Below are 115343 nucleotides of genomic sequence, written 5' to 3' on the forward strand. Positions count from 1 at the left end.
GCTCCTGCTCGTGCGGGGTCAGCAACACGTGTGCCCCTCCTCGGAAGTCGTACCGGCTCGTTGCCTTCGAAGAATCGCCGGTACGTGTTTCCCGTCGAAACGGGGCATGTTAACGGGAGGTATCCAAACCCTCACTCTCCCGAATCATCGCCACTCACCGGTAACATGACTGTGCGTCAGCCACCGGGGAACACAGCGTCCCGCCCCGCCGTCCGAGGACGGCGAAGCGGGACGCGAAGCGGGACGACGAAACGCGGTGTCGACCTACGGTCGGAAGCCGCCGCCCGGCGGGGCCTCGATCTCGTCGGCCGGGGTGAAATCGAACACCTTTCCGTAGAACCACAGTTCCGCCTCGAGCGAGCGGATGATGTTCTCCGCCTTGCGGAAGCCGTGCTGTTCGCCCTCGAACGCGAGGTAGACGTACGGCAGTTGCTTCTCCTTCAGGGCCGCCACGAGCATCTCGGCCTGGGCCGGCGGGACCACCTCGTCCTCCAGGCCCTGGAAGACCGCGAGCGGCTTCGACAGGTCGGCCGTGTGGTGGATCGGGGACCGCGCCCGGTACACCGCCTCGGCCTCCGGGTACGGGCCGACCAGCCGGTCCATGTACCGGGATTCGAACTTGTGGGTGTCCCGGGCGAGCGCCGCGATGTCGGCGACCCCGAAGTGGCTCGCGCCGGCCGTGAAGACGTCCTTGAACACCAGCGCGGCCAGCGTCGTGTAGCCGCCCGCCGAACCGCCGCGGATGGCGAGCTTGGTGCCGTCCACGATGCCCGCGTCGGCCAGGTGCCGGGCGACCGCCGTGCAGTCCTCGACGTCGACGATGCCCCACGAGTCGTACAGCAGGTTGCGGTACTCGCGTCCGTAGCCGGTGCTGCCGCCGTAGTTCACGTCCGCCACCGCGAAACCGCGGCTGGTCCAATACTGGGTCCGCAGGCCGAGCACCGCCCGCGCCTGCGCGGTGGGACCGCCGTGGATAGACACGATCAGCGGCGGCAGGCTGCCCGCGGGCGCGCCCGCGCGCGGGTTCTTGGGCAGGTACAGCAGCGCGTGCGCGGTTCGGCCGGCCGCCGAGGCGAACTCGATCGCCTCCGGCGGGCTGAACCACTCCGCGCCGAACCCGAAGTCGCGGGCCGGGCGCAGCCGTTCGATCTGCAGCACGGAGGCGCCGGTCGGCGCGATCCGGACCCGCCGCGGCGCGTCCTCGTCGTCCGGACCGCCGCCGATCAGGAGCACCCCGCCGGGCACCGCCGCGAGCTCGGAGAGCCAGGTCAGACCGGTCTCCACCCGGGTGGGCGGCTCCTCCGGCCGGGTCGGGTCGACGATGCCCAGGTGCATGAAGCCGCCGGAGTTGACCGAGCACGCGATCCGGCCGTCCGCCAGGAACGTGTAGAACCGCTCGCCGAACACCCACTGCGGGCCGCCGATCTCGGCCTCGATCGGCGCCACCGCCTCGACCTGCCCGCCGGCCCCGACCCGGTACAGGTTCCACCACCCGGTGCGGTCGGAGCCGAACCACAGCGCGCCGTCCGGACCCCACTCGGGCTGGATCACCGATTCGCGCCCACCGCCCGCGACCGCCTGCGCGCCGGTCAGCCGCGGCCCCGGCTCGACCGCCGCGACCATCAGCTCGGCGGCATCCCACGGCATGTCCGGGTGCGACCACTGCGTCCACGCAAGCGCGGAGCCGTCGACCGCGGGCCGCGGCGAGGAGACGAAGTCGGGCCCGGTGACCAGGACCCGCTCGCCGCCGGAGCCGTCCAGCGGCAACGCGACGATCTCGTTGACCGCCTCGCCGTGATCCTTGACCGCGCCCGGCTCGTGGCTCTCGCGCACCGCGACGACCCACTCCCCCGGCCCCCACTGCCCCGCCGGCACGATGCCGAAGTCGGCGTAGCGCAGGCCGGCCTCGACCTCGGGCTCGGCGGTGATCGGGACCGGCGCGGCGTCGCCGGGCGCGAACCGATACAGCCGCTGATCGGCCCAGTTCGCGAAGACCACGACGCCGTCGCGCACCGTCCAGTCGGCGCCGCCGTACTCGTGCACGCGCGTCCGCGACGAGAAGCCGTCGGGCAGCACGTCCTCCGGCCGGCCGCCCGGCCGCAGCCGCACCAACTGGATCCGGCCGCCCTCGGTCGGCCGCGCCTCCGACCACCACACGTCGTCGCCGTCGGCCCGGATCTCGCCGGGGCTCGCGGCCCCTTCCACCAGCCGCTCGGCCGTGATCGGCGAGGGCCAGGACCCGTATGCCTTCGTCTCTTCCACGTTCATGTCGCCACTCATCCCCCGATCCTCTCGGTCCGGCGCCGCGCCCGGCAACGTTCGCCCAAGCGCACACGAAAACCGAGTCGACCTAATCCGGTCGGACACGGGATCATGTCCGTATGACGACAGATCTCGACATTCGCGGCGTGGTGATACCCGCCGCCGAGCTGTCGTGGCGGTTCTCGCGCTCCTCCGGACCCGGCGGGCAGTCGGTGAACACCACGGACAGCCGGGCGGAGGTGTCCTTCGACCTCGGCGGCAGCACCGTCCTGCCCGACGTGCTCAAGCAGCGCGCCCTGCGCAACCTCGACGGGCGCCTCGTCGACGGCGTGCTGACCGTGGCCTCGTCCGAGCAGCGCTCCCAGCTGATGAACCGGCAGACGGCGGCCCGCCGACTCGCCGACATCCTGGTCGAGGCGACCGCACCGCCCCCACCGCCCCGGCGGCCGACCAAACCCACCCGCGGCATGCGCGAGCGGCGACTGCGGAACAAGCACCACCGCGGTGAGATCAAACGACTGCGGCGTTCGACCGGCGACTGAACCGGGTCCGAACCGAACCCAAAGTCGAGATGAAGTGCCGCCTACCGAAGCAATACGGATCACACCCGGAAAAGCGCGCCCCGAGCGCGACGCGCCATCGCACACTGCCAACTCGGCAAGACGATCCGCGAACGACGCGGACGAAGCGAAGGACACCGGGATGCCCTCCCCCGCACCTGCTCCACATCCCCCACCACCAGCCATGATCGTCGTGCTCGTGCACAGCCCGTCGAGCCTTCGGTGAGTGCCCCGGGGCGTTCCCGCGCCCGCGCTCGACACGAGCAACGCGCCGCGCCCGAAGCGCGCCGCGACCCGGACCCCGAGCCCGGGCACCGCCCCGGGCCGGTGTTCGTGCGCTGGACCATCCCCCCGACGATCGCGGGCGTGCCCGAGGTCCGACACCGCCTGCGCGACCTGTTGCGCGGCTGGGGGGTGACCGAGGAGATCGAGGACACGCTGCTCCTGGTCGCGACCGAACTGACCTCCAACGCGGTCCGCCACGCGGCGATCCGCACCGAGAACATCCGGATCACCGTCGCGCACAGCGGCGCGGAGATCCGCCTGGAGGTGGCCGACGACCACCCGTTCCGCCCGCACGCCCTTCTGGAGACCGGCCCCGATTCCGAGGACGGCCGGGGCCTGATGATCGTGAAGCTGATGGTGGCCGAACTCGGCGGCCGAATCGACGTCCTGACCACCGGCACCGGCAAGACGATCCGCATCACCCTGAGCGAGGCCGCCCGGGCGTAGCCGCCGCAGGACCCGCGCCCCCGGGCCTCCTGCCGCCGAGCCCCCGGCTACCGCACCTTGCGCCACCGCGCCTCGCAGAAGGAATACCCGCCGAACACCACCAGCCCCAGCGCGATCACCACGAGCAGGGCGGGCCCCACCGGGGTGCCCGCGAACGACCGCAGCGTCTCGTCGACCCCCTTGGCCTCGTCCGGGTCGAACCGCACGGCCGCGACGACGACGAACACGCCGGCGACGGCGAACACCACACCGCGGCTGATCCCGCCGATCACCCCGAGCAGTTCGACCAGCCTGCGCAGGCCCGGGCTCATCTCGCCGGTCATCAGCTTCTCCCGGAACTTGCGCATCGCGTACCGCACGGCCATGCCGACACCGATGCCGAGCAGCACCAGTCCGGCGATGCCGACGAGGTAGCGGCCGCCGGTCCGGTCCAGTGCCTTCGCGGTCCAGTCCTTCGATTCCTGGTTGCCGCTGCCGCTCTGTCCCTGCCCCTTCTCGCCGCCGCTCGACGTGAGCGTGCGGATCAGCGAGAAGACGACGATGCCGTAGAAGAACGCCCGGCCGAGCGACGCGAGCCGCTTGGTCGCCTTCCGCCCGTCCGGCGTGGCCTGGCCGAACACCGCCTCGACCAGGCGCCACAGGCACATCCCGATCAGGGCGACGACGAGCACCCACAACATGGCCTCACCGAACGGCTTCTCGCCGATCTCCTCGACGGCGCCGCCGCGGTCGGCCTCCTGGTTCCGGTCACCGAACGCGATCCGGACGGCGATCACGCCGACGATGACGTACAGCAACCCACGCGCGGCGAGACCGGCCTTGGCAAGGCCCACCAGCACCTTGCTGTCGGCCGCCTGCCGCCCCGCGGCCGCGGCTTCCCGACCCGATTCGGCCATGGCGGCTGACGGTGACATGTCGCATCCCCAATGCTCCCCGAGAGGCTTCGCCGCCCGTGTCGAGCGGCGTCCGGCCGGGTGGACGTCTGCCCTGCCGGACGCGCGGCAAACGGAGCCCGAAGCCGACGGCGCGCCGGGGGCCGGGAGGCTTCGGGGACACGGCGATCCCGTCAGTGGAACGCGTCGAGCCCGGTGAGCGCCTTTCCGATCACGAGCGTGTGCATCTCCGAGGTGCCCTCGTAGGTCAGTACCGATTCCAGGTTGTTCATGTGCCGGATCACCGGGTACTCCAGCGAGATCCCGTTCGCGCCCAGGATCGTCCGCGCGCTGCGCGCGATCTCGATCGCCTCGCGCACGTTGTTGAGCTTGCCGAAGCTGATCTGCTCGGGGCGCACGGTGCCGGCGTCCTTGCGCCGGCCCAGGTGCAGCGCGAGCAGGTGCGCCTTGCCGATCTCGACCGCCATGTCCGCCAACTTGGCCTGGGTCAGCTGGAATCCGCCGATCGGCCGGCCGAACTGCTCGCGCGTCCTCGCGTAGTCGAGCGCGGTCTCGAAGCAGGCCCGGGCCGCCCCGACCGCGCCCCAGACGATGCCGTAGCGGGCCTCGCCCAGGCAGGTCAGCGGCCCGCGCATGCCGACCACGTCGGGCAGTACCGCGTCGGCCGGCAGCCGTACGTCGTCCAGGATCAGCTCGCTCGTGATCGACGCGCGCAGCGACATCTTGTGCTTGATGTCGACGGCCGTGAACCCGGCGGTGTCGGTGGGTACGACGAAGCCGCGCACGCCCTCCTCGGTCTGCGCCCAGATCACCGCGACGTCGGCCACCGAGCCGTTGGTGATCCACATCTTGCGACCGTTCAGCACCCAGTCGTCGCCGTCGCGCTTGGCGTGCGTGCGCATCGACGCCGGGTCCGAGCCGTGGTCGGGCTCGGTCAACCCGTAGCAGCCAAGCGCCTCGCCGGCCGCCATCCTCGGCAGCCAGGTCCGCTTGTGCTCCTCGGTGCCGAAGCGGTGGATCGCGAACATCGCGAGCGAGCCCTGTACCGACACCAGCGAGCGCAGCCCGGAGTCGCACGCCTCCAGTTCCAGACAGGCCAGCCCGTACTGCACGGCGCCGGCCCCCGCGCAGCCGTAGCCCTCCAGGGTCATCCCGAGCACCCCGATCCCGCCGAGGCCGCGCGCGAGTTCGCGCACGTCCGGCAGTTCGCCGCGCTCGAACCACTCGGCGACGTTCGGCGTGACGCGGTCGGCGCAGAACCGGCGCACGGTGTCCCGGATCGCCTTGTCCTCGGGATCGAGCAGATCATCGATTCCGAGCGGGTCGGACGGGTCGAACACGGGCCGCTTGGCCATGGGTGCGTACTCCTTCGATCGCGGATGGACGGTACTCGGATGCCATCGATACGGCCCCGATAGATTGCCCCGCACACGGATTCGGGACACGAGGGACACCACCATGACTCAACCACCGCCGGAACCGCACCCCATCTTCGGGGGGAACGGGGCGCCGAACGCGGAGACTCCCGAGCAGCGCCGACTGCGGCTGGAGGAGGAAGAGCGCCGACGTCGCCGGCAGGATCGGCGCGAGGACATCGCCGAGGCAGCGATGGAGATACCCGCCGGCGGCGGCGGCGGTGGCGGCGGTGGCGGCGGCTGTTTCGGTGGGAACAGCGGCGGAAGCGGAAGCGGGGGCAGTGGTGGTGGCGGGGGCCGCGGCGGAAGCGGTGGGAACGGCGGCTGTTGCGGCGGCGGGAGTGGCGGAGGCGGCGGTGGAGGCGGGGGCGGCGGCGGTGGCTGCGACCCCTGCCTGATCAGCCTGTTCTCGATCCGCCTGATGTGGATCGCGCTGATCAGCCTGACCCGCCCGCACGGCGGCCCGCCCGCGCGCCGGCTCGGCACCGCGGTCGATCGCTACCGCACCGAGATCAGCGCGAAGCGCCCGCCGTGCTGCAACTTCACGCCGAGCTGCTCGACGTACGGCAAGAAGGCGCTGCACCGGCACGGCGCGCTCAAGGGCACCTACCTGACGGCCCGTCGACTGATCCGCTGCCGCCCGGGCAACGGCGGTTTCGACCCGGTGCCGGACGCCGGGAAGCGGCCCTGACCGACGGTCGGGGGGCGTAGGCGTCACGCCCCCCGACCCGGTGTCACTTCTTGGGCGACGGCGAGCGGCGCATCTCCTTGTGGATCAGCTTCCACTCCCTGGCCCGCTCGGCGCGGATCCGGTGATCCTCGCGCGAGGCGATCCAGCGGGCCTCCTTGAGCAGCTTGCGATAGCTGTCGAGGCGGCGCTGCGGGAGGTCGCCCGACTCGATCGCGGCGAGCACCGCGCAACCGGGTTCGGACGTGTGCGTGCAGTCCACGAACCGGCAGTCCCCGGTCAGCGCGTCGATGTCCGCGAACGTGCGGTCGAGCCCCTCGCCGACGTCGTACATGCCGACGCCCCGCATGCCCGGGGTATCGACCAGCACGCCGCCGTTGGGGAGCGGGACCAGCTCGCGCCAGGTGGTGGTGTGCCGGCCCTTGCCGTCGCCGCGCACCTCCTGGACGGAGGTCACCTCGGCGCCCGCGAGCGCGTTGGTGAGGGTGGACTTGCCCGCGCCGGAGGTGCCGATCAGGGCGACCGTCTGCCCGGCGGTGTACGCGTCGAGGACGTCCAGGCCCTCGCCCGTGTGCGCGCTGACGAGGACGACGTCCACGCCCATGGCGACCGCCTCGACGTCGCGCCGCAACTCGTCGGCGTCGGCGGCGAGGTCGGCCTTGGTCAGGACCACGAGCGGCCGGGCGCCGCTCTCCCACGCGAGCGTGAGCAGCCGCTCCAGGCGGCCGAGGTCGGGAACGACGTCGAGCGGGACGACGGCGCCGACGAGGTCGACGTTGACCGCGAGCACCTGCCCCTCCGAACGTCCGGAGGAGGCCGAGCGAATCAGCGTGGTGCGGCGTTCCAGGAGCGCCGCGACGAACGGCTCGCGGCCGTCGTCGGGAATCTCCAGGACGGCCCAGTCGCCGGTGCACGGCAGTTCGCCGCCGCCGTGTCCGGCGCGCACGATGCCGTCGGCGGTGACCACTTCGCACAGCGAGCGGTCGACGCGGGCGATCCGGCCGGGAATCAGGCCGTGCCCGCTGTAGGGGGTGAATTCGGTGGAGCGGTCGGCGTCCCAGCCGTAGGCGGTGAGGACGTCGGAGGTGTGCTGCTGCTGGTGCTGCTGGGAAGACAAGCCGGTGGCCCTTCGAGGGGCGGGTCCGTCCACCTGCGCGCCGCCACGTCGAACGAGGTGGAACGGCTACGCGGTGCGAACCCGGGAGGTGTGGATGCGGAATGAGGTCCAGCCCATCCGGGCGACCGTCATCAAGGTCGTGGTCACGACATCCACCTCCCACCTGTTCCGTGCGGCCGTGCCGCTCATCGGGTCACCACGTCACGCGGTCGCGAAGACCGACCATCAAACCCTAGGCCATCACGGTCGGTCGCGTCGAGCGTGTTCCTGCTCGCCGCCCGGCGGCCGGGTCGGCTGCGGCGGCCGAGTCGGCGGCGGCGGCCACGCGGTGTCGTCGAGCGGCAGGCCCGGCAGCGCCTGGCCGGCGGGCATCTGCAGGCTCGGCGGCTGGCCGTTGGTGGGCGGCGCGCCGAGGGGGCGCGGCGGACGCGGCGGGCCGTCGGCGGGCCGGCGTGCGCCGTTGTTGCGACCGTTGACCGTGCCGGGGTCGTTGCGCTTGGCGTCGCGCGCGTGGATCGCCCAGCGCTCGGGGAACTCCGAGGGCGGCTGGGCGATGTCGGGGAGCTCGCCGTGGATGACGGTGTCCTCGGTGTCGTCGCGGTCGTCGAACGGCGTCGGCGTCCAGTCGCCGGGGGTGCCGCGGTGTCGGCCCGAGCGCAGGTGCTCCATGGCCGCGGCGATCTCCTCGGCGGCCTTCTCCTTGTCCCGCTCGGCGCGCGCCTGCGCGGTCTCCTGGCTCGGCCAGACCTGGTCGATCGCGGCGTTGACGGCCGCGCCTATCAACACGGCCATGGCCGCGAAGTACATCCACACCATGACCGCGACCGGGGCCGCGAGCGAGCCGTAGACGGTGGGGCCGTCGATGGTCGTGGCGAGGTAGACGCGCAGCAGGAAGCTGCCGACGATGCACAGGAGCAGGGCGACCAGGGCGCCGGGTATGTCCTCGCGCCAGGGCGTTCGCACCGGCACCGACACGTGGTAGAGCGAGGTCAGGAAGCACACCGACAGCACGACCAGGACCGGCCAGTAGAGGATGTGCACGGTCCCGGCGAAGTGCGGGAACGCCTTGACCACCAGCTCGGGTCCGGCCACCAGGAGCGGGATCAGGAACATCCCGAGCAGCAGTCCGACGACGTACAGGGTGAAGGACAGCAGCCGGGTGCGCACGATGCCGCGCTTGCCGGACAGGCCGTACATGATCGTGATGGTGTCGACGTACACGTTGAGCGCGCGCGAACCGGACCACAACGCGATCAGGAAGCCGGCCGAGATGATGTCGGCGCGGCCGGAGTCGAAGACGTCGTTGACGAGCGGGACGACCACCTGTTCGGTGCTCTTGTCCGAGAGCACCGAGGCCGCGGCCGAGACGATGTCGGCCTTGAGGTCGTTGACCGTGCTGCCGCCGATCATGCCGTGCAGGTAGCCGACGGTGCCGGCGAGGCCGAGCAGCAGCGGGGGCAGCGACAACAGCATGAAGAACCCGGCCTCGGCCGCCAGCCCGGTGACCCGGTGGTTGAAGCAGGAGATCACCGTCTCGCGGAGTATCCGCCACAGTGCGCTCCGCAACCGGATGCGACCGGCCCCTCGCAGACGAGGTCGTTGTTGGTTGTCCGCTGCCACCCCTTTAAGGTATCCGGCCGAGGGCCTGCCATTCGCCAAGTCGCCGTCCGGGCGGAACGGGCACCCGTCCGGGTGCACGTTCGTCCCCTTTCGAGCGATGATTCGCGCTGGTCAGCGGGTCGGGACGAGGACCCCCGAGAGCCTGCTGATCACCCGGGCGGCGGTGCGCAGTTCCTCGGCCGGCAGGTCGGCGAACGCCCCCTCCCAGTGCTCGCGGAAAAGCGTGTCCAACCGGTACAGCTCGCGCCGCCCGGCAGGCGTCAACCGGGCCACCGAACCGCCCCGCCCGCGCCCCGCGCGAGCCGCCTCGACCAGACCCTCACGCCCGTGCACGTCGAGCAGGTCGCGCACGGCGGGCACGGACAGACCGATCACCCGCGCGAGCCGGTCGTTGTCCAGGTCGAGTTCGTCGGCGAGCGCCGCGAGCAGCCGATAGCGGATGTCGTCGGCGCCGGCGTCGACCGGACCCCCCTGCCCCGCGCGGTCGGCCCGGATCGCGGAGAGGAAGCCGTTGAGCGCGTACCGCAGCGTCTCGACCGCCTCCTCGCGCCGCGGCTCGGGTCGCTCGGAGGTCGGCCCGGTACATACGGAACGCATCCTGCGCCTGGGCGCGCCCAGAACCTCGCCTGGCATACCCATCAGCTCCTCGTCCACTGTGGTGCGTGGGCCGCGTACCGTTCGGGAAACGGAACCGACCACCCGTACCGTAACCAACCGCGGCGACGATCCATGCCCACCGTCGACTCGGAAGATCATCTTATCTCACATCGTGGGCAGTCGTGTTCAATATGTGAGATGAGCGTTCGTATCCCGGACACCGATGGACGGCTTTCTGGCTCCATGTCAATCTTTGCGACATGTCACGCGCCGGAATTGCTCTCGTAGGTCGACTCCACGTCGACCTCGGACGCATGTCCAGCGCCGTCTGTTCGCCGGTCTGACGACCCGCCCGTTGCACCTGTCTGCCGGGCGCGCGGTCGCACCGGCACCACGACTCTCCCGGCTCCGCCGGCGGGGGTGCGGCCGGATGCTCCCCGTGCGTCCCCCACCGATCCGCCCGGAGGACGCTCCCCATGGCCGCCACTACCGACACCGCCGGCAGCGGTCCCCGCGCCCGCAAGACCGCTCGCCATCGCGGCGAGGGTCAGTGGGCCCTCGGCCATCGTGAGCCGCTCAACGGAAACGAGCAGTTCAAGAAGGACGACGACGGTCTCAATGTGCGCGCGCGCATCGAGAATGTCTACTCCGTACGCGGATTCGACTCCATCGACCCCAACGACCTGCGCGGCCGGATGCGCTGGTGGGGGCTGTACACCCAGCGCAAGCCCGGGATCGACGGCGGCAAGACCGGTGTGCTGGAGCCGCACGAGCTCGACGACGAATACTTCATGCTGCGCGTGCGCGTCGACGGCGGGCGGCTCGACCTCGCGCAACTGCGGGCGATCGCCGAGGTCTCCGAGCGGTTCGCGCGCGGCACCGCGGATGTGACGGACCGGCAGAACGTGCAGTTCCACTGGATCCGGATCGAGGACGTCCCGGAAATCTGGCGGATCCTGGAGGGCGTGGGCCTGTCCACGACCGAGGCGTGCGGCGACACCCCGCGCGTCGTGCTCGGCTCGCCGGTCGCCGGCGTCGCCGAGGAAGAGATCATCGACGGCACCTGGGCGATCGACGAGATCAACCGCCTCTACATCGGCAAGCCCGAGTACTCCAACCTGCCGCGCAAGTTCAAGACGGCGATCTCCGGTTCGCCGCTCCTGGACGTCGCGCACGAGATCAACGACATCTCCTTCGTCGGTGTCGTGCACCCCGAGTTCGGCCCCGGCTTCGACGTGTGGGTCGGCGGCGGCCTGTCGACCAACCCCAAGCTCGCGGTCCGGCTGGGCACCTGGGTGCCGCTCGAAGAGGTGCCGCAGGTCTGGGAAGGCGTCATCTCGATCTTCCGCGACTACGGCTACCGCCGGCTGCGCAACCGCGCGCGCTTGAAGTTCCTGGTCGCCGACTGGGGGCCGGAGCGCTTCCGCGAGGTGCTGGAGACCGAGTACCTCCAGCGCAAGCTCCTCGACGGCCCCGCGCCCGAGGCGCCCGCGCAGGTGTGGCGCGACCATGTCGGCGTGCGCCCGCAGAAGGGCGGCGGCTTCTATGTCGGCTTCGCCCCGCGCGTGGGCCGGGTCGACGGCGCGACGCTCGGCAAGATCGCCGACCTCGCCGAGCGGCACGGCTCCAACCGGGTGCGCACCACGGTCGAGCAGAAGATGCTCATCCTCGACGTCGCCGAGGACCAGGTCGCGTCGCTGAAGGAGGGCCTGGAGGCCCTCGAACTGCGTGTGGACCCCAGCCCGTTCCGGCGCGGCACGATGGCCTGCACCGGCATCGAGTTCTGCAAGCTCGCGATCGTGGAGACCAAGGGCCGCGGCATCCGCCTGATCGACGAACTCGAACAGCGCCTGCCGGAGTTCGACCAGCCGATCACGATCAACATCAACGGCTGCCCGAACGCGTGCGCGCGAATCCAGGTCGCCGACATCGGCCTCAAGGGCCAGCTCGTCCTGGACGACGACGGCGAGCAGGTCGAGGGCTACCAGGTGCACCTCGGCGGCGGGCTCGGCCTCGACCCCGGCTTCGGGCGCAAGATCCGCGGCCTCAAGGTGACCTCGGCCGGCCTGGCCGACTACATCGAGCGCGTGCTGCGCCGCTTCGAGGAGCAGCGCACCGACGGCGAGCGCTTCGCGCAATGGGCCGTGCGCGCGGCCGACGCGGACCTGTCGTGAGCGCCGCCGGCGGCGCCGAGCCGGGCCAACGGGCCGTCCCGTTCTACTGCCCCTTCTGTGGCGACGAGGACCTTCGTCCCCACGAGGAGGGACACGGCACCTGGCTGTGCTCGGCCTGCCGGCGGGCGTTCTCGCTCAAGTTCCTCGGACTCGTGTTCCCGCAGAAGCAGCAGCCGATCAACCAGGAGGAGGCCCGATGACCGACACCGAGACCACCGATCTCGAAGCCCTCGCGAGCCGGGCCGGCGTCGAGTTGGAGGACGCGACCGCGCTCGAGATCCTGGCCTGGACGCACGAGCACTTCGGGCCCGCGTGGTGTGTGACGTCCTCGATGGAGGACGCCGTCGTGGCGCACCTGGCGTCGACCGTCGCACCCGGCGTGGACGTGGTCTTCCTCGACACCGGCTACCACTTCCCGGAGACGATCGGCACGCGCGACGCGGTGGCCGCGGTCTACGACGTCAACGTGATCACCGTGCACCCGGAGCTGACGGTCCTTCAGCAGGACGCGAAGTACGGCGCGAAGCTGCACGACCGGGACCCCGACGCGTGCTGCGCGATGCGCAAGGTCGAGCCGCTGGAGCGGTCGCTGACCAAGTACCGCGCGTGGGCCACCGGGCTGCGCCGGGACGACTCGCCGAGCCGGGCGAACACCCCGGTGGTCTCGTGGGACGCGCGGCGGCGCAAGGTCAAGGTCGCCCCGATCGCCCGCTGGACGCAGGCCGACGTGGACGCCTACGTCGCCGAACACGGCGTTCTGACCAATCCGTTGCTGATGGACGGCTACGCGTCGATCGGCTGCGCACCCTGCACCCGCCGGGTCGCCCCCGGCGAGGACGCGCGCGCCGGCCGCTGGGCCGGCAACGGCAAGACCGAGTGCGGGATCCACCAGTGACGCCCGCGATACGCATCCGCACCACCGCACCGTGCTCGATCAAGACGAAGGAGGGGTTGGCGTGACCACGACGATCGACAAGGGCACCGCACCCGGGGCCCTGACCCACCTGGACGCCCTCGAGGCCGAGTCGGTGCACATCTTCCGCGAGGTCGCGGGCGAGTTCGAGAAGCCGGTGATCCTGTTCTCCGGCGGCAAGGACTCGATCGTGATGCTGCACCTGGCGCGCAAGGCGTTCTGGCCGGCGCAGATCCCGTTCGCGCTGCTCCATGTCGACACCGGGCACAACTTCCCGGAGGTCATCGAGTACCGCGACAAGGTCGTGGCCGAGCACAATCTGCGGCTGCACGTCGCCAGCGTGCAGGAGTTCATCGACAACGGCCGGCTGCGCGAGCGCCCGGACGGCACCCGCAACCCGTTGCAGACCGTCCCGCTGCTCGACGCGATCGAGTCGAACCGCTTCGACGCGGTGTTCGGCGGCGGCCGGCGCGACGAGGAGAAGGCCCGGGCCAAGGAGCGGGTGTTCTCGCTGCGCGACGAGTTCGGCGCGTGGGACCCGCGCCGGCAGCGACCCGAGCTGTGGCAGCTGTACAACGGCCGGCACCGGGTAGGGGAGCACGTGAGGGTGTTCCCGATCTCGAACTGGACCGAGCTGGACGTGTGGCAGTACATCGAGCGCGAGGGGATCGAGCTCCCGAAGATCTACTTCTCGCACGAGCGGGAGGTCTTCGCGCGCAGCGGCATGTGGCTCGCACCGGGCGCGTGGGGCGGCGCGAAGGGCGACGAGGAGGTCGTGCGGCGCGTCGTGCGCTACCGCACGGTCGGCGACATGAGCTGTACCGGCGCCGTCGACTCGCCCGCCGGCACGGTGGCGGACGTGATCGCCGAGATCGCAGTGAGCAGGCTGACCGAACGGGGGGCCACGCGCGCGGACGACAAGATGTCCGAGGCCGCGATGGAAGACCGCAAGCGCGAGGGGTACTTCTAGCCATGAGTGGGACTTCCGAGATTTCCGCGGGCGACCTGTCGTCCGTCGACGACAGCGTGGGCCTGCTCCGACTGGCCACCGCCGGTTCGGTCGACGACGGCAAGTCCACCCTGGTGGGCCGGCTCCTGCACGACTCGAAGTCGGTGCTGACCGACCAGCTCGAGGCCGTCACCCGGGTCAGCAACGAGCGCGGCCAGGAGGAAGCCGACCTCGCGCTGCTGACCGACGGGCTGCGGGCCGAGCGCGAGCAGGGCATCACGATCGACGTCGCCTACCGCTACTTCGCGACCGCCAAGCGCCGGTTCATCCTCGCGGACACGCCGGGACACGTGCAGTACACCCGCAACATGGTCACCGGCGCCTCCACCGCGGAGCTGGCCGTGGTGCTCGTGGACGCGCGCAACGGCGTGGTCGAGCAGACCCGCCGGCACGCGGCCGTCGCGGCGCTGCTCCGGGTGCCGCACGTGGTGCTGGCGGTCAACAAGATGGACCTGGTCGACTACGACGAGGAGCGGTTCGCCGAGGTCGCGAACACGTTCACCGAGTACGCGAAGGCGCTCGGGGTGCCGGACGTGCGCTCGATCCCGGTCTCCGCGCTGCGCGGCGACAACGTGGTGGACCCGAGCGCGCACATGGACTGGTTCTCCGGGCCGACCCTCCTCGAATACCTGGAGACGGTCCCGGTCGAGACCGACCCGACGCTGGAACCCGCGCGTTTTCCGGTGCAGTTCGTGCTGCGTCCGCAGTCCGACGACGAGTACCGCGACTACCGGGGCTACGCGGGCCAGATCGCGTCCGGCGTCTTCCGCGAGGGCGACGAGGTCGTGGTGCTGCCGTCGGGGCAGCGCAGCACGGTCGCGGGCATCGACCGGCTCGGCGTCTCGGTGCGCCAGGCCCGCCAGGGCGAGTCGGTCACGCTGCGCCTGGCCGACGAGGTCGACGTGTCGCGCGGCGACCTGATCGCGCCGATCGACTCGGCGCCGATCGCCACGCAGGACGTCGAGGCGACCGTGTGCCACGTCGCCGACCGGCCGCTGCGGACCGGCGACCGCGTCCTGCTCAAGCACACCACCCGCACGGTCAAGGCGATCGTCAAGGACATCGCCTACCGGCTCGACCTGGCCGCGCCGATCGACGGCGTCCTCAACCACGAGGAACACCTCACCGAGCTGCGGGCCAACGACATCGCCCGGGTCGTGCTCCGCACCGCCCAGCCGCTGGCCCTGGACGACTACGCCACCGGTCGCCGTACCGGGTCCTTCCTCCTGATCGACGAGGCCGACGGGTCGACGCTCACCGCCGGCATGGCCGGCGCCGCGTTCGCCGCGCCGGGTCGATGTCACAGCTGATTCGAACGCGGGTCTGACCACCCGCTTTTGACGCTCCATCAGCCCACCCTTGTGACATCACCCGCCGTCGACCCCATACGTCATCCCGGCCCGCGCCGTCGCGCGCGGGCCCGAGGGAAGGTCCCCGCGTGTCCATTCTCGGGACAAATCGCCGCAGATCGCTCCGTACCGGTTTCACCGCCGCGCTCCTGCTGCCGCTGCTCGCGCTCTCCGCGTGCGGCTACGGCTCGGACAAGAAGGACGACAACAAGAACGCACCGGCCGCGAACGCGGGCCCGTCGGGCGCCGGTTCCAAGGCCGGCACCTCGGCCTCGCAGATCCGGCTCGGCTTCTTCGCCAACGTCACGCACGCGACGCCGCTGGTCGGTCTCCAGGAGGGCTTCTTCGCGAAGGAGCTCGGCTCCACCGAGATCAAGCCGACCGTGTTCAACGCCGGTCCGGCCGCGATCGAGGCGCTCAAGGGCGGTTCGATCGACGCGACCTACATCGGTCCGAACCCGTCGATCTCCGGTTTCACCAGTACCAACGGCGAACTGCTGCGGATCGTCGCCGGCGCCACCTCCGGCGGCGCGTCCCTCGTGGTGAAGCCGGGGATCAACTCCGCGGCCGACCTCAAGGGCAAGAAGATCGCGTCGCCGCAGCTCGGCGGCACCCAGGACGTGGCCCTGCGGGCCTGGCTGGGCACCAACGGCTACAAGGTCGAGACGACCGGCAAGGGTGACGTCAACGTCGTCCCGACCGAGAACGCGCAGACCCTCGCGGCGTTCCAGAAGGGCGACCTCGACGGCGCGTGGCTGCCCGAGCCGTGGGCGACCCGCCTGGTCCAGGAAGCCGGCGCCAAGGTGCTCGTCGACGAGCGCACGCTCTGGCCGCAGGGCAAGTTCGTCACCACCAACCTGATCGTGTCGACCAAGTTCCTCAAGGACCACCCGGACACCGTCGAGGCGCTGATCAAGGGTCAGGTCACCGCGAACGACTGGGCCGTCGCGAACCCGGACAAGGCCAAGGCCGCGGTCAACGCCAAGATCACCGAGTACGCGGGCAAGCCGCTCGCGCAGAACGTGCTCGACGCGTCGTGGCCGAACATCGAGATCGCCAACGACCCGCTCGCCTCCTCGCTGCGGAAGCTGTCCGAGGACGGCGTCAAGGTCGGCGTCACCAAGCCGGCCGACATCCACGGCATCTACGACCTCTCGCTCCTGAACAAGGTCCTCGCGGCGGCGGGTAAGCCTGCCGTGAGCGACGGCGGGTTCGGTCCGAAGAAGTAGCCACGTACTCCCCTGCCCGACGCGCCCACCGAGAGAGGTGATCCGGACATGACCCAGACCATCAGCGAGGCCACGAGCAGGGCCACGACGCCTGCCGAGCCCGGTTTCGCGGTCCGCCTGAACCAGGTCACCAAGGTCTTCGGCCGCGGTGGCGGCGCGCCCGTCCTGGACGGCATCGACCTGACCGTCGCCCCGGGCGAGTTCGTCTGCCTCCTGGGCGCGTCGGGCTGCGGGAAGTCCACCCTGCTCAACCTGATCGCCGCGCTCGACAAGCCCACGTCCGGCTCGATCGAGGTCGGCGGCGGCCGCCCCGCGCTGATGTTCCAGGACCACGCGCTGTTCCCGTGGCTGACCGCGGGCAAGAACATCGAGCTGGCCCTGAAGCTGCGCGGCGTGCCGCGCGAGAAGCGCCGCGCCGAGGCGGACTCGCTGCTCGAGCTGGTCCGGCTCGGCGGCGCGCACGGCAAGCGCGTGCACGAGCTCTCCGGCGGCATGCGCCAGCGGGTGGCACTGGCCCGCGCGCTCGCGCAGGCCGGCGATCTGCTGCTGATGGACGAGCCGTTCGCCGCGCTCGACGCGATCACGCGCGACGTCCTGCACGACGAACTGACCCGGATCTGGGCGGAGACCGGCCGCTCGGTCGTGTTCGTGACGCACAACGTCCGCGAGGCGGTCCGGCTGGCCCAGCGGGTCGTGCTGATGTCCTCCCGGCCGGGGCGGATCGCCCGCGAGTGGACGATCGACATCCCGCAGCCGCGCCGGATCGAGTCCGCCGGCGTCTCCAAGCTCTCCGTCGAGATCACCGACCAACTCCGAGGGGAGATCCGCCGCCATGGCCGCACCTGACCTGACCAAGCCCGACGCCGAGCCCGGCGCGGCCGAGCGCGCGGACGCCGACCTCGCCGGGCTCGAAGCCGGCCTGGACGCGCTGGAGACCTACGAGAAGGAGCGCAAGCCCTTCTCCCGCGTCCTGGTCGAGAAGACCCTGCCGCCGATCGTCGCGCTGCTCCTGGTGCTGCTGATCTGGCAGATCGCGTACGTCATGGAGGTCAAGCCGCGCTACGCGCTGCCGAGCCCGAGCGACGTGTGGGACGCCTTCATGGTGCAGTGGAAGAAGGGCACCGTCTTCGACATCCTGTGGACCAGCCTGTCCCGCGGCATCCTGGGCTTCCTGATCGCGGTCGCGGTCGGCACCCCGCTGGGCCTGATCGTCGCCCGCGTGCAGTGGGTGCGCACCGCGATCGGCCCGATCCTGTCCGGCCTGCAGTCGCTGCCCTCGGTCGCGTGGGTGCCGCCGGCCGTGATCTGGTTCGGTCTCAACAACACCGCGATCTACGCGGTGGTGCTGCTCGGCGCGGTCCCCTCGATCGCGAACGGCCTGGTGTCCGGCGTGGATCAGATCCCGCCGCTGTATCTGCGCGCGGGCCGGGTGCTCGGTGCCACCGGGTTCAACGGGATCCGGCACGTGGTGCTGCCCGCCGCGTTGCCGGGCTACATCGCGGGTCTCAAGCAGGGCTGGGCGTTCTCCTGGCGCTCGCTGATGGCCGCCGAGCTGATCGCGGCGTCGCCGGAACTGGGCTTCGGCCTGGGCCAGTTGATGGACCAGGGTCGTAATCTCGGCGACATGCCGATGATGTTGACCGCGGTGTTCATGATCCTGATCGTCGGCATCGGCATCGAACTGCTCGTGTTCGCACCGGTGGAACGCCGCGTGCTGCGCCGGCGCGGCCTGGCCGGAAGCAAGTAGCCATGACTCCCGCTCCCCCGCTCCTGGCCGTCGCGCACGGCAGCCGCGACCCGCGGCACGCCGAGGCGATGGCCGCGCTGGCCGCCCGCGTGCGCGTGCTCCGGCCGGGACTGCGGGTGGAGATCGGCTACCTCGACCACTGCGGCCCGCGCGTCCCCGAGCGGTTGGACGCGCTGGCCGGGTCCGGGGCGAGCGCCGTCGTCGCGGTGCCGCTGTTGTTCACGCCGGCGTTCCACGCCAAGCAGGACGTCCCCAGCGTCCTGCGCCATCGCCGCCTGACCGTGCGTCAGACGGCCACGCTGGCCCCTTCCCCGCTCCTGCTCGACGCGCTGGACCTGCGGATGCGCGAAGCGGGGGTACGGCCGGGAGACGACCGCTACGGCGTCGTCCTGGCCACTGCGGGTTCCACCGACCCGGAGGCGAACGCGGTGACCACCATCGTCGCGCGGGAGTGGCGGCGCACCGGTTGGTGCGCCGTGGTCACCGCGTTCGCCTCCGTCCACCAGGGCTCCACCGTCGCCGCCGCGATCACCGAGCTGCGTGCGCGCGGGATCGAGCGGATCGCCGTCGCGTCGTGCATGCTCGCCCCGGGGATCCTCCCGGACCGGATCACCGAGCAGGCCCTGGCGGCCGGCGCGGAGCTGGTCACCGAGCCGGTCGCGGACACCCCCGAAATCGCCCGGTTGGTCCTGGACCGCTACGACGCGGCACTACCCTTCCGATCCTCGCTCTCCGCCTGACCCCGGGCCGGTACCATCACCGGCGTGATCGACTCAGTGGCCGGCGAACGTTCGGTGCTCGTACGCGCGTGCGCGAAGGTCGGTGTGCCGTCCACCGGCGCGACGTTGCTTTCCTTCGGCGAGAACGCGGTGTTCGCCCTCCCCGGCCCCGGGCTGGTGGTGCGGGTGGCCCGCGGCGCGCACATGGCGGACCGCGCGCGACGCGAACTCGCGGTCGCGTGCTGGCTCGCCGAACAGGACTTCCCGAGCGTGCGCCCGGCGGACCGGGTCGACCCGCAACCGGTGCTGATCGACGGCCGGCCGGTCACGTTCTGGCAGTTGCTGCCGCCGGCCGAGCGGGCGCCCGACATCGTCGACCTGGCCCGGCTGCTCAAGAAGCTGCACGCGCTGCCGGCCCCGCCGTTCGCGCTGCCCGCGCGCGAGCCGCTCGCGCTGGTGGCGACCTGGCTGGATTCGGCCGACGCCGCGGTCGGCCTGGAGGACCGCCGCTACCTGCTCGCCCGCCGCGACGCGTTGGAGGCGGCGTACCGGGAGCTGACGCCGGTGCTGCCCAAGGGCCTGATCCACGGCGACGCGCTGCTGCGCAACGTCGGCGTGCACGGCGGCCGGGCCCTGCTGCTGGACTGGGAGACGGTCGCGCACGACCTGCGCGAGATCGACCTGGTGCTGACCCCGATGGCCGCCGCGCGCTACGGGCTGCCGTCGGGCGCGGAGAAGCGCTTCACGAAGAAGTACGGCTTCGACGTCACCGAGTGGTCCGGCTACGAGGTCCTGCGCGACACCCGCGAACTCGCCGCGACGGCCTGGGTCGCCCAACACGTCCCCGGCAACCCGGCGGCGGAGGAGGAGTTCCACCACCGAGTCCAAACCCTCCGCACCAACGACCGCACAGCCCCCTGGCACGCCTTCTGAGTCGCCGTCACGACGTGCGCTTGCTGTCCGCCCACTGTTGTTCGAACTCTTCCTGGAAGAGCGGGTACAGGCCGCGGGCCCGGGTGCCGGTGGCGTCGGCGCGCAGGACGAAGGCCGGGGACTCGACGCCGCGGGCGTGCCGCAAGTAGGGCTGGACCAGGCCGACATCACCGTCGACCAGGTAGGCGGCGAAGCGTGGGGCCTCGTCGTACAGCCGGATCTCGATCCGCCGGGGCTCGCGCAGCTTCGCCCGGATCCGGCGCATGTGCAGGATGTTGAGCGTGGTCATCCGGGACAACAGGCCCTTCTTGACCCCCTCGTCGCGTTCGCGCTGCTTCATCGCGTCGCCGGCCGGGTTCAGGAAGAGCAGGCGCAGCTCGCAGCCGCTCGCCCCGAGCCTGGTCAGGTCCCGGCCCGAGTAGTTCTGGCACAGCAGGTTGAGCGACACCCCCATCGCGTCGATCCCGCGCGCGCCCTCCACCAAGTCGGCGAACGGCAGTCGCCGTTGCAGCGCCGAGCGGTCCGGGAAGACGCCGACGACATCGGCGTACCGGCCGGCGAACAGCTCCTCGACCGCGTCCAGGGCCAGCCGCCGGTCGCCCTGGTCGGCGAGCGGTCCGTCCAGCATCGCGAGCACGCGCAGGCAGGCCCGTTCGACCTGGGCGAGCACGTCCGGCGACAGGACCCGGTTGCGGGCCACGATGTGCCGGCCGATCTCGACCTCCTCGAGCGCGCGTTCCAGGGTGCGCCGGTCCGGCAGGAACGGCTCGAAGCACCACCAGTTGCGGACCATCAGCTCGCGCAGCTGCGGGAGGGTCAGGAACGCGATCAGGTCGTCGTCGACGGGGTCCACGATGTACCCGCGCCGGCGGCTCATCTCGCGTACCGCCTCGGCCCGCTCCACCCACTCGTTCTGCGCGCTGCCGGCCGCGGCGAGCACCCACGCGCCGTCGTCGTGCGGATGTTCGCCGGGCCCGTACACGGGGATCAGGACCGCGCCGATGACCGCGCGCAGGCGCTGCTCGATCAGGTTCAGGTAGACGTACGCCCGACCCGCCCGGCGGGCGCGCAGCAGCGCGTTCGCCCAGTCGTCCTCGGCCCAGGCGAGCGTCCCGGGGTCCATCCCCGGCATCGGGTCGGGCGGGCCCGTGCCGTCCAGGACCGCCGGCCCGCCGGCGGCGTGCCGCGGGCCGGGCAGCCCGCCCGGGTCGAACCCGAACGAACCGGTGTCGGCGGGACCGGCCGTGGCGCTCGGGGGTTCGATCGGGTCACGGTAGACGGCGTAGGGATCCTGGTACGCGTCGATGCCCTCGACACCCGGCGCGAGACCGTTGCCGCCCGCGAGGCCGGCCGTACTCGTCCCCTCCACAGGATCCTCGGCTGTCGAGGGTGGCGAGCTGGACTCCCGATCGGCCATCGCGTCCCATCCGTTCGTCGTCGAGCCGGAACCGAACGAGCGTATAGCGAAACCGCGCGGCCTCGGAGGGCCCGCGCGGGCCGCGGTGGATACCCCGTTCGGGTGACTGACACGCCTTCATGACCCGTATGGCGTAAGGCGATTGGGGGGACTCGACGGTCTCTGGCAACTTCTGCCGAGCGGCACCGTGCCGCCGAGGAACAATTGCCGGGCGGGAGAGGGTCTTCCCTCCACCTGTCCGGGGGCGCAACCGGGATGGATCCACGGTCCGTCTCATGCGGCAGGAACCGTGGCACCCAGGAGGTCGTCATGTTGGCCACGAACAGCAGGATCCCGGCGGGCCGAAACGGCGCCGAGGACGATTTCGCCAGGTACCGCGACGTGGTCGCGGACATCTTCGCGCACCACCACCGCATCACCTCCCCGGACGACGACGCGGCCGCGTGCTCGTGCGGCGGCGCGTGGCCGTGCCGCGAGGAGATGCTCGCCGCAGAACTGCTCGACTGGATCTGATCGTTCCGATCGAAACCGATCGGGCCGGCAGCCGCCGGAATCGCCCTTCCCGACTCGAAATCCACCCGACCGGGGGACGCCGGAGCGGATCTCGCACACGGATCCGGTTCGGTAGGCGAGACTGCAAGCTGCCGAAGCACGATCCGCGACAAAGCAGGTTGCTCATGCAGGTCTGGCCCGGTCATCCGTATCCGCTCGGCGCCGCGTACGACGGCGCCGGCACCAACTTCACGGTCTTCTCGGAGGCCGCCGAACGCATCTGGTTGTGCCTTCTGGACGAGGGAGGCAACGAGCGCCGGGTCGAACTGCGCGAGACCGACGCGTTCGTCCGGCACGCCTACCTGCCCGGGATCCAGCCCGGGCAGCGGTACGGCTACCGCGTCCAGGGCCCGTTCGACCCGGCCTCGGGCGCCCGGTGCAACCCGAACAAGCTGCTGCTCGACCCGTACGCGAAGGCGATGTGCGGGGAGGTGCACTGGCACGAGTCGATGTACGGCTACTCGTTCGAGCACCCGGACAAGATGAGCACGACCGACTCGGGACCGCACACGATGGCCTCGGTCGTGATCAACCCGTACTTCGACTGGGGCGACGACCGGCCGCCACGGACCGAGTACCACGACACGGTGATCTACGAGGCGCACGTGCGCGGCCTGACCCGCACGCACCCGGGGCTGCCCGAGGAGATCCGCGGCACGTACGCGGGCATGGCGCACCCGGCCGTGATCGACCACCTGGTGAACCTGGGGGTGACCGCGATCGAGCTGATGCCGGTGCACCAGTTCATCCAGGACCACCGGCTCTCCGACCTGGGCATGCGCAACTACTGGGGCTACAACACGATCGGCTTCTTCGCGCCGCACGCCGCCTACTCGTCCACGGGCGAACGCGGTCAACAGGTGCAGGAGTTCCGGTCGATGGTCAAGGCCCTGCACGCGGCGGGCATCGAGGTCATCCTCGACGTGGTCTACAACCACACCGCCGAGGGCAACCACCTCGGGCCCACGCTGTCCTTCCGCGGCCTGGACAACGCGTCCTACTACCGGCTCGCCGACGACAAGCGCTACTACCTCGACACCACGGGCACCGGCAACAGCCTGCTGATGCGCAGCCCGCACGTGCTCCAGCTGATCATGGACTCGCTCCGCTACTGGGTCACCGACATGCACGTGGACGGCTTCCGCTTCGACCTCGCGGCGACGCTGGCCCGGCAGTTCCACGAGGTGGACCGGCTCTCGTCCTTCTTCGACCTCGTACAGCAGGACCCGATCGTGTCGCAGGTCAAGCTGATCGCCGAGCCGTGGGACGTCGGCGAGGGCGGCTACCAGGTGGGCAACTTCCCGCCACTGTGGACCGAGTGGAACGGCAAGTACCGCGACACCGTCCGCGACTTCTGGCGGGGCGAGGAGCGCACGCTCGCCGAGTTCGGCTCCCGGCTGACCGGCTCGTCCGACCTGTATCAGGACGACGGCCGCCGGCCGATCGCCTCGATCAACTTCGTCACCTGCCACGACGGCTTCACGCTGCACGACCTGGTGTCGTACAACGACAAGCACAACGCGGCGAACCGCGAGGACAACCGGGACGGCGAGAGCCACAACCGCTCGTGGAACCACGGCGTCGAGGGCGCGACCGACGACCCGGACGTGCTCGCGCTGCGCGCGCGCCAGCAGCGCAACTTCATCGCGACGGTGCTGCTGTCGCAGGGCGTGCCGATGATCGCGCACGGCGACGAGTTCGGCCGCACCCAGCAGGGCAACAACAACGTCTACTGCCAGGACAACGAACTCTCGTGGGTGAAGTGGCCCGAGGGCGAGGACCCCGACCAGCTCGAGTTCATGCGGATGATGACCCGGCTGCGGGCCGAGCACCCGGTGTTCCGGCGTCGGCGCTTCTTCCACGGCCGGTCGGTACAGGGCACCCACGACGAACTCACCGACATCGCGTGGTTCACCCCGACGGGCGAGGAGATGTCGGACGGCGACTGGTGGGCGGCGGCGGCCAAGTCGGTCGCGGTCTTCCTCAACGGCGACGCCATCTCGGAACCCGACACGCGCGGCCAGCGGATCACCGACGACTCGTTCCTGCTGCTGTTCAACGCGTCCCACGAGGCCGAGGAGTTCACCATCCCGAACGACCTGGGCAAGACCTGGACCGTCGTGGTCGACACCGCCGACGACAAGACCGCGATGCGCGAACCGAAGACCCGACCGACGGTGAACGGCGGCGCGTCGCAGGCGGTGGAGGCCCGGTCCCTGGTGGTATTGCAGCGGCCCTCACCACGCTGATCGGACCGGCTCTCGGGACAACCCCGCGGGTCCCTCCCTCGAACGCCGAAGGAGGGACCCGCTTTCGCCGTGTGCCCCACCGCGGCGGCCGACGGCGGGGAGACCGGGCAACGTGCGCCGGATCGGGCGCGGATCGCCGGATCGGGGGAATGCGCCGATCGCGTCGATCCGCGTCCGAACAGGTTTCACCACCCCGGCGGGTGGTAGCTCGGGGTCGTCCGGGGAAGCTTGTCCGCATGACCTCGTCGCCTTCTCGCGTCCCCACCGGGACCTATCGGCTTCAGTTGCAGCCCGCCTTCGGGTTCGCGGCCGCTGCCGCCGCCGTGCCGTACATCGCCTCGCTCGGGGTGAGCCACCTGCACCTGTCGCCCATCCTGCAGGCGGTGCCCGGGTCCACCCACGGCTACGACGTCGTCGACCACACGCGCGTGTCCGCCGACCTCGGCGGCGAGGACGGCCTCCGCGAGCTGGCGGCGGACGCCGGCGCGCACGGGCTCGGCATCGTCGTGGACATCGTGCCGAACCACATGGCCGTGCCCGCGCCCGAGTCGCTGAACGCGCCGCTGTGGGAGACGCTGCGGGACGGGCCGGACGCGCCGCGGGCGCGCTGGTTCGACATCGACTGGGAGCGGCACGACGGGCGCGTGCTGCTGCCCGTGCTCGGCGGACCGGTCGAGGAGGTCGCCGAGGAACTGGTCGTGGACGGCGACGTGCTGCGCTACCACGAACACGCGTTCCCGCTCCGGCCCGGCACCGAGAAGCTCCCGCTCGACGAGCTCCTGGCCGCCCAGCACTACGAACTCGCGCACTGGCGGCGCGCGGACGCCGAGCTCAACTACCGCCGGTTCTTCACGATCTCGACGCTGATCGGACTCCGCCAGGAGGACGCCGAGGTCTTCGCGGCCACCCACGAGACGATCCTGCGGCTGCTGAACGAGGGCCTGGTCCAGGGTCTGCGGATCGACCACCCGGACGGCCTCGCCGACCCGCGCGACTACCTGCGCCGGCTGCGCGCCGCCGCGCCCCAGGCGTGGATCGTGGTCGAGAAGATCCTGTCCGACGACGAGGTCCTGCCCGCCGACTGGGCCTGTGACGGCACCACCGGCTACGACACGCTGCGCCGGGTGGACGGACTGTTCACCGACCCCGAGGGCGCGGAGCCGCTGCGCGCGCTGCACCGCGAGCAGACCGGCGTCCGGGAGGGCTTCGACTACCTCGCGCAGGAGGCCAAGGCGGAGGTGCTCGCGGGCGGCCTCGCGACCGAGTTCGCCCGGCTGCGGCGGACCCTGGACCGCCTCGAACCGGTCGCCGGCGCCGGCGACGTCGGGCGCGCGCTGCCGCCGCTGCTGACCGCGTTCCCCGCGTATCGCCCCTACCCCGGCGCCGGCTCCGGCTCGATCGCGACCATGGCGCAGGCGCTCACCGGCGTTCCGGGCCAGGTCTCCGAGGCGGCCCGCGAGATCGCCGAACTGGCTTTGGCGGATGGTGAGTTCGGCACCCGTTTCGGCCAGGTGGCGGCCGCGCTCGCGGCCAAGGGGGTCGAGGACCGGGCGTTCTACCGCTGGTACGTGCTCTCCTCGCTCAACGAGGTCGGCGGCACACCGGACCGGATCGGGCTGAGCATCGCCGGCTTCCACGCCGCGTGCGCGCGGATGTCACCGACCACGATGACCACGCTCAGTACGCACGACACCAAGCGCAGCGAGGACGTGCGGGCCCGGCTCGCCGTGCTCGCCGAGGTGCCCGAGGACTGGGCCGAGCGGGTGCACACGTGGAACGACTGGGCCCGGCCGCACCGTTCCGAGTTCCGGTTCGGGCCGGACGGCTACGACACGTACCTGTTGTGGCAGACCCTGGTCGGCGCCTGGCCGATCACCCCCGACCGGGCGGTCGCGTACCTGCGCAAGGCGATGCGCGAGGCCGCGCGGGCCACCGGCTGGATCGACCCGAACCCCGACTACGAGGCGGCGAGCGAGGCGTTCGTGCGCGCGGTTCTGGCCGACGGGGAACTCACCGCCGACATCGCCGAATTCGTGGCCGACCTGGACCGGCCCGCGCGCGCCGTCTCGCTCGGCGCCAAGCTCGTCCAGCTCACCATGCCGGGCGTGCCCGACGTGTACCAGGGCGGCGAGCTCGCGCTGTACACGCTGGTCGACCCGGACAACCGGGCCCCCGTCGACTTCGGCCGCGAGCACGGTTCGCTCGACGCGCTCAAGTTCAAGGTGACCACCGCGGCGCTGCGGTTGCGACGCGAGCGTCCCGAGTGGTTCGCCGGCGCGTACGAGGCGCTGCCGGCGCGTGGCAAGGAGGCCGACTACGCGATCGCGTTCGTGCGCGGCGGCGAGGCGATCACGGTCGCGACCCGGCTGCCGGCCGGCCTCGCGGCCAAGGGCGGGTGGGGTGGCGCGCTGCTCCCGCTGCCCGCCGGCCGCTGGGTCGACGCGCTGACCGGCTGCACGTACACCGGTCAGGCCCGGTTGCGGCACATCCTGGAGGACCTGCCCGTCGCACTGCTCACCCGCGGCTGAGGCAGCCGAGCCGTTCCCGCACGTTCCCGGAGAGGACACAACCATCGTGGTCAGGTTCGAGGTCTGGGCTCCGAACGCGTCGTCACTGGACGTCATCGTCGACGGCCGGCGCAGGCCGATGCGCGACGCGAACCGGCCGGGGTGGTGGCAGGCGGAGGTGCCGACCGCGGTACACGGAAGCGACTACGCGTTCGTGATCGACGGCAGCCGCCCGCTGCCCGACCCGCGCTCGCCCTGGCAGCCCACGGGCCCGGACGGGCCGAGCCGGGTCGTGGACCACGCCGCGTACGCGTGGGCCGACCAGGGTTGGACGGGCAGGCCGCTGCCGGGCTCGGTCGTGTACGAGTTGCACATCGGCACGTTCACCGTCGAGGGCACGTTCGCGGCGGCCGTGGAGCGGCTCGACCACCTCGTCGACCTCGGTGTCACCCACGTCGAGGTGATGCCGGTGTCGGCCTTCCCGGGCAAGCACGGGTGGGGCTACGACGGCGTGTGCCCGTGGGCGGTGCACGATCCGTACGGCGGACCGGAGGGCCTCAAGCGCTTCGTGGACGCCTGCCACGGGCACGGCCTGGGCGTGATCCTGGACGTGGTGCACAACCACCTGGGGCCGTCCGGGAACCATCTGCCGCAGTTCGGCCCCTACTTCACCGACCGCTACCGCACGCCGTGGGGCTCGGCGGTCAACCTCGACGGTCCGCACTCCGACGAGGTGCGCGCCTACCTCGTCGGCAGCGCGCTGATGTGGCTGCGCGACTACCACGTCGACGGGCTGCGCCTGGACGCCGTGCACGCGCTCGCGGACAACCGCGCCGTACCATTCCTCGAAGAGCTGTCCGAGGCGGTCGACAAGCTCGCCGCGTCGACCGGCCGCCCGCTGTTCCTGATCGCCGAGTCGGACCTCAACGACCCGCGCGTGGTCACCCCGCGCGAGAGCGGCGGGATGGGCGTCCAAGCGCAGTGGAGCGACGACTTCCACCACGCGCTGCACTCGCTGCTCACCGGCGAGCGGCAGGGCTACTACGGCGACTTCGGCTCGATGGGCACGCTGGCCAAGACGCTCACCAAGGTGTGGCTGCACGACGGCACGTGGTCCTCGTTCCGCGAACGCACGCACGGCCGCCCGGTGCCGACGTCGCGGATGCCCGCGCACCGCTTCCTCGGCTACCTGCAGACCCACGACCAGGTCGGCAACCGGGCGACCGGGGACCGGATCTCGGCGACCCTGTCGCCGGCCCTGCTCGCGGCGGGGGCGGCACTGGTGCTGACGTCGCCGTTCACACCGATGCTGTTCATGGGCGAGGAGTGGGGCGCGTCCACGCCGTGGCAATACTTCACCGATCACACCGACGCGGCGCTGGCGCAGGCGGTGCGCAACGGGCGCCGCGCGGAGTTCGCGTCGCACGGGTGGGACGCCGCGCAGATCCCGGACCCGCAGTCGCCGCAGACCGTCCGCGACTCGTGCCTGGACTGGGACGAAGTCAAGGCGGCCCCGCACGCGGCGCTGTTGGCCTGGTACAAGCGGCTGATCGCGCTGCGCCGGCAGTGGGAGAACCTGACCGACCCGGATCTGACCCGCGTTCAGGTCACCTTCGAGGAGACCGCCGGCTGGCTGATGGTGCACCGCGGCGCGTTCCGAACCGCGGTAAACCTCGCGGACCAGCCCGCAACACTCCCGATGGGCACCGGCGCCGCCGAAATCGTCGCCACCTGGGACAACCGCGCCGAAATCCGCCGCGGCCTGGTAGGCACAACCCTCCGCCTCCCGGCAACCTCGGTAGCAGTAGTCAAAATCGGCCCCCGCTAACCCCACCCCCCACCTTCCCCAGCCCGGCCGGCGCTCGAGACCAAGCCTTCCCAACCCGGCCGGCGCTTGAGACCACCCAACCCAGCCGACACTCAAGACCAAGCCGTCCCAACCCAGCCGGCGCTTGAGACCAAGCCTTCCCAGCCCGGCCGGCGCTTGAGGCCACCCAGCCCGGCCGGCGCTTGAGGCCAACCCAGCCCGGCCGGCGCTTGAGGCCACCCACTCAGCTGTCCAGCAGCCGCTTACGCTCGGACTCGACGTCGAACGCCCCCGGCGGATACCGCAGATCAAGCTCGACGAGATGCTCCAACAACAACCGACTGATCGCCCAGTTCCGATACCACTTGCGGTCCGAAGGCACCACATACCAAGGCGCCGCCAAGCCATCACACTTCTCCAACGCGACCTGATAGGCCCCCTGATACTCCGGCCACACCGCGCGCTCGTCGATGTCCTGCGGATTGAACTTCCAGTGCTTCTCGGGATTGTCCAGCCGCGCGAGCAAGCGCTCCTTCTGCTCCTCGGCCGAGATGTGCAGGAAGACCTTGACGATGGTGACCTCGTCCTCGGCCAGTCCCCGCTCGAAGCGGTTGATGGTGGCGTAGCGGCGGGACCACACCTGGCGCGGCACGAGGTTGCGTACGCGCGCGATCAGGACGTCCTCGTAGTGCGAGCGGTCGAATACGCCGATCAGGCCGGGGCCGGGGACCTGCTCGCGGACGCGCCACAGGAACGGGTGCGCGAGTTCGTCCTCGGTGGGCGCCTTGAACGCGTGGATGTGGCAGCCCGACGGGTTGAACTGGCCGATCACGTGCTTGACCGTGCCGCCCTTGCCCGAGGTGTCCATGCCCTGGATCACCAGGAGCACCCGACGCCGCGCACCCCCGGCAACCGCCTGCGCGTACAACTTCTCCTGCAACTCGGCCAGGCGCGGGGCCATCGCGGCGATGTCGGCGAGCGCGGCGGCCTTGTCGCCGGTGAAGGCCGGGGTCGCGCGCGGGTCGATCGCGGTGAGGTCGACCGGGCCGCCGGGCAGGCGCAGCGCCGCCCGTACGGAGGGCACGTCGGCAGGCGGTCGCGTGGGCGCCCCCGCGCCGTCCGCGCCGTCCTCGGCGACAACCCGCAGCCGGGGACGCTCCTGGGCCTCGATCGCGGACTCGGCCGCGGACTCGGCTGCGGCCTCGGCCGCAACCGCGGCACCGACCTCCACGGCAGCCGCAGCCTCGCGGTCGGCGTCGGCACTCTCGTCGGCCCGTCGTTCGAGCGCCTTCGCCGCCTTCACGGCCCTGGCCGCCTTGTCGGCTTCCTTCGCGGCTTCCTTGGCGGCCTTCTTGTCGGCCTTCCTCGCGGCCTTCCGGGCCTCCTCGGCCCACTCGGCCTTCAGCGCTTTGGCGGCCTTCTCGGCGGCCTTGCCGGCCTTGGCGGCCTTGCCGGCTTTCGCGTCCTTGGCGTCCTCGGCCGCCGACCCCCGGCCGGCCCTACCGTCGCTCTTGCGTTCGGCCTTCTTCGCCATGCCGCTGCCTCCGCATCGTCGGGACTGGGTCCGATGATGCCCCAGCCGACGCCTGCCCGCCCGAGGCGACGCCCGGTCGACACAGCCCTCGCCCCGCCCCGGACTCACACGGAGGGGATGCGCTCCGCGCCCTCGCGGGCCATCGCGACCAGGCGCGAGATCGCGCGCAGGTACTTCTTGCGGTAGCCGCCGGACAACATCTCGTCGGTGAACAGCGCGTCGAACGGCACGCCCGAGGCCACGATCGGCAGCTCGCGGTCGTACATCCGGTCCGCGAGGACCACCAGGCGCAGCGCGGTCGCCTGGTCGCCGACCGGGCACACGTCGCGCCAGAAGACGCCGGTGACGCCGTCGAGCATGGCTCCGTAGCGGCTCGGGTGCACGGTCGCGAGGTGCCCGAGCAGGGTCGGGAAGTCGTCGAGCGCGGCGCCCTCAGGAACGGCCTCGGCCGCCTCGGCGACCACGTCGTCGGCGACCGGCGCGGGCGCGGCCGGCAGCCCGCGGTGCCGGTAGTCCTCGCCGTCGATCCGCAGCGCCTCGAAGCGCGCGGAGAGCCCCTGTATCTCGCGCATGAAGTCCTGGGCCGCGAAGCGGCCCTCGCCGAGCTTGTCGGGCAGCGTGTTCGAGGTCGCGGCGAGCTTGACCCCGGCGTCGGCGAGCTTGCCGAGCAGCGTCGACACCAGGACGGTGTCGCCCGGGTCGTCGAGCTCGAATTCGTCGATGCACAGCAGCCGGTGCCCGGACAGCGCCTCGACGGTGTGCCGGAACCCGAGAGCGCCGACCAGGTTGGTCAGCTCGACGAACGTGCACAGCGACTTCGGCCCGGGGGCGGCGTGCCACAGCGACGCGAGCAGATGGGTCTTGCCGACGCCGTATCCGCCGTCGAGGTAGATCCCGCTCGGCCCGGGCGCCGGCTCGCGGCGGAACCAGCGCTTCCTGCCCCCGTCGGCGTTCAGGTCGGCGGCGAACCGCTCGAGCCGCCGCACGGCGGCGGCCTGCCCCGGTTGGTTGGGGTCGGGGATGTACGTGTCGAAGCGCACGTCACCGAAGCGTGGCGGCGGGACCATCTCGGCGACGAGGCGGTCTGCGGGGACACTGGGCTGACGCCGGGTCAACGACACGACAGAGGCTACGGGCACGGTCATCAAGCGTACGGTGCGTGCAAAACTCGGTCGCATGCGCCGTCTCCTTCCCGCCCCCCATGCCCCCGCCGACCAGGACGTCGACCTCGTCGAGGCGTACGCCTACCCCCCGGGCCGGACCTGGCTGCGGGCGAACATGGTCGGCAGCCTGGACGGCGCCGCGCAGGCGCCCGACGGCCTGTCCGCGGGGCTGTCCTCGCCCGGCGACAAGAAGATCTTCGGCGTGCTTCGCGGGCTCGCCGACGTGATCGTGGTGGGCGCGTCCACCGTCCGCAACGAGGGCTACCGGCCGACCCGGCCGAAGGCGGCGTACGCCGCCGCGCGCGAGGTCGCGGGGCAGCTCCCGGCGCCGGTGATCGCGATCGTGTCGCGCAGCCTGGCGATCGACTTCACCACGCCGCTGTTCACCGAGGCGATCACCCCGACGATCGTGATCACCTGCGAGCTCGCCCGGCCCGAGGGGATCGAGGCGGCCGGCAGGTACGGCGACGTGATCCTGGCCGGGCGCGATCGGGTCGACTTCGCGCTCGCCCTGGACGCGCTGGCCGCGCGAGGCCTGACCCGCCAACTCACCGAGGGCGGCCCGCACGTGCTGGCCCAGATCGCCGCGTCGGGCCGGCTCGACGAACTGTGCCTGACCGTGGCCCCCCTGCTGACCGCCGGGCCCGCCGACCGGATCCTGGCGGGTCCCGCCCTCACCGGGGCGCTGCCGATGCGGCCGATGTCGATCCTGGAGGAGGACGGCTCGCTGTTCACCCGCTACGTCCGCGCCTGAGGGCCCGGCGAAAAGGAGCGTGGGAGGGTGGTCTCCCGGGCAGACGGGGCACAGGACAGGCACCCGGCTCGGCCGGCACCGGTGGATGAGGGAGAGTTGCGTGTACACGATCGTGCTGCTCATCGAAAAGGTCCTGAACGCGACCGACGTCAAGTTCGTGACCAGCCTGCACGAAGGCGTCGAGACGTCCTTCGCGGTGGTCCTGCCCGGCAAGGCCAACCATCGCAAGCTGCTCCAGGCCCTGGACGACGTGGCCCTGGTCCGGCTCGACGAGGCGGCCGAGGACATCGAGGAGAAGCCCGGCCCCGACGACGGCGCGGACGCGGCCCGCCGCACCCTCGACGCGAGCGTCGCCGCCCTGCGCGCGGGCGGCGCCCAAGCGGTGGGCGAGACCACACCGGGCCGCGACCCGCTGGACACGTTGAAGCAGATCGTCGAGGCGCACGGCGCCGACGAGGTGATCGTCCTGACCGACCCACACTTCATCGAAGAGTTCTTCCACCGGGACTGGGCCTCCCGAGCCCGCCAGAAGGTGGGCGTCCCGGTCCTGAAACTCTTCGCCCACGACGTGACGGAGTAAGCGCCCAAGGGGCCCGACAACGCCACCCGGTCGCCTGTAAAACCGCAGCCGGCCGGCCCCATCGCAACGGGCGGGCGGGTGGGCACCCAATCCCAAAGCCACCCAAGACGCGTCCGCAGCGCCCCGCCCGACCCACCTCCCATCAGGGCCACACGGCCACGAGTAAGGCAGAATCGCGGTGCCCGAGCGCATCCGCCCGGTCAGCCCGATCCGAAGGAGCCCGCTTTCATGGCATCGCCCGCCGAGCCCGTCGACCTTGGCAGCCCGTTCTTCGTCGGCATCGGTGGCGCCGGCATGTCCGGACTCGCCAAGATCCTCGCGATTCGCGGGGCCAAGGTCTCCGGCAGCGATGCCAAGGACTCCACGCTCCTGCTCGCACTGCGCCAGCTCGGCTGCACCGTGCACGTGGGCCACGACCGGGCCAACGTCGGCGACGCGTCCTGCGTGGTCGTGTCGTCCGCGATTCGGCAGGACAATCCCGAGCTGGTGGTGGCGCGTGAGCGCGGCATCCCGATCGTGCACCGCGCCGACGCGCTCGCGCGGCTGATGGACGGACGCCGCTCGGTGGCCATCGCCGGCACCCACGGCAAGACCACGACCACGAGCATGCTCGCGGTCGGCCTCACCTCGCTGGGTCTGGACCCGTCGTTCGCGATCGGCGCCGACCTCAACGAGGCCGGCAGCAACGCGCACCACGGCTCCGGCGACATCTTCGTGGCCGAGGCGGACGAGAGCGACCGCAGCTTCCACAAGTACGCGCCCGAGGTCGCCGTCGTCCTCAACGTCGAACTCGACCACCACGCCAACTACGGCTCGCTCGAGGACGTCCTGGAGGCGTTCGAGATCTTCGCGCACCGGATCGCCCCGGGCGGCACCCTGGTGCTGTCCGCCGACGACTCGGGCGCCCTGACCCTGCGCGATCGACTCGCGGCGAGCGCACCCGAGCTGACCGTCGTCACCGTCGGCGAGAGCGCGGACGCCGACCTGCGCCTGGTCGCCATCGAGTCGCTCGGCCTCGCCAGTCGGGTCACGGTGCGGTCCCGGGCCGACGGCGAGGAGCTGCTCTTCACCGTCGCGGTACCCGGCCGGCACAACGCGTCCAACGCCGTGATGGCGCTCGCCGTGGGCCGCGCGCTGGGCATCGAGCCGGCGCGGATGGCCGAGGGGCTGGGCAACTACCAGGGAGTCCGCCGGCGCTTCCAGCTCAAGGGCGAGGAGAGCGGCATCCGCGTCGTCGACTCGTACGCGCACCACCCCACCGAGATCGCCGCCGACCTGGCGACCGCGCGCGGCGCGGTGGGCGCGGGCCGGGTGATCGCGGTGTACCAGCCGCACCTGTTCAGCCGCACCCAGCAGCTCGGCGTCGAGATGGGCCGCGCACTCGCCGCCGCCGACATCGCCGTCGTGATGGACATCTATGCCGCCCGCGAGGACCCGCAGCCCGGCATCACCAGCAACATCGTCGCGCACGCCGCCCTCGACAACGGCGGCCTCGTCCGCACCGAGCACAGCTGGTCCGACGTCGCCGGCTCGGTCGCGTCCCTGGCCCGCCCGGGCGACCTGATCCTGACCATGGGCGCCGGCGACGTCACCCTCCTGGGCCCCGAGATCCTCGACGCGATCCGCGCCGACGCCAACCGCTGACCCCGTCCCCGTGCCCGTCCCCGTCCCCGTCCGGGGGAACGACCCGGCCCCGTTGCGTGTTGGATGTGTTCATGGCCTACGAAATCGAGAAGACCGACGACCAGTGGCGGGCCGAGCTGTCCCCCGACGAGTTTCGGGTGCTGCGTCAGGCCGGCACGGAACGTGCCTGGACGGGTGAGTACACCGAGACCAAGACGACCGGCGTGTACCGCTGTCGGGCGTGCAAGGCGGAGCTGTTCCGCTCCGACACCAAGTTCGACAGCCACTGCGGCTGGCCGTCCTTCTACGCGCCGCTCGCCGAGGACCGGGTCGAGTACATCGAGGACGACACGATGGGCATGACCCGCGTCGAGGTGCGCTGCGGGACGTGCGGTTCGCACCTCGGTCACGTCTTCGAGGGCGAGGGCTACGGCACGCCCACCGACCAGCGTTATTGCATCAATTCCATCTCCCTGACCCTGGAACCCGACCCGGAGTCCTGACCGAAGTCCCGACCGAAGTCGTGACCGAAGCCCTGACCGGAGTCCCGCGGAGTCCCGACCCGGATTCCCGGCCCCGCGCCCGCCCCGAAATCCCGGCCCGGAACCCGCCGGCGCCGGGCGATCGGCGGTGCCGATCGATGCGTCGTAGGTCACATCCCCCCATGGCCGGGCCATTCGTCCGCTATGCCTGATGACCATGAATCCGTGGCTGCCACCCCTCGCGTACTCGGTATGGACGGCGCTCGTGCTCGGCGTCGCCATCGGGTCCGCCCGGCGCGGCGGCAAACGCCCGCAGAGACAGCGCCTCGCCGAGTTGGGGCTGCGTGAGTACGCGTTCCTGTCCGGCGGCGCCGCGCGGGCCGCGGATGTGTCGATCCTGCAACTGCTCGCCGCCGACGCGCTGCACCTGAATCGCAACGGTCAGGTCCTCGCGGTCGGATCGCCCGCGCCGGGCACCCCGGGGAACGCGCCGCTGCGGGTGCTCGACGAGGAGTACGGCGGCCTGCCGCTGCGCGAACTGCGCGCGCGGGTCGCCGCGTCGGCGGAGATACAGGACGTCGGCGCCACCCTGTTCGGGTACGGGCTCGTCGCCCGCCCGGACGCGGGGCCGCGCCGGCTCCCCCGCTGGGCCCTGTTCGCGACGATCCCGCTCGGCATCGCGACCGCGATCGCGGGCTTCGTGGTCGCCGACGGCGGCACGGCGAGCGCGCTGCCGTGGGTCGGCCTGCTGCTCGCGGTGGTCGGTATCCAGGCGTGCGTCGCGGGTCTGTTGCTGGTCGGGATGTTCGGCGAACGCGTGGTTCCCGCGGCGCCGACGATGCGGCACCTGATGCGCGTACGGCGCGACGACGCGGCGGTGGCGGCGCTGGGCGCGGACGGCCTCGGCGCGGTCGCGCTGTGGGGCCTGGACCGGTTCCCGGACCCCGTGGTCAAGGAGATCTTCCGCCGCAACGCGCCCGCGCCCGACGGCCGGGACGCGGGCTCGCACTGGTGCGGCGGCACCTCGTGCGCGTCCCCGCAGGGCGCCCGGGCCGGCTCCTGCGGCGGCACCGCGGACGGCTGCGGGACGTAGCGCCGCACCGGCGGGACGGCCGGCCGGCCGGAATCCGGACGTGGCGTCCGGACCCGGCGCCGCACCGGCCGATTCGAGGGAACTCCGCCTGTTTCGGTCGGCTTCGCGCCCGTCATGCTTGCCCCATGCGTACAGCGGTGGGAATCGGATGGCGGGAAGAGATCGACCTGACCGTCGAGCGCCTGACGGGCGTCGACTTCGTCGAGGTCGTCGCCGAGAACGTGTGCGTGGACCACCTGCCGGAGTCGCTGCGCGTGCTGCGCGGCCGCGGCGTCGAGGTCATCCCGCACGGCGTCGGTCTCGGGCTCGCCGGCGCCGACCGGCCCGATCCCGCGCGCCTGGCCCGGCTCGCCGGGGTGGCCGTCGCGCTGGACTCGCCACTGGTCAGCGAGCACCTCGCGTTCGTCCGCGCGGGCGGCATGGAGGCCGGTCACCTGCTGCCGGCGCCGCGCACGTGGGACGCCCTGGAGGTGGTCGTGGAGAACGTGCGGATCGCGCAGGACTCGCTGCCGGTCCCGCTCGCGCTGGAGAACCCGGCGACGCTGCTGTCCTGGCCCGACAACGAGCTGACCGAGGCCCGGTTCCTGTCCGAACTGGTCGAACGCACCGGCGTGCGGCTGCTGATCGACGTCGCCAACCTGCACACCGAGCGGGTCAACCACGGCCTGGACCCGGCCGCCGCGCTCGCCGCGCTGCCCCTGGAGGCCGTCGAGTACGTGCACGTGGCCGGCGGCGTCGAACGCGACGGACTGTGGCACGACACGCACGCGCACCCGGTGACCGCGCCGATCCTGGAGGTCCTGGACCTGCTGTGCGCGCTCCGGCGCCCGCCCCGGGTGCTCCTCGAACGCGACGCCGACTTCCCGTCCGCGCCCGAACTGGCCGCCGAACTTGCCGAGATCCGCGCCGTGGTCACCCGGCAGGCGGTGCGGTCGTGACGGCGCGCGAGCGGTTGATGGAGCAGCAGACCGCGCTGCTCGCCGCGCTCGTCGCGGGCGGGCCGACGCCGCCCGGCTTCGATCCGGAACGCGTGCGGGTCCAGGCCCGGGCCCTCGCCGGCAAGCGCCGCGACTCCGCGCTGCGCGCCGTACCCGAGCTCGCCACGTCGCTGGGCGAGCGCTGGCCGCGCGAGTTCTTCGAGTGGGCCCTGGTCCACCCGAAACCGGCCGAGGGCGGCACACGCGCGGACGTACACGCGTTCGCGACCCACCTGCGGCAGCAGAACCGGTTGCCGTCCGCGCTGGCGAAGGTGTTCATCACGCGCAAGCCGTCCCGGTGGAGCCGGCTGCGCACGTCGATCACGCGTCGAACGGCGACGCGCAACCTGTGATCACGCGCACGTGTGGTCACTCGGCAACCCGTGATCACGCACAGGTGTGATCACTCGATGGGGGATGTGAGCACCATGGCATGGCTCTTCCTGATTCCGGTGGTCCTGGTGATCGCGTTGATGGTGTTGATCCCGTGGGCGATCCGCAAGCGCGTTCGACGCGCCTTCGACCGGTCGGGCGGCGGCTTCGACCCGTTCCTGTACGGGCAGGGCTCGCACTGGAACCACTCGTCGAGCTCGGGTGGCTCGTCCTGCGGCGGCGGCTCGTCGTGTGCGAGCAGCGGCTCGTCCTGTAGCAGCTCGTCCTGTGGAAGCTCGTCCTCGTGCGGTGGCGGGGGCGGCTCCTCCTGCGGCTCCTCCTGCGGGTCGTCCTCGTGAGCCGCGGCCGGCCGTGACCGCCGGTCGGACCGTTTCGGCCCGACCGGCAGCTCGCTCACGGCGCCGGCCGGGGCGGGTCAGGCCAGACCGGCGAGCAGCTCGCCGAGCGGGTGCCGGCGACCGGTGTAGAACGGGACCTCCTCGCGCACGTGGCGCCGGGTCTCCGAGCCGCGCAGGTGCCGCATGAGGTCGACGATCCGGTACAGCTCGTCGGCCTCGAAGGCCAGGATCCACTCGTAGTCGCCGAGCGCGAACGACGGCACCGTGTTGGCCCGCACGTCCGGGAAGCCGCGCGCCATCTTGCCGTGCTCGGCCAGCAGCGCCCGCCGCTCGGCGTCCTCCAGCAGGTACCACTCGTACGAGCGCACGAACGGGTACACCGCGACGTAGTCGCGCGGGGTCTCGTCGGCCAGGAACGCCGGGATGTGGCTCTTGTTGAACTCGGCCGGACGGTGCAGCGCCATGTTCGACCACACCGGTTCCAGCAGCCGCCCGAGGCCGGTGCGACGGAAGCGGTTGTACGCCTCCTGAAGCGCGTCCGAGTCCTCGGCGTGCCACCAGATCATGATGTCCGCGTCGGCGCGCAGGCCCGAGACGTCGTACGTACCGCGCACCACGACGTCCTTGTCGAGCAGTTGCTCGAAGAGCTGCTCGACCTCGCCCGCCAGGCTCGCCCGGCTGCCGGGCAACGGCTCGCGGAGTCGGAAGACCGACCACATCGTGTACCTGATGACCTGGTTGAGGTCGCGCGCCTTCTTGCGCGCCGGGGCGGGGCCGCCCTCGGGTGCCGGGACGTCGTCGTCGATCGCGGCGTCGGGCAGGGCGCCGTCGACCGGTTCCGGGAGATTCTGCGCGGTGCTTTGCGTCATGGGTAGATTCTCCCTCGCTCGCGCGCGCGGTCAGCGCACGGGGCGGGTGACCTGCGTCGCGAATCGCGCCAGGACCGCGCCCGCGGCCCTGGTCGCGCTCGCGACGCAGGCCGGGATCCCGACGCCCTCGTACACCGCGCCGCACACCGCGAGGCCCGGTAGCCGGTCGACCGCGTCGCGCACGCACGCGATCCGGCCGAGGTGGCCGACCGCGTACTGCGGCAGCCCGCCGCCCCACCGGGAGACCAGGGCGTCGATCGGCTCGGCGGCCAGCCCGATCGCGTCGCGCAGATCGGCGAGCGAATCGGCGACGAGGTCGGCGTCCGCGCGCTGGAGCACGGCCTCCTCGCCCACCCGGCCGAGCGAGGTGCGCAGCACGAACGTGTCCGGATCCGCGTCGGCGATCCAGCCCCACTTGTTCGACGCGAACGTGCTCGCCTTGATCCGCCGACCGTCGATCGGCGGGACCAGGAACCCGCTCCCGCTCGGCGCCGCGTCGAGGTCGGACCGCCGGAACGCGAGCGTGACCAGGGCCATCCCCGCGTACTCGATCGAGGACAGCTCCACCGCCGCGACCGTCGAGTGCGGGCGCAGCAGCCTGGCCGCGGGCGCGGCCGGCACCGCGAGCACCACGGCGTCGGCCTCGATCGCGGCGGGCGCGCTCGTGGGCCCGGTCACCACGCGCCATCCGGTGGGCGTACGGTCCAGCTCGCGCACCGTCGTGCGGGTCCTGATCTCGCCGCGTCCGGTGGCCACCACCGCCCCCGCGACCGCGACCGGCAGCCGGCCGATGCCGCCGCGGATGCCCATGAACACCGGGCCCTGCGGCTTGTCGGCGGCGGCATCGAGCAGCCCGCGCACCCCGGCGACGAGCGAGCCGCCCTCGCGCGCGATCGGCAGCAGCTGCGGGACGGCGGCGGCGAGCGAGATGTCGTACGCGTTGCCCGCGTACACGCCGCCGAGCAGCGGCTCGACCAGCCGGTCCACCACCTCGTGGCCGAGCCGCTCGGCCACGTAGCGGCCCACCGCGACATCGTCCTCGTAGCGGTGGGTGGCGAGCGCGTGGTCCAGCGGGATCCGGGCCAGGCCCGCGGCGGAGAGCACGCCGCTCGCCGCCAACGGCTCCAGGTCGCCGGGCACACCCATGACGTGTCCGCGCGGCATCGGCCGCAACGCACCGCGCGTCCACAGCGAGGCGCTCGCGGTGGTCGGCGGCTGGAGATCGTCGGCGAGGCCGACCTCGCGAGCGAGGTCGATCGACTCGGTGCGCCGCGCGAGCATCGATTCCGCGCCCTCGTCCACCGCTACGCCCGCGATCGTGGTGGCATGCAGCTTGCCACCGACCCGGGCCGACCCCTCGAGCACCGTGACGGTAAGCGCGGGATCGCCATCCCTGAGCAGGATCCAAGCAGCCGTCAGACCGGCAATACCGCCACCCACGACAACAACATGACGACCGTGTCCCACCGGCGAACTGTCCACACCGCACCTTCTCACGACGCCACCCCAGAGCACGGAACACGCCCCATCGACGCAACAAAACCCGAACCCCACCCCGCCCGACGCATGAAGCCACCTCAACCAAAGACCAGCCAAATCAAGCCCGTCCGATTCCTAATCTTGTTGTCAAGCGGCGAGTGTGACGGGTGGTGTGGGCTCGTAGCACCGTCCGTCACGCAGCAGGGCCCACAGGACGTTGACGCGACGGCGGGCCAGAGCAAGGACTGCCTGGGTGTGCCGCTTGCCCTCGGCCCGCTTGCGGTCGTAGAAGCGGCGGGACTCGTCGCAGTACCGGATGCTGATCAGCGCGGAGGTGTAGAACACGCGTTGGAGGCGCCGGTTGTAGCGCTGGGGGCGGTGGAGGTTGCCGCTGACCTTGCCCGAGTCGCGCGGGGCCGGGGCGACGCCGGCGAACGCGGCGAGGCGGTCGGGGGTGGCGAACGCGCTCATGTCGCCGCCGGTCGCGGCGAGGAACTCGGCGCCGAGCAACGGCCCGATGCCGGGCATGCTCGTGATCACGGCGGCGTGTTCGTGCTCGCGAAACCGGCCCTCGACGAGCTTGTCCGTCTCGGCGATCCGCTCGTTGAGGGCCATCACCTCCCTGGCCAACGTGTGGACCAGCCGTGCTGTGATCTTCTCGCCCGGCACCGCGGTGTGTTGGCGCTCGGCCGCTGCGACGGCGCCGGCGGCGAGCTGCGCGGCATTGCGAACCTTGCGGTTGTGCAGCCAGGTCTCCAGTCGCCGGGCGCCCGCGCGGCGGATCGCCGCCGGGGTCTGATAACCCGTCAGGAGAACCAACGGTCCGACATTGGTGAGGTCCAACTCCCTTTCCAAGGCCGGGAATATTCCGGTCAGCAGGGCTCGGAGGCGGTTGATCGAGCGGGTGCGGTCGGCGGCGAGGTCCATACGGTGGGCGGTGAGGAGCCCCAGCTCGACGGTGAGCTCGTCGCCGGGCCGCAGCGGGTGCAGGTCGCGGCGGACGCGGGCCTGGTCGGCGATGATCGCCGCGTCCTTCGCGTCGGTCTTGCCCTCGCCCCGGTAGCCGTCGGCCGCACGGTTGACGACCCGGCCGGGAATGTAGAGGAGGTGCTGGTCGTGGTTGACGAGCAGCGCGATGAGCAGGCCCGCGGCGCCGTCCGTGAGGTCGACGGCCCACACCACGTCCGTGTCCAGGGCCAGGACGTCCGCCACCAGGTCGAGCAAAACCGGCTCGTCGTTGGCCACCCGGCGCGAGAGCAGCCGCTTCCCGTTCTCGTCGATCGCCACGCAGTGGTGGTGGGTCTTCCCCGCGTCCACCCCGGCCCAGATCCTCGCCACAAGCGCCTCCGCAAGTCTGTCGGTTCGTGTTGTCCCGCAGACGACCTCGCCGTCGAGTCCCTACACAGCGACCGAATCGCAGTTCCTAATCAGCGGCCGAGTCGTCGCGGGGTGCCGGGCGGCAAATCGAACAAAGCCACGATCGGCAGACGCCTGAAAGCCACACCCGGCACCCCTGGGTGGGAGAACCCTACGAATGGCTCGCCCTGCCCATCAACAAGGTAGGGACGCCTGAGGCCACCTCGACCGAAAGCCGCCCAAATCAAGCCCGTCCGGCGCTTGAGGCCACCTCGACCGAAAGCCAGCCAAATCAAGCCCGTCCGGCGCTTGAGGACAAGCCGGCCACAGGCCGCCCCACCCAGCCCGGCCGGCCGGCGCTTGAGGCCACCTCGACCGAAAGCCAGCCAAATCAAGCCCGTCCGGCGCTTGAGGACAAGCCGGCCACAGGCCGCCCCACCCAGCCCGGCCGGCGCTTGAGGCCACCTCAACCGAAGACCGGCCAAATCAAGCCCGTCCGGCGCTTGAGGACAAGCCAGCCACAGGCCGCCCCACCCAGCCCGGCCGGCGCTTGAGGCCACCTCGACCGAAGACCGGCCAAATCAAGCCCGTCCGGCGCTTGAGGACAAGCCGGCCACAGGCCGCCCCACCCAGCCCGGCCGGCGCTTGAGGCCACCCAGCCCGGCCGGCACATGAGGCCAACCCCCCAGCACCACCTCACCGCACGCTGACCTCATGCACATGCTCCACGATCCGCGTCAACACCTCGGGATCCGTGTTCGGCAACACCCCATGCCCAAGGTTGAAGATGTGCCCCTCGGCCAAGCGCCCAGCGGCCAACACCTCGTCCGTCTTCACCCGCACCGCGTCCCAAGGCGCGAACACCACGGCCGAGTCCAGGTTGCCCTGCAACGCCTTCCCCGGCCCGACCCGCTCCGCGGCCACGTCCAGCGGAATCCGCCAGTCGACGCCGACCACATCGGCCCCCGCCTCGCCGAACATCTTGAGCAGCTCACCCGTGCCCACCCCGAAGTGGATCCGCGGCACGCCGTAGTGCTCCACCGACGACAGCACCTTCGTGCTCGCCGGCATCACCGCCGCCCGATAGTCCGCCGCGGAGAGCGCGCCGGCCCACGAGTCGAACAGCTGGATCGCCGAGGCGCCCGCCTCGATCTGTACCTTCAGGAACGCCGACGTGATGTCCGCGAGCCGGTCCACGAGGTCGGCCCACAGCTGCGGGTCCCCGTACATCAGGGCCTTGGTCTGCTCGTGGTTCTTCGACGGGCCGCCCTCGACGAGGTAGCTCGCGAGCGTGAACGGCGCGCCCGCGAACCCGATCAGCGGGGTCGCGCCGAGTTCGCCGACCAGCTGACCGACCGCCTCGGTGATGTAGGGGACGTCGTCCGGCGTGAGGTCGCGCAACTGCGCGAGGTCGGCGCGCGAGCGGATCGGGTTCGCCACGACCGGCCCGACCCCGGGCTTGATGTCGAGGTCCACGCCGATCGCCTTGAGCGGGACGACGATGTCGCTGAAGAAGATCGCCGCGTCCACCCCGTGCCGGCGCACCGGCTGCAACGTGATCTCGGTGACGAGATCCGGCCGCATGCACGATTCCAGCATCGCGGTGCCCTCGCGGAGCTTGCGGTACTCGGGCAGCGAACGGCCGGCCTGGCGCATGAACCACACCGGTGTGTGCGGAACGGGTTCGCGGCGGCAGGCCCGCAGGAAGGCCGAGTCTCGGACGGTGGCGTGCGGAAGGCTGGTTTCGGTCACGTCCGCCATGGTCCCAGACGGCCGCAGCCGGTCCGACCCGCCCGGCGCGTCGCCCGGGCGTGGCGACCCCGGCGCCGCCTAGGCTGCGGGGCATGGCAGCAGTCGGCGAGACCGAGGAGCCCGAGGAGTTCCGGCAGGCGCTGGCGGGATGGCGTGACGCGATCCTGCGCCCCGAGATCGTCCTCGAGGAGATGTCCCGGCCACGCGGCCTGGCCCCCTACTCGGCGGCGTTCGCGGCCGAGGTGGCCCTGGGCGACGACGAGGACGAACTGGCCGGCGGCCGCATCGTGCTGTTGCACGACCCGGCCGGCCACGAGGCGTGGGAGGGCACGTTCCGCGTCGTCACCATGACGCGCGCCGAGCTCGAACCCGAGCTGGCCATGGACCCGCTGCTGCCCGAGGTCGGGTGGACCTGGCTCACCGAGTCGTTGCACGCGGTCGACGCGGCGTACCGGGCCCCCAGCGGCACGGTCAGCCGCAGCACGTCCCAGGGCTTCGGCGGCCTCTCGGGGCAGATCGCCCGGACCGAGATCGAGGTCAGGGCGTCGTGGACGCCGGTCGGCGACGACCTGCTCCCGCACCTGTTGGCCTGGACCGAACTCATGTGCACCTGCGCCGGTCTGCCGCCCGTCGTGGCCGGTGAGGGCGTTGTCGCCATGCCGCGACGGCCCTCGCGACCCGGTTCCTGACCCGCCGACCGACCGCTCCGAGACCCCTCGGTCACACACCCGGGTCAACGTCGCATAACGGATTTGGATCTTCCTCTAAAGCCGAGCGCCATATGTGCCGAAGGACAGGGTGACCACCCCGAAGGAGTAGCTGGTCGGGCCGCTTCTTCGGGAATCGCGATCACTGCGCAGGAGGCCCGGTGTCGGTACTTCTCGATCACCCTGCAAACCTGCTTGCCTACCGTCCTTCCAAGCCCACGGCAATGGTTGTCGTCGCTGACCCTCGGGTTCGCGACGCGGTCATCCGCCACCTGTGGGCCCTCGGTGTACGCGACGTCGTCGGGGCGTCGACCATCGCCGAGGCTCGATCCCGTGCCGGCACGCCGCGCGACCTCTGTGTCGCCGACGTGCACCTGCCGGACGGCTCCGGACTCACGCTTCTCACCGAGATGCGCGCGTCCGGTTGGCCGAACGGCTTGGCACTCTCCGCAGCCGACGACATCGGTGCCGTTCGTTCCGCGCTTGCCGCGGGCGTTCGGGGCTATGTCGTGACCGGTGCGCGAGCGGGACTGAACCCAGGACACGCACGGCAAGCCGGAATGCACCACGGGATGCCCCAGGCAAACCGCATGCGTCCGTCGGAACAGCGCGGGACGGAGCCCGGCTCCGGAGTTCGGGAGCTTTCTGCGCGCGAGATCGAGGTCCTGCGCCTCGTCGCGGAGGGCCGGTCCAACAAGGCGATCGGTCAGGCGATGGGCCTGTCGGCGCTGACGGTCAAGAGCCATCTCGCACGCATCGCCCGGAAGATGGGCACGGGCGACCGTGCCGGCATGGTGGCCCTCGCGTTGCGGGCGGGCATCATCAGCTGAGGAAAGCTCGAAGTCGGTTCCTCCGACATGGCATCAGGCACGTCATCAGGTACAGCCGAATCCCGGCGGGTGAAGTTCACCCGCCGGGTTTCGGCTTTTCCGGCGTCCCGTCGTCGGGGTGCGCGGCCGATCGAGGTTCCTTGGCCTCGCCGACCTCGCTTGCTCCTCGGGCCCTCGGCTCTCCCCGGCTCCCCGGCTCCCCGGCTCCCCGAGTCTTCGGGCCCTCGGCTCCCCGAGCCCCCGAGTCGAGGCGAACGGGCGATTCCGGTTTTCGCGTGCTTCGGGTGGGGGTACATGGGCGATTCCGGCCCCCGACCCCGCCCGCGGTCCCTCGACCTGGTGGTTTTTGTGCTGTTTCCGACCGCCGTACACCGTGCGGGGCGCGCCCACCTTGGCGGGGACCTGCCCGATCGGGTGGACGGGCGGGTTATTTTGGTGGGGTGACCGACGCCTCCTTCGAAACCTCATCCGAACTTCCGGCGCCGGTCCCCCCGGCGCCGGTCCCTTTGCTGGCTCCTCGTGAGGGCGTACCGCCGGTCGTGGCGGATCCACAGGCGCTCGCCGAGACCGTCGCCGCCTTCGCCGCCGGAGCGGGACCGGTCGCCGTCGACGCCGAACGGGCGTCGGGCTATCGCTACGGACAACGCGCCTATCTGATCCAACTGCGCCGGGCCGGCGCGGGCAGCGCCCTGGTCGACCCCGCCGCGTGCCCGGACCTGTCCGAGCTCGGCGCGGCGATCGTCGACGCCGAGTGGGTCCTGCACGCCGCGTCGCAGGACCTGCCCTGCCTGGCCGAGGTCGGCATGATCCCGCGGCGGATCTTCGACACCGAGCTGGCCGGGCGGCTCGCCGCCTTCCCGCGGGTGGGACTCGGCGCGATGGTCGAGGCCGTGCTCGGTTTCTCCCTGGAGAAGGGGCACTCGGCCGTGGACTGGTCCACGCGCCCGCTGCCCGAGCCGTGGCTGCGCTACGCGGCGCTCGACGTCGAAGTGCTGATCGAGCTGCGCAACGAGCTCGAGGGCATCCTGACCGAGCAGGGCAAGCTCGACTGGGCCCTGCAGGAGTTCGCCGCGATCGCCGCCGCGCCGCCCCCGCCGCCGCGCGTGGACCCCTGGCGGCGCACGTCCGGCCTGCACCGCGTGCGGCGCCGCCGCCAGCTGGCGATCGTGCGCTCGTTGTGGCTGGCCAGGGACGCGATCGCCCGGCAGAAGGACGTCTCGCCGGGCCGGGTCATCCCGGACACCGCGATCGTCGAGGCCGCGCTCGCGGGCCCCGCGTCGGTGGCGACGCTGCTCGCGCTGCCCGGCTTCACCGGTCGGGACAGCCGGCGCCAGGCCGGTGTGTGGCTGGCCTCGATCGAGCAGGCCCGGGCGCTGCCCGAGGTCGAACTGCCGATGTCCACGCTGCCCCACGAGGGCCCGCCGCCGGCGCGCGCGTGGACGGACAAGGACCCGGCCGCCGCGGAGCGCCTGACCGCCGCCAAGACCGCTGTGGCCGCCATCGCGGACGAGCACACGCTGCCCACCGAGAACCTGCTCGCCCCGGACTATGTGCGCCGCCTCGCGTGGCCCCGGCCGGCGGCCCACCGCCGACGCGGTCGGCGACGTGCTGCGCGCGTTCGGCGCGCGGCCGTGGCAGATCTCGCTGACCGCGCCCGCGTTGTCCGGCGCGTTCCTGCGCCTGGCCGCGCACGCCGCCAACGGCACGAGCGCCTGAGCACGCACCGGGCCGGGACTTCCGACCGGCCCGGTGTACGGCGCAATACCCCAGCTTTGCTTTGTCTGCATTGACGCCGACTCGGGTCGGATGGTTTGGTTAGCCTCGCCTAATTTTTCTATATTTGTTCGAGCAAGCGGGGTAACCAGTGTTCGCCAACTATCTGATTGGCCTGCGCGAGGGCCTCGAGGCCGCCCTCGTGGTCAGCATCCTCATCGCCTACCTGGTCAAGAGCAACCGCCGCGACGCACTGCCCGCGGTGTGGTTCGGCGTCGGCGCGGCGGTCGCGCTGAGCGTGGCCCTGGAGGCGACGCTGGAGCTGACCTCGGCCGAGATGACGTTCGAGCAACAGGAACTGTTCGGCGGCTCGCTCTCGATCGTCGCGGTGCTGCTCGTCACCTGGATGATCTTCTGGATGCGCCGCACCTCGCACGCGCTCAAGGCGGAACTTCAGGGCAAGCTCGACCACGCGTTGGCGATGGGCACCGGCGCCCTCGTCCTGACCGCGTTCCTGTCGGTCGGCCGCGAGGGCCTGGAGACCGCGGTCATCGTATGGGGCACGGCCCGCTCGACCGGCGAGAACACCCAGCCGATGATCGGCGTCGGCCTCGGCCTGATCACCGCGGTCGTGCTCGGCTACCTCTTCTACGCGGGCGCGATCCGGATCAACCTCGCCAAGTTCTTCCTGTGGACCGGCGCGGGCCTGGTGGTCGTCGCCGCCGGCGTGCTCGCGTACGGCGTGCACGACCTGCAGGAGGCCGACTTCATCCCCGGCCTGACGAACCGGGCGTTCGACATCACCGACACGATCCCGCCGGACAGCTGGTACGGCACGCTGCTCAAGGGCATCCTCAACTTCCAGCCCGACCCCACGGTTCTCCAGGTCGTCGTCTGGCTCGCCTACGTGGTCCCGGTCATGGCGCTGTTCTTCCTGCTCCCCAAGGGCACGAACAAGGCCGCGAAGCCGGCCACGCGCGAGGCCGCGACCACGACCGCCTGATCCCCCGCTCGCGGGCAGCACAAAGAGCCCGATCCGCGAAGAGCCCGATCCGATGGTCTTCGGATCGGGCTCTTCGCGGATAGGGCTCATCGAGTCGTGCTCATCGGTCGGGCTCTTCGTACCGCCGGCCGGGCGGGGTTGCGCACCCGCGCGGCCCCGGTGGCCGCGCGGACGCGACCGCGGTCAGCCGAACAGCGCCTTGCCCCAGTAGTCGTCCGCCCCGCGCACGCCGCCGGGGCACGCGAACAGGGCCGAACCCACGTGCTGGATGTACTCGTTCAACCCGTCGTTGCTCGCCAGGTTCTGCTGGATCGGGACGAAGCCCTTGCGCGGGTCGCGCTGGTAGGCCAGGAAGAACAGGCCCGCCTCCAGCCGGCCGAGCCCGTCCGAACCGTCCACGAACGAGTAGCCGCGGCGCAGGATGGTCGCGCCGCCGTTGCTGTCCGGGTGCGAGAGCCGCACGTGCGCGTCCGGGGCCAGCGCCTTCAGCGGCACCGGGTCGTGCTCGCCGATCGCGCCGTGCGGGGCGCCGACTCCCTTGGTCCGGCCGATCAGGTCCTGCTGCTCCTGCAGCGAGGTGCGGTCCCAGGGCTCGATGTGCATGCGGATCCGGCGCGCGACCAGGTAGGAGCCGTCGGCCATCCACTGCGGTCCCTCGCCCGCCGGCACCCACACGTGCTCGCGCAGGCGGTCGGTCTCGGTGCCGGCGATGTTGCGGGTGCCGTCCTTGAACCCGAACAGGTTGCGCGGCGTCATCGCCTCGGGCGTGGTCGAGGACGTCTTGCCGAAGCCGAGCTGCGACCAGCGCACCGACACCACGCCGAAGCCGATCCTGGCCAGGTTGCGGATCGCGTGCACGGCGACCTGGGGGTCGTCGGCGCAGGCCTGGACGGCGATGTCGCCGCCCGACCGCTGCGGGTCGAGGTTGTCGCCGGGGAACGTGGGCAGGTCGGCGAGCGCCTCGGGCCGCTTGGCGGCGATCCCGAAGCGGTCCTTGCCGTCCTTGGTGAACAGCGTGGGGCCGAACCCGACGGTGAGCGTGAGGTTGTTCGGCGGCAGGCCGACCGCCTCGCCGGTGTCGTCGGGCGGGGACTCCACGACCCCGCTGTCCGCGCCGGTCCCGATCGCCTTGCCGGCGGTCATCGCGGCGGCGGCCGCGCTCCACTGCTGGAGCATCCGGACCAGCTTGGCGCGGTCGTCGGTGATCACGTCGAACACGCAGAAGTGCAACCGGTCCTGGACCGGCGTGGCGATCCCGGCCTGGTGGGCGCCGTGGAAGTCCACCTGGCCCACCTTGGGGCCGGCGGCCTTGCCGTCGTCGGTCGTGGTGACCGCGGCGGCGACGCCGCCGGCCGCCGCGGCGCCGACCACGAGTGCGCCACCGGTCCAACCGAGGAGGGCTCGACGGCTGAAACCGTCGTCCGCCGACTCGACGGCCTTGTCGACGTGTTCGGTCTCGGTCATGGGACCCTCCCTATGGATGTTCGGTTGGCTGGACGTGCGGTGGGCGGGGTATCGCCCGGCGGCGCATCGGCGCCGCGGCCGTGACCGTTTCCGGCCCCGGCTTCGACTCCGGCGCTAGGCGACGACGCCGGCCAGCTTCGACAGCGGTTCGCCGAGCGCGTTGACCGCGTCCGACAGTTCCTTGCGCTTGGCCTCGTCCACGGTGTTGTAGGAGACGTAGCCCTCGCCCTGCTTGTACTTGGCCAGCAGACCCTGGATCTTGGTGAACTCGGCGTCGAGGGTGGTGGCCAGCGCCGCGTCCTTCTCCGCCACGAACGGCTTGAGCAGGTCGAACGCCTTCTTGGCACCGTCCACGTTGCCCGCGAAGTCCCACAGGTCGGTGTGGCTGAACGCCTCTTCCTCGCCGGTGACCTTGCCGACCGCGACCTCGTCGAGCAGGCCCTTGGCGCCGTTGGCGATCGAGGTCGGGGTGATCTCGGCGGTGCCGATCTGCATCTGGAGCGACTTGAGGTCGGCCAGCAGTCGGTCCGCGTACTTCCGGTCCTCGTCGGTGATCTGCCCCGTCGTCCACAGGGTCTTCTCCAGCCGGTGCCAGCCGGACCACTCCTGCCCCGGCTCCAGGTCGGCCTCGCGGAGGTCCACCTTCGGGTCGAGCTCGCCGAAGCTCTCGGCCACGGTCTCGATGGTCTCCCAGCCGAGGCGCGACTTCGGGTACAGGTCCTTCGCCTTGGCCACGTCGCCGGCCTTGACCGCGTTCACGAACTCGGTGGCGATCGGCATCATCTGGTCGACCGTCTCGGTCGTGAACGTCCGGTAGTGCGCGACGGCGGTCGCCAGGCGCGGGTCGATCGGCTTCTCGACGGGGGTGCCCGCGACGGTGATCGCCTGGCGGATGCCGTCACCCTTCATACCGGGCTTGCAGGCGATCTCGTACTTGCCGGCCTTGATCTCGAAGGTCAGCGTCGCGGAGGTGCCGGGGCCGATGTTCTCCCGCTCGGTGACTATGCGGTCGCCTTGGGCGTAGACGTACAGCTCGGTCACCTGGCTGCCCTTGTTGGTGACCTTGATGCTGTTCTTGCCGGCGGGCCAGTCCTTCTTGGCGACGTCGCAGGACTTGTCCTTGGCGGTGACCTTGACGGCGTCGCCGGACGAGTCGTCGCTGCCGCACGCGGTGAGCGCGAGAGGCAGGGCGAGCAGCAGGCCGGCGCCCACCACTCGGGCGGTGGGGCGGCGACGAACGGCAGACATTGACTCTCCCGGGGACGAGACAGGCGGAGACGGGTCGAGGCCCGGCAGGCGTGGTGCGTGGGACGAACGAAAGTGATGCGTGGTGCGGGAAAACAGGTGGTGCGAGAAAACAGCAGATATTAGGCAAGGCTAACCAAGCCTAGGCTTGGCTTATTTTGTCAGCCGAATGCGCCCACATCGTCAAGAGCGGGTAAAGGCCCGGCTCGTCGAACGTGGATCACGTCACGTCGCCGCTCGGATCGTCAGGCGCGGCATACCGGTGCAGGACCGATATATCCGTAGGGTCGGGCCAAGTCCGTTCAATCCGGAGCGTCCGCGATCACCTCGCCGGTCGGCGCACTCCGCCCGCGCCGATGTTCGCGCGGCTCGGCTCCCACGCGTCCGGGATCGGAGTGGGACCGAGGGCTAGGACCTTTGGTTACTCATGAGTAGCATGGGGTCCGTACCCATCGCAGGAGGAGTGTGCGCTCGTGCCTCGTAACGTCCGGGACGTTGTCTTCGTAGACGGCGTCCGTACCCCTTTCGGCAAGGCCGGCCCCAAGGGCATCTACCACGAGACGCGAGCCGACGACCTCGTCATCGCGTGTATCCGTGAACTGATGCGCCGCAACCCGTCGCTGCCGCCGGCCCGCGTGGACGAGGTCGCGATCGCGGCCACCACGCAGATCGGCGACCAGGGCCTGACCATCGGCCGCACCGCGGCACTGCTCGCGGGTCTGCCGCGTGAGGTGCCCGGCTACTCGATCGACCGCATGTGCGCGGGCGCCATGACCGCGGTCACCACGGCCGCCGGCGGCATCGCGTTCGGCGCGTACGACGTCGTGGTCGCCGGTGGCGTCGAGCACATGGGACGCCACCCCATGGGCGAGGGCGCCGACCCGAACCCGCGGATCATCTCCGAGCAGCTCGTGGACCCGTCGGCGCTCGTCATGGGCAACACCGCGGAGAACATCCACGACCGCTTCCCGCAGCTGACCAAGGAGCGTTCCGACCGGTACGCCCTGGGCAGCCAGGAGAAGGCGGCCAAGGCGTACGCCGACAACAAGATCCAGCCCGACCTGGTGCCGGTCGCGGCCCGCTCGGTCGAGCAGGGCTGGGGTCTGGCCACCGCCGACGAGCCGATGCGCCCGGGCACCACGCTCGAGGGCCTCGGCACGCTCAAGACCCCGTTCCGTCCGCACGGCCGGGTCACCGCGGGCAACGCGGCCGGTCTCAACGACGGCGCGACCGCGTGTCTGCTCGCCTCCGAGGACACCGCGCGCGAGCTGGGCCTGCCGGTCAAGATGCGGCTCGTGCAGTTCGCGTTCGCCGGCGTCGAGCCCGAGGTCATGGGCATCGGCCCGGTCCCGGCCACCGAGAAGGCCCTGGAGCGCGCCGGTCTCACGATCGACGACATCGGCCTCTTCGAGCTGAACGAGGCGTTCGCCGTCCAGGTGCTGTCCTTCCTGGACCACTACGGCATCGCCGACGACGACGCGCGTGTGAACAAGTACGGCGGCGCGATCGCGTACGGCCACCCGCTGGCCTCGTCGGGTGTGCGCCTGATGACGCAGCTCGCGCGGCAGTTCGAGGAGCACCCCGAGGTCCGCTACGGCCTGACCTCGATGTGCATCGGGCTCGGCATGGGCGGGACCGTCATCTGGGAGAACCCGAACTGGGAAGGGAACGACAAGTGAGCGACCTCTCGCAGCTGGCCGCCGAGGTGTTCCCGGACGAGCTGGTGTCGCACTTCCCCGTGCGCGTGCTCGATCTGCCGGGCGGCGCGGGCAAGTTCGCGCTGATCACGATCGACAACGGTTTCGACCACACGAAGCCGAACACGTTCGGCCCGGCGGGCCTGAACGAGCTGAACGGCGCGATCGACAAGGTCCAGGCGCTCGCCGCCGCGGGCGAGGTCGTCGCGGCCGGCATCACCGGCAAGCCGTTCATCTTCGCGGTCGGCGCCGACCTCAAGGGCGTCGAGAAGGTCGGCAAGCGCGAGCACGCGCACGCCATCGGCAAGGCCGGCCACGACACGTTCAAGCGGCTCTCCGCGCTGCCCGTGCCGACGTTCGCGTTCTACAACGGCGCGGCGATGGGCGGCGGCGTCGAGATCGGCCTGGCCTGCACCTACCGCACGATCTCCACCGCGGTACCGGCGTTCTCGCTGCCGGAGTGCTTCCTGGGTCTGGTCCCGGGTTGGGGCGGCTGCGTACTGCTGCCGAACCTGATCGGCCCGGACAACGCGGTCACGGTGATCATCGAGAACGCGCTGAACCAGAACCGCCAGCTCAACGGTCCCAAGGCGTTCAAGCTCGGGATCGCGGACGCCCTGGTCGACTCGGCCGACTTCCTCGCCCAGTCGCTGGCGTGGGCGGGCAAGGTGCTCACCGGCGAGGTCGTCGTCGAGCGCCCGCAGCTGGACCGCGGCGCGGGCTGGGACGCGGCGATCGCGCGCGGCAAGGCGATCGCGGACTCGAAGGTGCACGGGGCCTCCCCCGCGCCCTACCGCGCGCTGGAGATCATCGACGCGGCTCGCTCCGGCGACTTCCAGGCCGGCTTCGACGCCGAGGACGACGCGCTCGCCGACCTGATCATGGGCGACGAACTGCGCGCGGGCCTGTACTCGTTCAACCTGATCCAAAAGCGCGCCAAGCGCCCGGCCGGTGCCCCCGACCGCAAGCTGGCCCGCCCGGTCACCAAGGTCGGCGTCGTGGGCGCCGGTCTGATGGCCTCCCAGCTCGCGCTGCTGTTCGCGCGTCGCCTGCGGGTGCCGGTCGTGCTGACCGACATCGACCAGGAGCGGGTGGACAAGGGCGTCGGCTACGTGCACGACGAGGTCGACAAGCTGCTGCTCAAGAAGCGGATCTCGGCCGACGCCGCGAACCGCCTCAAGGCGCTGGTGACCGGCTCGCTGACCAAGGACGCGTTCGCGGACGCCGACTTCGTGATCGAGGCCGTGTTCGAGGAGATGTCGGTCAAGCAGCAGGTGTTCGCCGAGGTCGAGGCCGTGGTCTCGCCGACGTGCATCCTGGCGACCAACACCTCGTCGCTGTCGATCACCGAGATGGCCTCGAAGCTGGAGCACCCCGAGCGCGTCGTGGGCTTCCACTTCTTCAACCCGGTCGCGGTGCTCCCGCTGCTCGAGATCGTCCGCGCGGAGCAGACCGACGACGGGGCCCTGGCCACCGCGTTCGCCGTGTCCAAGCAGCTCAAGAAGACCTCGGTCCTGGTCAAGGACGCCCCGGCGTTCGTGGTCAACCGGATCCTCACCCGCTTCCTGGGCGAGGTGCTGACCGCGGTCGACGAGGGCACCCCGATCGAGGTCGCCGACAGCGCGCTGGCGCCGCTGGGGCTGCCGATGTCCCCGATGGTCCTGCTGGAACTCGTCGGCCCGGCGATCGCCGCCCACGTGGCGGGCACGCTGCACACCGCGTTCCCGGACCGCTTCGCCGTCTCGCCCAACCTGGAGCGGGTCGTCAAGGCCGGCAAGCGGTCGTTCCTCACCTGGGCGTCCGGCGCCCCCGAGGTCGACCCGGAGGTGGCCGCCCTCCTGGAGGTGGGCGACAACCCCTCCACCGAGGAGCAGGTCCGCGACCGCGCGTTGGCCGCCCTGGCCGACGAGATCAACCGCATGCTCGAAGAGGGCGTCGTGGCCGCCCCGCAGGACATCGACCTGTGCATGATCACCGGCGCCGGCTGGCCGTTCCACCTCGGCGGCATCACGCCGTACCTGGACCGGGCGGCCGTCAGCGAGAAGACCGCGGGCAAGCGCTTCCTCCCGGCGGGGGTCGCGTCGGTACCGCAGTAGTCGCGGCAGTCGACAACATCCGAAGGGCGGCCCTGATCCACAGGGCCGCCCTTCGGCTTTCCGGTCACCGGTGGATCAGAAGGCGGATTCCGAGTCGGCCTTCTGGAAATACCACAGATTCTGAATACGTCGGAACATGTAGATATAGCGAACGTGCGCCTGCCCACCGGCGGCCCGATCCACGGACTCCGCCAGAGGCCGACCGTTCACCGTGACGTGGTCCGAATCGAACCGGGCCCTGCCATCGTCGAGTTCGAGCCTGGTGATGTCGACCGAGACCAGCGCCTCGGCATCCGGATTCATCGATTTCCACAGGTTGGTCGCCGCCATGCCACACCCACCGAAAGGCGGCGTGGCAGCGCTCTGAGCCTTGATATTGGGACACGCGGCCTCGAAATCGTTCCGCCACGTCGCGCTGAACCAGATGAGCGCGGCACTTCTCGCCTCCGCAACCATCACCGGATCGGAATCCGGCTCGTGCGACCCCCCACATCCGGCAACCAGCAGGCCCACCACCAAGCCCCGCAGAACACCGCCCCTCACGCGTCCACCGTCTGCCCGCACTAAACCCATCCGTCGGATTTGAAGGTCGCGAAGTACCAGAGGTTCGACACCCGCGTGAAGCGCAGCACATAGCGCGTATGCCCGTCCCCCGCCGCGCGATCGACCGACTCGGACAACGGGCGACCATTGACCGTGACGTGATCGGTATCGAATTCGGCGCGGTCACCGTCGACGGAGATCTTGTCGATCACAACCGAAGTCAACGGTTCCGCCTGTGGGTTGAACGCCTTGGACAGGCTGCTTCCACCTTGACCACATCCGCCGAAGGGCGGCGTGGAGCGAGGCTGGATCCCGACGTTCGGACACGCCCCCGCGTCGTCGTGACGCCAGGTCGCACTCAACCAGATCGTCGCCGCCTGTCGCGCCTCCGCGACCCGCTCCGGGTCGGGCGGGGCATCGTCTGCGCCACCGCACCCGGCAACCAGGACAACCGCCACGACCGCGACGCTTCGCAGCACGATGCCGGCGCGGCCGGTGTTTCTCACCACGCGTCGGCCGGTTGCGGCGGAGGCGCAGGCGGGGACCAATCCGGAGGCTTCACGTACGGCAAAGGGACGGGAACAATCATGGGAACAATCGGCGCAATGGGCTTCACTTCGCGGGCGGGAGCGACGGATTTCCCGTCCTCCCAGGCGAGGTCCCGATCCTTCCCCATGAACGGAGCCGCCGCGAGTCCTCCGTCGAGACCCGGCAGCTCGGGGTTGTACATCTTGTCGGTCCCCAGCACGACGGCATCGCGATTCGGTACGTACTGGATCGCCTCGAAATCGGGATAGTCGTCGCCCTTGAGTGTGACGCGTGGCGAACTTCCGGGTGGCCCCTCGAACTCGATTCCCACGCGCTCATCGGCCGCGAAATACGGCAGCAAGGCGTTGAGTCCGGTGATTTTCGCGGTGAACCCCGTCTCTGCCTCGTTCTTCTCGATGACGAGTTTGTTCTTGCCGTCCGGACCGATGGCGTGTGCGTCGAGTTCACCTTCGTCGAAGAGGAATCCGGTGGTCGACGAACCAGTGACGTCGAATACGACGCGCCCCGTGTCGGTATCCCATGCCAGGGTCATTCTCGACGACGCGCCCGGGGTCGCGGTGAAGTCTCGGCCATCGCCGTTCAGCGTCTTGAAGGCGGCTTCCTCGTCGGAGATGAAGAAACGGAAGACGACGATCCCGTTACCGGGGACGATCGGACCCACCCGTTCGACCCGCGAATGGCCGGGCCGGGGCGGGCCGTCCGCGAAGTAGACGTCGCCCGCCATCTTGTAGTCCCAGTTGGGGTCGTCCATGAACGCGGGCGCTCCAGGTATCGCGCCGGGATAGAACGCCGTTGGGCCGGGGTACTGGTGGGACCCACGCCACTGCTCTCCCGTGAGGGCCTTGATCGCGCTCTTGATCTCGCCCGCGGATGATTTCGCGGACTCGTCGTGCATCCGCTTCACGTTCCGGCCGGCGCGGATGATGCCGTCGAGGTCGTTCTCGGCGCTTTCCACCTCGGCCTTGGCGGCGAGGTTCCGCTGCACCTTGTCCGGGTGCCCGGTCGCGTCGCCGCCCGACATGGCGACGGAGAACGGATCGAGGTGCAGATCCGGAGCGCTCTTCGCCCGGTGGAGTCGCTCACGTGCCTGGCGGGCCTGCTGCTCCAGCGACTGGCCGCTTCGCTGATAGTCGGCGAGCAGCGCGGACCATCCGCTCAGGGCGAGTTGCACGCCGAACAAACACCCCTTGGTCACACCGGCGTTGGCGGCCATGCGGCGGACGACCGTGTAGAACTCCGTTCCGCTGCGTCCGCTCCACTTGGCGGGGTCCCGCAGGACCGAATCCATCTCTTGCTCGACCTGCCCCAGGCGGTTGACAGCGTCGCGTACCTGACCGAGCAGCCCCTCCACCGCCGGCACGATGCCCGGCGCGGGGTCGAAGCCGAGCCCCGGGAAGTCCTTGGCGTCCGACATCAGCCCATCACTTGCTCGATGCGGCTCTTGGCCGGAGCAGGCGCAGCCGGGGCGTTCGCGGCCGGCGGCGCGGCCGGGGCGCCGGTCTGCCCGGGCGCGGTGGCGGCCGGCGGCGCGGCCGATGTAGCCGGTGCACCGGGCGGCGCGGGGAAGGACGCGGCAACGGCGGCCTCGGTGGCTCCATAGCTCGCCTTCGCCGCGGCGACGCCCTGACGCATCTGCTCCACTCCTTGTGTGAAGCCGCGGATGCGCTCGTCCCACTTCTCGTGGAACGCCGAGCACGCCTTGTCGAGATCCTTGTGGCCGGTGCGCTGGGGACCGATCTCCTCCAGCGCGTCCAACGTGGTCTTGGATACGGACGCGGCCTCGGCCAAGCGCCCGGATACGCCGTCGAGCCATGCCAGGTCGATGACAAAATCGGTCATGACGCCCACCCCCGTGAGTCGACCCGGCGACCGGCCTACGCCTTGGCAGCGGGCCGTGTCGCCGATTGGGTCACGGTAGGCGAGCCCTCGGTGACCGTCAAGCAGTCGGTTGGCGTCGGTCTACGGGGCCACGGTCGGCTGTGCAGCGGTCACGTGTGGATCGGCCATGGCAGCGAGACGCGGATGGTCTTGCCGTCGGGATGCGGCTCGACGTCGGTGTATCCCCTTGCCTCAGCGGCGAGTTCGCGAACGATGAGCAGGCCGCGTCCGGATACCTCGTCGAGCGTTCCGTTCAGAGCGCGCGGCCGGAACGGGTGCGCGTCGCGTACGCCGAAGTGCAGCCAACCGTCGCCCAGGGACAGCGACACCGTGAGGTCGGACGCGATCTCACCGGCGTGCTCCACGGCGTTCGCGATCAGCTCGGTAGCGATCAGGCGGACGTCGTACGCGAGTTCGTGGTCGGCGGACAAACCCCACGCGAGCAGGAGGTCACCGAGGACGCGGCGCATCTGCGGAACGACGACGGGATTGCAGGGCAGGGTCAGTTCCAGACCTCGGATGGTCTCGGCAGCAGGCATTGCAGGTCTCCTTCGCAGACGAGCGATGCGAGGCAGCCCACGACCGAGCCCACCCCTGATCGACTGTCACGATCGATGTACTGAGCGTGATTTCGCTTGCTACGATCGTGGGCGCCCGATCCGGTTTTCGCAAGCTTCTAAAAAAGATCGGCGCAAGATAACTCGATGGAGTGAACATGCCCGCACAACCAGGTCCGTCAGTGCGACGACGTCAACTCGGCGCCACGTTGAGGAGCCTTCGCGAAACGGCAGGGATTACCGCCGAAGAAGCGGCCGTAGTCCTGGACTGCCACGCCTCCAAGCTCAGCCGCCTTGAGAACGGTCGCTCCGGCGTGCGCCCCCGGGATGTCAGAGACCTACTCAGCCGATACGGGGTCGACGACGAAGGGCTCCGGACCGCCCTCGAAGCGTTGGCCCGCACCAGCTATCAACGCGGTTGGTGGCATCAGTACAGCGGCACGCTGGACCAGGAACACACGGACTTCATCGGCTTGGAGGCAACCGCGTCCAGCGTCCGCAACTTCCAGCCGCTGCTGATTCCCGGTCTCCTTCAAACGGAGGATTACCTGACCGCCATCATCGAGTCCCACCACATCCAGGACACCCCTGAGCAGGTCGCGGCCCGTGTCGCCGTCCGGACGGCCCGACAAGAAGTGCTGACGCGGGCTCAGAATCCCTTGTCCCTCTGGGTCGTAGTCCACGAGGCGGCGGTCCGCCACGTAGTCGGCGGACGCGAAGTGATGCGGGCTCAGATCCAGCACATCCGCGAGTGGGCAGCGGTTCCCAACGTCACGGTGCAGGTACTGCCGTTCGCGGCCGGAGCACACGCGGGCATGCACGGTCCCTTCGCCATCGTGTCGTTTCCGGCTCTGGCCGCGCTCGACGTCGTCTACATCGAAAATCTGACGAGCAGTCTCTACGTCGAAGAGCCCGAACAAGTCCAGACCTACACAGGAGGCTTCGACCACCTGCGCGCTGCCGCTCTCGCACCCAAGGAGTCGCTGGCCTTCCTGGCCCATTTGGGCAAGGATCTGTGACACACACAAGAACTCATCGGGCGGGCGGGACATGCACAAGCACGGTCACTCGTCGGCGAGTTGGCGCAGAAGCACATACAGCGGCGTCAACGGTGAATGCGTCGAGGCTCACTCCTGCGCGGCGTGCAACGTGGCCGTCCGCGACTCCAAGCGCCCGGCCGCACCCGTCCTGACCTTCCGCCGGGGCCCATGGCACGCCCTTACCTCCGTCCTCGGCGCACGCTCGCGCTGAGGGCGTCGTCAGGACAGGTCCGCGAGCAAGAGATCGAGGACCGTTTCCTCTTCGAGTTTGACGCCCAACGCGAGCATGGTCGGGGTGAGTTCGGGGTCCCATGTGGCGTCGTGCGGGTTGCCGGTGAGGGGTTCGAGGGGGGTGGCGTGGGTCCGTGCCAGGCTGACGCCCGCTTCGTAGTCCAGGGCAGTCATCCGCCACGGGGAGGCGCCGAAGCGGCGTAGGACGCGATCCGCCATCGCCAGACCCGGCCAGTCGAAGTCGCCGTGATAGCGCAGGTCGGCACCCGCTTCGGCGAGGGCTCCGAGGAGGGTCGTCACGACCGTCGCCGGGTTGCCGGCGGTACACACGAGCGGGGTCGACGCACCCCGGTCGGCGGCGAGTTCGACCACGCGTGGGTTCTCGCAGATGTACACCGTTGTGCCGGCGGCCACGGGCGGACCCGACAGGCGGCGGATCTCGCGCACCGTCAGATGGGTCTCGAAGCCCGCGTCGGCACGCTCGCGCAGCAACCGGCCGGCCGCACTGTGGCCCGGCGGGCGCAGGCCCAGGGTCAGCACGGTGGCCGAGACCTCGTCGGTGGCCGCGCCCGCCAGCCGCCACAGGTCGCGGCGCTCGGACGCGCCCGAGGGCATCACCCCGTCCACGTGGCGCAGCGCCAACCCGCGCAGCACGATGCGCGCGAGCAGCGTCCCGTCGTCGAGGCCGTGGGCGGTGCCGGTGATGCGGGCGGCCAGGTCGCCGCGGCCGACGGGGTGGTCCGGGTCGAGTGCGGCCAGGACGCGGGCGCCCTGTTCGATCAGCCGCAACGCCTCCGCCGCCGGCAACCGCGCGAGGCTGCCGGAGCGGCGGACGGCGTCGACCCAGTCCCGGTCCGCGACCCGGGCCGCCTCGTCCCACAGGCGCACCGCGGTGTCCCGGCGGGCCCGGCGCTCCCCCGCCCGGTCGCGCAGCGGGCCGCCGAGTGCTTCGAGCACGGCGAGCAGGCCGTCGGTCGTGGCGCGCAGGCGCTCGTCCACCTCGGTCAGGGTGATCGTGACGGTGCCGGTGGGCGGCACGGATCGCCCCAGGAGCATGGACAGTCGGCGCCGCTCGTCGGGCGACCAGTGCGCGCTGCGGATGTGGCCCCGGACGACGACGCCGTTGCCTTCCACCCGGGCCCGCAGCCGGTCCCACAGATCGGCCAACTCGGGTCCGCCGAGCCAGTCGAGGGTGGCCCGCGAGGTCACGTACCCACCAGCCGCTTGCGCGAGCCGTCCCAGGTGAAGTGCAGCGTGGCCACGCCGCGGTGGTGGGGGTCGCGCAGGCATTCGTAGATGTGCAGGGACGGCACCTCGCGAAAGGTGCCCCACAGGCGCTCGCTGGTCAGCACGAAGTCGAGGTCGAGGCGCACCAGCAGGCCCAGCAGGCGCCCGTGCGTGGGTTCGTCGACCTTCGCGAACGCGTCGTCGAGCAGGATCATCCGCGGCGCCTGCACGGCCCCGGCGGCGACCGACTCGAAGTGCGCGGCGGCGGTGGCGAACAGGACCAGGTAGGAGATCACCCGCTGCTCGCCCTGGCTGAGACCGATCCGGGCGTTGAGCGTGCGCCGGCCGCCGGGGCGCGCGTCGTCGAGCACCTGCACCTCGAAGGTGTGCCAGTCCCGGTAGTCGAGTGCCCTGCGCAGGTGCAGGGCGTAGCCGGCGGTCGGATCCTTCTGCCGCTCGGCCTCGATCAGCCGCTGGAGGACGACGCGCAGGTTCTCCGCGTCCGCGCGCGAGCGCAGCGCGGCGGGACCGTCGAGCAGGTCGACGGCGGCGCGGGTGTCGGCGTCGGCGTCCTCGCGGATCTTCCAGACCAGCCGCGCACCGAGCCCGTGCGAGGTACGGACGCCGTCGAGGGTGTCGTTCATCAGCGTGATCAGTGCCTTCGCCGCGAACACCTGACCGGTCAGGTTGTCACCCAACTCACCGAGCAGGTATCGCTCGAAGACCTCACGCTCTCGCTCCGAGAGGCGGGTGCGGGCGTCCTGGGCCTGGTCGGCGAGCCGGCGGGCGATCAGCGCCACGTCGTGCCGTCCGTGGTCGTCGGTGATGTGGCACAGCTTGACGCCGTCGGTCTCGGTCAGCACCGCGTCGTAGCCGCCGCGCAGGCCGGCCTGGAGTTCGGTGTACCGGTTGAGCAAGGTCGTGTCGGAGGCGTCCTTGCCCGGTGGGCCGAGCCGCTCGCGGATCTCACGCAGGAGGCTGTCGAGGGCGCGGATCCGGGACCGGACATCGGTGCCGGGCGCCTCGGGTGCGATCAAGGTCTCCGCCCCGTCGAGACCGGCACCGCGCTGAACCTCGGGCAGCGCGAGCGCGCGGCGCAGTTCCGCGCCGGTGGCGACCACCGCCTCCTCCAGCGCGGTGAGATCCGTCTTGCGGGCGTCGCGTTCGGCTTCCGCCCTGATCGCGCGGTCGTGGGTCTCCTGCACGGCGAGCTCGGCGGGCCGAATCTGCCTGCGGGCCTCCTCCAGGCGCTGCGACACCTCCCGCTCCCGGGCCAGGATGGCCTGTGGATCCTCGCCGAGGGCCGCCTCCAGTACGGCGAGCCCGGCCTGCTCCTCGGCGAGGCGCAGGAGGCTCTCCTCATGCGCGGACACCTGGCGGGCGTGCCCTCGACGGGCCGTGCGCCAGGCGTCCCGCGCGTCCAGGTGCGTGCCGAGGCCGTCGCGCGTCGCGAGCGCCCGCCGGCGCAGCCCCTCGACGTCGTGCCGCACCCGGTCCACGAGCCCGCGGAGCTTGGCCAGTTCGGCTCGCTCGACGGGCAGCGCGTGCGCGGTCGCGTGTGCGTGGGCGCGCTCGCGGCGAGTGACCTCGACGACGCGCTTCGCGTCCGCGTCCCGGCGCGCGTGAGTCAACCGCCCGGCCAGGTCGCGCGCCTGTTCACGGGCCTCGCCGAGCCTGATCCAGGCCGCGTGCAGATCCCGTCCGGGTGGCAACGCCCGTAGCAGTGCCCGCAGTTCGTCGCGCCGACGATCGAGGTCGGCGAGTACGTCCTGCCTGCTCTCGTGTTCGGCATCGGCGTCGGCGATGCGGGCGCCGAGTTCGACGAGCTTGCGGCGACGGGTGGCGGCACGGACCTCGGCGCCGACGTATTCGGCCCGTTCCTTCGTGTGCGCGCCGAAGGCCACGCCGAGCCGCCAGGTGCCGTCGACGGCGATCCGACTGGTGCCCTCGTCCGCGGCGACCGAACGCAGCAGGGCGGCGACCTGATGGACCGTCACACCACTGTCGGGCACGGATACGGGGTCGAGCAGATCGGCCAGGGTGCGGCCGGTGACCGTCGCGGTCGGCGCGAGGAGCACGTCACGGGTGTCCGCGTCAAGCACCAGCCCCTCGGCAGCGACCCAGCCGTCGAGCAGCCCCGATGCCTCCAACGCTGCTTCCAGGCCGGCCTGTTCGGACTCGGTCAGATGGGCGGCGAAATCGACCAGGCGGTACAGCGGCGCACCGGTGCCCGGCGCCCGGACCGCCGCCCGGTAGCGTCCGGCATCGGGCGCCGAGTCGGGCCGCCGGGTCCAAGCGTCGTGCTCGGCGCGAAGTGCGGCGAGTTCGCCGGCCGCGGCCCGGACGGCCTCGCGGGCCCGGTCCCGGTGGGTATCGAGGTCGGCGGCCAGCGGGTCCACGATCGTCCGCGCGGCGCGCTCGACCTCGTCGTGCGCCTCGGCCGGCAGCGTCCGGTCCTCCAGGGGGAGCGAGTCGTCCTGTGCCGCGGTCACCAACGCCAGGATCGGCGCGGCGGCCTCGCCCAGCGGGTGGGCCCAGGCGCGCACCCGCTCGGCGAACGCGGTTCCGGCGTGCTCGACCTCGGCCGCGTGCCGGTCGATCCGTTGCCGCGCGGTCTCCGCGAGTGCGTCCAGGCGTTCGACGTCCGCCGCCGCCGAGCGGGCGGCTTGGCCGGCGTCGATCGCGGCCTTGAGAAGTCGGTCGAGTTCGTCGACGGCGCGCAGCCGGGCCTTGACCACGGGGCCGGCCGCGTCGAGTCGCGCGGCCCACTCCTCGATGGCGGCACGCAGTGGCGTGACGTCCACGGCGGCGACCTCGGGCGCGAAGGTTTCGACGGGGGTGGTGGGCGCGACGCCGGTCGCGGTGGCGTCGAGTCCGGCCTGTACGACCGCTCGCACCAGGGTGCGATGTTCGGCCGCGAGTTCCTTGACCGTGCCGGCGATCCGTTCGAGGTCGGCCGCGAGGCGGGCGGAAGCGGCCTCTTCCGCTCGGCGGGCGGTATCGGCGGCGTCACCGGCGGACCGGGCGGCGTCCTCGATGGCCGCCACTCGTGACTTGCGGTCCTGGATCTCGGTCAGGCTTCGGTAGGCGGCGCTCTCCTGCAGGGCCCGCAGCTCCGCTGTGGCCGCGCGGGACAGGTCCCGCCAGTGGGTGAGCTTGCCGTTGCGGTGGTCCTCTTCCGCGCGCAGGTCGGCGGCCTTGCGTTCGCTGTCCCCCGCGGCCCGGCGACCGGCGGTCAGGCCGGTCAGGCGGTCGGCCACCGCTTCGGTCCGGATCCGCAGCACGCCGTGCAGATATCCCTGATAGCCCGTCAGGAAACGGGCCAGGGCGCGGTCCAGCTCTTCGAGGTCGTGCAGGTCGCGCCGGATCGCGACCAGATCGTCGAGGTGTTTGGCGACCGTGGTGAGGATGTCCTCGTCGAGCGGCGGCAGCGCCTCGGTGAGCACCGCGGTCAGGCCGCCGGCCTCGATCCTGTCGCCCACGGTGGGTCGGCGCAGGCGGTGCAGAAGGTGGGTGAGGCTGCGGTAGCGCGCGGTGTCGGTGAGGCCGAACAGGTCGCGGGCGACCCGGGTGCGGTGCTCGGCGGCGCGGTCGGTGACGTTGCTCGCGCCGACCTGCCCCTTGAGCCGGTCGATCGCGAGCGGTTGGCCGTTCTCGACGAGGGTCAGGTCGTGGTCCACGCGCCGATCGGTGACGAAGAAGAACGGCTTGGCTTCCTTGGTCGAGTTCGACGCACGCACCGCCGCGCCGAGCGTGAGGTGTCGCGCTTCGCCGTCTTCGTCGACCCGCTCGAACTCGACCCACAGATAGCCGAGCCGGTTGGTCGCGGTGTAGCCGTCGAGCATCAGCCACTTGAGCGTGGTACGCCCGGTGCCCATCGCGTCGATCGAACGCTGCTCGCCGTCGAGGAGGTAGGGCAGCAGCATTTCGAGCGCCTTGGACTTGCCCGCGCCGTTCTTGCCGCGCAACAACATCCGGCCGGTGGCGAAGTCGAACCGGGCGTCGTCGTACTGCCACACGTTGCGAATGCCGGCCCGGGACAGCCGAAAACGGTGTGGGTGCTGCGGCAACGCGAGCGGGATCGGGGTCGGAACCGTCACAGGGGCAGGCCTTCCTGGATCGCGCGGGGTCGTTGCTCGCGGAGTCGGGACGCGTATCGAGCGGCGATGGCGGGGACTTCCCATGCGCTGCCGCTTCGGCTGCGCCGGGCGCCGCTCCCCCCTTCGCCTTCGTCGCGTTCGCTGCCACCGGCGCTTTCACCGATCGTCGACCGACGCAACAGGCGCATATGCGCGAGAAGTTCGGTGACCTCGTCGCGGAGTCGAAGCGGGTTCTCGACGAGATCGCGCTGCCAGCCGGCCTTGCGCCCGTACTCGGTCACAAGCACGGCGAGCGTCTCGTCGATCAGCGCGTCGGCCACCGGGACCGAGGCGGCCGGCTGGTCGGGGCGCACCTGGGCGACCAGGCGTTCGATCAGCAGGAGCGCTGCCTGCGCCACCGTTCCCCGGCCGGGGAACGCGACGTCGGACACCTCGTCGGCGGGATCGAGCAGGGCGATGCCCTCGGCCCGGATCTCCGCGTGCAGGCCCACGAATTCCTCGAACGTACGGGCTTCGCGCCGTTGATTCTTGCGCAGCCAGTCGTCCTCGTCCGGTACGAGTTCGTCCCGGAAGACGACCGGCGTCTCCGCCAGGCGTCGGCGGACGGCCACCCGCACACCGTGATGACCCGGATCGTGGGCGAGTGCGATCAGGTGCGCGGCGTCGGTCGCCTGCGCGAGCGGTCCGGCGATCAACGCGCGGGCGAGGTCGCGGTCGACGCTCAGCAGCGCCTCGGCGTCCTCCCTCTCGACGTAGTTGCCGAGGCTGCCGTCGACCTCGACCAGCACGCCCCACAGCACGAGTTGGCGCAGCGCGGCGGCCAGGGTGCGCCGTTCGACCTGCCGTCCCGCGTCGTCGAGTTCGATCCGGGCATCGGCGGCCGCACCCCGGATGTCGCTCACGAGCTGGGACAGCAGGACCTGTTCGGGCGCGGTGACCAGGGCGGCGAGGCCCAGGGTGAGGTAGGCGTAGGTGCGTGGGTTGAAGGGAGTCCCGGTGGACCGGAAGAGCGCACGGCCCGCGCCGGGTCCGGGACCGGCTTTCAGCAGCCGGGCGAAGCGCGCCTCGACGACGACCTCGTACCCGAGCAGTTGCCGGAACGCGGTCGTCAGCCAGTCCGCGTGCCGACGGATCGCGGCGAACTCGTCGCGGTGGGGCCCGTCCGCGAGGACGAGCGGGTCGGCGAGCAGTCGCCGGGCCGCGGCCCGGCGTTCGTCGGCGATGGCGGCGTCGTGGTCGCTCATCGGCTCTCCCGAACGGCGTCGAGGTCCCATTCGGACCCCGCGCGGCCCAGCAGCACGCGCAGCCCGTCGATCTCGAAGTCGCCCTCGGCGCTGCGCACCAGCGTGCGGGCGGCCGGATCCACGCGCAGGCCGAGCGCGATGTCGAGTTCGTCGAGGTCGCGGCGGGCACCGTCCAAGGCCGCCAGGTCACCGCTGACGCTGTTGAGCGCGCCGGTGAACAGCTCCTCGAACAGGGCCTTGGCCGCCGTCGACAGCCGGGCTCGATCGAGCTGCGCGGCCACCGCCCGCAACTCGGCGGCGGCGTCGGCCCGAGCGGTGGCCTCGGCCTCGGCCCGCGCCATCAGCTGCGCCTTCTGCGCGGAGTGGTCCTCCACCGACGCCGCCCGCCCGCGCTGCGACCGTTCGCCGCGCTCGCGCAGCGCGACCGGTACCTCGGCCACGGGTCCCTCCCACCAACTCGTGCCGGCGGGTATCGCGACGTCGAGGTCGCCGACCACGCCCAGGTGGCGGGCCCCGTACAGGCCGAACGCCGCCGCGTACAGGTCGTGCGCGGTGGTGTCGTCGCACCCGTCGAACCACGCGGCGAGCCGGATCAGGTCGCCGCGCCGGGACTGCCCGGAGGTGGTCGAGCGGATCATCCGCTTGGCGTTGGCGAGCAGCGAACCGAGGGCGCGCATCGTCGCCGCCCGAAGTTGGTCGACCTGACTGCCCTGCCCGTCCACGTCGACGAACCACGCCCGGAGCGCCGCCCAGTCGGCGAGCTCACGGCCGCGGCTGCGCTGCACTCGCGATCCGGTGACCTCCTCGAGGCCGGCCAGGCCGCCGCCGAGGTCGTCGATGCGACCGAGGAGATCGGTCAGGTACGGCGCGAGGGTGTCGAGGGAGTCCCGGATCCGTGGTGTGTGGAAGGCGACGTCCTCACGGATGGCCTCGACGTAGTCGAGCAGTAGCTCCTTGAACCCCCGGTACTCGTCACCGTCGAGGTCGTAGCGTGCCAGCACCTGGCCGAGGTAGGCGTAGAAGTCCCGTACCGAATCGGCGAACTCGCCGAACTGCACGAACAGCGTGGCCACGGCGTCCCGCGCCTGCTCGGGGTCGACCCCGCCGGGCGCGGCCACCCCGCGTGTCAACCCGGCGAGTTCGCGATCCACGAGGGCGAGCAACTCGGCGGCAACCTCGCGCGCGGCGTCGGCCCACGTGAGCACGTCGTCCACGTCCCGCTGGATCCGCTCACCGAGGTTGGAGATCTGGTAGCGCGACCGCGCCCGCTGAAACTCCGCGATGCTCGCGGCCCGCACGCGGTGCGTGCTCCGGATCAGATTGCCCCACCCGACGAGCGCGTCGAGCCGCGCGGTGACGGTCTCCACATCCGTCCGCCCGAGCCGCTCGGCGACCTCGTGCGCGGAGAGGTCCGCCATGAGCGACGAACCGAACAACCGCACGATCGCCAGATAGTCGTCCCGCTCCGGCGCACTCAGATAGCTGTACGCGACGAGCCGATCGCGAGCCTCCCGACCATCCCCCTGGTTGCCCCGAGCCATGCGACCAGACTAGACGAACCGCGCGGGCGCCCTCGGGCGAATCCCCCAACCGTCACGCTCTCCATCCGCGCAAGCGGCCCGGCCGAAACCTCCCGTGTCCAGCGCGCAATGCCAAAGGGGGCGGGCAGCCTCCGGGCGCCCCCGAACGGGACGCGCGTACAGGCCCGGAACGTGCCGATCGGTTTCTTGACGCCATGAGACGGCGGCCTCGGGACGGGGTTCAGCGGCCGGGCAGGCGGCCGAGCAGGGCGTTGATCGCCTCCACGTCAAACGCGGCAGGATCGAACCTGTCCCCCGATTCGAGGCCGAGCCATTCCAACCGCTCGGCGTGTTCCTCGTGACTCGGGTCGGCCAGGATCTCGAGGAGGTATTCATAGCCCCAGATACCGCCACTGTCCTCGGGCGGCCCGGCCCGCCGACCCGTCAGGCAGCGGGGGTAGACGGTCCCGGATTCGGCGCGAGCGACCGCCTCCACCAGGACGTCGTGCACCCAGTCGTCCCCGAAGTCGTAGGTGTACTGGAGTCGATCACCGACACGCGGAGCCACCTGGTCGAGCTTCTTGGACGCCGCGCTCCGGATGCCCAATTCACGATCGGCCACGCCATACCGCTCCTGCTCGGTCTCGAAGGCCCACATGTGGTAGTCCTCCCAACCGAAGGCCACCTGAACGACCGCGTGCAACCGCTTCAGCGTGCACTCCGACGACACCTCCAGCCGCCGCCAGATCGGCGGCTTGGAACCCGCCAGCGTGACCTTGATCCGGTGGACACTCCCCCACGCCCCGGATCCGGCACTCACGGTCGACTTCACTCCTCGCGCATTCACCATGCCCAACACTGTGCCGGCCACCGCAGGACCGGCCACCCACCAACGGATCACCGACCACAACAGATCGAGAATGACCGGACATGTTTGACCACGAGGCAAATCGGGTGCTCCGGGCTGCCGTGGGCGGCAGGATGCCGGGTGTGACTGATCCGATTCGGGTGCCAAGCGTGGATGAACTGGAGCGACTGCGGGAGGTCGAGGTCTCGGCCGGGCGGTGCTTCGGGGATGTCGGAATGCCGGAGATCGCCGCGGACGAGCCGCCGGAGATCGCGGTTTTGGAGCGGTACCTGGTGGGTGGCCGACTGCTCGTGGTGGGGAATCCGGTGCTCGCCTATGCGACCTGGGACCGCGTGGACGGGGCCGCGCACATCGAGCAGGTTTCGGTGCATGGCGATGGGGCGCGGCGGGGGCTCGGGCGGTCGTTGATCGATCGGGTTCAGGTGGAGAGTGGGCTCGCGTTGACGCTCACCACCTTTCGGGATGTCGCGTGGAACGCGCCGTACTACGAGCGGATCGGGTTTCGGCTGCTCGGCGCGGACGAGGTGACGCCCGGGCTGGCGGCGATTCGGGCGGCCGAGGCGGCGGCCGGGCTCGATCGGTGGGCTCGGGTGTGTATGCGGCGAGAGGTCTCGCGTTCGCACTGACTTCCGAATCCGCGCCCGGTGCTGACGGTTGGTCAGCTAACTTCTGCGCATGACGGATGCGCTGGGTGCGACGGACGAGTCGGCCGGGACCGGCGAACCGGACGGGGCGGCGAAGTCGCATGGGGCGGTGGAGTCGGACGGGACGACTGATCCGGATGGGTCGGCCGATCCGGGACAGGCGACCGAGTCGGACGAGACGACCGAGGCGCCGCCCGCCCCCAAGCGCAAGCCGTGGTCGCGACGGCGCAAGGCGGTCGTGGGACTCGTCGGGCTGGTGACCCTGTCGCTGTTCGCGCTGGGCGGGTGCGCGGCGTGGGTGCTGTACTCGCTGAACTCCAACATCAAGCGGATCGACGGTGTCTTCGACCGGTCGAGCATCCCCGCGGCCGGACCCCGCCCGCCGGCCGATCCCGTCGCCGGCCGCGCGCTGAACATCCTGCTGGTCGGGATGGACGCGGCAGCCGCCGGCGCCGACCCCGAGGCGCTGGAGGGGCGGCGCAGCGACACGATGATGATCCTGCACCTGCCGTCCGACCGGGGTTCGATCTCGGCGATCTCGCTGCCGCGCGACTCGTGGGTGGCGATCCCGGGGCACGGCGAGGCCAAGCTCAACGCGGCGTTCTCATGGGGCGGGCCGGCCCTGCTCGTGGCCACGATCGAGAATCTGACCGGCGTCCGGATCGACCACTACGCGGCGGTGGACTTCGGCGGCTTCAAGGGCATGGTCGACGCGCTCGGCGGGGTGACCGTGGACGCCGACAGGGGCGAGGCGAAGCTCGACGGCAACGAGGCGCTGAAGTTCGTGCGGCAGCGGTACGGGCTGGAACGGGGCGACCTGGATCGGGTCGCGCACCAGCAGCAACTGCTCGGCGCGATCGCCGAGAAGGTCGCCGCCGAGGGCGTACTCGGCAGCCCGTTGCGGACCGAGAACCTCCTCCAGGCGCTCACGAAGTCGTTGACGGTGGACGACGACATGAACTTCCGGTTCATGCTCGATCTCGCGACCGACCTCAAGGGCATCAACGAGGCGGACCTGGCCTTCCGCACCGCCCCCGTCGCCGGTTTCGGCGAGCGCGGCGGCGGTCAGAGCGTGGTGCTGCTCGACGACAAACGCTGCAAGGAACTGTTCGCGGCGGTCAGGGCCGACATCCCGTGGCCCGAACCGGCCGAGGGCGAACTCTGGCGCCCGTGACCGCGCGCCCTCACCGCAACCGGTGCAGGGCCCGGCGTGCCGCCATGGCGACCTCCGGGTCCGGGTGGGTGGCCTCGGCGAAGCGCAGGACGTCCTCGGCGCAGGGGTGACCCATCGCCGCCAGCTCGCCGAACACCACGTCGGCGCCCGGGCCCTGGCTGCCCGTGACCTCGGTGAGCAGGCCCAGTACGGCGGCCTCGTGCCGGCCGAGCAGCGCCGCCGCGGCGTTGTCCGCGGTGAGCCAGGCCAGCGTGCGCAGCGTCGCGGGCGGGACGTCGCGGTCGTGGGTGAGCCGCCAGTTCCACACGTGCGGGGCCAGCGTGGGGTCGGCGCCGGCCTCGGCGAGGGCGTGGTCGACGGCGGCCTCGGGGAGGTCCGCGTCACCCACGTGGGCGAAGAGCATCAGCCGCTCGGTGGGTCCGGCCGCCCCCGCCGCCGCGCACAGCTCGGACAGCGCGACGTCGACCGGTCGGCACCCGACCCAGCTCGCGAACGCACGGGTGGCGATCGGTCGCGGCCACGCGCCCATCGCGCACAGCAGCCGGGCGCCCGACGCCGCGGTGTAGTCGTCGACGGTGGCGACCGGCAGGCCCTGCTCGCGGAACATCCGGTGCACGAGCGCGCCGCCGAGGCCGGTGAGCGTGATGCCCTCGGCGGTGCGCCGGACCACGCCGAGTGCGGCGAGCCGGTCGGCCAGCAGGACCATCCCCGCGCGGACCCGGACCAGCACGTCGGCCGGGTCCCGGTCCGCCGGCACGGTCGCGTCGGTCGCGCTGATCGCGCTGGTCCCGTCGGTCCCGTCGGTCCCGTCGGTCGCGTCGCACAGCAGACCCATCTCGCGGTTCAGGTCGGGGGCGTCCAGGATCCGCCCGAGGGCGAACGCCTCGTCCTCGGCCGGTGGTTCGACGGGCAGCGTGCGGACCACGTGGTCGAGGTCGCGGCGGACCGCGAGGCCGACGAACAGCGACACCGGGAGCGGGCCGCCGAGTTGGACCAGGCCGGTGAACAGCGACGCGGCGAGGCCCTCGGGCAGGTCCCATCGGCCGTCGTGGATCTCGCCGAACGTCGCGTTGTCCTCGGCCACCACGACCATCGCACGCGCGGCGAGCGCGACCAGTTCGGCGTCGCCGCCCTCGTGCCACACCCGCAGGCCGTCCGCGACGTGCGCGAACCCGTCGGCGAGGTACAGGAAACCGGTGCCGAGCGCGAGCGTCCAGCGCCGGTGCAGGGCGTGCACGTCGCGGGCCGTGCGGGCGCCGCGGGGCGCGGGGGCAGGCGGGTCGGGCCGGTCGGGCGCGTCGGGCTGCTCCGGGATGCCGAGGGCGGCGACCACCCGACGCGCGACGTCCCACACGAGCACGTCGTCGAGGGTGATCGGCAGCGGCCCGTACTCCTCGACGTACTCGGCGAGCGCCGCCGCCTGCGCGAGCAGCGGCGACATCCGCGCGGCGAGCGCGCACTCGTCCCGGGGCGGGACGTACAGCGGGGGCAGCGACGGTTCGGCCGGGCCGCCCGCGCCGGCGCCGGCGAGCGGTGCGGGTACGCCGAGTTCGAGAAAGCGCGACCGCAGCCCGTACAGCCCCAGCGGAGTCAGTCGCACGGCCATGAACGGCTCCCCGCCGCCCACGAGTTCGCGGATCTCCAGGACGCCGAACGCGCGCAGGTCGTCCATCTGGTGCGCGAGCGTCATACCGGTGAACAGCGCCGGGTCGGCGACCGACGTCGAGCGCAGCCGCCCGTCGGGCGTGTACGAGAGCAGTTCGAACAGGCTGCCCATCGGCACCCATCGGCCCGCGTGGTCGTACAGCTCGCGCAGCAGCTCGCGGATCACGTCGCCACCGCGCAGCACATGCCCGGCCCGGAGCCTCGCCGGCCGCCCGGTGACCTCACCGACCGCGACGCCCTCCCACAGGCTCGACCACACGCGCAGTACGTCGGCCGGCCGACCCGCCGCCAGCGCACGCGCGACCGCGCCGGCGGTCGCGACCGTACGACGCACCTCGATCAGCCCGGCCGCGCACGCGATCGACCAGACGTGGTGCAGCGGTTCCACGTCGCGCGCGCTCCGGGTGCCCGCGACCGCCTCGCCGATGCCCAGGAGCAGCGCGGCCTCGGCGGCGGGGCCAGCCGCAGCACGCCGGTGGCGGTGACCGGTCGCCCGCGGCCCACCCAGCGCGCCAGCGCGAGCGCGGCGGCGAACGAGGGCGCCACCGACGCGGCCCGAGCCAGCTCGCGCTCGTCGGGCAGCCGGATCGCGGGCAGCGCCCGCCCCCGCCCGGGACCGGTCGCGTAGCCCGCCACGAACAGCTTCTTCGCCGACCCCCAACGCGCGGGATCCGCCATCCTGGCCGGAAGTTCGCCCTCGTGCCGAGCCAGCACCCCGCACAGCTCCGCGTGCCCGTCGCTGTCGGGGTGAACGCGGCCGCGGTCGCCGAGGAACTCCAGGAACAACCGCAGCGCGGGCACCACGAGCTTCACGGTGTCGTCGCGGGGCAGCGCCACGTGCGCGGGCACCAGGGTTTCGAGCAGCGCGTCCAGGTCGCCGGCGCGCCAGCGGGTGGGGTCGTCGAGCTGCAGGCACGCGACCCGCAGGTCGAGCAGGGTGCCGAGGACGTCGATCATCCGCTCGGTGTCCTGGGCGGGCCGGCCCGGCTGCGCGAGCCACATTCCGAAGTCGGCCACGATGCCGCAGGAATCGGGAGATAGCGCCACGTCGCAGAGCGTAGTGAGCGCCGTCGCCGCTTCGCATGGATTTCGGACAATCCATGCGAAGCGGCAATGGGGGCTCGGGCACCGCCCCGTGCGGTACCCGAGCCCGGGGGCTCAGGCCCAGTTCGGACCGGCCATCATCCCGCCGTCGACGAGGAACTCGGAGCCGGTCGAGTAGGACGAGTCGTCCGAGGTCAGGAACAGCGCGAGCTTGGCGACCTCGTCGGCGCGGCCGATCCGCCCGAGGGCGAGGTTGGCGTAGATGTCGGCGGCGGACGCGGTCTCGTCGCTGACGAGGCCCTCGATGTTGTCGGGACGCACCATCGGGGTGTCGATCCCGCCGGGGTGGATCGAGTTGACCCGGATGCCCACCCGGCCCAGTTCGAGCGCGGCGGCCTTGGTCATGCCGCGGACGGCGAATTTGGTCGCGGTGTACCCGATCATCCCCGCGACGCCCTGGAGACCGTTGGTGGAGGACGTGTTGACGATCGTGCCGCCGCCGGCGGCCGCCAGCGAGGGGATGACCGCCTTCATCCCGAGGAACACGCCGACCTGGTTGATTCCGACTATCTCCATGTAGTCGTCGAGCGACGTGTCGGTGATCGCCCCGAACCGCAGCACGCCGGCGTTGTTGACGAGGCCGTTCAGCGCGCCGAATGCCTCGTTCGCCACCGCGACGGCCTCGGCCCACTGGGCCTCCTCGCGCACGTCCAGGTGCACGTAGCGGGCCGCGTCCCCGAGCTCCTTCACGACCGCCGCGCCCGCGTCGTCGAGGACGTCGCCGATCACGACCTTCGCACCCTCCGCCACGAACAGGCGCGCCTCCGCCTCGCCCTGCCCACGCGCGGCACCGGAAATAATGATGACCCTGCCGTCGAGCTTGCCCACTGCGTCCACTCCTCCGTGACGTATGAGGCGACACCCCCGGCGACCACGACCGCCACCGCGACGACGCCCACGAGCGAAGCCGCGTCGCGAGCGCGACCCGATCCGACCACCGGCAGCGCCGACGCGCGCGACCGCGACCGCGACCGCGACCGCGAGCACCAACGACCGCGACCGACTGCGCTCACGACCACGACCGCCGGCAACCAAGTGCCGATCGCGCCGAGGCCCGCGACCGCTACCGCCTGCGCCTGCGCCTGCGCCTGCGCCTGCGATCATGCTGCGCTCGCGACCGCCACCGCCGGCGCCTGCAACCTCCGGCAACCGCCTGCGACCGCGACCGACTGCGCTCGCAACCACGAGCGCTTGCGCCCACGACGACCTGCGCCCGACCGCACCCGCACCCGCAACCAGAACCACCTGCGACGGCCCAAGCCTGCGACCGCAGCCGCAGCCGCAGCCGCAGCCACAATCGCCCGCGCCGGCGCCCAGCCGTGACCGCAACCACTCACGCCTACGCCTACACCTGTGCCTGTGCCTGCGACCACGCCCGCAACCACCCGCGACCGCGCCCGCCGGCACCCCGGCCACGTGCGACTACACACGTGTCGTCCGCCGGTGATGTGCGCCACTTTTGCTGACAGGGCGTCAGATTACGTGCGGACCTGCGTGGACGCCAGGCCGTCCGGCCGGAAAAAGACAGCTGTCTCCCTTCAGGTGACGGGTCGTCAGGTGGCATGGTGACCCCAGCGCAGAGCTCGCCGGCGACGGCGGCCCCGCGCCGAGGCGACAACGTACGCGATCCACAGTGAGGTGCCCCCGTGCTGCTCGACCCTTCCGCCGCCCTGCTCACCGATCGCGTCGCCCTGGTCACCGGCGCCGCCCGGGGAATCGGCGCGGCGACGGCACTCGCGCTGGCGCGGTTCGGCGCGGACGTCGCCATCTGCGACCGCGAGACCACCGGCCTCCAGGAGACCGCGAAGGCGATCGAGGCCACCGGGCGCCGTGTGCTCGCGGTCGAGCTCGACGTCCGCGACGGCGAGGGCGTCGAACGCTTCGTCCAGGAGGCGCACGGCGCGCTCGGCCCGCTCGACATCCTCGTCAACAACGCCGGCGGCGGCTTCTGGTCGCCGTTCATGGAGGTCCGCGCCAAGGGCCAGGCCGCACTCGTCGACGAGAACTTCACCTCCGTCACGCACGTGATCCGACACGGCGTCCCGCTCATGCGCGAGGGCGGCTCGATCGTCAACGTCACGAGCATCGAGGCGTTCCGCGCCGCACCCGGCTTCGCGGTCTACGCCGCGATGAAGGCCGCGGTCGAACAGCTCACCAAGTCGCTCGCCCTCGAACTCTCCCACCGCCGCATCCGGGTCAACTGCGTCGCGCCCGACGCCATCCCCACCCCCGGCGACGCCGGCCTCGCGGAGACCTTCGAGACCGACGAGGGCGCGTACGACTACGCCGCCAAGGTCCCGCTCGGCCTCGGCGAGCCCGACGACTGCGCCGCGCCGATCGTCTTCCTCGCGAGCGACCTCGCTCGCTTCGTCACGGGCACCACCCTGCACGTCGACGGCGGCACCATGGCCGCCTCCGGCTGGGTCCGCCGCCCGGACGGCACCTTCGCCCCCTGACCCGACGGCCGCGCCCCCGACCGCCCGCCGCCCGCCACGCCACCCACCCCGGAGCACCTGAACGTCCCGACCCGCCCGACCCGATCTCGGAACTGGGAGCGCTATGGAATTCGGCATCTTTCTCCAGGGATACAACCCGTCGTTCCGGCGCGAGGGAAACCCGAACGCCGAGCACGAGGCCCTGATGAACGACATGGACTTCGCGATCGCGGCCGACCGGGCCGGCTTCAAGTACGCGTGGCTGAGCGAACACCACTTCCTGGACGAGTACTCGCACCTGTCCGCCAACGACGTGATGTGCGGCTACCTCGCGCACGCCACCGAGCGGATCCACATCGGCTCCGGCATCTTCAACCCGCTCCCCCAGGTCAACCACCCGGCCAAGGTCGCCGAGCGGGTCGCGATGCTCGACCACCTCACCAAGGGCCGCTTCGAGTTCGGCACCGGGCGCGGCGCCGGCAGCCACGAGATCCTCGGCTTCCTGCCCGGCATCGAGGACATGTCCGAGACGAAGGCGATCTGGGAGGACGTGATCCGGGAGTTCCCGAAGATGTTCCTCCAGGACACCTACGAGGGCTACGACGGCACCTACTGGCAGCTCCCACCCCGCAAGATCCTGCCCAAGCCGTACGGCAAGTCGCACCCCGCCATGTGGTACGCCGCAGGCAGCCCGCCCTCCTACGCGATGGCCGCCCGAATGGGCCTGGGCGTACTCGGCTTCTCGATCGGCGACCCGGCGAGCGCCGAGAAGCTGGTGGCCGGCTACAAGCGCGAGATCGGCAACGCCGAGCCGATCGCCGACTTCGTCAACGACAACGTGCTGTGCGTGTCCACCGGCTTCGTCGCCGACACCAAGGAGCGGGCGATCGCCAACGCGGTCGCGGCCCGCCCGATGTACCTGACCAGCAACGTGTTCCGCTACCACGACACGTTCCCGCACCCCGAGGGCATCCCCTACTGGCCCGAGTTGATGGCCGACCTGACGCCCGAGCTGGTCGAGTTCGCCGCCGACGCGGGCGCGCTGATCTGCGGCGACCCGGACGGTGTGCTGGACGCCGTCAAGGCCTACGAGGCGGTCGGCGTCGACCAGCTCGTCCTCGGCCTGGGTTGCGACGACCGCGAGAACACACTCAAGACCATCGAACTGTTCGGGAAGTACATCATCCCCAAGCTCGACACCGACCCGGAGCACCGCACGACACGGTTCCGCCGGCAAGCCTGACCCGCGCCGCCACCCCGCCCGGCCGGGTACGCCCGCCGGGCCCGTCCCGCACGACACGTGTCACCGCACGACCGATCACCACACGGACCGATCACCGCACCAGTGATCACCACACCGGTGATCCCCCCGATCACGGCACGACCCGATCACCGCACCACCCGAAAGGCAGTCATGAGCTTCAAGGAGTACCCGATCAAGGTGAGCAGCATGCTGTTCACCGCCGTGGACCCCGAGCGCGGCCACGAGGTCAGCTACAACCGCTGGTACGAGCGCGACCACTTCTACGCCGGCTGCATGATCGGCCCCGGCATGCTCGCGGGCAGCCGCTGGGTGGCCACCGCCGACCTCAAGGCGCTGCGCTTCCCGGCCGAGACCGACGTCGTACCGGCCATCGACGCCGGCTCCTACGTCGCGATCTACTGGATCAACGACGGCCAGTTCGACGAGTGGAACGCGTGGGCCGTCGACCAGGTCAACTGGCTCTACGGCAACGACCGCGGCTTCCAGCACCGGATCCACGCGCACACCGGCATGTACATCCACGACAGCCGCTGGTACCGCGACGAGGACCCGGTCCCACTGGAGCTCGCGCTCGATCGCAACTACCAGGGCCTGGTCTCGCTGACCGTGCAGCGCGACGAGGGCGTCACGCAGGAGGACCTGGAGGCCTGGTTCACCGGGCACCTGCCGGACTTCCTCGCCGGCTCGCCGATCGCCTCGGTCGCCGCATGGACCGCCGTCCCGCTCAAGGACGACGCCCCCGCGTTCGTCCCGCGCGACCCGAACGCCGCGACCCGCAGCATGCAGCTGTACTTCCTCGAGGGCGACCCGCGCGAGAGCTGGGACGCGTTCAAGGCATGGGCCGGGCAGATCGACGCTTCGGGCATCGGCAAGGTCTCGTTCTGCGCGCCGTGGATCCCGACCGTGGTCGGCACCGACAAGTACACGGACGAACTCTGGGGCTGACCGACCCGCGACCGGCCCGCGACCGGCCGCTCACCGGACCCGCCGGCAGTTCACCACCCGCGTCGCGAGGAAACCCTCGTCGGGGTTCCACAACTGCCGCGTGAACGACGGCAGTCGGATCGGCGCCACGCACGGCCGACCAGCGCGATCGGGGCCCGGGTCGACACGACCCGGGCCCCGATACGCGGCCGGGGAAGCCGCTTCACCGCAGTCGGCTGTGCCGCTGCCCGTAGAAGAAGTAGACGCCGAAGCCGGCCACCATCCACACCGCGAACCGGATCCAGGTCTCGCTGCTGAGGTTGATCATCAGCCACAGCGTGGCGAACATCGACAGGATCGGCAGCCACGGCACGAACGGCACCCGGAACGCGCGCGGCAGGTCCGGCCGGGTCCGCCGCAGGATCAACACGCTCGCCGCGACCACCAGGAACGCGAACAACGTGCCGATGTTGACCATCACGTCGATCTCGTGGATCGGGGTGAAGCCGGCGATCGTGGCCACCACCACGGCGATCAGCAGCGTGCTGACGTGCGGCGTGCCGTACTTGGGGTGCACCTTCGCGAACAGCGGCGGCAGCAGCCCGTCGCGGCTCATCGCGAAGAACACCCGGCTCTGGCCCATCATCAGGATCATGCACACGGTGGTCAGTCCGGCGACCGCGCCGATGCTGATGATCGTCGCGATCCAGCCCTTGCCGACCGATCGGAACGCCTCCGCCAATGGCGCGGACGACGACAGTATGTCGTAGCGCTGCATGCCGACGACGACGAGCGCTACCGCGACGTAGAGGATCGTGCAGATCAGGAGCGAGCCGAGGATCCCGATCGGCATGTCGCGCTGCGGCTTCCTGGTCTCCTCGGCGGCGGTGGCGACCACGTCGAACCCGATGTACGCGAAGAACACCAGCGCGGCACCGGAGAAGATCCCCATCACGCCGTAGATCTGCGGTTCGAACCCGAACAGGGTCTGCACCAGCGGCGCCTTCAGGTCGCCGCCGCCGGAGGCCGGCGGCTGCGAGTCGGGCACGAACGGCGTGTAGTTGCCGGTATTGATGAAGAACAGGCCCGCGAAGATCACCAGGAGCACGATCGCGAGCTTGATCGTGACCATCACCATGTTGAACCGCGCCGAGAGCTTGATCCCGAACACCAGGACCGCCGCGACCCCGAGCACGAGCAGCAGGGCGGGCAGGTTGACCACCCCTCCGTCGCCCGGCGCGGCGGTGATCGACTCGGGCAGTTCGATGTCGGCCTGCGAAAGCAGCGAGGTCAGATAGCCCGACCAGCCGATCGAGACCACCCCGACGCCGAGGGCGAGTTCCAGGATCAGGTCCCACCCGATGATCCAGGCGGGCAGCTCGCCGAGGGTCGTGTAGGAGAACGTGTACGCCGAACCCGCCACCGGGACCGTGGACGCGAACTCCGCGTAGCACAGCGCGGCGAGCCCGCAGACGATCCCGGCCAGCACGAACGACAGCGCGACGGCGGGTCCCGCGTAGTCCTTCGCGGCGGTGCCGGTGAGGACGAAGATGCCGGTTCCGACGACGACGCCGACCCCGAAGACCATCAGGTCGAGCGCGGTCAACTCGCGGCGGAGACCGTGTCCTTCGGAAACATCGGTGTCCTGGATGGACTGCTCGATGTTCTTGGTACGAAACAACGCGTTGGCCATGGCAGCACCTCCTGGTGGCGGAGACCCTTGCCATGATCGGGGCTTTCAGTCCTGTTTGTGGGGGACCCGCCCCCGGCGCGTCAGGGTGATCTTCGAACTCGTCGGCGACGCGAGTCGACGGGGAGAGTCGGCGGGGAGGGCCGGGCCCGGCGAGGGGCCGGCACAAATCCCGGTCCGCACACGGAAACGGTCCCGGGTTCGTGGGGCGGGAACCGCGAGGTTCCTCCGCCGCACGAACCCGAGACCGTCCCGGCAAACGCCCCGGTCAGGCGGGCGTCTGGTGCTGCTCGGTGTCGCTGTCGGCCGTCTTGGACGCGATCTCCTCGACCACCTGGCGCGAGATGTCCTGCGCGTTCAGCCCGATCCGGGCGAGGATGTCGGCGCGCTCCGCGTGGTCCAGGAACTCCTGCGGAATGCCGAAGTCGCGCAGCGGTACGTCCACCCGCGCGTCCCGCAACGACTGCGCGATCGCCGAACCGACACCGCCGGCGCGGCCGTTGTCCTCGATCGTCACGACCAGCTTGTGCCGGGCGGCGAGCGGCGCGAGCGCGGTCGGGACCGGCTTGACCCAACGCGGGTCGACCACGGTCGCGACGATGCCCTGGTCGGCGAGCCGGTCGGCGACCTCGATGCCGACCTCGGCCATCTGCCCCACCGTCACGATCAGCACGTCGCCGTGCTCACCGCCGCCGTTGCGCTCGGGGCCGGTACGGCGCAGCACGTCCATCCCGTCGATCTTGCCGATCGCCTCGATCTCGGGACCCACCGCGCCCTTGCCGAACCGCACCACGGTCGGCGCGTCGTCGACGTCCATCGCCTCGCGCACCTGCGCGCGCACCTGCGCCGCGTCGCGCGGCGCGGCGAGCCGCAGGCCCGGAACGACCTGGAGGATCGACATGTCCCACATGCCGTTGTGGCTCGCACCGTCGGGACCGGTCACGCCGGACCGGTCGAGCACGAACGTGACCCCGCACTTGTGCAGCGCGACGTCCATCAGGACCTGGTCGAACGCGCGGTTGAGGAACGTGGCGTAGACCGCGACCACCGGGTGCAGACCGCCGGTGGCGAGCCCCGCCGCCGAGGTCACCGCGTGCTGCTCGGCGATCCCGACGTCGAACACCCGGTCGGGGTGCTTCGCGGCGAACTTGTGCAGCCCGACCGGGATCAGCATCGCGGCGGTGATGCCCACGACGTCCTCGCGCTCGTCGGCGATCGCGACCATCTCGTCGGCGAACACCGACGTCCACGACGCGCCGGACTTCTTCACCGGCAGGCCGGTCTCGGAGTTGATCACCCCGACCGAATGGAACTGGTCGGCCGCGTCGTTGACCGCGTGCGCGTAGCCCTTGCCCTTCTGGGTGATGCAGTGCACGATCACCGGCCCGCCGAAGCCGCGGGCCCGGCGCAGCGCCGTCTCCACCGCCTCGACGTCGTGGCCGTCGATCGGGCCGACGTACTTCAGGCCGAGGTCCTCGAACAAGCCCTGCGGCGCGACCGCGTCCTTGAGGCCCTTCTTGGCGCCGTGCAGCATGTCGTAGACCGGGCCGCCGACGACCGGCGTGCGGCCGAGGACGCCCTTGCCCCACTCCAGGAACCGCTCGTAGCCGCGGGTGGTGCGCAGCGTCGCGAGGTGGTCGGCGAGGCCGCCCTGGGTGGGACCGTAGGAGCGCTCGTTGTCGTTGACGACGATGATCACCGGGCGGTCCTTGGCGGCCGCGATGTTGTTGAGCGCCTCCCAGGCCATGCCACCGGTCAGCGCGCCGTCGCCGATCACCGCGACCACGTGCCGGTCGGTCTGCCCGCGCACCTGGTACGCCTTGGCGAGACCGTCGGCCCACGACAGCACCGTCGAGGCGTGCGAGTTCTCGATCACGTCGTGCTCGGACTCGGCCCGGCTCGGGTAGCCGGACAGGCCGCCGGCCTGGCGCAGCCGCGCGAACTCGTCCTTGCGGCCGGTCAGGATCTTGTGGACGTAGCTCTGGTGTCCGGTGTCGAAGAGGATCTTGTCGCGCGGGGACTCGAACACCCGGTGCATGGCGACCGTCAGTTCGACCACACCGAGATTGGGGCCCAGGTGCCCACCGGTCTTGGAGACGGACTCCACCAGGAAGGTGCGGATCTCGTCCGAGAGCTGCGCGAGCTGCTCCGGCGAGAGGGCCTTGAGATCACGGGGTCCTCGAACGCTGTCCAGCAGGGCCACCCGTTCCTCCTTCGTCGGATCCGTCACCGCCCCGCGGACCTGCGTGCGGGAGAGGCGTTCATCGAGTCTAGACGTGGTCGTGCCGCCGGATGGTTCGCATCGCGGCACCCGAGCCCGTCATCCGTGACGATCCGGTCACGAAGAGGCGCCGGCGACCTGCGTCTCGGGGGTGCGTTCGACCGCGAAGGGCGTCATCTCGCTCATCACCATCGCCATCGCGCCGAGCACCTCGGCGCGCTCGCCGAGCGACCCGGTCACCACCGACAACCGGCGCGACGCGCTGGGGATGGCGTAGCGGCCGACCGACTCGACGATCGGCGCGATCAGCAGGTCGCCGGCGCCCGCGAGGTCTCCGCCGAGGATGATCCGCTGCGGATTGAGCAGGTTCGTCAGGCTCGCCACGCCGACCCCGACGTGCCGTCCGGCGTCCGCGACCACGCGCCGGCAGCCGGCGTCGCCGGCCTTGGCGAGTTCGATCATCCGCTGGATGGTCAGGTCGGTGCCGTGGCTGCCGCGCAGCAGGTCCAGGAGGTAGGAGGCGTTGGTGAAGGTCTCCAGGCAGCCGCGGTTGCCGCAGCGGCAGACCGGTCCGGACTCGTCCAGCGTGATGTGACCTATCTCGCCCGCCGTGCCGCCGGGGCCGCGGTAGAGCCGGCCGCCGATCACCAGGCCCGCGCCGACGCCGCCGGAGACCTTGAGGTAGGCCATCTCGGTACAACCCAGGCCCGCGCCCCAGACGAGTTCGCCGAGCGCGCCGAGGTTGGCGTCGTTGTCGACCAGGACCGGCAGGCCCAGTCGGTCCTGCATCTCCTGTTGCGGGTGGCAGCCCACCCAGCCCGGCAGGATCGTGGTCGAGCCGAGCGCGCCGGTGTCGATGTCGATCGGGCCGGGCACGCCGAGGCCGACGCCGGTGACCTCGCCGCGGACCGCGTCGGCGCGCTCCAGGAGGACGCCGAGCAGGCGGTCGGCGAGCGCGAAGCCCTCGTCCGCGGAGGCGTCGACGTCGATCGGGACGTGTTCCTCGGCCAGCACGCGGTGCGCGAAGTCGCCGATCGCGACGCGCAGGTGTCGATGACCGAAGTCGATGCCGACGACGACGCCGGAGGCCCGGCTGAGCGAGACGTTGCGGGCCCGCCTGCCGCCGGAGGACGTGGGGGTCACCTCGACCATGTCGAGGGCCTTCAACTCCCGTACGATGTTCGACACCGTGGCGGCGGAGAGCCCCGTGCTCCTGGCGATCTCGGCCTGGGTGAGCGCTCCGGCCATGCGGACCGCGTGCAGCACTCGATCGAGGTTGGCCCGATGCAGCGAGGACTGGGACCCGGACGAGTGCGGTCCCGGCGACTGGGCCTCCCGGAAGTGGGCCCCCGTCGTGCCGTCGGACATCTGCGATCCCCTCGCCCCGGTGTATCTGGCGCACTTCTTGTGTGCAAGTCCTGAACTCTATTGCGCCGTTCGCTCACGCAGAAGAGTCAAACCTGAACGCAAGCGTCACGATCGGGCCTCTATTCGCCCTTCCGTACGCACGGGATGCATGGAACGTTACAAACACCCCTTTCGCCCCCACCCCGAGCGGCTTGCGCGCCTCGGAGCGACACCCTCGCCGCCGCCGAAGTCGCGCGCGTCACACCGGCGGTCGTCCGCGTCGCGCCGGTGGTCGTCCACGTCGCACCGAGGTCGCGCATGTCACAGGCGGGGCTCCCAGCGCTCGCCCCCCAGCGCCTCCTCGACGAGTCGAACGGCGCGCTCGGTGGCCGCCGCGCGCGAGCCCTCGTACTCGTACATCCGCAGCGCCGCCTCCAACGCGTGCACCGGCACCGCCTCCTTGAGATCCACCCGCGCCGTGCCGTAGCCGTGGCGGGCGGCGGCGAGCGCGGCCTCGACGTGCTGGCGCGCCATCCGGGCCAGCAGGAGGGGGTACCTGCGCAGCACCTCGTGGCTTCGATAGCCGGGCGGGCACAGGTCGTACAGCCAGGCGACGGCCGTGGGCTCCCAGCCCGGTGCACCGGGTGGCCGAACGCCCCGCGGCCAGCCCGGCGGCGCGATCCCGTCCTTCCCGCGCGGCCCGGGTTCGGCCGTCTTCCCCGGCCTCCCACGCGTGAAGCGGCCCGGCTGCTCCCATGCCGGGGTGTCTCGCTCGCCATTGCCGTACATATGTTCGATTATGCGCGGTGGTTGGCTTGAAATGCACTATGGATCATGGAGGGGGGCGCCCCGCTCCTTCGTTCGAGTCCTGCTCGGGCGCCGCCCGACCCCGCTCGACCCTTGCCCGGCCCCGCCCGGCGCCGTGTTCGATCCCGTTCGACCCCTGTTCGATTTTTTCTGGAGGATCCGTGAATCAGGCTGCCCACCCCGGCGACGAGGCCGCGTTCGCCCACATACCGGTGGTCGGTGTGTGGCGGAACGGCTTCCTCGAGTCGGTGCACCACGGCACGGCCGTGCTGACGGGCGCCGACGGCTCGGTGGTCGAGGGGCACGGCGCGGTGGACGCGGCGATGTTCCCGCGTTCGGCCAACAAGCCGTTCCAGGGCCTCGCCATGCTGCGCAACGGGCTCGATCTGGACGGTGAACTGCTCGCCCTCGCGTGCGCGAGCCACTCGGGCGAGGCATTCCACCTCGACGGGACCCGGCGGATCCTGGCGCGGGCGGGCCTGTCCGAGAGCGCGCTGCGCTGCGTACCGGACCTGCCGCTCGGCGCGGCGCAGCGAGACGCGTGGCTGGCGGCGGGCAACGGGCCCGAGCGGATCGCGATGAACTGCTCGGGCAAGCACGCCGCGATGCTGCTCACGTGCGTGCACAACGGCTGGTCGATTGAGGACTACCTCGCCCCGGACCACCCGCTGCAGAAGGCCGTCCGCCGGGCGGTCGAGGACGTCGCCGGCGAACCGGTCGCGGCCGCCGGCGTCGACGGGTGCGGCGCGCCGCTGTTCGCGATCTCGCTCGCGGGCCTGGCGCGGTCGTACGGCCGCTTCGCGGGCGCGGCCGCGGGGACCCCCGAACGGCGGATCGCGGACGCGATGCGCGCGCACCCGGAATGGGTCGCAGGCACCGGTCGCGACGTGACGAACCTGATGCGGGCGGTACCGGGCCTGCTCGCGAAGGACGGCGCGGAGGCGGTGTTCGCGGTGGGCCTGGCGGACGGACGGGGCGCCGCGATCAAGATCGCGGACGGCGGCGTGCGGGCCGGGGTGGTCGCGATGGCGGCACTGCTGTGGCGCATGGGCGCGGACGAGCAGGCGCTGGCCCCGTTCGCGCAGGCGCCGGTGTACGGCGCCGGCGAGGTCGTCGGCGCGATCCGCGCGTTCCCTCTTTTGGGTGAACCGGCGGTCTAGCCCTGTCGCCCGCATGGGGCGGGCGCAAAACTGACGCTGCGGCCGGTTGGGAAACCAACCGGCCGCGCCAACGCCCGACAGCGGGGCGATCGGGCTCGGCCCCGGACCGGACGAACACCGGGCCGGGCCCCCGAAGGGACCCGACCCGGTGCCGTGGTGCGGTTGTGCCGTGCGGCTGCCCGGTGCGGCGGTCAGCCCTTGTTCACGAGCGAACGCAGCACGTACTGCATGATGCCGCCGTTGCGGTAGTAGTCCGCCTCGCCGGGGGTGTCGATGCGCACGACTGCGTCGAACTCGACGCCGGTGTCCGTGGTGACCTTGACGGTCTTGGGGGTGCGGCCCTCGTTCAGCGCGGTGATGCCCTCGAACGCGAAGGTCTCCTCGCCGGTGAGGCCCAGCGTCGCAGCCGTGTGGCCGGCCGGGAACTGCAGCGGGATGACGCCCATGCCGATCAGGTTCGAGCGGTGGATGCGCTCGTACGACTCGGCGATCACGGCCCGCACGCCCAGCAACGACGTGCCCTTGGCCGCCCAGTCGCGGGACGAGCCCGAGCCGTACTCCTTGCCCGCCAGGACGACCAGCGGGATGCCGGCGGCCTGGTAGTTCACCGACGCGTCGTAGATCGTCGCGACCGGGGCGTCGGCCCGCGTGAAGTCACGCGTGAAGCCGCCCTCGGTGCCCGGCGCGATCTGGTTGCGCAGGCGGATGTTCGCGAACGTGCCGCGGATCATCACCTCGTGGTTGCCGCGGCGCGAGCCGTACGAGTTGAAGTCCTTGCGCTCGACGCCGTTCTCGGCGAGGTACTTGCCCGCCGGGCTGTCGCCCTTGATCGAACCGGCCGGCGAGATGTGGTCCGTGGTGACCGAGTCGCCGAGCTTGGCGAGCACCCGCGCGCCGGCGATGTCCACGACCGGGGTCGGCTCCATCTTCATGCCGTCGAAGTACGGGGGCTTGCGCACGTAGGTCGACTGCGGGTCCCACTCGAACGTGGCGCCGGTGGGGATCTCGAGCGACTGCCAGCGCGAGTCGCCCGCGAAGACGTCCGCGTAGCGGTCGATGAACATGTCCTGGTCGATCGCGGAGGCCACCACGTCGGCGATCTCCTCGTCGGTCGGCCAGATGTCCGCGAGGTAGACCGGCTTGCCCTCGGGGTCCAGGCCCAGCGGCTCGGTGGTGATGTCGATGTCCATCGAACCCGCGAGCGCGTACGCGATGACCAGCGGCGGCGAGGCCAGGTAGTTCATCTTGACGTCGGGGTTGATCCGACCCTCGAAGTTGCGGTTGCCCGAGAGCACCGACACGACCGCGAGGTCGGCGTCGTTGACCGCCTTGGAGACCTCCTCCGGCAGCGGGCCGGAGTTGCCGATGCAGGTCACGCACCCGTAGCCGACGAGCGCGAAGCCGACCTTGTCCAGGTACGGGGTCAGGCCGGCCTTCTCGTAGTAGTCGCTGACGACCTTGGACCCGGGGGCCAGCGTCGTCTTGACCCACGGCTTGCGGGTGAGGCCCTTCTCGACGGCCTTCTTCGCGAGCAGCGCGGCGCCGATCATGACCGACGGGTTCGAGGTGTTCGTGCACGAGGTGATCGAGGCGATCACGACCGCGCCGTGGTCGATCTCGTACTCGACGCCGTCGTCGCCGACGACCTTGGTCGGCTTGTGCGCGCGACCGTTGGACGGGGTGGGCGCGTCCGAGGCCGGGAAGGACTCGATGCCGCTCTCGTCGCCGTTGTTCTCGGTGACGTAGTCCGAGAGCACGTCCCGGAAGCGGTTCTTGGCCTCGGCCAGCACGACGCGGTCCTGCGGGCGCTTGGGACCGGAGATGGAGGGGACGACGGTGGAGACGTCGAGCTCGATGTACTCCGAGTACTCCGGCTCGTGGCTCGGGTCGTGCCACAGGCCCTGGGCCTTGGCGTAGGCCTCGACCAGCGCGAGCTGCTGCTCGTCGCGGCCGGTCAGCCGCAGGTAGGTGATCGTCTCGGCGTCGATCGGGAAGATCGCGCAGGTCGAGCCGAACTCGGGCGACATGTTGCCGATGGTGGCGCGGTTGGCGAGCGGCACGGAGCCGACGCCGTCGCCGTAGAACTCGACGAACTTGCCGACCACACCGTGCTTGCGCAGCATGTCGGTGATCGTCAGCACGACGTCCGTGGCGGTGACGCCCGGCTGCGCCTTGCCGGAGAGCTTGAAGCCGACCACGCGCGGGATCAGCATGCTGACCGGCTGGCCGAGCATCGCGGCCTCGGCCTCGATGCCGCCGACGCCCCAGCCGAGCACGCCCAAGCCGTTGACCATCGTGGTGTGCGAGTCGGTGCCGACGCAGGTGTCGGGGTACGCCTGGCCGTTGCGGACCATGATCGTGCGGGCCAGGTGCTCGATGTTGACCTGGTGCACGATGCCGGTGCCCGGCGGTACGACCTTGAACTCGTCGAACGCGGTCTGGCCCCAGCGCAGGAACTGGTAGCGCTCCTTGTTGCGGCCGTACTCGATGTCCGTGTTGATCTCGAACGCGTCGGGACGGTTGAACACGTCGGCGATGACCGAGTGGTCGATGACCATCTCGGCGGGCGCGAGCGGGTTGATCCGGGAGGCGTCGCCGCCGAGGGCCTTGACGGCCTCGCGCATCGTGGCGAGGTCCACGACACACGGCACGCCGGTGAAGTCCTGCATGATCACGCGCGCCGGCGTGAACTGGATCTCTTCGCTCGGCTCGGCCTTCGCGTCCCAGCCGCCCAGGGCACGGATGTGGTCGGCGGTGATGTTCGCACCGTCCTCCGTGCGGAGCAGGTTCTCCAGCAGGACCTTCAGGCTGTAGGGGAGGCGCTTGCTGCCCTCCACCTTGTCCAGCCGGAAGATTTCGTACGACTCGTCACCCACGTTCAGGGTGGAGCGAGCGTCGAAGCTGTTCGCGGACACGACGGTCTCCCTTGATCTTGTGCGTTTCTCCCGCATCCTGCCGACACCCACTCGACGTACGCCAAGCAAGGTGACCCTAAGCAGGGGATGCCGGGGTCTGCGCCCCGCAGGTATCTTGATGTCAAGACAAGTCTAGTCTAGGCCCCGACTCATCCGTGCGGGTACCCGCCACACGCACACCAACCCTTCCGCGGCGGATTCCTGCGCGCGATCTTCCCCACGCGCGTGCGCACGCCCCTAACATGCGGGACAGCGAGTCCTGTACGGCACACGACGCGGGCACATCGGGTGGGTGCGACGAGGGGGATGACGCCATGAAGCGGATCCGGATCGGCGTTCTGGGCGCGGCTCGCATCGCGCCCGCCGCACTGGTCAAGCCGGCGCGGCTGCTCCCGGAGGTACAGGTCGCCGCCGCCGCCGCGCGCGACCCCGCCCGCGCCGACACGTTCGCGCGCCGCCAGGGCATCCCACGCGTGCACGCGTCCTACGACGCGCTGATCGCGGACCCGGAACTGGACGCGGTGTACATCCCGCTGCCCAACGGGCTGCACGCGCACTGGACGATCCGGGCCCTGGAGGCCGGCAAGCACGTGCTGTGCGAGAAGCCGATGGCCGCCAACGAGGCCGAGGCGCAGGAGATCGCGGACGCCGCCAAGCGCACCGGCCTGGTCGCGATGGAGGCGTTCCACTACCGCTATCACCCACTCGCCAAGCGGATGCGCGAGATCCTGGACGACGGCGAGCTCGGCGAGATCCGGCGGATCACGACGGCGATGTGCTTCCCGCTGCCGCTCCTGGGCGACATCCGCTACCGGTACGACCTCGCGGGCGGCGCGCTGATGGACGGCGGGTGCTACGCCGTGCACGTGATGCGGCTGCTCGCGGGCGACGACGGGGCGGACCCGATCGAGGTGCTCGACGCCAAGGCGCTGACCGTGCCCGCGGACCGGCGGATCGACCGCGCGATCTCGGCGCGGCTGCGGCTGCCGGGCGGCGCGACGGGCGTCGTGCACGCGTCGATGCTGTCGCGGCGCGTGCTCGACATCGGCGCGCACGTGGTGGGCACGCGGGGCGAGATGCGGGTGCGGAACTACGTGATGCCGCACCTGCCGCACCGGTTCACGGTCGACGTCGGCGGGCGCAAGCGGCGCGAGCACCTGGGCCAGGCCGCGCGGACGCCGACGTACCGCTTGCAGTTGCAGGCGTTCGCGGACGCTATCCGGTCGGGCGAGCCGCCGCTGACGCCGGCGTCGGACGCGGTGCCGACGCTGCGCGTCATGGACTCCATCTACCGGGCGGCCGGGCTGCCGCTGCGCGGCGGGACCCCGGCCGCGCGGTGAACGCGCGGCTCGGGGCCGCCCCGGGCCCGGGCCGGGTCCGCCACCGGATCACCGCATGATGTAGTGGAGGATCACGTCATGGACGTGCCGACCCTTGTCGTCGCTGCGGAACTCGACGCTGTAGGTGTGCGTGCCGACGTGGATCGCTATTTCACTCGAACTCAGGTACGAGCCGGTGAACGACTTGTTCGAGACCATGCTGACGCTGCTGATCTTCGAGTACGGCACGCTGGTGATCGCGATCTTCTTGCCGACGAAGGAGTTGTCCTGCAGGATCGCGCGGCGATCCGTCAGGCCGATGAAGCCCGTGCCGACACCCTTGGCGTCGTAGACCGCGATGATCGTTTCGCCCGGCAGCAGACCGCTCTGGATCTTGTCCAACTGCTCGCGCTTGTCGAAGACGACGTTCCCCGCCCCGCTCATCCTGTACTCCTCCTCGGTTGACCTGCGACCGCCAGCCTACGGCCGCTCGCTCAGCACCATCGGCTCGTCGCGTGGAAGTCGCTCAGGGTTTGCTCGTACGGCGTAAGGTCCAGGCCCTGTCCCGCCAACCACTCGTCCGAGTAGTAGGAGTGCGCGTAGCGCTCGCCGCCGTCGCACAACAGGGTCACCACCGAGCCGGTGCGACCCGCGGCGCGCATCTCGGCGACCAGGCGCAGGGCGCCCCACAGGTTGGTGCCGGTCGAGCCGCCGGCCTTGTGGCCGGTGCGGCGGTGCAGCTCGCGCATGGCCGCGACCGACGCGGCGTCGGGCACCTTGATCATCCGGTCGACGATGTTCGGGATGAAGCTGGCCTCGACGCGCGGGCGGCCGATGCCCTCGATCCGCGACGAGCACGCCTCGGTGTGGGACGGGTCGTGCGTGCGCCATCCGTCGAAGAACGCCGAGTTCTCCGGGTCGACGACGCAGATCTTGGAGTGGTGGCGGCGGTAGCGGACGTAGCGGCCCATGGTCGCGCTGGTGCCGCCGGTGCCGGCGCCGACCACGATCCACTCGGGGATGGGGTGCCGCTCCTCGGACATCTGCTCGAACACCGACTCGGCGATGTTGTTGTTGCCCCGCCAGTCGGTCGCGCGCTCGGCGTACGTGAACTGGTCCATGAAGTGGCCGCCGGACTCGGCCGCGAGCGCGCGCGAGACGTCGTACACCGTGGAGGCGTCGTCGACGAGGTGACATCGGCCGCCGTGGAACTCGATCAGCTCGATCTTCTCGGGGCTGGTCGTGCGGGGCATGACCGCGACGAAGGGCAGGCCGATCTGGTTGGCGAAGTACGCCTCGGAGACCGCCGTGGAGCCCGAGGACGCCTCGATCACGGTGGTGCCCTCCTCGATCCACCCGTTGCACAGGGCGTACAGGAAGAGCGAGCGGGCGAGGCGGTGCTTGAGCGAGCCGGTGGGGTGGGTCGACTCGTCCTTGAGGTAGAGGTCGATGCCCCAATCCGCGGGCAGCGGGTAGACGAGCAGGTGGGTGTCGGCGGAGCGGTTCGCGTCGGCGCTCACCTTGCGGATGGCCTCGTCCACCCACGACCGGGTCTTCGTGCTGAAGCGGTCCACATCGTTGACATCCGGCGTCACGTCGACTCCCCTGGCTCGTTCGGCCCCCCGCGTTCCGGGTTCCGGTCCGCAGGGGCTGCGGGATCGATGGTGTTCGATCGCGGCCCAGGCTACGGGCCGACTCGCGGCCCTCCCGGACAACCCCTCCAATGGCCCATGAGCTGCGGTTTCGTATTGTCTGCGAGTTGTTCGCGAGAACGTGTGACGTGCCGGGGGGTCCGTCGCGTCAATGGGGTGGGTACGCGCGAGGGCGCGTAGGGACGAGGAGGGCCTATGGCGGGCTTCGACGCTGAGCCGGCCGATTTCCTGGAGTTCGCCAACGCGTGCAGCGGTCGGCTGTTCCGGACGGCCTGGCTGCTGTGTGGCGATTGGCATCTCGCCGAGGACCTCGTGCAGACGACGCTGGGCAAGTTGTACCGGGCCTGGAAGCGGGTGAGTCGGGCGGACAGCCCGGAGGCGTACGCGCGCACCGTGTTGACGCGTACCTACCTGTCCCACCGGCGCCGGCTGAGCAGCACCGAGCAGCCCTATGCCGACCTGCCCGAGGGCTCGGGCCCCGAGGACGACCAGGCCTTGCGGCTGACGCTCCTCAAGAGCCTGGCCGAACTGCCGGCGAAGGACCGCGCGGTGTTGGTGCTCCGGTATTGGGAGGACCTCAGCGTGGAACAGACGGCGCGGCAGATGGGTGTGTCCGAAGGGGCCGTGCGCAGCAGGTCCATGCGGGCCCTGGAGAAGTTGCGGAGCGTGCTCGGGAGCGAGACGGGATGGCTCTCCGCCGCATGAGGCGTCACTGAGTACACCGCCGGCACGGCCGTACGGCTGGTGAGCAGTACGACCTGTGGTCACACGGATGTCGAGGAGACAGTAGGTCTATGGGGTCTGACGAGAATGAGCTGGCGGCCGCGCTGCGGGCGTCGGCGTCGGGGTTGGTCCCCCCGGCGGGGTTGGTGACGGGCGGTATCGCTCGGGGCCGACGAATGAAACTGGTACGCCGAGTCCAGGTGGGCGTCTCGGCCGCGGCTGTGGTCGCCGTGGCGAGCACGGCCCTGTTCACGATCGCGAGCGGGCAGGAGAACGGCGGGAAGGTGGCGGGCCCGGCAAGCACGTCGGCCGAGGTCTCCCCGCTTCCGCCCACCGCGACGCCCAAGGCACGGCCGACGCTCCCCGTGCCGCCCGGGCTGGAGCCCGCGAAGCCGCCGCTGCTGTTGAAGACGCTCCTGCAGCGGATGCCCCAGGGTCCGATGCGGTACTCGTACACCGGCGCGGACCACACCAACAGGTACGACGGTCAGCTGTACAGCGTGGGCTCGTCGGTCTCGATGATCCTCGAGGACTCGCAGGGGCCCACGTTGATCTCGGTGTCGGTGGAACAAACCGCCGAGGGTCCGGGCAACTTCGTGTGCCCGTCGACCGAAGGCACCCTCGCCGAGTGCTGGGACGACAAGTTGCCCGACGGAACGCGAGTGCTGCTGAACAAGAACTGGGTGTACCCCGCCGCGCCGGACACCGAGGCGAACCGCGCCGACGACAAGCCCGGCCCCTCGGGTCGAGGACCCAAGCAGTGGTCCGCGCGAGCGCTGCGCCCCGACGGCACCGTGGTCTTCATCGACGAGATCGCCTCGCGCGAGGAGAAGGGGCAACCCGGCCGGGACACGCCGATACTGGAGATCGCGTGGCTGCGCGAGCTCGCGCTCGACCCCGCCTGGCGAGTGTGGGTGAACACCGAGGACAACATGAAGGCCCAGCAGGAGGCACCCGGGTTCAGCTACCAGGCCGCCGCGCCCGACAAGGCCGCCGACCCCGACAAGCACGGCTCGGCCTCGCCCAGCACGAGCACGAGCACGAGCCCGTGGCCGCGGGTTCCGACGACGAGGACGCCGGTCGAGATCCCGCCGGGGCCGGGCGACGTGCCATCGTCCCGGGGCAGCGGCTCGGGATCGTAGCGACGGCGACAATCCCCGGCGCCTGTTCGGGCATGACTCACCGTCGGCCGGGCAGGCGCCTGATGTCGAGCCCCCGGGCGCCTCTGACTCCCCCCTCACGCTCCGGGGGCTCGATGTCGTCCGCGTCCGCCCGTCTGGAATCCTGGCACGGGGTCCTGCCGGCCCCCGGATCTTGAGGGAGGCGGTCGCGATGGCCGAGGGCATAGGGATCGGTCTGGGCGGCGTGGGCTTCGAGGGCGGCTACGCGGCCTACGGTCCGGCGGATCCGGAAGAGCGCGCGCAGCACATCCTGAAGGTCTTCGAGCGGGCCTTCGGCGCGCTGATCGACGGCGACCCGGCGGCCTTCCGGGTGAAGTTCCGCAAGATGGCTGCCTCGGCGTTCGCGTTCTACCGGGGCACGGCGTGCCTGTTCTACGCCGACCTGGACGAGCACGAGGACCCCTTCCTGGACGAACGCACATCGCGTGTGTGGATCCACGGCGACCTGCACGCGGAGAACTTCGGCACGTACATGAACGCGGACGGCAAGCTCGTGTTCAACGTCAACGACTTCGACGAGGCCTATGTCGGGCCGTGGACCTGGGACGTCAAGCGGTTCGCGGCCAGCCTCGCGCTGATCGGGCATGGCAAGGCGCTCAGCGACGACGCGATCGCGGCGCTGGTGACGCGCTACGGCGCGGCCTACCTGGACCAGTTGCGGCTGCTCACCGACAAGACCACGCCGCAGGAGGCCGCGCTGACGCTGACGACCACCGACGGCCCGTTGCTCGACGTGCTCCAGCGGGCGCGCCTGCAGACCCGGATCGGGCTCCTGGAGACGCAGACCGCGGTGGTCGACCACGAGCGCCGGTTCGCGATGTCGGGCGGCGCGTTCGAGCTGCCGGACGACGTCAAGGCGACGGTCCTGGAGGCGTTCGGGCGCTACCTGGAGACGCTTCCCCCCGCGACCCGGCAGCGCCCGGACACCTACGAAGTCAAGGACGTTGTGGGGCGGCGCGGAGTGGGCATCGGCAGCGCCGGCCTGCCGTCGTACAACCTGCTCATCGAGGGGAACACGGAGGCGCTGGAGAACGACGTGATCCTGTACATGAAGCAGGGCCAGACGCCGTCGGTGAGCCACCACGTCACCGACCCCGAGGTGCGGTCGTACTTCGAGCACGAGGGCCACCGCACGGTCATCTCGCAGCGCGCCCTGCAGGCGCACGCGGACCCGTGGCTGGGCTACACCGACATCCAGGGGGTCGGGCAGCTCGTGGCCGAGGTCTCCCCGTACGCGAACGACCTGGACTGGTCGGACCTGAACGAGGAGGACACGATCGCCGAGGTCGTGGACTACCTCGGCCGGGCCACCGCGACGATGCACGCGGTCGCGGACGAGGAGAGCGGCCACACGCTCGTGCCGTTCTCGACCGAGGACGCGATCCGCGAGGCGATCGAGCGCGACGAGGCGGGCTTCACGGCCTCGCTCGTCGACTTCGCGCACGCCTACGGCGCGCGGGCCCGTGCCGACCACGCGATCTTCGTGGACCTCTTCCGCAACGGGCTGATCCGGGGGCTGTAGGGCCGCCCCGCGGCGCCGGCGGGCGTTCGACCCTGATGTCGGATTCCCGCCGGCCCCGGCCGTGCGATCGAGTGACACTGGTCGATGTGATGGACGACGAGCAGTGCTACCGAGCGTGCAGCAGCAGGGACAGTCGATTCGACGGCTGGTTCTACATGGGTGTCACGAGCACCGACATCTACTGCCGGCCGAGTTGCCCCGCGGTCAAGCCGAAGCGCGAGAACGCCCGGTTCTACCCGTCGGCGGCAGCCGCGCAGGCGGCCGGGTTCCGGGCTTGCAAGCGCTGCCGTCCGGACACCTCGCCGGGCTCGCCGGAGTGGGACGTCCGCGCCGACGTGGTCGGTCGGGCGATGCGCCTGATCGCGGACGGCGTCGTGGACCGTGAGGGCGTCGGCGGCCTGGCGGGCCGGCTCGGCTACAGCGACCGGCAGTTGAACCGGCTGCTGATGGCCGAGGTCGGCGCGGGGCCGCTCGCACTCGCCCGGGCCCGCCGGGCGCAGACGGCCAGGGTGCTCCTCGAGACGTCGGACCTGCAGATCGCGCAGGTCGCGTTCGCGGCCGGGTTCGCCAGCGTGCGACAGTTCAACGACACCGTGCGCGAGGTGTTCGGCCGCACGCCGTCGGAGGTGCGCGGACGGTCCGGCGCGCGCGGCGTCGAACCGGGCGAGATCCGGTTGCGCCTGCCCTACCGCGAGCCGATCGCGCTTCGGCACGCGCTGGACTTTCTGGGCCTGCGCGCGGTGCCGGGCGTCGAGGAGTACGTGGACGGCGTGTATCGCAGGGTGTTGTCGCTGCCGCACGGCTCCGGCGTGGTCGAGCTCTCGCCCGGCCCGTCGTGGGTGTGGTGCAGGCTCGTCCTCGCCGACCTGCGCGACCTGGGCGCCGCGGTGCAGCGCTGCCGTCGACTGCTGGACCTGGACGCGGATCCGCTCGCGGTCGACGAGGCCCTGGGCCGCGGCGGGCATGGCAACGGCGGACTCGGCGCGCTGGTGCGGGCCCTGCCCGGACTGCGCTCGCCGGGTCACGTGGACCCCGACGAACTCGCCGTGCGGGCCGTGCTCGGCCAGCAGGTCTCGGTCGCCGGCGCGCGCACCGTCGCGGGCCGACTGACCGCGCTGTACGGCAAACCGCTGGCCGCCCCGCAAGGCACCCTCACTCACGCCTTCCCGACTGCGGCCGCGCTGGCGGGCGCGGATCCGGCCGATCTGCCGATGCCGATGGCGCGCAAGAAGGCGCTGTTCGGGCTCACCGGAGCGCTCGCGTCGGGGGCGGTCCGGCTCGACCCGGGCGTGGACCGCCCGGCCGCGGAGGCCGCGCTGTTGGCCCTTCCGGGCATCGGTCCCTGGACGGCGTCGTACATTCGGTTGCGGGCACTCGGCGATCCGGACGTGTTCCTGCCGACCGATCTGGGTGTCAAGCACGCGCTCGCGCGACTGGACGTGCCCGTCTCGGACGCGCAGTCGTGGTCCCCGTGGCGCTCGTACGCGTTGCACCACCTGTGGGCGAGCCTGTCCGCAGCACCCACCGTCTCGGCGAAGGAAGTCGCATGAACCAGGACGCCCTGTTCGAGGCCGTCGAGGCGCCCGAACCGAACGTGCCGCCGATGGCCTTCAATGCTCCCCTCGCGGGTCCGCCCCGGTACACGGTCGCCGATTCCCCGGTCGGCGAGCTGCTGTTCATCGGCGACGGCGAGTCGCTCACCGCGCTCTACATGGCCGCGACCCCGGGCGCCGACTGGGTACCCGACCCCGGCGCGTTCACCGAGGCGCAGGCGCAGCTGCGCGCTTACTTCGCCGGCGAACTGCGCGAGTTCGACCTGCCGTTGGCGCCGACGGGCACGGCCTTCCAGCTCAAGGTCTGGTCGGCTCTGACCACGATCCCGTACGGGCGCACCATGTCCTACGGCGCGCTTGCCACGAAGTTCCTCGGCCAACCCACGGCGTCGCGTGCGGTCGGGCTCGCCAACGGCCGCAACCCGATCAGCATCGTGATCCCCTGCCACCGGGTGATCGGCGCGGACGGCACGCTGACCGGCTACGCGGGCGGGCTGCCGCGCAAGCAGCGCCTGCTGGCGCTGGAGAAGGTCCGCGTCACCGGATAGTCCCGCGGCGGCCGTGCGCCTCACGCCTGGAACGCGCGCCGTACGAGCGCCGCCACCCGCCCGCGCCGCAACGTGTCGTGCCAGGTGAAGCGCAGCACGAGCGCGCCCTCCAAAGCGAGTTCGTTGGCCCGCGCCCGATCCCGGAACAGCGCGTCGGGCCGCGAGTGCGCATCCGCACCGTCCGCCTCGGCGAACACCGGCCGCAATCCGGTCAGCCAGGCGAGATCCACGCGCGCCCGCCCGCCGCCGGGCAACGCGACCTCGTGCTGCAGCGCGTCCGGCGCGACCCCGCCTCGGACGCAGTCGAGCCGCACCCGCGACTCCAGCGGGCTCTCGGACCGCGCGTCCGCGATCGCGAGCAGCGGCCGCACCCGCCCGGCCCCGGGTCGACCCGCCACCGCCCGCTCCACCGCCACGAGTTCCTCGGCCCCGACCAATCCCAGGTGCAATGCCGAGTCGAGCACCGCGAGCCCCTCCTCGGCCGGCAGCCGCGGCACGAGGTCGGCGAGCGTACGCACGGGCGTCGTCACGGGGAAGCCGTCCACCGTCACGATCTCGTCGCTCCGCAACCGCTGCCGATGCGCGACGATCCCCGGTCCACCACGACGCGAGGCGGTGTCGGGCGTCGCGACGTGCACACACTCCACGCGCGGCACGCCACGCATCCCGTGCACGTGCGCCGCACTGTGCAGCACAGCCACGGCCCGCTCCCCATAGGCCGCGAGCCCGGCGCGCAACAGCCCGCGCGGCGAGAGCGCACATCGATCGGCATCGACGAGCCCCACTCCCCGCGCGAGTTCGCGCACCCGCCCATCGCGCACGAGCGTGCGCCACACCCGCCCGGAGACCCCGGCCGCCGCCGCCCGCTCCCGCGTCACCACTCCGTCGTTCTGCCATGCCAACCCCCGCAAGACTCGTACCGCCTGATCCATTCCCGGATCCTGCTCCGCCCTCGGGAGACGTGGTGCGGACGCATCGGCCCTGTGGACAACTCGGCGTCTGTGGACAACCCGGGGCGCTTTGCCCGCCTCTCGGATGCTCTTCAGCCGTCGATCACGTTCGCGATCGGCGCGAGCCGCCGGTCGACCGACCCCACGGGGACCGAGTCGATGACCCACACCAAGGGCGACACGGTCCCGCGGAACAACCGCACGGGGCAAGCCGAATGGTGGACGCGCGGCGAGACGCCGGGCACGACCGGGCAGTGGGGCAGCGTATGGGAGGACCAGGGCGCCCGCCGGCTCGATCGCCCTCGCGGGCGCACGACGGGCCGGGACCGCGCGCACGCGGTCCCGGCCCACCGCCGCCCGTCGCGTTGGCGTGGCGGCTCCGGCAGGTGCGGGCGAGCGCGGCCGGTCGGCCGCGTGCTCACCGCCGTCGGGCGCTGCCGGAAAGGGGCCGGGCCTACTCGAAGTCGCTCGCGGGGGCGTTCGGAACGTCGCGCGCCGCGTTCCGGTCCGCCGGCGGCCGGGCCGGGTCGATCCTCGGGTCGATCCGCACGATGGTCACGTCCCCGTCCTCGAGCACGCCCGCCCGGCGCCGTGCGGCGACCCAACGGGCCAGCTCCGGTGGGCTGCCCGCGGCCGGCTCGCGCAATTCGTCCCATGGGCGGCCGCCGACGAGCGCGGTACGCAGGAACCACGCGCCCGCGGTGTCGTTGGCGAGGTAGAGCAGATCGCGGTCGGTCCACGTACCCCGCGCGCAGCGCACCCGGCGGGCGACGGCGGTCGGGTCCGCGCCGTTGCTGGTCGCGATGTCGGTCCGCCGGGACGTGGGGAACACCCGCCACAACCGGTCCCCGCGGACCTGGAAGAGGTAGGCGTCGCCGAGCACAGCCGCCGCCCACTGGCCCCGCCCGGACAGCCACGGGTGCGGCGCCAGGTGCGCGGCGAGGACCGCGGACGCGTGCGCGCCCCGCTCCAACTTGCGCAACTCGTACGGCTGTACCGGCATCCCGCGCCGGTCCCGCTCGACCAGGTAGCGCTTCGTCAGGTCCGGCCACCGGTCCGCCGCGCGGGCGAGGACCTCGGCGAATCCCGCGCCGCCGCACAGGAGCGGCGTGGGCGCCCCGCCGCACGCGCGGACCAGGAGCTCGGCCCAGCGGCGCGCGAGCAGGCTCTCCGCGGCGCCGTCCGCGAGCGCGACCCGCAACGCGCCCGGCCGATCCACCCGGGCCCGCCGGCACGCGGGCCCGGCCGGGGGCAGGAAACCGCGCCCCGCCCCGTCGCCGACCCACACCGCGTCCTCGTACTCGAGGGGTTCGCCTTCGTGCCGGTGCAGCGCCAGGACCGTGACGTTCGCGCGCACCGTGCCGTCTCCTCTGTGGTGGTACGAGAACCGCTCAGCCGCGTACGTCCGCGATCGGGTTGGGGATGTCGACGTAGACGGACTGGGTCTCCAACGGGACTTCGAGCTCGTCGAGACCCGCGACGCGAGTGAGCAGGTTGGCCTTGCACCGCAGTGTGGCACCGTCGAGGAGGCGGTCCACGAACGGGCGACCGGCGGGGTGATCGGCGCGGGTGCGCACGAGCCGGTCGCGGAATATCGCGATCAACGCCCGTTCGTCGGCGAGGCATTGCGCTCCCATCGCGCCGACCAGGCCAAGCACGTTGTTGATCGCGAGGTAGTAGCCGAGCCGTTCGTCGATGACGCGGTCGGGACACCACGTGCCGAGGTCGCGGCCCGCGCCCGGAAGCCAGCGCGCGAGCCGCGCACCGCGTTCGGCCGAGAAGTAGTAGCCCTGGTTGCCCCGATAGCGGCCGCCGATCGGGCGGCCGTCGGTGTCGAGCACGACCATCGTGTTCTGCTGATGCGCCTCCAGGCCCAGGCCGTATTCGCCGTGCAGCCACAGGATCGGGGCCACCAGCACGTCGAGGTAGCGGCGGAACCACGACTCGGCGGTCTCGCGCAGCGGCGTCGCGGTGCGTGCGGCGAGCGTGTACAGCACGTCGGCCAGCATCGACCGCCCACGCGGCAGGTCAGGGCGCGGCGCGGCGAGCCCCGCGATGCAGTGCACGCGGTCGCGTGGCCCGAACGGGTTGTCCCGCACCACGAGTTCGAGCCCGGACTCGCCGCGCCCGCCCGGGACGTCGACGGCGATCCAACCGAGGTCGCGGAGCACGTCGAAGCCGGGGTGCGCGGAGTGCATGACGCGTTTGAGTCCGGCGTCGAGCATGCGGTGCACGGCGAGGCCGCGGCGCAGTTCGCCGCGGTGGTTCTCCCGGCGGGAGTTGGTGATCTCCACGCCGAGCGAGGTCTTGAGCATCACGGACGCACCGGAGCGGTACACGGTGCGCAGTGACGAGGTCGCGGACCACGCGGGGCCGCCCGGGCCCAGGTCGCGCAGCAGGCCGCGGTCCAGGAGGGTGGCGACCCCGGGGCGGTTGAGCACGTCGCGGGCCTGCCACGGGTGGGCCGGCAGCGCCACCATGCCGGGTGGGAAGTCCACGTCGCCCTCGGCGAGTGCGGCGAGTACGACCGGCACGGGCCGGCCGAGGTCGCCGTCGTGGACCGCGACCGAGGGGTCGACGGCGAACCAGTGCAACGGGAACGCGCCCCGTAACTCCGGTGAATAGCGCGGCGACGAGGGACCGTACATGCCCTGTCGGGACGCCGGCGAGGGGTGCATCGGGTGGCCGAGGACGATCGACTGCTCGGTGTTCAGGAACGGTGTCGTTCCGGGAACGTCCTCGGGCACCTTGCGGCGTTCGGCGAGGTGGTGCGCGATCCGCCGGGTCGAGTCGATCACCCGGTCGGTCATGTCGGCGATCGCGGTGATCGAGCCGACGCGTCCGTGTGCGGCCTCTATCGCGAGCAGTACCGCCAGTGTGGTCGCGTCGAGCGCGACGCCGCTGCTCAACCGGATCGGGCCGAAGCGATGCATGCCGGTCTCGGAGCGGTACAGGATCGGGGCGACGACGGTGCTGGCGGTCGCGGGCAGCGGGAGTCGTAACGGCCCGTCCGCCGGCACCGCGGTACCGCTCTCGCGGATGCGACAGCGCAACAGGTTCTCGATGGCCGCGTGATCGGCGGCGCGCGCGGGCGCCGGGTCGAGCAGCGGGTCGTGCGTGGCGCGGTCGCCGGGTCCGACGTGCCGCGCGGCGCCGAGAACCGCGCCGTGGTGCGGGTGTTCGGGTTCGAGGTGCGCGGGGTGGGCGCGCGCCGGCGAGGGTTCGTCGCCGCCCGGGCCCGGGACGGGCTTTCGTGGGCTGCCCGGTCGCGCCGGCTCCGGAAGCGCCTCCGCGGATGTCGACATGTGCGGTATGTACCTCCCCTGGTCTGCACGGCCGTGGGTCGGGTTCCGGTTCGAATCGTGGACGCGGTCCATTCATCACCGCTCCGAGGGACGTTCACCGTACGGCAATCCGCCGGTTATCAGAATCATGTCCCGCGACGGGCTCTCGTGCGCGGGCTTTCCGTGATGGCAACCCCTCGTCGTGATCCGCGACGTCGGCGAACGGCGGGCCGGTCGCGGCCGCGATCCACCCCCGAGGCGTCGATGCCGAATGGTTCCGGAATCCCTTCGTCACGATACGAACGGCCCGGTAAGAGCGACATCAGGAACCCGGAGCGGGGTGGTTCACGCAGTCGTACCGCCGATGGTGTCCTCCGCCGCCGCAAGCGCAATCGTTGCGCCGGCGACGCGATGACGACGATCACGATGGCGACGCCGGGAAAATCATCCCGGCCCTCGCGCACCCTCGTGAGGACGCCGGCGGCCGTGTGCGGCGGGAGGTCGAACAGATGTGGGACGACGTACAAGTCTCTTACCCATGGGGGGCGATTCAGCCCCCGACCGACCCCTCGGATGTCTCGGGTCTTCGGGGACGACACGAAGCGGGTGGGAACGTCAGGCCACCGGCCACGGCAGGATCACCCACAGGGTCTTGCCGTCCGGGTGCGCCTCGATGTGGATCTGGCCACCCAGTTCGGTGACGATGTTGCGCACGATCAGCAGGCCGCGGCCGGATGTGTCGTCGACCGTCTCCAGCAGCGCGACCGGACGGTAGGGGTGACGGTCGCGCACCCCCAACCACAGCCAGCCGTCGTGCACGGTGCACGTGACCGATACCTCCGGCGACAACACGGCGGCGTGTTCGACCGAGTTGGTGATCAGTTCGGAGGCGACCAGCTTGAGGGCGTAGCCCAAGTCGTGCCCGTAGGGCAGACCCCAGTAGGTCAGATGGTCCGCGAGGGCCCGTCGCGCCTGGGAGACGGAGGCCGGTTGGGCGGGCAGGGTGAACCAGCAGGATCGCTCGTATCCCGTTCCCATGTCACCCCTTTCGGCGCCGCGCCTCAGCGTACTGACCGGCGCGCTTGCGGGCGCACGGTTGACCATTCGTCATATCGCTACGATTCGATGATCGGTCGCGTGTGTGAGCGAAGGTCGACATGGGCAAGACCATCGCAGTCCACGTCCCTCCCGGCGTGTGATCGCGAGCGCCGAACAACGGCATTCCTGAGCGAATGACCGGATTGTGCACGGTGCGGATTCCAGAAGGGTGACTACCTGTGGTGGAAGATCTCGATGCCGTCGAACAGGCCATGCTGGCCAACCTTCTCGACGGCCGACGGCCTCGTCGGCGCAGCTCGGAGACGCCGGCTCGGTCCAATCGACAACACCAACCGCCGCAGCAGCGCCGCCAGGCGCAGTCGGTGCCGCGCGCGGTGATTCCTGCCCCGGCGCCTGCCGTGGCTCCCAATCGGGACGCCACGCGGGTGCTCGACATCGGTCGCGTGATCAAGCAGATCGACCCGCGGACGACGCCCGAACAGCGGCACGCGATGGCGACGAGTTGGACGCAACTGGATCTGACGGCGGCCCAGGTGTTGGCCTGGCTGACCGCAGGCATCCTGCCGACGGAGTACAAGCTCGCGGCCACGTGCCTGGAACGGGGACTGACCCCGCAGGACATGAAGACCCGCCTGGACGGCGTGCGCGTGGTCGAGCGCCTGCGCAGCGAGGGTGTGGACGGCGTGCTGGCGCAACTGCGCAGCGGCGCCGCGTAGGAGTGTCGGGGAAGGACATCGTGGCGAGGCCGGCGACACGTCGGCGGCACCGATGATCATTGACATGGTTCATTACCAAGCCTAGCTTTTAGCGATGTGAAGGATTCGGGGGCGGGTTCCGCCGCCCCACCCACTCTGACGCACCGCCAGATCATGTTGGTCTTCTGCGGGTTGATGCTCGGCGTCATGCTGGCCTCGCTCGACCAGACCATCGTCTCGACGGCGATGCCGACGATCGTTGCCGACCTCGGCGGGCTCGAACACCTGGCCTGGGTGACCACGGCGTACACCCTCGCCACGGCCGTCTCGATCCCGCTGTACGGAAAGCTCGGCGACGTCCACGGCCGCAAGCGGCTCTTCCAATTCGCGATCGTGCTGTTCCTCGCGGGCTCCATGCTGTGCGGAACCGCGCAGTCGATGGGGACCCTGATCGCCTTCCGGGCGATCCAGGGGCTCGGCGCCGGCGGGCTGATGAGCAACGCGCAGGCCATCATCGGCGATCTCGTACCGCCCGCCGACCGCGGTCGCTACCAGGGATTCATCGCGTCCACGGTCGCGTTCTCGACCGTGTGCGGGCCGCTGATCGGCGGCTTCTTCACCGAGGCGCTGTCGTGGCGATGGGTGTTCTACGTGAACATCCCGCTCGGCGCGGTGGCGCTGATGGTCACGTCCGTCGTCCTCAAGTTGCCACGCAAGACCAACCCCAAGCACCCGTTCGACGGATCCGGACTCGCCCTGCTCACCTGCGGGACCAGTGCGCTGATCCTGTTCACGAGTTGGGGCGGGACGCAGTACGCGTGGGTCTCCGGGCCGAGCCTGGGTCTGGCCGCGACCGCGTTCGTCGCGCTCGTGGGGTTCGTGCTGGTGGAGCGGCGTGCGGCCGACCCGTTGATCCCGCTGCGGCTGCTCTCGCGCAACACGATCGTGCGGGTCGCGTGTCCGCTGACCATGGTCACCGGGTGTCTGACTGTGGGGATGAGCACGTTCCTGCCGCTCTATCAGCAGATCGTGCGCGGTCACGGGCCCACCGAGTCGGGCCTGTTGCTGGCGCCGATGATGCTCTCGATGATGGTGTGCTCGACCCTGTCGGGCCGGCTGATCTCGCGGATCGGCAGGTACAAGCGCTTCCCCCTGATCGGCACGCTGCTCGCGGCGGCGGGGCTCGTGGTGCTGTCGCTGCTGGGGACCGACAGCCCGTACTGGCATCTGCTGATCGGGCTCATGGTGCTGGGCTTCGGGCTCGGCACGATCGGGCCGGTCACCACGCTCGCGGTCCAGAACTCGGTCGAGCAGACGGACATCGGCGTGGCCACCGGCCTGAACTCGTTCGCGCGCTCGATCGGGTCGGCGCTGGGTGCCGCCGTGCTCGGCGCGGTGTTCGCGCACGGACTGTCCGGCGGGGCGGGATCGGGCACAGGGGGCGAGGCGGGCATGGGGGTGACCCGGGAGGCGATAGACGCGTTGCCGACGGCGCAGCGCGACGCGGTGCTGACCGGATTCGCGGACTCGCTCGACGCGGTGTTCCTCGCCGCCGTCCCGATCGCGGTGATCGGCTTCGTGCTGGCCCTGATGCTGCGTGAGATCCCGTTGCGGCGCGGGCCGGAGCAGGTCACGGCGGGATCAGCCGGCACCGAGCACAAGCTGTCCGGAGCGAACTGACAGGTCTCGCAGGTCTTCTGCGGCGTCCCAGGCCCAGTGGTTCGGGTTGGTCGCGAGCCCCTCGTCGGTCTCCAGACGGCGCAGTGCGAGCGCCGCGAGGTCGGTGACCAGGTCGTGCTCGCCCTGCCCGCTCAGTCGGTGCAGGACGCCCACGACGTCGCAGACGCGGCGGGTGAGGCTGCGCTCGGGAACGCCCTGGATGAGTCGGGCGAGGCCGTAGCCGGCCATCAGGCCGAGGATCATCCCGCGTATCGCGGGGAGGTCACGCCGTTCCCGCGCCGGTTCGAAGCGCCGCCACCAGTGCACCCACGCCTCCGTCTCGGTGGCCGCGCGCGCCTCGATCGCGGTGCGGCGCGGCGCGACGGACGTCGCTCGCGCGGACCCGGCGAGCATCAGGCGCTCCAGGGCCGCGTCGACCGCGGCCTCCAGTTCCGGTCGCGGGTCGACCTCTCGCGCAGGGGTCCGGATCTGTTCGGCGGCGGTCAACGTCATCGTCGTCATGCGATGTATGGAAGCGGAGTGTGCTGTCGTCGCGCCCTGCGATCACTCGAACGAGGGACACCGTGTCGCATGAACGAGTGGGAACCGCGGCGCCGGGGCGACAATGGCGCGCATTCTCGGGTCCGGGGCCGCCACAACCGCCTTCGCGCTGCCGCCGGGCGCCCGGACGCGGCGATCGATCGGATCGCCGCGTCCCTCGACTTCTTCGGCTATGCGGCCGCCCGGCGGTGGCCGTCGGCCGTCAGGGCTTCTCCCAGATCTGGAAGGCCCGTACCGCATAGGGCACCACCGGCACGTAGACGCCGTCGCCCGGATACGTGCTGAAGTCGCCCACGGTGGCGCATTCCCGGCTCTGATACATGGTCACGTAGCGATCCATGCGGTTCGCGAACGACAGCGCGTCGACGCCTTCGGGCAGCGACACACACTGCTCGACGTCGGCGTTCGCCAACTCGAAGGTGGCGACCGGCGGGCCCTCGAACCCCGGCGCGCCCCAGAAGCACACCTGCCCCGGCGCGCACGAGGCCGCGGCTGCCGGGCCGGCGAACGCGCTCGGCGCCGCCGCGGTGGTGAGCAGACTCGTGGCCACGGCCAGCGCGCAGACAAAACGACGTCGCATGTGACTCATCGGACATTCCCCGTTCGTCGAATCCACGCCCCGGTTCCGACGTGAGTCAACGATTGCGCGCAATGCGTCGAAGCGCACTCGAACAGGACCGGATTAGCTCCAAAGAGTGCACTACGCGCAAATCCCGCATATTTCGGAACCGGACTACGAAACGTCTCGTCACAGTAGGTATCGGCTCACCCGGAGGCTGTCATGGCTGTTGTTTCCACCCCTCGTCGCCGTCTCGTCCGCTCCGCACTCGGCATCGCCGCCGTCGCCGGCATCGCCGCGACCACCGTGTTGTCCGGGACCGCCCAGGCCGCGGGCACCACCTACCTCACCAACATCCGCACCGGACAGCACGCGACCTACGACCGCGTGGTCCTCGACTTCTCCGGCGGCGTCCCCGGGTACGGGGTCACCGGCACGAGCGAACTCACGCAGTGCGCGAGCGGGAAGCCGATCACCTTCCCCAAGAGCGCCGAGTACGTCGAGCTGGACATCGCGAGCGCCGCCCACGACGAAAACGGCAACCCGACCTACACCGGTCCGCGCTACGTCAGGACCAACATGCCCTCGCTCACCGGGTACGCCGTCACGTGCGACTTCGAGGGCAAGCTCAAGGTCGGCGTCGGCTACAAGAGCAACGTGACCGAGGTCGTCACGTCGGTCCTGACCAATCCGAGCCGCATCGTGATCGACGTCAAGCGCTGACCCGAGGCACGCGCACCGCTTCGCCCGCGAGGCGGGGCGGCGCGTGACTCAGTAGGCCATCCGCCGTTCGACCGCCGCCAGTTCGGCGGCGGTCAGAACGTTCGGCGTCCCCACTCCCAGCGCGCGCACGTACACCTCGCACAGCCACTCCAGGATCCGCGTGCGGTCGTACGCCTCGGTCAGGTCGCGGCCCAGCGTCACCCCGCCGTGGTTGGCCAGCAGCGCCCCGCTGCGGCCGCCCGCGAGCGCGGCCCGCACCGAGGCCGCCAACTCCGGCGTCCCATAGGTCGCGTACGGCGCGACGCGCACGTCGTGGCCGCCGAGCAGCAGCACGTTGTAGTGGATCGCCGGCAGCACCGGCAGCGTCGTCGCCACGACCGCGCCGAAGACCGCGTGCGTGTGCACGACGGCCCCCGCGGCCGGGTCGCTCTCGTACAGCGCGAGGTGCATCGGCGTCTCGGAGGACGGCTTGCGCGCACCCTCCACGACCGCGCCGGCGAGGTCCACGACCACGCAGTCGTCGGGTGTGATCCGTTCCAGCGGAGCGCCCGAGGGGGTGACCGCGACGAGCGACCCGCTGCGCGCGCTCAGATTGCCCGACGCCCCGACGACGAGCCCGCCCTCGACGATCCGCCGCCCGAACGCGCACAGTTCCCGACGCTCGTCCTCCAACAACACCGCGGCCTCCCGGCGGGATCCGACCATGAGCGGCCGACGAACGAGTGCGACCGAAGGGTTCGAGGGACCGACTCGACATGCGGCCCCACGGGGCGCACTCGGTCAGCGGATTCAATCAGACGTCGAGCATCGTCACCGCGCCGGGCTCAGATCCCACCGTGGTGGCGGTGGAACGTCTTCGCGTCGACGCTGTCGTCCTCGTCGCCCACGGTCGCGCGGACCGCGTCCGACAGCCCGCGCGGCCGCATTCGCCGCGGGCTCGCCGCCACCATCGGATCGCTGTTCAGGTCCTTCAGCGTCGATCGCCTGTCCCGCGGCGCCGTCCGCGTGCCGGCCCAGAAGCGGTACGAACGCGGCACTGACCCGGTTGCCGCGACCGCGTCGAAAGGTCGCGTACGCGAGCGCGAGGCCTGCGATCGCGTAGATCGCCCACGGGTGCAGCGTCCAGTGGAACAGCGTGCATTCGAGCGCCGCGCCGGCCGCCGGGGTCGGGCGGCCACGCCCGAGGTCGGCGGCGGCTCCGCGTAGTGCTGGATGGGTTCGGCCACGGCGTAGAACATCAACCCGATGCCCATACCCGCGCTGAACATCATCGCGACCCACGCAACCGTGCCGAACTCCGGTTCGTCGTCGTCCTCACCGAGCCGGATCCGCCCGTACTTGGACACCGCGATGAACACCGCGAGCACGAGGAAGATGTCCGCGGCGATGACGAACAGCCAACCGAAGTTGCGGATCGTCCAGTCGAGGCCGGTCGACGCCGCGGTGTCGAGCGAACCCTTGGCGAACACGCCCCAGAGCACGACCGCGAGCACGGCCGCGAAGCCGATCCCGGCGACGGTCGGGTCCACACGGGGCGCGGCGGCGGCGTCTCGGCTCGATCCGTTCACTGAATCGTCCTTTTCGTCCGCTCGGATGCCACACGCCATCGTGCGGTCTCACGAATCGGCAGGGACGGGCGCGCCGGATCGCGCCCGGGCGTCACTCCTTTGTCGCAGCCCCGCGCCCCGTCGGGCCCGCCGGCGGAAGCGCCGTGGCCGGCCCCTCCCCCGGCGCACCCCGGGCGGATCCGCCTCTCACCCCCGATACAGCCGCGCCACCACCTCCTCGATGGTCGGCTCGCGCACCGACACGTCCCGCAAGCCGCCGTCGCGCGCGATCTCGGCGATCAACTCGCCTGCGGGCACCCCGTCGAGGGTGAACGTCACCCGTCTGCCGTCGGCCTCGACCCGCTCGACCTCGACCCCCGGCGTACGCACCTCGATGGGGCGCGGCTCGTCCAGGTCGACCACCACCCGCCGGCGCGATCCGTAGCGCGCGTGCAGTTCCTCCAGCGTCCCGTCGTGCACGACGTGACCGTGGTCGATCACGATCAGCCGCCGGCACAGGTGCTCGATGTCGGCGAGGTCGTGCGTGGTGAGCACGGTCGTCACGTCGCCGCGGGCGCCGATCTCGGCCAGGAACGCGCGCAGCGACTGCTTGCTGACCACGTCCAGGCCGATCGTCGGCTCGTCCAGGAACAGCACGTCGGGCCCGTGCAGGAGGGCCGCGGTGATCTCGCCGCGCATCCGCTGTCCGAGCGAGAGTTGGCGCACCGGCGTGTCCATGAACTCGTCGAGTTCCAGCAGTGCCCGGCACTGCTTGAGGCGCGCCTCGTGCTCGTCGCGCGGCACCGAGTACACGAAGGCGAGCAGGCGGAACGACTCGCGCAGCGGCAGGTCCCACCACAGTTGCGAGCGCTGCCCGAAGACCACGCCGATCCGGCGCGCGAGCCGGCGCCGCCGGGGCACCGGCTCCAGGCCGCAGACACGCACGTGCCCCGAGGTCGGGGTCAGGATGCCCGTCATCATCTTGAGCGTCGTCGACTTTCCCGCGCCGTTGGGCCCGATGTAGCCGACCGTCTCGCCGCGCGCGACGCTCAGGTCGACGCCGTCCACCGCGGCCACGGTCCGGGACTCCCGGCGGATCCGGCCGACCTTGCGCTTGACGGTGAACTCCTTGCGCAGGTCCCGGACCTCGATCATCGGTTCGGTCATGATCCGGTACTCCTGTAATGCCGGATCCCCGTCCGCCACACGAGCAGCGCGATCATCCACGCGAACGCGGCGACGAGCGGGGACAGCCATGCGAGCCAACCGGGCCCGCCGAGCGGATCCGCGTGTCCGGTCAGGAACAGCGCGGGTTGGTAGGCGACCAGGGCGAGCCCGAAGCCGTAGCCGAACACCCGGCGCAGCAACCCCGGGTAGATCGTCGCCGGATAGCGCGCGAACTCCTTGCCGCCGTAGGTGAACGCGTTCGCGATCTCGCCGGACTCGACGAACCAGAACGCGACGCACGCGCCGAGGACGAACACCGCCATGAACAGCGCGCAGCCGGCGATCGGCGTGAGCACGAGCATGAGGGCGCGGGCGGGCGTCCAGTCGAGGTCCGCGTACACGAGCACGGCCACCAGCAGCACCCCCGACTGCGCGACCCGCCCGATCCGGCGCAACGCGAAGTCGGTGACGAGCAGTTGCGGCAGCGCCCCGAGCGGGCGGACCAGGACCGTGTCGAGCAGGCCCTTGCGGACGTAGAACGAGAGCCGTTCGACGTTGCCGACGAGCAGGTCCGCGAGGTCGAACGCGAACATCGCGAGGGCGGACATCAGCAGCACCTCGCGCAGTCCGAACCCGCCGACCGTCGGCGTGACCCGGAACAGCACGAACACCACCACCGCCTCCACCAGCGTGCTCAGCGCGGCGGTCGCGACGTCCACGCCGAACGACAACCGGTACTGGGTCTGGCTGTGGATCTGGGCCCGCAGCAGGCGGGCGTACGCCTCAACCACCCTGGATCACCAGCTTGTCGGTCGCCGCCCGCTGCACCCGCAGCACCACGGGGACCAGCACCGCAACCCAGGCCAGCTGGAGCACGACGCTGCCGATCTGCTGGGCGGGGCCCGGGCGTTCGACCAGGACGTCGAGCGGGATCTGGTACAGGCCCGGGAACGGCGTGCCGAACCACAACAGCGCCTGGGCCCAGTCGGGCAGGAAGCGCAGCGGGAAGAAGGTGCCGGCGAAGATGCCGGACGCGAGCATCCACAGCGCGCCCAGGCCGCGCGCGTCGAGCAGCCAGAAGGCGCCGAGGTTGACGAGGTAGCGCAGCGCGAAGCTGAGCACCGTGCCGAGCAGCAGCGAGAGCGCGAACAGCGGGAGGGTGTACGGGCGTTGCGGGACGTACATGGTGAAGAACAGGGCGCCGGTGAGGACCGGTACGAGCATCCGGGCGAGCACCGCGTACGCGGCCCGGCCGAGGTCGGCGGCCAGGAACGCCTCGAAGGGGTCGATGGGACGCAACAGGTCGGAGGTCACCTCGCCGCTGCGGACGCGGTCGGCGAGTTCGTTCCACGACCACACGTGAACGACGCTGAGGATGCCCTGCCCGACCCAGACATAGGTCGCCAGCTGTGCGGCGTCGTAGCCGCCGGGGCGCCGGCCGTCGGCGGCCAGCGCGACCATGAGCGAGTAGATCATCACACCGAAGACGGTGTTGGTGAACAGTCCGGCGATGGCGGCCTGCCGGTAGGTGGCCCAGCGCCGGAAGCCGGCACCGAACAGCGCGCCGAAGCGGCGCAGCCGGGCGGCCGGGTCCGGCGGCCGGTCGGCCGGTATCGGACGTGCGGAAGCGGACGACATGGTGAAATCCCTTTCCCCGGGGGCGCACGGGGGCCGAATGGGACCGGCCGGGGCACGCCGTTCCGGGCATACCGAAGTGACCTCGCGAGGAGGTGTGGGGGATGCTCACTCTTGGTTTCGTTGCGCCGGGCCTGATGCGTGTCGAACGCCGGCCCTGGCCCGCAACACCCCGGGCAAGGCGAGCAAGAGTAGCGGACCTACGGGTTGCTTTCATCCCGTTTTGCTGACCCGTACGAGTGGGCACCCGATTTTTTCGCCGCAAAGGATGAATCGATCGGCCCACTCGTGTGACGATCGTGCGCATGGTGCAGCAGTTGGGCAAGGGACAGAACACGCCGGTTACCGCAACGAAGGTGCGTGCGGTCTTCGTCTGGCGCCCGGGGCCGGGTACGCCCGGCCTGGACGCGTCGGCACTGTTGTTGGGCACGTCGGGTCGGGTCTCGGGCGACGCCGACTTCGTGTTCTACAACCAGCCGACCCATCCCTCCGGCGCGGTCGGGCACGTCGGCAAGGAGGAGGGGGCGTGGTCGCGGGACGCGCTGGCGATCGATCTGGGCGCGATCCCGGCGAGCGTGGACCGCGTGGTGCTGGCGGCGTCGGCGCACAGCGGCACCTTCGCGGGCATTCGTGACCTGCACCTGTTGGTGAGCGATCCGGCGGCCGAGGTGGACCTGGTCCGGTTCGACATCGCGGACGCGACCGTGGAGACCGCGATGCTGGCGGGCGAGTTGTACCGCCGGGGCGGGGCCTGGAAGTTCCGCGCGATCGGGCAGGGCTACTCGACGGGGCTCGAGGGCCTCGCGACCGACTTCGGCATCTCGGTGTCGGCCCCGCCACCGCCCACCCCGCAGGCTCCTCCCGCGCGCGTGCAGGCGCCCGCTCCGCCGGCCCCGACGCAGCAGCAGGCCCCGCCGCCGCGGCTGAACGTCCGCAAGCCCGAACCGGTGAGCCGCCCCGCGGCCCCGCAACCGTCCGCAACCGCGCAGCAACCCGCCGCGAACCGCCCGCCCGTGCGGTTGGGCAAGGTCACGTTGACCAAGTCGGCGCCGAAGGTCTCCCTCGGCAAGGAGGGCATCACCGGCAGTCGCATGCGGGTCAACCTCAACTGGGTCCAGGCCGCTCCGGGGCGCGGCATGCTCAAGCGGCTGATGGGTCCGACCGACCTGGACCTGTGCTGTCTGTGGGAGCTGAACGACGGCAGCAAGGGCATCGTGCAGGCGCTCGGCAACATGTTCGGTTCGGCGGACTCGCCGCCGTACGTGTTCCTGGACGGCGACGACCGCACGGGCGCGAACACCGCCGGCGAGAACCTGTACATCAACCTCGACCACAAGAGCAGCTTCAAGCGCCTGCTGATCTTCGCGTTCATCTACAAGGGCGTGACGTTCGACGACGCGCAGGCGGTCGTGACGCTGACCCCGGCGACCGGGCCCGAGCTGGAGATCCGGCTCGACGAGACCGGCGGCGCGGCGCGTTCGTGCGCGGTCGCGCTCGTGCAGAACCAGGGCGGCGACCTGACCATCCAGCGCGAGGTGCGCTACATCAAGGGCAACCAGGAGAAGGTCGACCAGGCGTACTCGTGGGGTCTGCGGTGGCGGGCGGGCACGAAGGACTGAACCGCGGGGACCGGTGGGCGCACGGGGTCGGTGCCCGATTCGCTCGACCCACCGGGGCCGCCCGCCGCACGTCACAGGTCGTCGGGGTGGGTCCCCTCGGGCCGCACCCCGATGCCGGGCAGGTCGACGTAGCCGCCCGAGGTCCACGCGCGCGTCCGCAGCCGGCGGGCGGTGTCGATGCCCCAGAACGCGAACGCCTCCAGGATCGACTCGGCCGCCGCCGCGGCGTGCTCGGCGCCGGGGCGCAGCCACACCTGGCGCCCGTTGCCCGGCACGTTGCCCAGTTCGAGGCGGTCCTGTCCGACCCGGATCTCGGCGGTGTGCGCGGGCTCGGCGACGTCGCCCAGGACGAGCAGGACCGGTTCGACCCAGCCGACCAGCGGCATGTCCACGACCAGCGAGGACAGGACGCGCGGCAGCGCGGTGCGGAAGTCGGCCCAGTCGCGCGGGTCGGGGCCGAACGGCAGGAACAGCTCGGCCAGGCTCATGTCGGGGCGGCTGACGCACCAGATGTAGGGCAGCTCGGCGAGCGAGCCCGCGCTCTCGAAGCCGCGCCGCTCGAACGCCTCGCCCGCGCGGGTGGGGAACAGCTCCATGACGAGCGCCTCGTTCGCGTCGTCACGGGACAGTCGCAGGGTGATCCGCCGCGATCGCCAGCGCAGCCACGCGGCGGGACCACCACGCCACGGCGCGGGCCCGAGCGTCGCGGTCAGCGCGGCGCCGAGCCGGGTGTGCGCGGCGTCCAACTCGCGGCCGCGGTCGCGCACGTAGGGCACCGTGCCCCAGGCGCCGCCGCCGTAGGTGTACTGGCCGGGCGCGGGCGGGTTGTGCAGGCCGGGCGGCGGTGGTGGCGGCGGATCGACGCGCACCGGCAGCGACGCGGTGAAGCGCACGCACGGTGCGCCCTCGGCGCGTTCGGCGGGATCCCCTCGGCACAGCAGACCGGGTATGCCGGTCTCGATCGCCAGGCGCCCGCCCTCGACGACTCGGACCTCCCAGCCGAGCCGTCCGGCGGTCTCCTCCAGGGCTTCGACGGACCAGTCCCCCCACTCGGCCCCCCGGGCGGCGAGCAGCGTTCGGGCGAGTGTGTCGGCGGCAGGCATCACGGAGACGGCCATGCTCGCCATGGTCACAGGATTCGGGCCGATCGGGCCAGACCCTTTGCCGATCCGCGCCCGAAAAGATCGTCGGCGGACCCGCGTTCGGGGCGGATCCGCCGAGGAGGCAGGTCTTTTGACGCCGGATCAGAGCCCGGCCGGAGCCGGCACGGAACCCGCTCGCGGCCCCGCCGCGGCCCGGCCGTGCAGGGTCGGCGCGAGGCCGGCGCCGGGCCGGGCCAGGCGGGGCCGAAGCGGGCTCGGGCCGAGCCGAGCCCCCGAAACGCGATCAGAGCAGGCTGGTCTCCGGGTACTTGCCGCTGGGCGTGACGATCGTGCCCGCGTTGCCCCTGAGGATCTCGCCGGCCTGGTCGAGCGCGCCGATCGCCGCCATGTCGCCGGTCATCTCCACGAAGCGGCAGATCGCGTCGACCTTGGGGCCCATCGAGCCGGCCGGGAAGTCCTCGGTACGCAGCTGCATCGGGGTCGCGTTGGTGATCTCCTGCGCGTCGGGCCGGCCGAATCCGCGCATCACCCGCGGCACGTCCGTGAGCAGCAACAACACGTCGGCGTCCAGGGCTTCGGCCAGCAGCGCGGCGGTCAGGTCCTTGTCGACGACCGCCTCGACGCCGGTCAACTGGCCGAGTTCGTTGCGCACGACCGGAACGCCGCCCCCGCCGGCGCACACCGCGACCGCGCCGGCGCCGAGCAGTTGCCGGATCAGCCGGGTCTCCACCACGCGCGCGGGCTTGGGCGAGGGGACCACCCGGCGCCACCACTTGCCGTCCGGCTTGACGATCCAGCCGCGCTCCTCGGCGAGCCGCTTGGCCTCGGCCTCCTCGTAGACCGGGCCGACGAACTTGGTCGGGTTCCGGAACGCGGGGTCCGCGGTGGACACGAGGGTCTGGTTGATCAGCGAGCACACCTGTCGGCCCGGCAGCGCGTTCTGCAGCGACTGGAGCAGCCAGTAGCCGATCATGCCCTGCGTCATCGCGCCCAGGACGTCGAAGGGGTACGGCTGGGTGAGCGACTGGTCGGCCGCGGACTGCAACGCCAGCACACCGACCTGCGGACCGTTCCCGTGGGTCACCACGAGTTCGTGCTCCCGCGCCAGCGGGGCCAGCGACTTGACGGCCTTGCGGATGTTGCGGAGCTGGATGTCGGCGTCGGGCTTGTCCCCGCGCTGAAGCATTGCGTTCCCGCCGAGGGCGACGACGACGCGCATGGTGGGTCCCCTTTCAAGTCGAGATCGAGAACGAGATCGAAAACGAGAGCCAGAGCGAGAGCGAGTTCGCATCGAGAACAAGGGCGACCCATCGGGATCGCGGCGATCCGGACCATGACAAGCATGCGCAAGACGCATAAACAGGGCGGCACCCCAACCACGCGCGGCCCGGGTACCGCTGCGGTACCCGGGCCTCGCGGCGCTCCCCGGGCCGTCAGTCGCCGAGCGTGGCGACCATGACCGCCTTGATGGTGTGCAGCCGGTTCTCCGCCTCGTCGAAGACGATCGAGAAGTCCGACTCGAAGACCTCGTCGGTGACCTCGAGGGCCTCCATGCCGGTCTTCTCGTAGATGTCCTGCCCGACCTTGGTGCCCCGGTCGTGGAACGCCGGGAGGCAATGCATGAACTTGACCTTGGGGTTGCCGGTCGCCTTCACCACGTCCATGTTCACCTGGTACGCCTTGAGTTGGGCGATCCGGGTGTCCCAGACCTCCTTGGGCTCGCCCATGGAGACCCACACGTCGGTGTAGAGGAAGTCCACGCCCTTGACGCCCTCGGCGACGTCCGCGGTGTGGGTGATCCGGGCGCCGGTCTTGACCGCGATCTCCTTGGCCTTGTCGACGATCTCCGGGTCGTTCCACAGCTCCTTGGGCGCGACCATGCGCACGTCCATGCCCAGCATCGCGGCGGTGATCATCAGCGAGTTGCCCATGTTGTTGCGGGCGTCGCCGAGGTAGGCGAACGACACCTGGTGCAGCGGCTTGTCGGAGTGCTCACGCATGGTGAGCATGTCCGCGAGCATCTGGGTGGGGTGCCACTCGTCGGTCAGGCCGTTCCACACCGGCACGCCCGCGTACTTGCCGAGTTCCTCGACGTACTCCTGCTTGCTGCCCCGATACTCGATGCCGTCGTACATCCGGCCGAGGACGCGCGCGGTGTCCTTCATCGACTCCTTGTGGCCGATCTGCGAGCCACCCGGGTCAAGGTAGGTGACGCCCGCGCCCTGGTCGTACGCGGCGACCTCGAACGCGCAGCGGGTGCGCGTGGAGGTCTTCTCGAAGATCAGCGCGATGTTCTTGCCGACGAGGCGCTTCTGCTCGATGCCCGCGTACTTCGCGGCCTTCAGATCCGCGGCGAGGTCGAGCAGGTGGTTGAACTCCTTGGGAGTGAAGTCCAGTTCCTTGAGGAAGTTTCGGTGACGCAGGTTGAAGGCCATGGCTCCAGGCTTCTCTTCGAGCGGGTCGAGGGGATCGGGCGGGTCGACGGGTCGACCGGTCGCGGCGGGGTCGAGCGGGCCGAGCCGGGCGGGACCGGATCGAGCGCCCGAATGGACGTACGGAAACCACAAACCGCCAGGTTAGACGGCCTCGCGCTCCACAGGGCAGCTCATGCAGCGCGGTCCGCCGCGACCGCGGCCGAGCTCGCTGCCGCGGATGGTGACGACCTCGATGCCGTTCTTGCGCAGGTGCGTGTTCGTCGTGACGTTGCGCTCGTAGGCGAAGACCACGCCGGGCTCGACCGCGAGCACGTTGCAGCCGTCGTCCCACTGCTCGCGCTCGGCCGAGCGGACGTCCTGGGTCGCGGTGAGCACCCGGATGTCGGAGAGCCCGAGCGAGCGCGCGATCGCCCTGTGCATGTCCTCGGCGGGGTGGTCGCTGACCTTCAGGTCGTTCTCGTGCTCGCCGGGCTCGATCGTGTACGACGGGAGCATGCCCATGCCCGCGTACTTGGTGAAGGTCTCGCCGTCGAGCATGGTCATGACCGTGTCCAGGTGCATGAACGCGCGCTTCTTCGGCAGGTTCAGCGCGACCACCTTCGTCGCCGAGCCCTGCTTGAACAGCGCCCGGGCGAGCGCCTCGACGCCCTGCGGGGTGGTCCGCTCGCTCATCCCGACCAGCACCGCGCCCCGTCCGATGACCAGGACGTCGCCGCCCTCCGTCGTCGCGGGGAAGCTGCTCTGGCCCGGGTTCCACACCTTGAAGTCGCCCTTGGCGAAATTGGGGTGGTAGTTGTAGATCGCCTCGAAATGCACCGTCTCGCGGCGCCGCGCGGGCATCATCATCGCGTTGATCGAGACCCCGTCGTACACCCAGCAGGAGGTGTCCCGGGTGAAGATGTGGTTCGGCAGCGGCTTGAGCACGAAGTCGTCGACGTCCATCGTGTGGAACGCGACGCTGTGCGGCTCCCGCATGTACTCCATGACCTCGCGCTTGGTGATCCCGCCGACCAGGTAGCGGGTCAGCTCGTTGGCGTCGAACCCCTCGAACAGGCCACGCAACTCGTCGACGGCGAGCAGGCCGAACTCGCGCTCGTCGAAGACC

Annotated in this window: 97 protein-coding genes and 3 pseudogenes (2 of these 100 only partly in view); 48 read left to right on the forward strand and 52 right to left on the reverse strand. The window is 71.2% G+C overall.

Going from position 1 to position 115343, the window contains the following annotated elements; all coding sequences use genetic code 11:
• Both OG928_RS08465 and OG928_RS08470 read right to left on the reverse strand, forming a co-directional pair.
• On the reverse strand, positions 1–28 hold the start of the coding sequence (locus tag OG928_RS08465) for an urease subunit gamma (RefSeq protein WP_406281150.1). Its footprint begins 275 nt before the window's first position; the window shows 28 of its 303 coding nt (coding positions 1–28); the start codon lies at positions 26–28; its stop codon lies beyond the left edge, outside the window.
• A gap of 236 nt (positions 29–264) precedes the next feature.
• Positions 265–2280: a prolyl oligopeptidase family serine peptidase gene (locus OG928_RS08470; RefSeq protein WP_406281152.1), complete on the reverse strand. Its 2016-nt coding sequence runs from the start codon at positions 2278–2280 to the stop codon at positions 265–267.
• Positions 2281–2381: 101 nt separating this feature from the next.
• Between OG928_RS08470 and arfB the strand changes: the two genes are divergently transcribed.
• Both arfB and OG928_RS08480 read left to right on the forward strand, forming a co-directional pair.
• Entirely contained in the window at positions 2382–2804 is a 423-nt protein-coding gene (gene arfB, locus OG928_RS08475; RefSeq protein WP_406281154.1) for an alternative ribosome rescue aminoacyl-tRNA hydrolase ArfB, read from the forward strand.
• A 240-nt stretch (positions 2805–3044) separates the two neighbouring features.
• Positions 3045–3554: an ATP-binding protein gene (locus tag OG928_RS08480; protein ID WP_406281156.1), complete on the forward strand. Its 510-nt coding sequence runs from the start codon at positions 3045–3047 to the stop codon at positions 3552–3554.
• A 47-nt stretch (positions 3555–3601) separates the two neighbouring features.
• Here the strand turns inward: OG928_RS08480 and OG928_RS08485 are convergent, their stop codons facing one another.
• Positions 3602–4468 (reverse strand): DUF1206 domain-containing protein, encoded by an 867-nt coding sequence (locus OG928_RS08485; protein ID WP_406281158.1) that lies wholly within the window; start codon positions 4466–4468, stop codon positions 3602–3604.
• Positions 4469–4620: 152 nt separating this feature from the next.
• Positions 4621–5802, reverse strand: a complete 1182-nt coding sequence (locus OG928_RS08490; RefSeq protein WP_406281160.1) for an acyl-CoA dehydrogenase family protein — start codon at positions 5800–5802, stop codon at positions 4621–4623.
• A gap of 103 nt (positions 5803–5905) precedes the next feature.
• Here OG928_RS08490 and yidD point away from each other — a divergent pair, with 103 nt between their 5' ends.
• On the forward strand, positions 5906–6553 hold the full coding sequence (gene yidD / locus OG928_RS08495) for a membrane protein insertion efficiency factor YidD (RefSeq protein WP_406281162.1): 648 nt from the start codon (positions 5906–5908) through the stop codon (positions 6551–6553).
• Between the two features lie 43 nt (positions 6554–6596).
• Here the strand turns inward: yidD and rsgA are convergent, their stop codons facing one another.
• The 3 genes from rsgA to OG928_RS08510 form a co-directional block, all read right to left on the reverse strand.
• On the reverse strand, positions 6597–7667 hold the full coding sequence (gene rsgA, locus OG928_RS08500; protein WP_406281164.1) for a ribosome small subunit-dependent GTPase A: 1071 nt from the start codon (positions 7665–7667) through the stop codon (positions 6597–6599).
• Between the two features lie 240 nt (positions 7668–7907).
• A complete protein-coding gene (locus OG928_RS08505; RefSeq protein WP_406281166.1) occupies positions 7908–9287 on the reverse strand; it encodes a YihY/virulence factor BrkB family protein in 1380 nt (459 codons plus the stop codon).
• A gap of 111 nt (positions 9288–9398) precedes the next feature.
• Entirely contained in the window at positions 9399–9926 is a 528-nt protein-coding gene (locus OG928_RS08510; RefSeq protein WP_406281168.1) for a hypothetical protein, read from the reverse strand.
• 218 nt (positions 9927–10144) lie between these two features.
• Between OG928_RS08510 and OG928_RS08515 the strand changes: the two genes are divergently transcribed.
• The 11 genes from OG928_RS08515 to OG928_RS08565 all read left to right on the forward strand — a co-directional run bounded on the left by OG928_RS08515 (position 10145) and on the right by OG928_RS08565 (position 19957).
• Entirely contained in the window at positions 10145–10228 is an 84-nt protein-coding gene (locus tag OG928_RS08515) for a putative leader peptide (protein WP_355541009.1), read from the forward strand.
• 132 nt (positions 10229–10360) lie between these two features.
• Complete coding sequence (locus tag OG928_RS08520; RefSeq protein ID WP_406281170.1) at positions 10361–12058, forward strand: nitrite/sulfite reductase; 1698 nt, start codon at positions 10361–10363, stop codon at positions 12056–12058.
• The gene (locus OG928_RS08525; protein WP_406281172.1) at positions 12055–12258 is read left to right on the forward strand and encodes a hypothetical protein; all 204 of its coding nucleotides are present in this window, start codon (positions 12055–12057) and stop codon (positions 12256–12258) included. The genes OG928_RS08520 and OG928_RS08525 overlap by 4 nt, the downstream gene beginning before the upstream one ends.
• On the forward strand, positions 12255–12953 hold the full coding sequence (locus OG928_RS08530) for a phosphoadenylyl-sulfate reductase (protein ID WP_406281174.1): 699 nt from the start codon (positions 12255–12257) through the stop codon (positions 12951–12953). Before OG928_RS08525 ends, OG928_RS08530 begins: the two co-directional genes overlap by 4 nt.
• A gap of 61 nt (positions 12954–13014) precedes the next feature.
• On the forward strand, positions 13015–13941 hold the full coding sequence (gene cysD / locus OG928_RS08535; RefSeq protein ID WP_406281176.1) for a sulfate adenylyltransferase subunit CysD: 927 nt from the start codon (positions 13015–13017) through the stop codon (positions 13939–13941).
• A 2-nt stretch (positions 13942–13943) separates the two neighbouring features.
• A complete protein-coding gene (locus OG928_RS08540; protein ID WP_406281178.1) occupies positions 13944–15290 on the forward strand; it encodes a sulfate adenylyltransferase subunit 1 in 1347 nt (448 codons plus the stop codon).
• 128 nt (positions 15291–15418) lie between these two features.
• Positions 15419–16558: an ABC transporter substrate-binding protein gene (locus OG928_RS08545; RefSeq protein WP_406281180.1), complete on the forward strand. Its 1140-nt coding sequence runs from the start codon at positions 15419–15421 to the stop codon at positions 16556–16558.
• A gap of 48 nt (positions 16559–16606) precedes the next feature.
• Positions 16607–17404: an ABC transporter ATP-binding protein gene (locus OG928_RS08550; protein WP_406281182.1), complete on the forward strand. Its 798-nt coding sequence runs from the start codon at positions 16607–16609 to the stop codon at positions 17402–17404.
• Positions 17391–18305, forward strand: a complete 915-nt coding sequence (locus OG928_RS08555; protein ID WP_406281184.1) for an ABC transporter permease — start codon at positions 17391–17393, stop codon at positions 18303–18305. Before OG928_RS08550 ends, OG928_RS08555 begins: the two co-directional genes overlap by 14 nt.
• Positions 18306–18307: 2 nt before the next feature.
• Positions 18308–19045, forward strand: coding sequence for a sirohydrochlorin chelatase (locus OG928_RS08560; protein ID WP_406281186.1), 738 nt, complete (start codon positions 18308–18310; stop codon positions 19043–19045).
• A gap of 24 nt (positions 19046–19069) precedes the next feature.
• Positions 19070–19957: a phosphotransferase enzyme family protein gene (locus OG928_RS08565; RefSeq protein WP_406281188.1), complete on the forward strand. Its 888-nt coding sequence runs from the start codon at positions 19070–19072 to the stop codon at positions 19955–19957.
• A 7-nt stretch (positions 19958–19964) separates the two neighbouring features.
• Here OG928_RS08565 and OG928_RS08570 read toward each other — a convergent pair whose 3' ends face one another.
• Positions 19965–21080: an SAV2148 family HEPN domain-containing protein gene (locus tag OG928_RS08570; RefSeq protein ID WP_406290855.1), complete on the reverse strand. Its 1116-nt coding sequence runs from the start codon at positions 21078–21080 to the stop codon at positions 19965–19967.
• A 603-nt stretch (positions 21081–21683) separates the two neighbouring features.
• Here OG928_RS08570 and OG928_RS08575 point away from each other — a divergent pair.
• From OG928_RS08575 to treZ, 4 genes are all read left to right on the forward strand, one after another.
• Positions 21684–21887, forward strand: coding sequence for a hypothetical protein (locus tag OG928_RS08575; protein WP_406281190.1), 204 nt, complete (start codon positions 21684–21686; stop codon positions 21885–21887).
• 164 nt (positions 21888–22051) lie between these two features.
• Entirely contained in the window at positions 22052–24175 is a 2124-nt protein-coding gene (gene glgX, locus OG928_RS08580; RefSeq protein ID WP_406281192.1) for a glycogen debranching protein GlgX, read from the forward strand.
• A 236-nt stretch (positions 24176–24411) separates the two neighbouring features.
• Complete coding sequence (gene treY / locus OG928_RS08585) at positions 24412–26703, forward strand: malto-oligosyltrehalose synthase (protein ID WP_406281194.1); 2292 nt, start codon at positions 24412–24414, stop codon at positions 26701–26703.
• A 46-nt stretch (positions 26704–26749) separates the two neighbouring features.
• A complete protein-coding gene (gene treZ / locus OG928_RS08590; protein WP_406281196.1) occupies positions 26750–28510 on the forward strand; it encodes a malto-oligosyltrehalose trehalohydrolase in 1761 nt (586 codons plus the stop codon).
• 223 nt (positions 28511–28733) lie between these two features.
• Here the strand turns inward: treZ and OG928_RS08595 are convergent, their stop codons facing one another.
• Positions 28734–29636: a PPK2 family polyphosphate kinase gene (locus OG928_RS08595; protein ID WP_406290857.1), complete on the reverse strand. Its 903-nt coding sequence runs from the start codon at positions 29634–29636 to the stop codon at positions 28734–28736.
• Positions 29637–30127: 491 nt separating this feature from the next.
• Positions 30128–31168 carry a cell division protein ZapE gene (zapE, locus tag OG928_RS08600; protein WP_406281198.1) on the reverse strand — a complete coding sequence of 347 codons (1041 nt, stop codon included), beginning with the start codon at positions 31166–31168 and terminating at the stop codon, positions 30128–30130.
• A gap of 31 nt (positions 31169–31199) precedes the next feature.
• Here zapE and OG928_RS08605 point away from each other — a divergent pair, with 31 nt between their 5' ends.
• From OG928_RS08605 to OG928_RS08630, 6 genes and pseudogenes are all read left to right on the forward strand, one after another.
• Positions 31200–31940: a pyrimidine reductase family protein gene (locus OG928_RS08605; RefSeq protein ID WP_406281200.1), complete on the forward strand. Its 741-nt coding sequence runs from the start codon at positions 31200–31202 to the stop codon at positions 31938–31940.
• A gap of 100 nt (positions 31941–32040) precedes the next feature.
• On the forward strand, positions 32041–32520 hold the full coding sequence (locus OG928_RS08610; RefSeq protein WP_406281202.1) for an indole-3-glycerol phosphate synthase: 480 nt from the start codon (positions 32041–32043) through the stop codon (positions 32518–32520).
• Positions 32521–32748: 228 nt separating this feature from the next.
• Positions 32749–34164 carry a UDP-N-acetylmuramate--L-alanine ligase gene (gene murC, locus OG928_RS08615; protein WP_406281204.1) on the forward strand — a complete coding sequence of 472 codons (1416 nt, stop codon included), beginning with the start codon at positions 32749–32751 and terminating at the stop codon, positions 34162–34164.
• A gap of 71 nt (positions 34165–34235) precedes the next feature.
• The gene (gene msrB, locus OG928_RS08620) at positions 34236–34646 is read left to right on the forward strand and encodes a peptide-methionine (R)-S-oxide reductase MsrB (protein ID WP_406281206.1); all 411 of its coding nucleotides are present in this window, start codon (positions 34236–34238) and stop codon (positions 34644–34646) included.
• A 190-nt stretch (positions 34647–34836) separates the two neighbouring features.
• Positions 34837–35718, forward strand: a complete 882-nt coding sequence (locus OG928_RS08625; RefSeq protein ID WP_406281208.1) for a TIGR04222 domain-containing membrane protein — start codon at positions 34837–34839, stop codon at positions 35716–35718.
• 125 nt (positions 35719–35843) lie between these two features.
• Positions 35844–37048 (forward strand): annotated as a pseudogene (locus OG928_RS08630) (DUF692 domain-containing protein).
• Between the two features lie 50 nt (positions 37049–37098).
• Here the strand turns inward: OG928_RS08630 and OG928_RS08635 are convergent.
• From OG928_RS08635 to hemE, 5 genes are all read right to left on the reverse strand, one after another.
• A complete protein-coding gene (locus OG928_RS08635; RefSeq protein WP_406281210.1) occupies positions 37099–37485 on the reverse strand; it encodes a hypothetical protein in 387 nt (128 codons plus the stop codon).
• Positions 37486–37503: 18 nt separating this feature from the next.
• Positions 37504–38232: a hydrogen peroxide-dependent heme synthase gene (gene hemQ, locus OG928_RS08640; RefSeq protein ID WP_406290859.1), complete on the reverse strand. Its 729-nt coding sequence runs from the start codon at positions 38230–38232 to the stop codon at positions 37504–37506.
• Between the two features lie 93 nt (positions 38233–38325).
• Complete coding sequence (gene hemG, locus OG928_RS08645; RefSeq protein ID WP_406281212.1) at positions 38326–39735, reverse strand: protoporphyrinogen oxidase; 1410 nt, start codon at positions 39733–39735, stop codon at positions 38326–38328.
• Between the two features lie 186 nt (positions 39736–39921).
• Entirely contained in the window at positions 39922–41112 is a 1191-nt protein-coding gene (locus OG928_RS08650) for an IS110 family transposase (protein ID WP_331765748.1), read from the reverse strand.
• A 714-nt stretch (positions 41113–41826) separates the two neighbouring features.
• Positions 41827–42891 (reverse strand): uroporphyrinogen decarboxylase, encoded by a 1065-nt coding sequence (hemE, locus tag OG928_RS08655; protein ID WP_406281214.1) that lies wholly within the window; start codon positions 42889–42891, stop codon positions 41827–41829.
• 83 nt (positions 42892–42974) lie between these two features.
• Between hemE and OG928_RS08660 the strand changes: the two genes are divergently transcribed.
• The 4 genes and pseudogenes from OG928_RS08660 (at position 42975) to efeU (ending at position 47135) form a co-directional block, all read left to right on the forward strand.
• Complete coding sequence (locus OG928_RS08660; protein ID WP_406281216.1) at positions 42975–43571, forward strand: DUF3000 domain-containing protein; 597 nt, start codon at positions 42975–42977, stop codon at positions 43569–43571.
• A 179-nt stretch (positions 43572–43750) separates the two neighbouring features.
• A complete protein-coding gene (locus OG928_RS08665; RefSeq protein WP_078974877.1) occupies positions 43751–44419 on the forward strand; it encodes a response regulator transcription factor in 669 nt (222 codons plus the stop codon).
• Between the two features lie 440 nt (positions 44420–44859).
• Positions 44860–46135: pseudogene (locus OG928_RS08670) on the forward strand (HRDC domain-containing protein).
• Between the two features lie 148 nt (positions 46136–46283).
• A complete protein-coding gene (gene efeU / locus OG928_RS08675; RefSeq protein WP_406281218.1) occupies positions 46284–47135 on the forward strand; it encodes an iron uptake transporter permease EfeU in 852 nt (283 codons plus the stop codon).
• A gap of 183 nt (positions 47136–47318) precedes the next feature.
• Here efeU and efeB read toward each other — a convergent pair whose 3' ends face one another.
• Together efeB and efeO are read right to left on the reverse strand one after the other, a co-directional pair.
• Positions 47319–48599: an iron uptake transporter deferrochelatase/peroxidase subunit gene (gene efeB, locus OG928_RS08680; protein ID WP_406281220.1), complete on the reverse strand. Its 1281-nt coding sequence runs from the start codon at positions 48597–48599 to the stop codon at positions 47319–47321.
• Between the two features lie 114 nt (positions 48600–48713).
• Positions 48714–49847 (reverse strand): iron uptake system protein EfeO, encoded by a 1134-nt coding sequence (gene efeO / locus OG928_RS08685; RefSeq protein ID WP_406281222.1) that lies wholly within the window; start codon positions 49845–49847, stop codon positions 48714–48716.
• Between the two features lie 470 nt (positions 49848–50317).
• Between efeO and OG928_RS08690 the strand changes: the two genes are divergently transcribed.
• Positions 50318–51523 carry a thiolase family protein gene (locus OG928_RS08690; protein WP_406281224.1) on the forward strand — a complete coding sequence of 402 codons (1206 nt, stop codon included), beginning with the start codon at positions 50318–50320 and terminating at the stop codon, positions 51521–51523.
• Complete coding sequence (locus OG928_RS08695) at positions 51520–53637, forward strand: 3-hydroxyacyl-CoA dehydrogenase NAD-binding domain-containing protein (RefSeq protein ID WP_406281226.1); 2118 nt, start codon at positions 51520–51522, stop codon at positions 53635–53637. The genes OG928_RS08690 and OG928_RS08695 overlap by 4 nt, the downstream gene beginning before the upstream one ends.
• A gap of 75 nt (positions 53638–53712) precedes the next feature.
• On the opposite strand, the gene OG928_RS08700 is transcribed toward OG928_RS08695, so the two are convergent.
• From OG928_RS08700 to OG928_RS08720, 5 genes are all read right to left on the reverse strand, one after another.
• Positions 53713–54156: a hypothetical protein gene (locus OG928_RS08700; RefSeq protein ID WP_406281228.1), complete on the reverse strand. Its 444-nt coding sequence runs from the start codon at positions 54154–54156 to the stop codon at positions 53713–53715.
• Positions 54157–54200: 44 nt separating this feature from the next.
• Positions 54201–54689: a hypothetical protein gene (locus OG928_RS08705; RefSeq protein ID WP_406281230.1), complete on the reverse strand. Its 489-nt coding sequence runs from the start codon at positions 54687–54689 to the stop codon at positions 54201–54203.
• On the reverse strand, positions 54683–56143 hold the full coding sequence (locus OG928_RS08710; protein WP_406281232.1) for a hypothetical protein: 1461 nt from the start codon (positions 56141–56143) through the stop codon (positions 54683–54685). Before OG928_RS08710 ends, OG928_RS08705 begins: the two co-directional genes overlap by 7 nt.
• On the reverse strand, positions 56143–56568 hold the full coding sequence (locus tag OG928_RS08715; protein WP_406281234.1) for a hypothetical protein: 426 nt from the start codon (positions 56566–56568) through the stop codon (positions 56143–56145). Before OG928_RS08715 ends, OG928_RS08710 begins: the two co-directional genes overlap by 1 nt.
• A gap of 149 nt (positions 56569–56717) precedes the next feature.
• On the reverse strand, positions 56718–57146 hold the full coding sequence (locus tag OG928_RS08720) for an ATP-binding protein (protein WP_406281236.1): 429 nt from the start codon (positions 57144–57146) through the stop codon (positions 56718–56720).
• Between the two features lie 176 nt (positions 57147–57322).
• Between OG928_RS08720 and OG928_RS08725 the strand changes: the two genes are divergently transcribed.
• Positions 57323–58183 (forward strand): helix-turn-helix domain-containing protein, encoded by an 861-nt coding sequence (locus OG928_RS08725; protein ID WP_406281238.1) that lies wholly within the window; start codon positions 57323–57325, stop codon positions 58181–58183.
• Positions 58184–58214: 31 nt separating this feature from the next.
• Positions 58215–58415, forward strand: a complete 201-nt coding sequence (locus tag OG928_RS08730; protein ID WP_406281240.1) for a DUF397 domain-containing protein — start codon at positions 58215–58217, stop codon at positions 58413–58415.
• Between the two features lie 8 nt (positions 58416–58423).
• On the opposite strand, the gene OG928_RS08735 is transcribed toward OG928_RS08730, so the two are convergent.
• The 5 genes from OG928_RS08735 to OG928_RS08755 form a co-directional block, all read right to left on the reverse strand.
• A complete protein-coding gene (locus OG928_RS08735) occupies positions 58424–59644 on the reverse strand; it encodes a TIGR02679 family protein (protein WP_406281242.1) in 1221 nt (406 codons plus the stop codon).
• Positions 59641–63762, reverse strand: coding sequence for a TIGR02680 family protein (locus OG928_RS08740; RefSeq protein WP_406281244.1), 4122 nt, complete (start codon positions 63760–63762; stop codon positions 59641–59643). Before OG928_RS08740 ends, OG928_RS08735 begins: the two co-directional genes overlap by 4 nt.
• Positions 63759–65006 carry a TIGR02678 family protein gene (locus tag OG928_RS08745; protein ID WP_406281246.1) on the reverse strand — a complete coding sequence of 416 codons (1248 nt, stop codon included), beginning with the start codon at positions 65004–65006 and terminating at the stop codon, positions 63759–63761. Before OG928_RS08745 ends, OG928_RS08740 begins: the two co-directional genes overlap by 4 nt.
• Complete coding sequence (locus tag OG928_RS08750; RefSeq protein ID WP_406281248.1) at positions 65003–66547, reverse strand: TIGR02677 family protein; 1545 nt, start codon at positions 66545–66547, stop codon at positions 65003–65005. Before OG928_RS08750 ends, OG928_RS08745 begins: the two co-directional genes overlap by 4 nt.
• Positions 66548–66767: 220 nt before the next feature.
• Complete coding sequence (locus tag OG928_RS08755) at positions 66768–67346, reverse strand: plasmid pRiA4b ORF-3 family protein (protein ID WP_406281250.1); 579 nt, start codon at positions 67344–67346, stop codon at positions 66768–66770.
• A 161-nt stretch (positions 67347–67507) separates the two neighbouring features.
• Here OG928_RS08755 and OG928_RS08760 point away from each other — a divergent pair, with 161 nt between their 5' ends.
• Positions 67508–68020: a GNAT family N-acetyltransferase gene (locus OG928_RS08760; RefSeq protein ID WP_406281252.1), complete on the forward strand. Its 513-nt coding sequence runs from the start codon at positions 67508–67510 to the stop codon at positions 68018–68020.
• A gap of 49 nt (positions 68021–68069) precedes the next feature.
• On the forward strand, positions 68070–69212 hold the full coding sequence (locus OG928_RS08765) for an LCP family protein (protein WP_406281254.1): 1143 nt from the start codon (positions 68070–68072) through the stop codon (positions 69210–69212).
• Between the two features lie 10 nt (positions 69213–69222).
• Here OG928_RS08765 and OG928_RS08770 read toward each other — a convergent pair whose 3' ends face one another.
• The 3 genes from OG928_RS08770 to OG928_RS08780 all read right to left on the reverse strand — a co-directional run bounded on the left by OG928_RS08770 (position 69223) and on the right by OG928_RS08780 (position 72809).
• Entirely contained in the window at positions 69223–71265 is a 2043-nt protein-coding gene (locus tag OG928_RS08770; protein ID WP_406281256.1) for a hypothetical protein, read from the reverse strand.
• The gene (locus tag OG928_RS08775) at positions 71217–71924 is read right to left on the reverse strand and encodes a hypothetical protein (RefSeq protein ID WP_406281258.1); all 708 of its coding nucleotides are present in this window, start codon (positions 71922–71924) and stop codon (positions 71217–71219) included. The genes OG928_RS08770 and OG928_RS08775 overlap by 49 nt, the downstream gene beginning before the upstream one ends.
• A 111-nt stretch (positions 71925–72035) precedes the next feature.
• Positions 72036–72809: an SDR family oxidoreductase gene (locus OG928_RS08780; protein ID WP_406281260.1), complete on the reverse strand. Its 774-nt coding sequence runs from the start codon at positions 72807–72809 to the stop codon at positions 72036–72038.
• Positions 72810–73627: 818 nt separating this feature from the next.
• Between OG928_RS08780 and OG928_RS08785 the strand changes: the two genes are divergently transcribed.
• From OG928_RS08785 to OG928_RS08795, 3 genes are all read left to right on the forward strand, one after another.
• A complete protein-coding gene (locus OG928_RS08785) occupies positions 73628–74437 on the forward strand; it encodes an SDR family NAD(P)-dependent oxidoreductase (RefSeq protein WP_406281262.1) in 810 nt (269 codons plus the stop codon).
• Between the two features lie 103 nt (positions 74438–74540).
• The gene (locus tag OG928_RS08790) at positions 74541–75659 is read left to right on the forward strand and encodes an LLM class flavin-dependent oxidoreductase (RefSeq protein ID WP_406281264.1); all 1119 of its coding nucleotides are present in this window, start codon (positions 74541–74543) and stop codon (positions 75657–75659) included.
• Between the two features lie 171 nt (positions 75660–75830).
• Positions 75831–76625, forward strand: a complete 795-nt coding sequence (locus OG928_RS08795) for a hypothetical protein (protein WP_406281266.1) — start codon at positions 75831–75833, stop codon at positions 76623–76625.
• Positions 76626–76827: 202 nt separating this feature from the next.
• On the opposite strand, the gene OG928_RS08800 is transcribed toward OG928_RS08795, so the two are convergent.
• From OG928_RS08800 to OG928_RS08815, 4 genes are all read right to left on the reverse strand, one after another.
• Positions 76828–78297, reverse strand: coding sequence for an amino acid permease (locus tag OG928_RS08800; protein ID WP_406281268.1), 1470 nt, complete (start codon positions 78295–78297; stop codon positions 76828–76830).
• Positions 78298–78562: 265 nt separating this feature from the next.
• Positions 78563–80497, reverse strand: coding sequence for a 1-deoxy-D-xylulose-5-phosphate synthase (gene dxs / locus OG928_RS08805; protein ID WP_406281270.1), 1935 nt, complete (start codon positions 80495–80497; stop codon positions 78563–78565).
• Between the two features lie 135 nt (positions 80498–80632).
• On the reverse strand, positions 80633–81763 hold the full coding sequence (locus tag OG928_RS08810) for an ROK family transcriptional regulator (protein WP_406290861.1): 1131 nt from the start codon (positions 81761–81763) through the stop codon (positions 80633–80635).
• Positions 81764–82183: 420 nt separating this feature from the next.
• Positions 82184–82651, reverse strand: coding sequence for a hypothetical protein (locus tag OG928_RS08815; protein WP_406281272.1), 468 nt, complete (start codon positions 82649–82651; stop codon positions 82184–82186).
• A 179-nt stretch (positions 82652–82830) separates the two neighbouring features.
• On the opposite strand from OG928_RS08815, the gene OG928_RS08820 reads away from it, so the two are divergent.
• On the forward strand, positions 82831–83829 hold the full coding sequence (locus OG928_RS08820; RefSeq protein ID WP_406281274.1) for an asparaginase: 999 nt from the start codon (positions 82831–82833) through the stop codon (positions 83827–83829).
• A 191-nt stretch (positions 83830–84020) separates the two neighbouring features.
• Here OG928_RS08820 and acnA read toward each other — a convergent pair whose 3' ends face one another.
• On the reverse strand, positions 84021–86744 hold the full coding sequence (gene acnA / locus OG928_RS08825) for an aconitate hydratase AcnA (RefSeq protein ID WP_406281276.1): 2724 nt from the start codon (positions 86742–86744) through the stop codon (positions 84021–84023).
• 314 nt (positions 86745–87058) lie between these two features.
• Here acnA and OG928_RS08830 point away from each other — a divergent pair, with 314 nt between their 5' ends.
• Positions 87059–88084, forward strand: coding sequence for a Gfo/Idh/MocA family protein (locus OG928_RS08830; protein WP_406281278.1), 1026 nt, complete (start codon positions 87059–87061; stop codon positions 88082–88084).
• A 48-nt stretch (positions 88085–88132) separates the two neighbouring features.
• Here OG928_RS08830 and OG928_RS08835 read toward each other — a convergent pair whose 3' ends face one another.
• Positions 88133–88507 (reverse strand): PH domain-containing protein, encoded by a 375-nt coding sequence (locus OG928_RS08835; RefSeq protein ID WP_406281280.1) that lies wholly within the window; start codon positions 88505–88507, stop codon positions 88133–88135.
• Between the two features lie 50 nt (positions 88508–88557).
• Positions 88558–89658: a PLP-dependent cysteine synthase family protein gene (locus tag OG928_RS08840; protein WP_406281282.1), complete on the reverse strand. Its 1101-nt coding sequence runs from the start codon at positions 89656–89658 to the stop codon at positions 88558–88560.
• Between the two features lie 252 nt (positions 89659–89910).
• Between OG928_RS08840 and OG928_RS08845 the strand changes: the two genes are divergently transcribed.
• From OG928_RS08845 to OG928_RS08865, 5 genes are all read left to right on the forward strand, one after another.
• Entirely contained in the window at positions 89911–90420 is a 510-nt protein-coding gene (locus tag OG928_RS08845) for a SigE family RNA polymerase sigma factor (RefSeq protein WP_406281284.1), read from the forward strand.
• Positions 90421–90614: 194 nt separating this feature from the next.
• The gene (locus OG928_RS08850) at positions 90615–91580 is read left to right on the forward strand and encodes a hypothetical protein (protein WP_406281287.1); all 966 of its coding nucleotides are present in this window, start codon (positions 90615–90617) and stop codon (positions 91578–91580) included.
• 190 nt (positions 91581–91770) lie between these two features.
• Complete coding sequence (locus OG928_RS08855; protein WP_406281290.1) at positions 91771–93141, forward strand: DUF2252 domain-containing protein; 1371 nt, start codon at positions 91771–91773, stop codon at positions 93139–93141.
• A gap of 89 nt (positions 93142–93230) precedes the next feature.
• Positions 93231–94691: an AlkA N-terminal domain-containing protein gene (locus OG928_RS08860; protein ID WP_406281292.1), complete on the forward strand. Its 1461-nt coding sequence runs from the start codon at positions 93231–93233 to the stop codon at positions 94689–94691.
• A 53-nt stretch (positions 94692–94744) separates the two neighbouring features.
• The gene (locus OG928_RS08865; protein ID WP_406290863.1) at positions 94745–95242 is read left to right on the forward strand and encodes a methylated-DNA--[protein]-cysteine S-methyltransferase; all 498 of its coding nucleotides are present in this window, start codon (positions 94745–94747) and stop codon (positions 95240–95242) included.
• A 20-nt stretch (positions 95243–95262) separates the two neighbouring features.
• Here the strand turns inward: OG928_RS08865 and OG928_RS08870 are convergent, their stop codons facing one another.
• From OG928_RS08870 to OG928_RS08885, 4 genes are all read right to left on the reverse strand, one after another.
• Entirely contained in the window at positions 95263–96174 is a 912-nt protein-coding gene (locus OG928_RS08870) for a hypothetical protein (RefSeq protein WP_406281294.1), read from the reverse strand.
• A 472-nt stretch (positions 96175–96646) separates the two neighbouring features.
• Positions 96647–97549, reverse strand: a complete 903-nt coding sequence (locus OG928_RS08875; RefSeq protein ID WP_406281296.1) for a hypothetical protein — start codon at positions 97547–97549, stop codon at positions 96647–96649.
• A 34-nt stretch (positions 97550–97583) separates the two neighbouring features.
• Positions 97584–99497, reverse strand: coding sequence for an IucA/IucC family protein (locus tag OG928_RS08880; protein ID WP_406281298.1), 1914 nt, complete (start codon positions 99495–99497; stop codon positions 97584–97586).
• Positions 99498–100091: 594 nt separating this feature from the next.
• Positions 100092–100514, reverse strand: coding sequence for an ATP-binding protein (locus OG928_RS08885; protein ID WP_406281300.1), 423 nt, complete (start codon positions 100512–100514; stop codon positions 100092–100094).
• A gap of 242 nt (positions 100515–100756) precedes the next feature.
• Here OG928_RS08885 and OG928_RS08890 point away from each other — a divergent pair, with 242 nt between their 5' ends.
• Both OG928_RS08890 and OG928_RS08895 read left to right on the forward strand, forming a co-directional pair.
• Entirely contained in the window at positions 100757–101251 is a 495-nt protein-coding gene (locus tag OG928_RS08890) for a hypothetical protein (protein ID WP_406281302.1), read from the forward strand.
• A 153-nt stretch (positions 101252–101404) separates the two neighbouring features.
• A complete protein-coding gene (locus OG928_RS08895; RefSeq protein ID WP_406281303.1) occupies positions 101405–102910 on the forward strand; it encodes an MDR family MFS transporter in 1506 nt (501 codons plus the stop codon).
• Here OG928_RS08895 and OG928_RS08900 read toward each other — a convergent pair.
• Together OG928_RS08900 and OG928_RS08905 are read right to left on the reverse strand one after the other, a co-directional pair.
• Entirely contained in the window at positions 102872–103411 is a 540-nt protein-coding gene (locus OG928_RS08900; protein ID WP_406281305.1) for a hypothetical protein, read from the reverse strand. The genes OG928_RS08895 and OG928_RS08900 overlap by 39 nt on opposite strands.
• Positions 103412–103652: 241 nt before the next feature.
• The gene (locus tag OG928_RS08905) at positions 103653–104030 is read right to left on the reverse strand and encodes a peptidase inhibitor family I36 protein (protein WP_406281307.1); all 378 of its coding nucleotides are present in this window, start codon (positions 104028–104030) and stop codon (positions 103653–103655) included.
• 201 nt (positions 104031–104231) lie between these two features.
• On the opposite strand from OG928_RS08905, the gene OG928_RS08910 reads away from it, so the two are divergent.
• The gene (locus OG928_RS08910) at positions 104232–104732 is read left to right on the forward strand and encodes a hypothetical protein (protein WP_406281309.1); all 501 of its coding nucleotides are present in this window, start codon (positions 104232–104234) and stop codon (positions 104730–104732) included.
• A gap of 48 nt (positions 104733–104780) precedes the next feature.
• Here the strand turns inward: OG928_RS08910 and OG928_RS08915 are convergent, their stop codons facing one another.
• The 5 genes and pseudogenes from OG928_RS08915 to OG928_RS08935 all read right to left on the reverse strand — a co-directional run bounded on the left by OG928_RS08915 (position 104781) and on the right by OG928_RS08935 (position 109084).
• Positions 104781–105437 carry a class II aldolase/adducin family protein gene (locus tag OG928_RS08915; protein WP_406281311.1) on the reverse strand — a complete coding sequence of 219 codons (657 nt, stop codon included), beginning with the start codon at positions 105435–105437 and terminating at the stop codon, positions 104781–104783.
• A 270-nt stretch (positions 105438–105707) separates the two neighbouring features.
• Positions 105708–106339, reverse strand: a pseudogene (locus tag OG928_RS08920) (BCCT family transporter); the annotation flags it as partial.
• Positions 106340–106486: 147 nt separating this feature from the next.
• A complete protein-coding gene (locus OG928_RS08925; protein WP_406281312.1) occupies positions 106487–107446 on the reverse strand; it encodes an ATP-binding cassette domain-containing protein in 960 nt (319 codons plus the stop codon).
• On the reverse strand, positions 107443–108237 hold the full coding sequence (locus tag OG928_RS08930) for an ABC transporter permease (RefSeq protein ID WP_406281315.1): 795 nt from the start codon (positions 108235–108237) through the stop codon (positions 107443–107445). Before OG928_RS08930 ends, OG928_RS08925 begins: the two co-directional genes overlap by 4 nt.
• Complete coding sequence (locus OG928_RS08935; RefSeq protein ID WP_406281317.1) at positions 108230–109084, reverse strand: ABC transporter permease; 855 nt, start codon at positions 109082–109084, stop codon at positions 108230–108232. The genes OG928_RS08930 and OG928_RS08935 overlap by 8 nt, the downstream gene beginning before the upstream one ends.
• A 302-nt stretch (positions 109085–109386) precedes the next feature.
• On the opposite strand from OG928_RS08935, the gene OG928_RS08940 reads away from it, so the two are divergent.
• On the forward strand, positions 109387–110700 hold the full coding sequence (locus OG928_RS08940; protein ID WP_406281319.1) for a TerD family protein: 1314 nt from the start codon (positions 109387–109389) through the stop codon (positions 110698–110700).
• 71 nt (positions 110701–110771) lie between these two features.
• Here OG928_RS08940 and OG928_RS08945 read toward each other — a convergent pair whose 3' ends face one another.
• The 4 genes from OG928_RS08945 to OG928_RS08960 all read right to left on the reverse strand — a co-directional run.
• Positions 110772–111818 carry a hypothetical protein gene (locus OG928_RS08945; RefSeq protein ID WP_406281321.1) on the reverse strand — a complete coding sequence of 349 codons (1047 nt, stop codon included), beginning with the start codon at positions 111816–111818 and terminating at the stop codon, positions 110772–110774.
• Between the two features lie 268 nt (positions 111819–112086).
• Positions 112087–113022, reverse strand: coding sequence for a carbamate kinase (arcC, locus tag OG928_RS08950; RefSeq protein ID WP_406281323.1), 936 nt, complete (start codon positions 113020–113022; stop codon positions 112087–112089).
• A 214-nt stretch (positions 113023–113236) separates the two neighbouring features.
• A complete protein-coding gene (gene argF, locus OG928_RS08955) occupies positions 113237–114238 on the reverse strand; it encodes an ornithine carbamoyltransferase (protein WP_406290865.1) in 1002 nt (333 codons plus the stop codon).
• Between the two features lie 141 nt (positions 114239–114379).
• Positions 114380–115343: the 3' portion of an arginine deiminase gene (locus tag OG928_RS08960; protein ID WP_406281326.1), read on the reverse strand. 263 nt of this gene lie beyond the right edge of the window; 964 of the gene's 1227 nt are visible here — the last part of the coding sequence; its start codon lies beyond the right edge, outside the window; it ends in the stop codon at positions 114380–114382.

The organism is Embleya sp. NBC_00896, assembly GCF_045207785.1.
Taxonomy (GTDB): Bacteria; Actinomycetota; Actinomycetes; order Streptomycetales; family Streptomycetaceae; genus Embleya.

Bases quoted from the DNA above. Each gene is read 5' to 3' on its own strand.
- OG928_RS08470 (WP_406281152.1), bottom strand. From the start codon at position 2,280: ATGAGTGGCGACATGAACGTGGAAGAGACGAAGGCATACGGGTCCTGG.
- arfB (WP_406281154.1), top strand. From the start codon at position 2,382: ATGACGACAGATCTCGACATTCGCGGCGTGGTGATACCCGCCGCCGAG.
- OG928_RS08485 (WP_406281158.1), bottom strand. From the start codon at position 4,468: ATGTCACCGTCAGCCGCCATGGCCGAATCGGGTCGGGAAGCCGCGGCC.
- OG928_RS08490 (WP_406281160.1), bottom strand. From the start codon at position 5,802: ATGGCCAAGCGGCCCGTGTTCGACCCGTCCGACCCGCTCGGAATCGAT.
- yidD (WP_406281162.1), top strand. From the start codon at position 5,906: ATGACTCAACCACCGCCGGAACCGCACCCCATCTTCGGGGGGAACGGG.
- OG928_RS08510 (WP_406281168.1), bottom strand. From the start codon at position 9,926: ATGGGTATGCCAGGCGAGGTTCTGGGCGCGCCCAGGCGCAGGATGCGT.
- OG928_RS08515 (WP_355541009.1), top strand. From the start codon at position 10,145: ATGTCACGCGCCGGAATTGCTCTCGTAGGTCGACTCCACGTCGACCTC.
- OG928_RS08520 (WP_406281170.1), top strand. From the start codon at position 10,361: ATGGCCGCCACTACCGACACCGCCGGCAGCGGTCCCCGCGCCCGCAAG.
- OG928_RS08530 (WP_406281174.1), top strand. From the start codon at position 12,255: ATGACCGACACCGAGACCACCGATCTCGAAGCCCTCGCGAGCCGGGCC.
- OG928_RS08540 (WP_406281178.1), top strand. From the start codon at position 13,944: ATGAGTGGGACTTCCGAGATTTCCGCGGGCGACCTGTCGTCCGTCGAC.
- OG928_RS08550 (WP_406281182.1), top strand. From the start codon at position 16,607: ATGACCCAGACCATCAGCGAGGCCACGAGCAGGGCCACGACGCCTGCC.
- OG928_RS08555 (WP_406281184.1), top strand. From the start codon at position 17,391: ATGGCCGCACCTGACCTGACCAAGCCCGACGCCGAGCCCGGCGCGGCC.
- OG928_RS08560 (WP_406281186.1), top strand. From the start codon at position 18,308: ATGACTCCCGCTCCCCCGCTCCTGGCCGTCGCGCACGGCAGCCGCGAC.
- OG928_RS08570 (WP_406290855.1), bottom strand. From the start codon at position 21,080: ATGGACCCCGGGACGCTCGCCTGGGCCGAGGACGACTGGGCGAACGCG.
- OG928_RS08575 (WP_406281190.1), top strand. From the start codon at position 21,684: ATGTTGGCCACGAACAGCAGGATCCCGGCGGGCCGAAACGGCGCCGAG.
- glgX (WP_406281192.1), top strand. From the start codon at position 22,052: ATGCAGGTCTGGCCCGGTCATCCGTATCCGCTCGGCGCCGCGTACGAC.
- treY (WP_406281194.1), top strand. From the start codon at position 24,412: ATGACCTCGTCGCCTTCTCGCGTCCCCACCGGGACCTATCGGCTTCAG.
- zapE (WP_406281198.1), bottom strand. From the start codon at position 31,168: ATGACCGTGCCCGTAGCCTCTGTCGTGTCGTTGACCCGGCGTCAGCCC.
- OG928_RS08605 (WP_406281200.1), top strand. From the start codon at position 31,200: ATGCGCCGTCTCCTTCCCGCCCCCCATGCCCCCGCCGACCAGGACGTC.
- murC (WP_406281204.1), top strand. From the start codon at position 32,749: ATGGCATCGCCCGCCGAGCCCGTCGACCTTGGCAGCCCGTTCTTCGTC.
- msrB (WP_406281206.1), top strand. From the start codon at position 34,236: ATGGCCTACGAAATCGAGAAGACCGACGACCAGTGGCGGGCCGAGCTG.
- OG928_RS08625 (WP_406281208.1), top strand. From the start codon at position 34,837: ATGACCATGAATCCGTGGCTGCCACCCCTCGCGTACTCGGTATGGACG.
- hemE (WP_406281214.1), bottom strand. From the start codon at position 42,891: ATGGCGGACGTGACCGAAACCAGCCTTCCGCACGCCACCGTCCGAGAC.
- OG928_RS08660 (WP_406281216.1), top strand. From the start codon at position 42,975: ATGGCAGCAGTCGGCGAGACCGAGGAGCCCGAGGAGTTCCGGCAGGCG.
- efeB (WP_406281220.1), bottom strand. From the start codon at position 48,599: ATGACCGAGACCGAACACGTCGACAAGGCCGTCGAGTCGGCGGACGAC.
- efeO (WP_406281222.1), bottom strand. From the start codon at position 49,847: ATGTCTGCCGTTCGTCGCCGCCCCACCGCCCGAGTGGTGGGCGCCGGC.
- OG928_RS08710 (WP_406281232.1), bottom strand. From the start codon at position 56,143: ATGTCGGACGCCAAGGACTTCCCGGGGCTCGGCTTCGACCCCGCGCCG.
- OG928_RS08715 (WP_406281234.1), bottom strand. From the start codon at position 56,568: ATGACCGATTTTGTCATCGACCTGGCATGGCTCGACGGCGTATCCGGG.
- OG928_RS08720 (WP_406281236.1), bottom strand. From the start codon at position 57,146: ATGCCTGCTGCCGAGACCATCCGAGGTCTGGAACTGACCCTGCCCTGC.
- OG928_RS08725 (WP_406281238.1), top strand. From the start codon at position 57,323: ATGCCCGCACAACCAGGTCCGTCAGTGCGACGACGTCAACTCGGCGCC.
- OG928_RS08730 (WP_406281240.1), top strand. From the start codon at position 58,215: ATGCACAAGCACGGTCACTCGTCGGCGAGTTGGCGCAGAAGCACATAC.
- OG928_RS08745 (WP_406281246.1), bottom strand. From the start codon at position 65,006: ATGAGCGACCACGACGCCGCCATCGCCGACGAACGCCGGGCCGCGGCC.
- OG928_RS08750 (WP_406281248.1), bottom strand. From the start codon at position 66,547: ATGGCTCGGGGCAACCAGGGGGATGGTCGGGAGGCTCGCGATCGGCTC.
- OG928_RS08760 (WP_406281252.1), top strand. From the start codon at position 67,508: ATGCCGGGTGTGACTGATCCGATTCGGGTGCCAAGCGTGGATGAACTG.
- OG928_RS08765 (WP_406281254.1), top strand. From the start codon at position 68,070: ATGACGGATGCGCTGGGTGCGACGGACGAGTCGGCCGGGACCGGCGAA.
- OG928_RS08790 (WP_406281264.1), top strand. From the start codon at position 74,541: ATGGAATTCGGCATCTTTCTCCAGGGATACAACCCGTCGTTCCGGCGC.
- OG928_RS08795 (WP_406281266.1), top strand. From the start codon at position 75,831: ATGAGCTTCAAGGAGTACCCGATCAAGGTGAGCAGCATGCTGTTCACC.
- OG928_RS08800 (WP_406281268.1), bottom strand. From the start codon at position 78,297: ATGGCCAACGCGTTGTTTCGTACCAAGAACATCGAGCAGTCCATCCAG.
- OG928_RS08810 (WP_406290861.1), bottom strand. From the start codon at position 81,763: ATGGCCGGAGCGCTCACCCAGGCCGAGATCGCCAGGAGCACGGGGCTC.
- OG928_RS08815 (WP_406281272.1), bottom strand. From the start codon at position 82,651: ATGTACGGCAATGGCGAGCGAGACACCCCGGCATGGGAGCAGCCGGGC.
- OG928_RS08830 (WP_406281278.1), top strand. From the start codon at position 87,059: ATGAAGCGGATCCGGATCGGCGTTCTGGGCGCGGCTCGCATCGCGCCC.
- OG928_RS08835 (WP_406281280.1), bottom strand. From the start codon at position 88,507: ATGAGCGGGGCGGGGAACGTCGTCTTCGACAAGCGCGAGCAGTTGGAC.
- OG928_RS08845 (WP_406281284.1), top strand. From the start codon at position 89,911: ATGGCGGGCTTCGACGCTGAGCCGGCCGATTTCCTGGAGTTCGCCAAC.
- OG928_RS08850 (WP_406281287.1), top strand. From the start codon at position 90,615: ATGAAACTGGTACGCCGAGTCCAGGTGGGCGTCTCGGCCGCGGCTGTG.
- OG928_RS08855 (WP_406281290.1), top strand. From the start codon at position 91,771: ATGGCCGAGGGCATAGGGATCGGTCTGGGCGGCGTGGGCTTCGAGGGC.
- OG928_RS08860 (WP_406281292.1), top strand. From the start codon at position 93,231: ATGGACGACGAGCAGTGCTACCGAGCGTGCAGCAGCAGGGACAGTCGA.
- OG928_RS08865 (WP_406290863.1), top strand. From the start codon at position 94,745: ATGGCCTTCAATGCTCCCCTCGCGGGTCCGCCCCGGTACACGGTCGCC.
- OG928_RS08870 (WP_406281294.1), bottom strand. From the start codon at position 96,174: ATGGATCAGGCGGTACGAGTCTTGCGGGGGTTGGCATGGCAGAACGAC.
- OG928_RS08880 (WP_406281298.1), bottom strand. From the start codon at position 99,497: ATGTCGACATCCGCGGAGGCGCTTCCGGAGCCGGCGCGACCGGGCAGC.
- OG928_RS08885 (WP_406281300.1), bottom strand. From the start codon at position 100,514: ATGGGAACGGGATACGAGCGATCCTGCTGGTTCACCCTGCCCGCCCAA.
- OG928_RS08895 (WP_406281303.1), top strand. From the start codon at position 101,405: ATGTTGGTCTTCTGCGGGTTGATGCTCGGCGTCATGCTGGCCTCGCTC.
- OG928_RS08900 (WP_406281305.1), bottom strand. From the start codon at position 103,411: ATGACGACGATGACGTTGACCGCCGCCGAACAGATCCGGACCCCTGCG.
- OG928_RS08905 (WP_406281307.1), bottom strand. From the start codon at position 104,030: ATGCGACGTCGTTTTGTCTGCGCGCTGGCCGTGGCCACGAGTCTGCTC.
- OG928_RS08910 (WP_406281309.1), top strand. From the start codon at position 104,232: ATGGCTGTTGTTTCCACCCCTCGTCGCCGTCTCGTCCGCTCCGCACTC.
- OG928_RS08915 (WP_406281311.1), bottom strand. From the start codon at position 105,437: ATGGTCGGATCCCGCCGGGAGGCCGCGGTGTTGTTGGAGGACGAGCGT.
- OG928_RS08925 (WP_406281312.1), bottom strand. From the start codon at position 107,446: ATGACCGAACCGATGATCGAGGTCCGGGACCTGCGCAAGGAGTTCACC.
- OG928_RS08935 (WP_406281317.1), bottom strand. From the start codon at position 109,084: ATGTCGTCCGCTTCCGCACGTCCGATACCGGCCGACCGGCCGCCGGAC.
- OG928_RS08940 (WP_406281319.1), top strand. From the start codon at position 109,387: ATGGTGCAGCAGTTGGGCAAGGGACAGAACACGCCGGTTACCGCAACG.
- OG928_RS08945 (WP_406281321.1), bottom strand. From the start codon at position 111,818: ATGGCCGTCTCCGTGATGCCTGCCGCCGACACACTCGCCCGAACGCTG.
- arcC (WP_406281323.1), bottom strand. From the start codon at position 113,022: ATGCGCGTCGTCGTCGCCCTCGGCGGGAACGCAATGCTTCAGCGCGGG.
- argF (WP_406290865.1), bottom strand. From the start codon at position 114,238: ATGGCCTTCAACCTGCGTCACCGAAACTTCCTCAAGGAACTGGACTTC.